We start from the raw sequence: 95,449 nt of genomic DNA, 5'->3' as shown, positions 1-95,449 counted from the left end.
GCGACGGCGAGATTATTTGGAAGGACTAGCCTATTTCGTACAGGTAGTAGTGCAAATCGATTGGAAAAATATGGATGTGAGTGATGTAATTGAAACTTAATAATTATTTTTGGGGATCCCTTAGCACGAAAACTATCACTGATATTTTTCCGCTGGGCTTTAAAGATTATGGTATGGCTGGCAATGAAATAGATGCCAGTGATAAAGATAATATGATCAAACTACAAACCCGCGCAAACGTAGTGGGTATGTATCAACCTGATGGCATCGCAACATTTACACAAGATGGCATAGATTACGTTTTAACTGCCAACGAGGGGGATATACGTGACTGGTTTAGCAACTTCGCTGAAGGTGAGAAAGTTGCAGATATCGTGCTTGATGAGTCGGTATTTACAGACGTAAGTATATTACAAAACAACGTCGAATTAGGGCGTTTATTAGTATCGCAATATGTTGATTCTGATACTGCAGCATCAAGTCATAATAAACTCTATAGTTTTGGTGCACGTTCATTCTCAATCTTCAATGGTGATACCGGTGAGCAGGTGTTTGATAGTGGTTCATCACTTGCCTTTGAAGCTAATAAAGCCGGCGTTTACCCAGATGGTCGCAGTAATGCGAAAGGCACTGAGCCTGAGAGTGTAACAACAGGTATGGTTGCCAATAAGCGCTATGCATTTATTGCTTTAGAGCGTGCTGATGCGGTTGCAGTATATGATATTAGTGATGTTAATGCCGTAAGTTTTGTGCAAATGCTCGTTACCCAAGGTGATGATGCGCCAGAAGGGGTGTTATTTATAACCGCTGATCAAAGCCCAACGTCAAAAGCGCAGCTGGTAGTTGCAAACGAAGACAGTGGTAATATCACCGTCTATAGTGAAAACAACGAAGGCAAGTTTGATTTTGCATCACGCTTGTTAATTGAAGGTGGTGAAGGCGCCGCAGAGATCACGGCTTATGATGCACAAACAAAACGTTTATTCGTAGTAAATAACGGCAGCTTGCTTAACGCTCCTCGTATTGAAGTGATTGATTTTGCTCACCCAAATAACATTGCAACACTTGGCGCAATTGATATTAGCTATTACGGTGCAGGTGTTAATTCTGTCGCAGTATCAAACGGAAAACTTGCCGCTGCGATCGAGTCAGGCGTGAAAACTGATACTGGCGTTGTTGCTATGTTTAACACGAGTAGTTATGAGCTTGAAATGATATCTGCGGTCGGAGCACTGCCAGATATGGTAACTTTCAGTCCCGATGGTAAATTAATCATCACCGCTGACGAAGGCGAACCGAGTAAAGACTATAACGTAGATCCGCTAGGCTCTGTATCAATTATTACCGTGCCAACAATACAGTAGCTAATTCAGTTTTATTTAAACTTCATCTATAACAAAGGTCTCTATTGAGGCCTTTTTTATTAATATATTTAAACGATAAAAGCCCGACATTTTTATAATGCCGAGCTTTGGACTTTATTAAGGTTTCCATGAAACGTTATATGTAAAGTGACAACTCTTTACTTTTCGGTTGTCTTTGTTTTCTCTTTACGTATTTTTCGCTTTTCTTTTAACGTCATTTTTGCTGGTTTTTTAGCTTTTTCTTTACTCATTATAAATAACTCCAATTAAATATATAAAAATTAATAAATAAAAATTGAAATGATTTACTCTATATAATTCTCCTTACTATTAATTGCTAATATTTGCCAAGAGTGAAAACATCCATATTCTTTACACTCAAAAATGTGACCTATTTTATGTCCTAAAAGATCAGTACCTATAGAAGAGTGTAATGACACAACATTATTACATAGCCCCTTTTCTGCAGCCGGAACTAAGCTTATACGGCGTTTATAACCCGTATCAGTATGCTGGATGACTACGGTACAGCCAATTTGTACATGTGGGCTAAACTTTGACCAAGGTCGTTGTGAATACTCTATTTTTTGCAACACATGCGCGAGTTTCAGCGGATGTAAAAATGCTGAACTTTGGCTTAAATAGTTTTTATACTTATAAAAAGCAGGGGTTTTGTACCCGAACAGAAAAGCAAACACGGACTATACCTCCACGAAAACTGAACCGAACTTAAATTTAAAATAATACAGTGAGACTGCCGAGTGTAAGGGTTACACTCGGCTTAGATGTCGAAGGTGAGATTTGTTTTTTGTGGGTGAGATATTAATATAAACATGATGTTCCTCTTATTTAAAGTAATCATACCTCATAAAAATATTATATCAATGGTGTTTTATAATTTAAAAATAAAGATATTAATTTTAAATTCACTAGTGTGCGTTAATTCCATGCTTTTTTGTGCGTAGCGTGCGTTTTGATACTAAATAATATGCCACAGGAACAAAGTAAAATGACAACACAGTGGTTAATACAGTACCACCTGCGATAGCGACGGCAAACGGAGGCCAAAAACCTCCGCCGGCGAGTATGAGTGGTAAAAAGCCACCAACGGTGGTGATAGTCGTGGAGCTGATATGGCGTGAGCAAGTCATCACAGCGGCAACGATTTTGTTTTTATCAGTGAGGGCTTGCAGTGAATTTAACTCTGATAAAATGACAATGGCGGCATTTATGGCCAGTCCCATTAAGCCCAATAAACCAATGATCACAGTAAAACCAAACGGGTAGCCAGCAATAAATACACTGAGCAAGCCCAGCATTGCAGCTTGCAGGGCGTTTATTAAGATTAGCCCTGTGGTGGTAAATGAATTAAATGACATCACCAGTACGGTGATCAATAACACGACAATAATCCCCACTTGGCCAAGCAATTTACCAACCGCTTCGTTGCGTTTTTGCGACTCACCACCGAGCTCTAATCTGTAGCCATGGGGTAATACAAAGCCTGATTGTGCAATGGTGGCGGTCACTTCATTCAGTACGGTTTGCGGTAATACGCCAGTTGCTAAATAAGCTTCGATAATATTAACACGTTCACCGTCACGGCGAGCGATAGAGCCACGAGAAGGGCTCAGTGTTGCACTGGCAAATGATTCAACCACTAGCGGTTGTGCAGTATCTATTTGGCTTGAACTGGCTGGGGTATTTAACTGCGTACTAAATAGCGAGCTAATATCATCTCGGTGCTTATCTGCAACTCTAACGCGTACGGGAACGGTTTCGGTATTATCAATAATACTGCCGACCACGACACCATTGAACTGGTTTTGTAGTTGGGTTGCCATGTTACTTAGGCTTAATCCTGCATGAGTCAGCGCTGCTTCATCGGTGTTTAACCATAGTTTAGGCGAGCCCGACAATAAGGTTGGACGGGTGTGGGTTATATCGTTATGAGCAATGAGCTGCGTGCGTAATTGTTGGCCCAGTTCAGAGAGAGTATCTAGGCTTGGGCCATAAATACGCATTTCAATTGGTGCATTGAATGGTGGACCTTGCTCAAGCTTTCTGACTAAAGTTTGTGCGTTTGGAAATGCTTTATCAAGTTGTATTTGCAAGCTTTTTATTAACTCGTTGGCACGTTTAAAGTCGGTTACTTTTACCATCGCTTGCGCATAGTTGTTGGCGCCGCGATTACGCTGGAGCATATTATAGTAAAAGCTTGGGAAATTAGTTCCGATCATCCAATCGAGCTTTTCAATGCCTTCAGATTGCCGAATTAGTTGATCCATTTTCTCTATGGCTTGTCGAGTTGATGTAATACTCACATGAGGGGCAAAATGCACTTCAATTTGAAACATATCGCGATCTGAGGGCGGGAAAAACTGCTCGGTGAGTTGTCCTGCCCCAAAAAAACCGGCAACAGGGAGTATAAAGACCAGTAGTAAAGTGAGTATTGGTTTTTCTAGGCTACGTTTTAACGTTGCTTCAAAGCGTTTACTGAGTTTAGGTGTGCGTATACCTTGATAAAAGATACCAGTACGCTGTTCGTTATTGATAAATTGCCCTGCAAATACCACCACTAAAGAGTGTGAAATCAGGTATGAACCAATTAAGGCAAAAATAACACTTAAGGCAATACCGCCAATAAACTCTCCTGCAGCACCTGGCATCAACACAATCGGTGCAAACGCTAAAATAGTTGTTAGAGTTGAGCCAAGCAGTGGAAGCCAAAAATGTGCCACGGCTTTTTCTACTGCGGCTAAAGCTGTTAGGCCTTGTTGGCGAAAGCGCTGAACAGCATCGGTGATCACAATGGCGTTATCAACCATAATGCCCAGGGCCACGACTAAACCGGTAACCGACATTTGATGAATAGGTAAGCCATAGAGCTGCATACTTACTAACGTAAACAATACGGTTAAAGGTAACGCGGTGCCGACAACTAGAGCAGCTTTAAAACCTAAAGTGATAAATAGTACCACTAGAATAAGCACAAACCCCACGGTAATATTGCTGAGTAAATCGGCTAAACGAGTTTGGGTATAACCGCGTTGATCAAAAATATCTTGGAGTAAAATTTGGCTTGGTAAGTCTTGGCTAAAGTTATCGATGGCGACATCAACACGCTTAGAAAAAGTATCGATACGCAAGTTTGGTAACATGCGGATCGCAATATAAATACCGGGTTTTCCATCAATTAATGCAATTTCGTTCACGGGTGTTTTTACTGATCGAGTAATTTGGGCTACATCAGAGAGTTGATATTGCCCTGCATTTTGATTACTACTTAGTGGAATTGCGCCAATGCGAGCAATCGAGTCAAACGCACCGGTCACTTCAATTTGCATTTGCGATTTGTCATTTGTAAGGGTACCAGCGGCTACTTTTGCATCTGCACCTTGAATAGCTGCATGAATATGCGCTAAAGGAATACCGGCTAAACTGGCTTTTTGTTGATCAACCGCAACTAAAATTTCCTCATCAACTTGGCCAAAAAAATGCACCAACTCCACACCTGAAACATTACGTAATTGATTTTGCAGTTCTTTTGCATAGCGATTAACCGTTGCTAATGTGGTTATATCGTCATTGGCGTTAAGCGATAAGATACGAGTATAAGCATAGCCACGCTCGTCATCCAGTAGCGGTGATGAAGCATTTACTGGCAACTGGTTGTTGACATCACCTAATAAATCACGCATTCGCGACCAAATGGGTTTAACGTTCGTGACTTCGTCTTTTAGCTCAATGGTGATCACTGAGAGCCCAGGACGAGAAATCGACGATAAATGCTTTACTTCAGCTTGGGATTTTAGTTTTTGTTCGATTTTCTCACTTATTTGCACCTCAACTCGTTCAGCACTGGCGCCAGGTAAAGCAGTGGTTACGATAGCGATACGATTAGTTATTCGAGGATCTTCACTGCGCGCTAAGCCACTGATCGCAGCTAAACCACTAACGATAAGTAACGCCACTAAAAGCGCTTGGACACGCCCGTGATTAAATAAATAGCGGATCATCACAGCACCTTGGTTGGTTGATTTGCAACAACATTAACCGAAATGTTGGCCGACAGCTTATGCATGCCATTGGCAACAATTTGCGCACCATTGTGTAATGGGGCGCCAATAAACGCATAGCCATCATGGGCATAATAAAGCTGCACAATGATAGGTTTTAGTACCTTGTTTTTTATTTGATAAACCTGCCAAGTACCGCGCACACCATCGGCAAGGGCATCAAGAGGCACCCAAAAACCGCTTTGTTGCTGATATTGTTGCACTGTTAATTTTGCTAATTGGCCAGCATAAACAACTGCGCTAGTTGGCAAAGAAAAGCGCATTGTTAAGGTTTGTGTATGTGGGTCGATACTCGCTCCTTTACTGATAGATTGTGCAGTAAAGTTTTGTCCGGCAATCTCAATGTCCATGCTATTTTGGATGGTGCTTTGCAGTGTCAGTGGGATCCCCATGCTAACTTGCGCATGTTGGTTTTCGATTAAACGCACAATCGGTGTACTGGCTGCAACAATTTCACCTTGTGAGGCAAAGCGCTGGCCTAAAATACCGTTGAATGGCGCGGTTAAATGTGCCTTTTCAGTGCGGATACTGACTTCATTCAAGCTTGCTGCTATTGCGGCTAGTTCTGCGTTAAGTACAGCGATATTGGTTTTAACTTGGTCAAGTGCCGAGGTGGCAGAGTAGTTCTTTTTATCAAGCTCTGCTAAACGCTTTTTTTCAAGTTCAGCGAAGGTAAGTTGTGCTTGAATTCGTTGTTTTTGCGCCTGGAGTTTTTGTTCTTCGATAACTAAAAGCTGCGTATTTTGGCGTGCAATAATATCGCCTTGTTTTACTTGCTCGCCTTGATCAAAATAAATTTGTGCAATTTTTCCTGGAAATTCAAAACTCAACTTTGCATCGTTTTGTATGATCACTTTGCCACTAAGCGTACGTGTTTGATAATAGCCCGCCTCTTGTTGTACTGTGTAGGCAGCTACATGAACCAGACTTTCGCCGTAACATATAAATGGTGTGAATAAAATGAATGCACTAAGCAGATATTTTTTCATTATAATATCCTTATTTATCGCCATGTTAAATCAGCGTGGTTAGTCAGGTGCATTAAACACAGTTATGCTTTGTGCTAGACGCAGAATGATTTAGAATTGGACTCAAGAGTCTAATTTTGTATAAATATAAATCAATCAAACTAGACTGTCTAGTTTGATTTGAGGTGAAAATGGAAATAACTACCCTAAGTCGGTCAGAACAAAAACGACAACAAATTATTACAGCTGCAACGACCTTGTTCATGGATAAAGGCTTTCCTAATACCAGCATGGATCAAATTGCTAAATTAGCCCAAGTATCTAAACAAACGGTTTATAGTCATTTCAAAGACAAAAATAATCTATTTGTTGAAACTGTAACAGCGCATTGTTCCTCCTCAAACTTACGTAAAGAGCGTTTTGAGCCATCGCAAAGCCTTGAGGAAAACTTACTACGTGTTGTGACTAATTTTATTACACTGGTATTTTCACCCGAGGCATTGAAAGTATACGACACGTGCGTAGCGCACAAAGATGAATACCCTGAGTTGGCCTTATTGTTTTATGACGCTGCCCCTAAAGTAGTGATGCAGCAGGTAGAGGTCTGCTTATGTAGTATTGCACAGGCGGGCTTGCTTGATATCGACAACCCTAAGTTTGCCACGTTACAGTTACTGGGCATGGCCACAGGTGATTGGAAATTACGCCATGCACTTGGGCACGCAAAAATTAATGATGTACCGCCAGCAGCATATATTGAAGATTGCGTAAGGCGGTTTATTAAAATGTATCGCTAAGGCTTTTGAGTAACCACTTACTGCAATATAAATTCATCGATAGGTTGTTTAGTTAATTTACCTATTTGCTTAAAAATGAAAATAATTGCTCCGCCTAATAGCACCATAGTCGGCGCCACAATGACTGGGTAGCTTAACCAAGTCATACGTCCTAACTCTTCGGCATAAGCTGTGGTGCCTGGCATACTAACAACAATACTTTTTGCTAAAAAGTAGTTGAGTGTTGCAGATAAAAAGAACGCACTGGCAACAATAAAACCGGCAAGACGCATTTTTGCATCAAATACCGCGGTGTTGTTTTGTTGCTCTAACGAATGCATAAGTTTATCAATATCAAGCAATTCAGGATTAATTAGTAATTTACGGATCAGCGGATAAGGGGTGTACTGGCTGATCAATACAATCACACCAATAATTGCTGGTACCATCGCTTCTTTAATCGCGATATAAGCTGGGTCAAGTTCAAATAAACTGATACCGCCAGTAAGTAGTACGCTGATAATGCCAAGTACTGAGAAAAAGTTTACTTTGCCTGATTGTTTAAGTTCCCACAAACCAAATAACAGCGGAAAAGCAAGTGCTACCACTACTGCCCATACGGGGCCTAACGTATCAGGTGTACTAAAGCGGCTTAAAATCACCGCAGGTAAAATAATATTAAAAATTATATTACTGAAAAAATTACTCTTCTTTTTTGCCGCTGTCATTATGCATCAATCATTGGTATTCAATACATAAAGTATATACACAAGTTACTTTAAGATATAGACCCGCTGTGTTGCAGTAGTTACAAGTAAGTTTAGGATAATTTGCTTTATGCAGACTGCTTTAATGAATCTGAGATTTCATCACAGTGCTGTTTTAAAATTTCGATAGCCACTTTGGTTTTACCTGCCAAAATATCTCTTGCTGGGGTAATTGCATACACACTGTAGGTTGGCAGTTGCCAGTCAGTGCATAACTCAACGAGTTCTCCTTCTAGCAATAATGATTGTACTTCTGGCTTTGGTAAAATTGCATAACCAACGCCATCACACACTAATTGAATAATACTGTGCATGTTATTAACCACGATACGTGGTTTTGGGAGCGCTTTTTTTTGGCTGTTTAAACTATGCGTTAATGGGTGATCTGCAGTGCAATGCGAGATACGAGTATAATGGTTTAACTGCCAAGGCGACAGTGTGCAATGCTCAGCCAATGGGTGACTTTTATGTACACATAATACGAGTGGCCACTTCGCCAAAGGCCGAGCAACTAAACTTGAATCATCCAGCGGGCCAATCGCTATAGCCAAATCAGCGCCCGACTTTATTATATCAAGGGGTTCGTCAGATAAAGTCAGTTGCACATCAAAATAAGGGTACTGGTTGGTTAATTTTTTAAGCGGTTCACTTAATATTCCGCCACCAAATCCAACCGGTGCTACTAACTTTAATTGACCACTAGGGCTGTTTTGTAAAAATTGCAGCTTTTCACCAGCTTGTTTTGCAGCGGTGAGGATGGTTACACAGCTTTGATAATAAATCTCGCCAGCCTCGGTGAGTGTCAGTTCTCGTGGACTGCGATTAAATAAGCTCAACTTAATATCAAGCTCTATTTGTTTGATTTGTTGGCTAATTGCTGATGTGGTCATGGCAAGATCAACTGCGGCTTTACTCATACTACCCGTTTCAACAATGCGCACAAATACAGTTAATGCGCGAAGTAATTTTGTATTCATTTGGTTAAGTCTTACTTAATACTGTTTTAAGAAAATACACATTGTAGAAAAAGGAACATCTCACTACCATGCAAACGCTAATTATTATCATTTAAACTGCATTTGTCACGGAGAAAAATCATGAACACGGTAAGTTGTAAGTTAATACCGTTAACTAGCGCCATTTTAACCGCGCTTAGTTTATCCAGCTCAATAGTGTTAGCTGATGAAACGAAACAAGATATGGAAGTTATCGTGGTATCAGCGTCAGGTTATGAGCAAATGTTAAAGGACGCGCCAGCAAGCATCAGTGTGATTGATCGCGCAGATCTGGAAAAACGCTTTTATCGTGACTTAACCGATGCAATGACCGATGTTCCTGGAGTTGTGGTTACCGGCGGTGGCGATCGCAAAGATATAAGCTTGCGAGGCATGGCTAGCCAATACACATTAATTTTAGTTGATGGCCAGCGACAATCATCACGTGAAACAAGGCCAAACAGTGATGGGCCAGGTGTTGAAGGTGCATGGACACCGCCAATCTCTGCAATTGAACGCATTGAAGTGATACGTGGGCCTATGTCGTCCTTGTATGGCTCAGATGCTATCGGTGGGGTGATAAACATTATTACTCGAAAAACACCCCAGCAGTGGTATGGTGAGCTGCGTTTAGACAGTACAGTTCAACAAAGTAGCGACTCAGGTAATACTAATCAAGGTAGTTTTTTCGCAGCTGGTGGACTTGTCCCAGAATTATTAGGTTTGCAATTATATGGGCAGTTTTCAAAACGTGACGAAGATAACTTTACTTCAGGCTTTAGGGGCAAAGAGCAAAGTAACCTTAAAGCAAAGTTTATTTTAACGCCAAACGATAATCACGAAATAATGCTAGAGGTTGGCAGCGCGCAGCAAAAATTTGAAAACACACTGGGTAAAACAGTTGAACCATTGGCGCCGGGTGAAAGCTGTGGCCGAAGAGGTTGCCCAGAATCATCGACAACAGAGTATGAGCAACAAACTTACTCGTTAACCCATAACGGTTATTATGACTTTGGTAACTCGCGCAGCTATTTAAAATACGATAAGTACGATAATACTTCTCGTGAAATGTTTGTTGAAAACACGGATGCGCAAACCAGTTGGACTTTACCGATTTTTGCCGGTCATAACGCGACGCTTGGTGCAGCCTACTTAAAAGAAGTGCTTGATGATTACACGAGTAATAGGATCAGCGAGTTAACCCATGTAGAAAATAAACAGTGGTCGGTATTTGCTGAGGATGAGTGGAGCACCAGCGACAAATTTAAGCTCACCACAGGTTTGCGTTACGACCACGACGATAATTTTTCAGGCCATTGGAGTCCACGTTTATATGGTGTTTATACCGCCTCTAAGGCTATCACTATCAAAGGTGGTATTTCGACAGGTTTTAGAGCGCCTAATATTCGTCAATCAAATGCAGACTGGGGACAAGTAAGTCGAGGCGGCAATATCTATGGCAACCCAGATCTTAGTCCTGAAAAGTCATTGAATTATGAAATGGGTATTTATTACGATCCACGTGGTGATTACACAATCTCAAGTACGGTGTTTTACAATGAGTTTGATGACAAAATTACGCGAATTGCATGCCCACTTACGCAATGCACGGATGGCCAAAATCAGTTTGGTTCAGATCCGACAACCTATGTAAATGTTGATGAAGCCGTGACTCAAGGGTTTGAATTTTCAGTTTCTTACGACTTAACCAGCGATTTAGGTTTAAGCGCTAATTACACTTATACCGATTCTGAGCAAAAAACCGGGCAATATAAAGGCAGTCCTCTCAATCAGTTACCTAAACATATAGTGCAAACATCGTTAAACTGGCAGCCAAGCGATAAGTTAGGGGGGTGGTTACGTGTGCATTATCGTGGTGAGGAAAGTCAACCAACCACAGGACCTTCACAAAGCAGCCTAATTGCACCTAACTACACGTTAGCCGATGTGGGTGGTAATTATGTTTTGACTAAAAGCGTAAAGTTAGGCTTTGGTATTTATAACCTATTTGATAAAGATATCACTGAGAATGAATATGGTTATGTCGAAGACGGACGCCGTTATTGGGCATCGCTCGGGTGGCAGTTTTAATGCATACCACTTAGTAACCCCTGCTTAGGTTAAGTAATAAGGTCTCAATTGAGGCCTTATTTTATAAATGGAGCTTTATAACTAACTGAAAATATAAATAAACTATTGCTGATGAAAAGTTTCTACTCTAAAGTTAGGGTAGCGTGTGTTTCTATTTCGAAGTTTGCAGCAATGTGTTTGGCTTTTAGGCTAGGCTGAGCTTATGTAGTGTGGTAATTCCCCATAAATAGGCGATAACGCAGCATAACTGGCAAACATACTATGCTCTAAGTGTTAAACCTAAATTGAACAAATTTTAATCCCGAAAGGTCAGTCTCCTTAGTAAGGTAAATATTTAATTACACGCTATAATAATTAACCAATATGAAGTGGTTAGATAAGATTTTTTAGCTATAGCATCTGTCGCTATGCAAAATAATACGAGGTATTTATTTGAATTTCCTTCGAAGCTTCCATGATATTGTATCTGATCAAAGTCAAAGTTTTGACGAGAAAACGCATAGTTTGCTCAAGTTTGGGCTTGATGTATTTAATTTAGATATCGCGATTGTTAGTAAAATTGAACAAAATATTTATACCGTGCTCTACGTTATAACACCTGATAATTCTTTAGCTTCTGGTACAACGTTTGATTTAGAAGGCACTTATTGTGTACATACACTCGCAGCAAATGCCGCGCTTACTTTTCATAAAGCGTCGAGTAGTCGCATTGCAAACCACCCATGTTACCTAAATTTCCAGCTCGAATCTTATATTGGGGCGCCAATAAAAGTCGGTTCAAATGTATTCGGTACAGTTAACTTTTCATCACCGGCTGTATCAACTCCCTTTTCACAACAAGCCCATGACTATGTTGAGTTATTTGCACAATGGCTGGGTGCTGAGTTTGCCCGCAAGATCACCAATGAACAGCTTATTAAAAACAACAATACGCTGTTAAAATTAGAGGCTGTAGCAAATATTGGCACGTGGGAAGTTGATTTACTCACTGATAAAGTCACTTGGAGCGAGCAAACACGACGTATTTACCAAGTTAGTGATAGCTATGTTCCTGATCTTAATGCTGCGACTGAATTTTTTAAAGCAGGAGAAAGCAGAGAAAGCATCGTTAATGCAGTGAACTCTGCAATACAAAGTGGCGAGAAATGGCATCTCGACCTCGAACTTGTTACCGCTAATGGACAGACTTTGTGGGTATCAACATTTGGTGAAGCTGAATTATTAAATGGTCGATGTGTGAGGTTATTTGGTACCTTACAAGACGTGACTGAATCGGTCATGCTTCGCGAAGAGTTAAAAAATAAAAAAGCAGAAGCAGAGCGCATGTTAGAAGATAGAAGCATGCTACTAGCTAAAATAAGTCATGAACTCAGGACACCATTGAACGGCATAACCGGAATGTTAACTACGCTATTAGGTGAGCGCCGTGAAGATAAGAGAGTTGAAAAACTAAAGATAGCTTTGCGTAGCGCGGATATTTTATTGAGTATAATTAACGAAGTGCTCGACTTTTCAAAAATAAACCACGGTGAGTTAAAACTCGAACCAAATCATTTTTTATTAAAAACAATTTTTGTTGATCTTGCTTCGTTGTACATTCCATTGTTTAGAGATAGTAAGGTTGATTTTCAAACAAGTATAACGATAGCAGATGACTGTTGGGCTTATTGCGATAATGCTCGGCTGAGCCAAATTGCGTCAAACTTATTAAGTAACGCGTTAAAATTCACTGACGAAGGCTTGGTAAAATTTAATGCTGATGTGAATGTAGTCGGTGATAAATTAGCCTTGCATCTTGAAGTGTGTGACAGCGGAAGGGGGATGACCAACTCATTTTTAGATTCATTGTTCTCACCTTTTACACAAGAAATAGACGCCAAAAAGAGTAAAGGTGGTACCGGCTTAGGCTTGGCAATCGTAAAAGAATTGATTGATTTTATGGGGGGGACAATAACGGTTGATAGTACTTTTAATCAGGGTACGACATTTATCGTGGATATCCCACTTGCAGTCGGCGCAGTACAAATCGAAAATAATCCTCGGGTAAACGTTGTCATAGCGGCAACTAATTTATCGGTTTTAGTTGTTGATGATAACCAAATAAACCGATTGGTACTGGACGCTTCGCTTGAAAAATTAAATATTAAAGCCGATTTTGCAGTTGATGGCGAAGACGCAATTTTAAAGTGTAAGCAAAAAAAATACGATCTTATTTTTATGGATTGCGTGATGCCGCAGCTGGATGGACTTGAGGCCACTAAAATTTTGCGAGCACAACATATTTGTCCTTATGCAGATACCTTAATAGTGGCATTAACTGCAAATACATCATCTACCGATAAAGTTGCGTGCAAAGAAGCTGGCATGGATATGTTTATTTCAAAGCCTTTTAAACTACATTCGATTGAGGAAGCGGTAGTTAATGCTGTAGGAAAGAACAAAACTAAAGAAATAAGCTAGTTTATTAACAGAGAAACATAACGTGGCCTAATATTTGTATGTTTTTTAATGTGGTATTTGATAAAACGCACTATGATTAGTTTTATTATCGCAATATATTATTATTTCTTTATAGCTCTCAACAGCAATGAACCGTATCCTAAGATACGTTATACACTATTACGCAATGATTGATTGCTTAACTGATGGGTACTGTAAATAAATAATAAAGACTGTATTTTTACTGTTTGAGGCATGGAGTTGAATGAAAAATAGTGGTGTGATTTGTCTCTCGGATGTACTTGAACTGATGCTTGACGCTGTTTGCGTGGTTGACAAGCAAGGGGTATTTGTTTTTGTGAGCGCGGCTTTTAAAGACATTTTTGGTTACGAGCCTTGCGAAGTAATTGGTAAACCAATGCTCGACTTTGTTTATAAAGAAGATATTGAGATCACGCTTGACGCAGTAAATACGTTATTATCTGGGGGCTCTAAACCGCGCTTTGAAAATCGTTGGGTGAGAAAAGACGGGCGAGTGGTGCATATATTATGGTCTGTCCGCTGGTCTGATTCACATCAGTTCAGAATTGCTGTTGCTCATGATATCACCGAGCGCAAAAAATTTGAAAAGCAATTACAACATATGGTGGGACATGATCAGCTAACGGGTTTACCCAATCGCATGCTGTTACTTGACCGAATTCAATCAACATTAAAGAAGGCTGACCGACAGCAAGTTGAATTATCGCTACTATTTATAGATTTTGATGGTTTTAAAGAAGTTAATGATTCATATGGGCATCAATGTGGTGATCGATTATTGCAAGCAATTGCAGCTCGGCTGCAAGGGTGTATTCGAGGATCTGATACTGTTGGGCGCTTAGGTGGCGACGAATTTTTAGTCTTACTTCATGGGATTAGCTTACGCTCAGACGTACAAAAAACAGCTGAAAAAATCCGCAAAGAGTGCGAACAAGCTTTTGTGATAGATGAACATTCATTACAGCTTTCAGTCAGTATCGGTATCGCCAGTTATCCTGAAATGGGCGAGAATGAACAACAACTTATTCAACATGCAGATCAAGCAATGTATGTTGCAAAAAATGCAGGGGGTAATCGTATTGTCTAAACACGTTACTCCCCTTTGATCAAAATCAACATTTAGCTTTATAACTAATATTTTTACGTCTTTTTTGGTTTGTTAGTTGCTGTCTTTACTTGTAGACATTGAACTGCCAACCGATGCAACTATCACCAAAAGAATGGCTAACCATTGCCAAAGAGTTAATAACTCGCCTAAAATAATAAAGCCAGCAAGTGCCGCAATAGCGGGCTCTAAGCTCATCATAATACTAAACCCTTGTGCAGGCATATTACGCAGTGCAACCATTTCCAGTGTATAAGGTAGGGCACTTGACATAATAGCAACCAATAAACCTAAAGGGATCACTTCCCAGTTTAGTAGTGCACCACCTTGAGAAATAGCACCATAAGGCACTAATATAAGTGCAGCGACACTCATACCAAGGGCAACAGTCATCCCGCCAGAGCTTTGATTACCCGTTTTTTTGCCAAATAAGATATAGCCAGCCCAACACGCACCAGCTCCCAGTGCCAGAATCACGCCCAGTAGATCGAGACTTTCTTCACCTTTCATATCCGGGAGCAACATTACGATCCCCGATATAGCACAGGCGACCCAAAATAAATCTCGCTTACGTCGCGATGATAGCAGCGCTACCGCTAACGGGCCGGTAAATTCAAGGGCGACCGCAATCCCCAATGGAATACGCGCAATGGCGTAGTAAAAAAAAATGTTCATACCGCCTAAGCATAAGCCATAAACAATAATTGGCATGCGTTGACCCAGTGGCGGAAAGGCGCGCCAAGGTTTAAACACTAAGCACAATATCGTTGCTGAAAAACCTAAACGAAGTGCGGTTGTCCCTTCAGGGCCAATTAATGGAAATAGTTGCTTAGCAATTGAAGCGCCTGACTGAATAGTCACCATGGCAAGTAATACACATATAAAAGCAATGAAAAAAGGAGAAATAACTCGAGACATAACGTATAAAAAATGAAAAAGGAAATTATCTGCAGAGTGTACAGATTAATGTAACAATTTAATATATTTGCGATAAATAGCAGCCATTAAGTGATGCAGGCTCACGTATTAAACAATGCGTGAGCCTTTATTTACCTTATGAACTCTATTGTTTTGTGATCCAGAATTACTTTATCTTTAATGGGTTTTTGCTTTAAGCGTTTAGCGATAAAGAAAAACATAACTGAGAAAAGTGTGGCTATAAAATCAACAGAATAGCTTTCGTAATAGGGGAGCAGAGCTAAATTATTCAGGCCTTGAATAACACTCGAGATGGGTAAACATACGGTTAAAATCGATAATGTTATTAAGCCAGTATAGCTTGCTTTGTTAGCGCCTAGTGTAAAGCAGTAGGCTAAGGAAATAAAAAAAACAACATAATAACACTGCATATAATGGTGATTAATGTTATTTATCAGTATGTTACTCCATTTTGCTAACAATAATACTGCAACAACAGCGAGCATGGATCCTAAACACACGCCAATCGTTAACTTTGCCATAATATGTGTGCCGGTTTTATTTGCATCTTTTTTCATTCGTTTGTCTATCCATAATAAGTTGCCTGAATAAAAAAGCAATGCGCCGAATAGTCCCATTATAAAGTAAGCCCAGCGACCCCACTCACCGCCATATGTTCCAAAATGCAGTGAAAAGATACTCGCGACAAAATTGCCCCAGAAGCTTTCTTCACCCTGTGGGTAAGTTGATCCGCTGATCTCTAAAGTATACGGGTTCATAAATAAATAATCCGTATCAGGTCCACGTACCACTGCAGAATCATTACTCATTTTAAATACAGCGGAAGGGGACGCTAAATTCAATCGACTGTAGCTAATATGTATTGGCTCATAGCCTGTAGCGTAGCCCTTAGCCGCTAGTATTTGTGTATCAATACGTTTCAGTTCGCTGATGTTATAAGCGTGTGTTGCGGTTGGGGGACGCTCAAATAGTGGTTTGTCACCATAAAACTGGGCCAAACCATCATAAATTAAGTCGTGAAAAGCAAATACAATAACAGTAAACGCAATGATCAAATGAAAGGGCAAACTCGCAACGCCAATAAGGTTATGGCTATCTAACCAAAAGCGACTCGGGCCTTTTTCTTTTCGCAGCGCAAAAAATGTTTTTACCAGTGTTGGTAAAAGGATAATTACACCGGACACCAAGGCTAAAAAATACAGTCCTGCAGCAATACCTAGAATGTAAACGCCAGATTGGTCGTGGCCAATTTCACCAATAAAGCCTGCGGTACGGTGTAGGTAATCGATTAAATCAGCAAGTTTATGTTCTGCTTGATCAGCAATTATCAGCTTTTGATCTTCATCAAGATATGCTGTTTGCTGTTGATTATCTAGGTGCATGCCACGAGCTTGACCTTGTGTATACCACGACAGTGGCGCAGCTGTTGTTAAAAGGTCGAGTTCAAAACCTTTTGCCATTTGCTCAGGATAAACAGTGATGGCTTTGTCGACTAAGCTTTGATAGTTTGTAGTAGTGGGATCGGTAAGTGGTGCAGTAGTTGGCTCTGCCCATTGTTGGATTTCATGTTTAAACATGGTCAAACTACCAGCATAAAAGCCGATGAAAAGTACTAAACCTGCAATGATCCCCGTCCATGTATGCACACCTTGGTAGGTGCGTAAAATATCGGCTCTTACTTTCATAATCCACCCCTTAACAGCAAAAATAAACTATACAAGATAACATTTGCTCCACCGAGTATGAGCCAAGCTTGCCTCGCTGAATTAAATAAATAAGTAAAACTAAAGAGCGTGAGCCATAAAATCGGGATCATCCACATATTAAATTGAACCTTGTCTTGGGCATCAATTCCGCCTGGGCCGTACCAAGCAAAAAAAGCAATCAGAATATAAGCCAGCGCTAAACCCAGCAATACACCAGCTAAACTTTTACCAAGCCAAGTTGGTTGAATTTTTTGTCTTTGCTCAGATGTCATTTCTTAGCCCTTTCACTTTAATTAAGCTTGCAAATGGCATGACCATTAAAGCGAGCATCAGTATTAAAATAATAAAGAAGCTTGCTGCTAATTTAGACAGTGTAGAAAAAGAAATGATAATTGCAGTTATAAACAGCATTAGCGCAAGTGTACGCCAGTGTTTAGAAATAGGTTTAGTAAGTAATCTTTGATGGCGATTACTGCAGTAGAGCACAGTTATAGCAATGAGTAAGATAACAATAACGGTAAATTGAGACATAAGAGCAATAATAGTTTATTTTTAATGCCATTCTAAATGATAAGTAAACTCAATTGCAATACTGTAGTTGATATGGTATTTTTTCGCGCAATTTAAAATGTCTCAAAAAAAGGAAATTATTTTGGCTGCTTTATTTAAACGCAATAAGCTTTCACTGCTTATTGCCAGCGCGCTGTTATTTACTCAAGCTCAGGTATTAGCAGATGATGAGGGTAATCGCGAATCAATCGATACTATCGTTGTTACGGGTGAAAAAATAGCAAAATCACTTAAAGACACTATTACCTCAGTTGCGGTCGTCGATAAGTCGTTATTAGAAAATGGTCAGCTAGCATCTGTTTCAGAAGCGCTTGCAGAAATGGCGAATGTAGTGGTGTTAACGGGGTCAGTTCCTGATATGCGTGGTGTGTCAGGTAACGGTGGAGCAACAGGGTTTAATTCGTTTAGTGGTGGCTCTAAAGCGCGAGTATCAACGTTAGTTGACGGTGTAGGTCAGCCGTTTGTCGCTGATTTAACCGGTGATACTGGTTTGTGGGATATGGAGCAAATAGCAGTGTATCGAGGTCCACAATCAACAAGTAATGGTCGTAATAGCATTGCTGGCGCTGTTTATATGACAACCAAAGCACCGACTCAAGACTTTGAAGGCGCAGTGCGAGTCGGTTACCGCAATCAAGATAGCTACCTTGACACCGCAGCCGTTGTTTCCGGTGCATTAGTTGAAGATGTACTTGCTTTTAGGTTATCGACTCAATATGTTGATGGTGAAACTTACAGTAACCCAACTGTCTATGAAACAAATCCGACAGATCGCGATCTAAATAAATTAAACACCTCAAGCACCCGAGCAAAATTACTTTATACTCCATTTGATGATCTATCAATTCAACTAAGTTATTCAAACTACAGTGAAAAAGGAAATTCTGGTCGTCATTATTATGAAGGTGACAACCCATCTGATTATATACCACTGTTTCAACGTATAATGGATACAGATTCAGATACAACACAAATCGATTTTGAATATAAGATTGATGAGAACTTCTCTGTGGATCTGCTGGTGGCATATATGGATTATCATTGGGCGTTTGATGCTTATGAGCCGCTAGCAACAGCAGAATCTGATGTTACTATGGATGAAAAAAATATTACCATTGATGGTAAATTAAACTTCGGTCTTAGTAGTGATTTTTACTCAGGTTTTATTGGCTTAGCTTATTTCGATCGAGATCAAGATTTCGACAGTACTGGAGCAACAGATTATTTTGGTGATGATAGCAGTGATTCGATAGCTATTTACTCAGAGGCAAGCTTCAACCTAACAGATAAGTTAATAGTAACAGGTGGCTTGCGGGTTGAACATGAAAGTCAACTTCGTAACTTTAACATGGCATTTAGAGGCGATGCCTTAGCTGAACAGCTAGATGATTCTAATACTATTAAATTACCTACCTTAGCTATTCAATACAAAGTTACCGAGGCAACTACTTTATCAGCCAGTGCGCGGCGTGGTTATAATTCCGGCGGTGGTGCACTCGACTTTAATGCTGAAGATTATTATTACTATGATGAAGAAACTGTTAATACCTATGAGGTAGGCACACGTAGTGTATTAAATAACGGCGACATTAATATCAGTGCAAATGTCTTTTACAATAACTTTGACGGTTATCAGGCATTAAGTTCAGATCGTAGAATTACTAATATCGATGACGCTCATAGTTATGGTTTAGAGCTTGAGGCTTACAGTATGTTAGGTGAGCAATGGCAGTTACATGCTGGTCTAGGATTGTTAAAAACAAAAATTGACGCATCTACAACGTATTCTGAAGCGGTTGGTAACGAACTTAATTCAGCCCCTTCATTTACAGCCAGTTTAGGTCTGTCTCATTGGTTTACTGACAACCTTAAAATCAATGTCAGTGCAAATTATGTCGATGAGTATTACGGTGATCTTACTAACAGTGAAGAGCGCATGGCAGGTGATTACACTATTACTCGCGCTACAATAAGCTATGACACAATGAATTGGTTAATTAGCGCTTATATTAATAATGCCTTTGATGAACAAGGTTATACCAGTGTAGAGCCTGTAAGTGGCAGGTATCCAACTGGTTATGTCTCTGTAGTTAGCCCACAAACATTAGGTGCTTCAGTTACTTATCGTTTTTAGCTACTCTAAAACCTTAGGCTGTTGCTGTATAAAAGCCTGAGGTTTTTAATCCAGAGATCCGTTAACTTAATTTAAACTTATTTATTTGTGTATTTAAATTAATCGCAACTTGCGCGAGTTCACTAGACGAAGACGAAATTTGTGCGGTTTGCGACTTCGACTGCATACTGGCATCTTGAATACCAGTTAAGCGTTCAGCTATATCTTCGGTTACTTGTGCTTGTTGCTCGGATGCAGCTGCAATGGTTCGGTTTGCATCTGAAATTAAGCGCACTTGGGTGCTTATTTCTTTGAGCATTGAGCCCACTTTTTCTGAGTTTGATACTGCGTCTTTAACCCGCGTATCACTGCTACGGATCCGTTCGGTTACAGCGTTACTTGCAGACTGTAAGCTATTGATTTTTTGTTGTATCTCAACTGTTGAGCTTTGTGTTCTGCTCGCTAATGTCCTTACCTCGTCGGCAACGACGGCAAAACCTCGACCTTGTTCGCCAGCTCGTGCGGCCTCAATTGCAGCATTAAGTGCTAATAGATTAGTTTGTTCAGCAATATTGCTGATCACATTTAAGATCACCGCTACTTCGTTAACTGAAGATTCGAGATCATTTAAATCATTAATTGACTCGGTTAATATTTCAGCAACCGATTCGACAGAATGAATACTCTGATTAACGACATCGATCCCTGCTTGTGTTTTAGCATCCGCATCTCCTGCGTTTTGAGCCGCTTCAGAGCAGTTTTTTGATACTTCTTTGACGGCGGTGGAGTTTTCATATACTGAACTTGAGATCACCTCAATTGCTTGACTCTGCTCGTCATTAAGCAGTCTTGCCTGCTGTGCAATAGAATCTAGCTCGTTGGCAGCAATTTGGGCTTGTTGGGATTGCGAGTTAATTTCTGACAGTAAGGTAGATAGTTTATCGATCATAATATTAAAACTGGCTGATAACTCTGCAATTTCATCGTTACCGGAGTGAGCAATTTTATGCGTTAGATCACCATTGGCGATTCGTTGTGCTTCATTGACTAATAGCGTGGTTGTCTTTATTACGCGCTTCTCTAGCTGTAAGTAGCATAAAATTAAAATAGTGATTATAACTAATACCATCACAATACTAATAAGGCTTAAATTAGCAACACGGTTGTTATTATTCATTACTTCTTGCAAGCTGCTGTTTTCTACTGCAGCTAAAAATTCTTGCACCGGTGTCTGTATTTTAGCTACTTCATCCATATATCCCTTATCGGTTAGCAGTCCTATTGCCTGTACCCACTGTTTTGATTCGCTCGTATTTAATAATGATGGTGATTGCCCAGCAAAACTACTTACCAATTGAAAAGCTTGTTCTTCAGTGTTGACTAACTGCAAAGAGAGCGAGTTAGATTTATTTAGCAAAGCAAGTTCTTGTTCATTCACATTGAATTCTTTTAAGCGATCAATATAAGATTTTTTACGACCGTCTAACCAGGGTTCAGTTCCTTCAATTTGATTTACAAGTTCATAGTATTGTTTTTTATAGCTAGGTTGTAGGGTGACAACATATTGTCGGGCAAGTTCTGTTAGCTTGATAGAGTTGGAGGCAGACAGCTTAGCAAAATGACTTAGTTGATAGCGTTGCTGAGCTGATTGTTGACTATCAGATAATCCCGTTTTTAACAGTAATATGATAATGAGTAGCCCTGCTGCAATTGTGATTGCTAGAGCAAAAACAGTTCTAAGCATTAATCTAATTGTCAAAATTGCCTCTGCTGCGATTTAATTATAATGCTAAATAACTATAGAATATAATTTCAATTAACTAAAGAATTCATGGATTTTATTTGCAAACTAGGAAGATTTGGATACGCATTAAATTAGTGAGCAGATTGCAAGCGTATGATAAAAGTGACAACAACATTGGCAAGCCTCAAAGCATTGAGGCGTTGTTTTGCGTGAATAATATTTTGTAGCTTATAGCCGGTCGGCAGGATAAATAACACCAAGTTGCTGTCTTGCTTTATCAAGTACAGCCATCACATTGATACTTAGTTGATGGGTATTGATAGGTGATTCGAGTTGTCCTGCGTTGGCGATTGTAATGAAATGGGCAACTTCGTGGCGCATAAAGTGTTCATCAAATGGCTGTGATAATTCTTCAACACCGCCATCATTAGCAATAAATTGTATCTGTTTTAATAACGAAACGGCTTCAATTCTAATACGGCCCAGCTCACCTTGGATTTCTGTAAAATTATCACCTTGAGATATTTTTGAATAACTGATCACTGCTTGCTTATCACTATAATTTAGTAATACATCACCAGCACCATCTACCCCTGTTTCAAGTAATACTCCACTGGCTTTTACCGTGTTTGGTGCACCCCAAAGTGCAATCAAGATATATAGCGGATAAACCCCTAAATCGACGAGCGCACCATTAGCGAATGCTGGCAAAAAGGTGTTAGGGCGCTCACCATTTTTGTATTTATCATAGCGTGATGAATATTGACTATACTGACCTATGTATTTACGTGGCGTCCCAATTTTGGCAATGGCTTGTTGTAAAACGGTAAAGTTAGGCAGGTGAGTGGTCATCATCGCTTCCATATAAAGGCGATTATTTTGTTTTGCCGCGTCCACTATCGCGGCTAATTCTTGGCTATTTGCTGCTGCAGGTTTTTCACCTAACACGTGTTTTCCTGCATTTAAACAGGCCACAGCATAGCTTTTATGCAAACTATTGGGGGCTGCGATATATACAGCGTCTACACTGTCGTCGCTGCATACTTGCTCAATAGTCGTAAATACTTTTGCATTTTTTATAGCGTGCTTAGCTAAAAACGCATGACCGCTTTGCTCGGCACGCGAACATACGCCATATAATGAAAACTCACTGACTGTTTTAGCCGCTGCAAGTAAAGTATCGCTAATAAAATTAGTGCCGACTATCACAAAATTCATGGTCACTCCTGATTGTTGAATTGTGCAAGCCAAGCTTGCCAGTCTGCCTCAAAGCCTAACATTTGTTGGTGCTTTTTAGCTAATAGGTGTTTTTGTTTATCTTCACTGGCTTGAAATGGACCTACTCGGCACAACGAACAGCTATCAACTGCTAAGTAGCTTGGTATAGTTAATCGATTATGGAGTTCAGTCGTTTCTTTGGGGCTGAATACATAAGTGGTGCCACTGGTGTCTTTTACGTGTTTGTCACGATCAACATTACGGATTTTATAGCCAGGGAAAGGACTGATATCAAATGGCATTTGGCCGATATAGCGTGATGCTAAGCCATAATTTAAGCTGCCTTCAATATTCCACTCACGATATGGTTTAACATCTTTTGAGGTGATGTAGCACAACATTGGGCCATTGTTATCAAGAGCATAGCTGGTGGCATATTTAATATATTGGTGTAGCAAAGCCCGGTTGAGGGTGTTCATACTGGTTGTTTGGGTGTTTTCACGATAAGCACTCTCCCCGACAAAAGCAGGAATAAGCGGAAATTGAAAAATCACCACATCAAATAGCTCGCCATTTAAGCGTTGCCAGGCTTGTGGGTCAGTCACATCAAAACTATCAAGTACCGTAATGTGATGATCTCGCAGTGCATTTAGTGCGTTATCAGCATATTTGGAGGTAATCGTGGCTGCACTATCATAGGTAGAAGCAACTAACTTGGCCGGCTTTAGATCAGTAGATAAAGCATGAGAAAACGATAAGTCGCCATCGCCAACGGTAAGGATCCGCCAATTAGGATTTAAATACATTAATTCAATTATTCTAGTGGTGTGTTTTTAGCATCATGATCAATTAAACGTAAAAACGCTAAGCGAGTCTTTAGTCCTTCAATCGCGATTTGTTTGATAATTAAATTAAACGTGATTAATACTGCAAACGCAATATGAATAGGGCCATGAGTAAAGCCTGCGTCTGGATCGAAGAGCATTAAGCCAAACAGTAAAAAGAGTACCACGAGTGCAATTTCAAGCCATTGATTAGAATAAAACGATAATCGGCCTTCACTCTTATGATCTTTCTTGATTTGAATAGCACAAAAAAAAGGGATCACTTTAATTTTGAAATGAGCGCTTTTCTCAACATAGTTTTCACCGAGTTGATCAAGCTGTTGGCGCAATTGGTCTATCATTTTAGTTCCTCAAAAAGCAGTGCACGGATGGTACATTAATCCGTTTTAAAGGGCGAGCTAGTTAGGGTATAAACTAATGCCTATTACTAATATATGGCAAACAAACACCACTGAGGTTAATACAAAGCGCATTTTTTGATAATCAGCATGGTAGCTTTGCCATTGCGGGCTGGTTTTTTCAAATAGTAATACCAGCCAAAAACTAACCGCTAACCAAGCCAAGGTTATGTGTTGTGGTAAAAAAGCTAAAAAGCCAAGCGGTAAAATCGGTAGTATAGCCTTAATCGCATCTCGATAACTCTGTTGTCCAGCGTGCCATAAGTTACCACTCATAAAAGCCAAAATTGCAATACTATAAAAAGTAAAAAACTGCATATTAAAGTTATTACTACCGACTAATAACGGCCAACCGACACACGCTAAAAAGGGCAATAAGCCTAAATAGCCTAACTGGATATGATTGATGAATTTATTCATGGCTTACCCCAAAATTAACTAAAAATACGTATTCGCGATATTTTTCAGTGAGCATTGTAACATTAGACGCAAAAAAAGCTTTAGCCCTATCTGTCCAGATGACAATGACCGCTTCAGTCAATAAAATCGATTGAATTAATCTAAACAATCAATTTTATTAATTTTTATTTACACCTTATTGTATTACTCAAGCCAACGCAGCAACCTGCGTTGTTTACACTTTAAATAAACAAATGAGGAATACTATGAGCACTTCATTAATTAACACTAAATTACAACCTTTCAATGCAACGGCTTACCACAATGGTGATTTTGTTGAACTATCAGAACAAGATGTTTTAGGTAAGTGGTCTATTTTCTTTTTCTACCCAGCTGATTTTACCTTTGTATGTCCTACGGAACTGGGTGATGTTGCAGATCACTACGCGCAATTACAAGAAATGGGTGTAGAGGTTTACTCCGTATCGACTGATACTCACTTTACTCACAAAGCATGGCACGATACATCAGACACTATTGGTAAAATTACTTACCCTATGATCGGTGACCCAACAGGACGTATTACACGTAACTTTGGTGTAATGATCGAAGACGAAGGCCTAGCACTTCGCGGTACGTTTGTAATGAACCCTGAGGGCGAAATCAAAATCATTGAAACACATGATTTAGGTATTGGCCGTAGTGCCAAAGAGCTAGTACGTAAAGTACAAGCGGCACAATACATTGCGACTCATGATGGTGAAGTATGTCCGGCTTCTTGGCAGCCAGGTGAAGATACACTTGCTCCTTCTTTAGATTTAGTTGGCAAAATCTAATTCGCCAAGCGTAGCTACATTAAGCGCGGCTTAAGTCGCGCTTAAAATCACGTTACCCATTACACAATTTTTAAGCACATTAGTTTTATACAAAACAAGAGTGTGATGGATTTATTTTTGCTGAAAACAAGGGCGGAGCCATGTTAGACAACAATATTAAAAATCAATTAAAAAGCCATTTTGAATCGCTTACTCAACCGGTTGAGCTGCTTATCGCCTTGGATGACAGCAAAAAATCAACAGAACTTGAAAACTTAGCTCACGATTTAGCATCGTTAAGCGATAAATTTACAGTATCGAACAACCCTGATATTGACGCTCGCACTCCTTCTATGGTTGTTTATTCAGCAATAAAAGATACCCATATCACCTTTGCAGGTGTACCAATGGGACATGAATTCACAAGTTTAGTGTTAGCCTTATTACACAGCGGCGGCCACGCAAGCAAAGCGAAGGCTGAAGACATTGAACAAATACAATCACTGGATCAAGCGCTTAATTTTGAAATTTACATTAGCTTAAGCTGTCAAACGTGCCCGCAGGTTGTACAGGCACTCAATACCATGGCAGCTACCAATAGCCAAATTAAAGCCACTATGATTGATGGGGCATTATTTCAAAACGAAGTTGAAGAGCGCAACATCTTAGCTGTACCAGCTGTGTACTTAAACGGCCAGCCATTTAGCCAAGGTGCGATGAGCTTAACTGATATTTTAAATAAAGTTGATAGTAAAGGGGCCGAGCGTCAAGCCACTTCTCTCAATGAAAAATCACAATTTGATGTGCTTGTCGTAGGTGGTGGCCCTGCTGGTGCATCTGCAGCAATTTATTCAGCACGAAAGGGTTTAAATACGGGCATTGTTGCTGACCGGTTTGGTGGACAAGTAGCTGATACGCTAGCAATCGAAAATTTTATATCTATTAAAGCAACCGAGGGGCCTAAGCTCGTAGCTCAGCTTGAAGAGCATGTTAAAGAGTACGATGTAGATGTCATGCACAATCAACGAGCCGTCGCTCTTAGTTATAAAAATGGTTATGAAATCACGCTTGAAAATGGAGCTGTGCTCAGTACTAAATCGTTAGTACTGGCAACGGGCGCTCGCTGGCGTGAAATGAACGTAGCTGGTGAACAACAATACCGTGGTCATGGTGTAGCGTATTGTCCACATTGTGATGGACCGTTATTTAAAGGCAAACCTGTTGCCGTTATTGGTGGTGGTAATTCGGGCATTGAAGCAGCAATTGATTTAGCTAATATTGTTGAGCACGTTACGGTACTTGAATTTGCAGATACGTTACGCGCCGATGAAGTGCTTATTCGTAAAGCGAAAAGCTTAAAAAATATTACTATTATTAAGAATGCCCAGACTACAGAAGTACTCGGTGATGGTAAAAAAGTGACGGGCTTAAGCTATACTGATCGCATCTCAGGTGAGAACAAACAGTTAAACTTAGCAGGTATCTTTGTACAAATAGGCTTAATACCTAACACTGAATGGTTAAAAGACAGTAATGTTGAACTCAGTCAGTTTGGCGAAATAATAATAGATGCAAAAGGAGCGACATCTTTAGCTGGAGTATATGCTGCGGGAGATGCAACGACCACACCATTTAAGCAAATCATCATTGCGATGGGCAGTGGTGCAACAGCAAGCCTAGGGGCATTTGATTACTTAATTCGTCAAATACCTAGTGAAGAGCAACGCGTAGCATAAATCAAATTATAGTCTCTTGATATAACAGCTCCCACCCATAGCTGTTTGTTCACCCAAGCCGCCCTCTCCAAAGGCGGCTTTTTTGGATAAAAAATTGTGCTAGTATTTAGACTTATTTTTTTAAAAGAGTTTTAGCATGTATCAAGGAAGTTGTTTGTGTAACAAGGTCACAGTGCAAATTGATGGCCCGATCCAGAGCATTATTCATTGCCACTGCTCGTTGTGTCGTAAAGCCAGTGGCACTGCATTTGCTACTAACGGGTTTATTAATCGTGCTGATTTTAAAGTAATTAAAGGCAATGAGTGGTTAAGCAGCTTTGAATTTAAACCAGGGCGTATCCGCTATTTTTGTAGTGCATGCGGTAGCCCAATTTACAGTGAAAACCTTGATGATATAAGCAGACTAAGGTTGCGTCTGGGTATACTCGATAGTGATATTACAGAGCGGCCAATTAGTCATAATTTTGTCAGCTCAAAAGCGAATTGGGAGCAAATAAATGCTGATATCCCACACTATGATGGTTTTGAACCGACCCGCTAAGTTCGTTGGCTGATAGTGTTTTTATAATAAGTAAACTGGTAAATAGTCTGTGCCGCAACTCTCTGTTGCTTTTAAAGCAGTTGTTTCCCAGTACTTGTTCATTGGTACTGAGCCGCGGTTATAAATTGTTCAAAACTCTCACACCACACAATAACAGTGTTAAAGCGTGCAATATTAATATCGGCTGGCACCTTAATTATAAAACCATCGAATGTATTTATGCTTGCAACCCTTGTCATTGTGCCTTTATAGGCTAAAAAATCGGCTTCATTATCAATAAAGCGATTAGCTAAATAAAGTTGGTAATCTGGGCCTGGGCTCAAGGTGCCATCAAAAGAGATCATTGCATTGGTTAATCTGACTTGGCCGTTACCATAATGCAAAGCATCGGAGCCTGCGAGATCAGCTTTGAATTCACCACTATAAAGTGCTTGCTGAGCATGTGTGGCTAGCTCAAGTTTGCTGGGGGATGGTGGGGCCGTTAAAATTGGCAGTGTGTATAACCCCGCAACAAAGCCAACACAAAATATCATCAGATAAACGACTACCTGCCACAATTTACGCATCATAATAAGACCTTATCCATGAGAGTATTCAGTATATAGGGCAAAACAAGCGGATGCCTTCATCTATAGTTATAAGCTAGCTTACAAAATTGGATTGGGCGAGTTCAATCTTCATTTAAGTATTTACTTTATTAGGGTGCTTGACCCTATTGTGAACTGACTTAATTGTTAGCTCGCAATAAGTAATGTGAGCTATGGTGTCGCTAATTTAGGTGAAAAACTTTTCTCGATGATAATGCGAGATCTCGTTCTTTTTCACCAAAAAATTGTTGATAAAGCTGCTCAAACTTACCGTTTTGTTGAAGTTTTAGTAACCCTGCCTCTAACTCCATTAGTAAAGCATCGTTTTGTTTATGAGTGTAAAAATAATAATGACTCGGGTATTGCAACATGATCGTTGGTTCAATCATTAAGTTTTGATGCTGCAGTTTAGTCACCTCAGCGGCAATAGCTGATACAGAGCGAGGAAAATAATCTGCCAAACCTGTCTCGAGTGCTCTAGTCATGCCTTTATAATCTAGCTCACCATTAACAGTGAAGCCATTGCGGATAAGTACATCATAATCAGACCAACTTTGCTTTTGTAATGCGATTAAAGGCTTAAGCTGTGCTGAAGTTGATATTTCAGCGAAGCGCGGTTGTTGATTTTTATTAATTATTAGTAATCGCTTGCCGTGTAAACCTTGGTAAATTGACAATGAGGTATGATGTAAATCTGGGTAGCTATTAGCAGGGAGCGATAGCCAAGCTAAATTAATACTGCTTGCTTTTGACAACTCTTCCACCACGCGTTTTTTATTCATTGGTCTAATGGAGTATATAAAATTAACCTGTTTTCCTTGCTCAGCAAAGGCGAGCGTTAACAGCGCATGAATATAGTGATTACGAGGGGTATCTGTTGTGCTGGGGCTGGCTAAATGAAGATTAACGATTGCTTCATTTGCGTGTACAAAGCTAGTAAACGCTAGAGGCAATAACAATAACCAGAGCACGCCAAAATTATACAATTTCATCATTGAGCTATAACTTAAAATTTTATGACTCTAGTATAGCAAAATTATAATACCTTTTTTTTGCAAAAAATATTATAAAAACGTAGAGGCTTTTGAATTACGTATTATACTTGTAAATATTAAAGATGTAGCTTTGGAATACTATGTTAAATAATTATTTGGTCCGTTCCCGTTTAATCGTACTCGCTCTTTTACCTGTTGTAATATTTACGATTACTGCCATATTTTCAATTAGTACTATGGGAGGGTTAGTCAAAGGAATTGGCAGTTTATATGAAAACCGTGTCGTACCATTGAAACAGATAAAAACAGTGTCAGATAACTACGCAGTTAATATTGTTGATTTACTTCATAAATTTAGAGCTGGGACTATAAGCCAAAATGATTTATTAGCGGCAGTACAGCAGTCTCAAAATACAGCCGATAAAGAATGGAATACTTACCTTAGTACAGACTTAACCAGTGAAGAAAAAAGCTTAGTAAATACTGTTGAACAAAAACTTAAGCCAGTTCAAGCGCACCTCAAAAATTTGTTGAATAAAATACGCAATGGGGATTTCCAGTCACTCTCTCAACAGCAGTTTGTTACTGATCTATATGATGTATTCGATCCGTTAAGTGCGAGCTATCAAGCTTTAATAGAGCTGCAATTAAATGAAGCGAATCACTTTAAAAAACAAGCCGACGAAAACTTTGCGTTAGTAAGTCTAGTGATGAAATTATCAGTAGCACTGTTGATTTTTTTGTTGTTAGCCATTGCTTATTTTATTTATCGTTCAATTCAAAATCCATTGATGGCGCTGCGCGATACCATTACGCAAATTGCAAATAATGCTGACTTGCGAATACGAGCCAATGTACTTGGTGAAGATGAAATTGCAGATACTGCGCGAAACTTTAATAATATGTTGTCACGTATACATACTTTAGTAACCGATGTATCTGGGGCGACGTTAACTTTATCTTCTGCGGCAGAAGAAATGAACTCAATTAGTGAGCAAGTGGCCTCAACAGCCACAGAGCAAGAGCAACAGTCTACAATGATTGCGACAGCCATTACGCAAATGAGTAGTGCGATTGAACAAGTGGCACAAAATGCGATGGCCACATCAGAAAAAGCCACTAATGCAGATAGTAAAGCACAACAAGGGCAGCAAGCCGTTGCTGATAATATTAGCTCAATCCAAACGTTATCTAAGTTAGTAAATACAAATACACAATTAATAAACGATCTTAATACACAAACAAATGATATAAATCAGGTTGTAATGATGATCCAAGGCGTTGCAGAGCAAACTAACTTACTGGCTTTAAATGCTGCGATTGAAGCCGCAAGAGCAGGGGATTCTGGTCGTGGTTTTGCTGTTGTTGCCGATGAAGTAAGGCAGCTTGCTCATAATACCCAAAAAGCCACAGCGAGTATTAATGAAATGATCAGCAAGCTACAAGGCATGGCTCAACAAGCTGTTGTTGCTATGGGCAACGCTGAAAGTAGTGCACAAGAAAGTGTTGATCATGCAGAATATTCATCACAAGTTTTAACTGAAATAAATCAAGAGGTAACCGAAATTGCCGATATGAACACGCAAGTGTCAACAGCCACTGAAGAGCAAAAAATGGTGGCCAATGAATTAAGTAGTAACATCAACGAGTTTAGTTCTAGTATTGCATCAGTGAGTGAAAGTTCACAGCAAAACGCACAAGCATCACAGGAGTTGGCCTTACTCGCAAGTATGTTACAACAACAAGTAAATGAGTTTAAAATATAACACTGTAATGAGTGTACCTTGTTATTAATAGAGTACGAATGACAAGGTACAGTCTAAATTTATTCGTTTTCACAAGGTTTGGTTCGCGCAGTTTTGTGACAACATCAGCAAAAAAAATAAGCTGCCACACACTTTTTTATAGATAAAATCATTGTTCTATAGCTGTATGCTTTGCAAATGTTGCTGTGCAGCCACAATCCCCATTTGGTAACCATCGCTGAGCTTTTGATAGTTTTTAGTGGTGCGGCCAACGTTAAAGTCAGCAGGTGGTGCGATGATATTTATTTTACAGTCTGCAGGTGGATTATGAATAAACGCAATACTGGCATTATAGTTATCAGCACGAGCTAAAGATGCACTGGCAAGTGCCGGGTGGTTTTTATAAATGCGGCGTGTAAACCATGGGGCCTTACTGGTTTTTTTACGATATCCAAGTGGTTGTGATAAAACTACCGTGATTTCTTCAGCCCCCATTTGATAGGCTTTTCGGATCGGAATTGAATCAGCCACACCGCCATCGGTCATGGCAATACCATCAATTACTGGGTAATCTCGATAAGCAATAGGAATCGCACAGGAGGCTTTTAACTGCTGCTCCATTTGCTCTGCTGTCGCTTTTAAATACTGCGCTGATGCTGTGTCTATATCGGTAGCGACAATATAAAATTCACAGTTCTGTGTTGCAAATGTGCCAAGATCTAAACGAATATCAGCCATGGTGGTTTGCCATAACCAATCTAAGTCAAATAAATGTCCACCACGGATAAAGCGCGCTAAATTAATAAACTCGGGTCGGCATGAATAATCAGTGATCACTTTATGATTACGTTTAGCTTGTTGGCATAAATAAGCCGCAATATTCGTTGCCCCAGCAGAAACACCAAAGCAGCGATTAAATGGTTGGTATTGTGCCCCTAAGAACGCATCAAGTACGCCGGTGGCAAATATGCCGCGCATTGCACCACCTTCTACAACAAGGGTGTGTTTGTTGTTGCTCACCAAATTTTCTCCTTTAACTACTAACATTCGAGTTAATCACTTTGCAGTGCTTCAATAGGGTCAAGCTGTGACGCTTTGATCGCGGGGTATACACCAAAAATAAGGCCGACTAACGCACAAATACTAAACGATAGCACGATGGCGGTCATTGACCACGATACCGCCCACTGCGAGTACATAGAAATAATTTCAGACAAGCCAATACCAAATACCACACCCAGTAGGCCACCTAAAATAGAAATGGTAAAGCTCTCGGCAATAAATTGTATTCGAATGTCTTTTTGTGTTGCACCAATAGCACGCAGTAAGCCAATTTCTTTAGTGCGTTCAAGCACCGTCGCCAACATGATATTCATAATACCGATACCGCCAACCAGGAGTGAAATGCCTGCCACGCAGGACATTACAATATTAAATATTTGCTGGGTTTGTTTTTGCTGGGCTAATAATGCGGCAGGAATAACTAATTCAAAATCATCAATATCACTGTGGCGATTTTGCAGTAAATGTTCCAGTGCTTGTGCGGCAACAATTGGATCAACCGATTTATCAATGGCTAGTTTCAAGCTGCTGACTTCACTATCAAGTAAGCCACTTTCAAAGCGGTGTAATGCAGTACTAAGTGGAATAAATACTTGGTTTTGTTCGTTACCGAGTTTGACTCCTTGAAATTCTTTTTTCTTTAAATAAGGCGCTTGTAAAATACCGACTACTTTAAACCATAAGTGGTTAATTTTTATTTGTTGACCGAGTGCGTCACCTAACGGAAATAGTTGCTTGGCAGTATTTGCGCCAAGCATTGCCACTTGAGCAAACCGTTGTTGATCGTTTTTATTTAATATACGCCCAGCAAATAGTTGAAAATGTGACAGCTGAAAATAATTAGCGCTTACACCTACGGCATTGGCGTCGCTGTTATTGTATTGGCTAAAAATATGATACGTCTCGATGGTTTTTTGTGCGGCAAAATCGGTAACAAAAGGCAGCGAGTCGTGGGCAACTTGGGCATCACGCAGGCTTAAACCGGCCGAATGCTTACGTTGCTCTTTGAGTTCTTTTTCATCGAACTCTTTGCCATTAACAATCAAATTATATAACCCCATAGAGTCAATCATTTTCATGGCTTCACGTTCAGCACCTTCACCAATATTGAGCATAGCAATGACGGCACCGACACCAAATATCATCCCTAATAAAGTCAGTAAAGTACGTAATTTATGCTGTGCAAGCTCTAAGGCGGTGTCGATAAATAAAGTTAAATATTTCATCAGATGTCCTTTATATCAATGAGTGAGATCACATCATTAGCAGCTAAGCCTGCGAGGATCTCTACATGACTAAGGTTATGTTTGCCTAATGAAACGGTCTTTTTGACAAATTCGCCAGCTTCTTCAACATAGACATAATGCGCATTTTGTTCGGTAAAAACACTTTGTTTAGGTACCACTAAACGCTCACTTTGCGGTGTCACTAAAATAGTCGCATTGAGTTTTAAACCCGGGCGTAAAGCGTCACTTTGCTGATTTATCGTTGCTTTTAGTTCGTAAAATTTTTGTGGGTCGCCGCGTTTTATTGATTTAGGAAACGGTGATACTTCAATTAACTCGCCACTAAATTGCTGCTCAGGCAATGCAATAAGTTTGAATGTAAGTGACTGACCTACGGATAAATCGATTGCTTCACGTTCAGACACATATAACATCAACTGCATTTGGCTAACATCAGGCAGTGCTGCTATTTTTTGACCAGGCCATAAGGATTCACCCGCTCGCGGTTTTTCGCCGCGCCAATTAGTACTATGGGTTAATAAGCCATCGTGAGGGGCGATGATCTCAAGCAATGATAGGTTAGTGTTCAACGTTGCTAATTTTTGTTTGTATTGGTCTTCTTTCATTTTTAATAACATCAACTCTCCGGTGGCACTTTGCTCAAAACGGCCAGTTTGCCAGTCGTAGTAGTTATGTTTTGCATTTAAAAACTCAACATTTTGTTGTGACTCTAAAATATCTAATTTAGAGCGAATGCGTTCATCTTCAATTGAGTAATCTTCGGCAAATTGCTTTTCTTCATTAACCAATACAATATCGTGCTCTAAAATAGTCTTATCTTTATCTATTTCTCCTGATTTTTGTGCTAAATCTTGCGCTGCTAAAGCCGCTTGATTAGTGTTTTTTTGGCTTTGCCGACGCATTTGTTCGCCATCAAAACGAGCAATGACCTGACCTTTTTTAACTTGGCTATATTCTGGCATTAACCACGCTAAAGTTTGTGGCCCACGGCTTGATGCTGGCGCAACAATCAGGGTTTCATTTGCCGCGATCAAATGCCCTTTGGCTTCAACCTCAGTTTTAAAACTGTGTTCACTAACCGTATAAGTAAGCGCGTTTTGAATTTCATGTTCTTTTGAACAACCGCTGATAAATAAAGCTGTAACGATTAAGCTAAGTGCAAAGCTCGTTTTCATAATTTTACCTCGTCGCCTAGTTGTAGGCCGCTTTTAACTACGGCGAGATTATCGGTAAAGTGACTTATCTCTATAAATTGTTTGTTATTTTCAGTGGTTGTAACATAGGGACCTTGTTGATCATATTGCAAACTGGTTAAAGGAATACTTAATACCTGAGGTAAGCGAGCGGTGGTGATCTCTAAGCGCGCAGTAAGTCCTGGGCGAATAACACTGGTGTCAATATTATCAATACTAACAATGGCATCCACAATCCGACGCTTATCTTGATATGACTTTTCTCTAAATACACGACCCAAACTCTTTATTTTCCCTGACACAACTAGTTCGCTACTGCCATCAATGGTTATTTTAACGGTTTGCCCTGGGGCAATTTTACCGCTGTCGGGTTCATCGATTTGTGCTTTTACTTGCATATTTTTAAGTACAGCAAGCTCAATAACAGGCTGACCAAATTGCACACTTTCACCAATGGATGACTTTTCACCTTCATAATTGGTTTTATAAATTACCAGCCCATCAATTGGGGCTTTTACCTTAAGGCGTTCAATATCTTGTAAATACTCGTCTACCTCACTTTGCAGCCGTGCAACTTTACTTTGCACCATTTTTAAGTTTAGTTCTTTGCTCTGTTGCTGAAACGTTTGCTTACTTTTAGCAAGCGTTAGATCGTTGTTTGCAATAGTAAAATCAATTTGTGACTTTTTACGTTCAACTTCAGAACGAGATTGATCAACAATCTCTGCTTTGCGTTTAGCTTTATCGTAGTTCATTTTCATTTCGGCAACGCTGAGGGTCAGTTCTTGCTCTTTGATAAGCTCTTTATTTTGCGCATTTTCGAGTTGTTTTTTTGCTCGCTCTAATGAAGATTGTTTGTCGATTAGCTTATCGCGAACTTGTTTGTCGTCAAACGATACCACCACTTGGCCTTTTTTAACTTGGGTGTTCTCCGCTAGCATAGTCTTAATTTGGTATTGCCACATACGGGCAACTGACGGCGGGGCAATGATCGCACTGGTTGATGACTCCAGTTCGCCATTGGCATTAACCGTGATAGCAATATCACTCTTTTTCACTAGATAATGTTGTTGCTCATCGTCATTACATGCAGTTAATAGCAACATACTCAATATTATGCATAAAACGTTATGATTCATCAGAGTCTTCTCCGATTGTTAATTTTGCACTCATGCCCGGTAACAGTTTTAAATTCTGAGCGTTAAAGTTAAAGCGAGTTCTAAAGTAGGCATCTTTGCCCCACTGAAGGCGTTCTTCTGGCTGAGTTGAAATTTCGCTTAAAGTCGCATTGAGCGGCTGTTGTAAATAGGCGTCAAATAACAATTGCGCTTGTTGGCCAAGTTGTAAATGTTGATAATCAATTTCGTGTACCCAGGCTTCAATGTAGAGTTCACTCATGGCCGGTATTTCGACAATTTTCCAGCCTGGTTGGGCTGTCATACCAACAAATGCTTTTTCGCCATTCCACGGATGGTTTGCATATAAAACGGGCCCTGTACGCTGTGCCTTAATGCTCATACTTGCCAGTTGCGTTTTATTGTATGCAAGGTCTGTTTTTAGTTGTTCAATAGTCAGTAACTGCTTATTGCGCGCAACGGTATTTTCAGTTTTAACTTGGCTGAGTTCTTCGGATGATTTTTGTTTATTGATCAGGGCTTTTTCAAGTTCGAGCTGATTTTTTTGATAATCATAGGTACTTAAGTTAGCGTGTGGAATAGCAGCATCTATGCGGGCACGCGCTAGTAAAAGCTCAGTGCGCTTAAAGTTAAACTCAGCTTCTATTTGTTTTTCTTGATTGCTAGTGGTGATCCTAAGCAGCTCTTCTTCGGCGGCCTCTAAACTTACTTCATCTTGTTCAATTTCACTGGCAATCGAGCCACTATCAAACACCACAACAACATCACCTTGTTGCGCTATTTCGCCTTCTTTCATCATCCATTGTACTTGTACTCGCCAATTGTCTGATTTTGGAGCATAAAAAATTTGCTTATCGCTGGCCTTCAGCTCACCACTGAGTAACACATTCTGCGCATTGCTTGAGAAGGCTAAGCTGTAAAGTAATAATCCTAAACAGGCTTTGAAACATTGATTTTTTAACATCCGCTATCCTCTATGATTATGCCATCTTTCATCCGAATAATTCGCTTAGCATAAGCAGCAATATCTTCTTCATGGGTTACCATGACCAAAGTATGACCTTGCTGGTGGAGTGAGCAAAGCAACTGCATAATTTCATGAGACGTTTTACTATCGAGGTTACCCGTTGGTTCATCAGCAAAAATGACTTTTGGCTCGTTTACTAATGCTCTGGCAATAGCAACTCGCTGCCGCTGACCACCGGACATTTCAAAGGGTTTATGGTGTGCGCGATTTTGCAAGCCAACCTTATCCAGCATCGCCATAGCGCGCTCACTGGCTTGCTGTTTTGGGGTGTCGGTATAGCGCAGTGGCAAAGCCACATTTTCTTGAGCACTAAGGCGAGTTAATAAGTGAAAGGTTTGAAATATAAAGCCAATTTTTTTATTACGGATAGCTGACAAACTTTCGTCATCTATTTCTTTAATACTTTCACCAGAGAGCAAATAACTGCCTGAGGTTGGTGTATCGAGACACCCAAGGATATTCATTAAAGTCGACTTCCCTGAACCGGAAGCGCCCATTACGGCGACAAACTCACCTTCTTGAATATGCAATGAAACATTACTTAATGCAATGACTTGTGTTTCGCCTGCGCCATAAGTACGGCAAAGATTTTCGACCCTGATCATACAGTTACTTTTTGTTTTTATTATTATCTGATTGGTTAAACTAGCGAGTTTTATAGCGAGACACAAGTCCAAATATAGTAGTTAAACATACGTCTATTTGCAGCCTTTAATTGTTTTAACATTTAAAGGCTAATTTAATCATTGTCAGTTAACAATTGCGTGGTTTTATATTTCATTTATTGCGTTTTAGCTAAGAGTTGTGCGGGTTTAGCGAATATTTTTTGTTACAAAAAAGCCAAGTAATTCGATAAAAACTTCTTGGCTGGCTTTATGGTAAAAATCATACAGCATATTCAGAGTGTTATACCCACATCTAGGTTAAATTGCTGCAACCCACATAACACCGACTTCTTTTTTTACCACTTTTACATGGGTGCCAGCACTTAGTGGTTGCTGGCTTTTTAGTTTCCAGCTCACTCCGGAATACGAGTAGGTACTAACACCTAACTCATCAACATCGCTAGTGAGCACAAAATCAAGCTCAGCAAAGTCACTTTTCACTTCTTTATTATCAACATTCTCTTGCATGCGTTTTAGCGGTTTCCATAGTAAAACAGCGCATGCGGCGGTGATCAAGGTGTTACTCCAAAGTGCGGTGGTTAATGAGTCTTCTAACAGCGCGAAGTTCATCATTAATCCAGTTGCAAATAATGATATACCCAAAAACAATAATATAAAGGTCGACATTCCCAGCACTGCTACTTCAATTATCAGTGCCAGTACACCTAAGATCATCAGTGTTTGGGCTAAATTATTGGTAATGAACTCCATAGTTTGCTCCTTTACAGCTTAACCTTTTTGTTTGGTATTTAAGGTATTAATAATCGACATCGCTTGCGCTACCATAGAGCTGGCATCGGTGCCGTTATCGGGTAATAAAACAACTGACGATTCTTTAGCAATGGCTTGTTTCGCGGCAATGGCTTTTGAGGCGAGGTCTAATTGAATGGCTTTTTGACCTTGCTCAGTATCAGCTGCTTCACCGACTTTACGTAGTGCATCAGCTTGTGCTTCGGCTACCGCAATAATGGCTTTAGCTTCACCTTCAGCACGCAGAATTTGCTCGGCTTTTTCTGCTTCAGCGGCTAGTACTTGCGCTTGTTTTTTACCTTCAGCGACATTGATATTAGCTTGACGATCACCTTCTGATTCTAAAATTTGTGCACGTTTAACACGTTCCGCTTTCATTTGTGCTTCCATCGCTTCCATTACTGATTGCGGTGGCACAATATCTTTAATTTCATAACGTAATACTTGAATACCCCAAGGATCTGCGGCTTGGTTAATTGCCGCAACAATATTAGTATTTAGTACATCACGTTCTTCAAAGGTTTTATCCAGCTCCATTTTACCAAGCTCTGAACGCATCGTTGTTTGCGATAATTGCGTAACGGCAAACACATAATCATCAACGCCATAAGTGGCTTTGTATGGATCCATAACACGGAAATACAATACACCATCAACAATCAATGAAATATTATCTTTGGTAATAGCAGATTGCGACGGCACATCTTGCGCTTGCTCTTTTAAACTACGATCAGCGGCAATACGATCAACAAACGGCACAATAAAGTTTAGGCCTGCTTCTTTAGTTGATTGATACTTACCAAAACGTTCAATGAGCCACGCACGGTTTTGCGGCACAAATTTAACACTACTTTTTAGCAGTACTAAAACAAAAATGAGTAAAAACGCCTCAACAGTGAATAACATGTTGAGAACTTGCGTTATCGGGTCCATAGATACTCTCCTTTAATAGTGGCCAATATGGCGTGTCACATATTTATTTAATTTATATACTTATAAACGTGACTAACCCTACATTACCATTGAGCTGTAAGCCCAGCTAGTGAAAAATCGTGACAAAGTATGTCGGTAAGTTAATTACGATTGCAATATTATGGTCATGTTTTTTGAAGATGCACACAGAAAGTATGTTTGATTTTTGATCTAAAGCAAATAGTTCAGGCAGAAAGGGAAGTCTGTTTGTGAGCCTCTCAGTTAATTTAAGATTAGCAAACTCAAAGTGAATACCTTACATAGTTAAACTCACCTTCATGTAAGAATAGACCCCGCACCATGTTTAGCTCAAAACAACGTACACATTTTTTCAAACAATGTAAATATGTACTTGGTGCTGCTGATAATCCTTATCTAGATTTGTTCAGCGGTTCAACAGAACAAGTGCATCGCAAATTCTTTGCGTTTAGTGATTTAAAAGATAAACCTATTGATGGTAAGTTTGATTCTTATGGATTAAGTAAAGTTGCCACGATACCTTGGTTTTAACCCTTTATTTTTTCTCTTTAAAATTTTCTATAAAAACAATGGGTTATAACATATCGTTTTTGATAAGGTAAAATAGTAATATTTAACCTAATGGCTTGTTGTAACTTATTTTTATGCTGATATTCTATAGTTTACTGCCGCACAGGCAGCTTAGGTGATGCTATCAGGCATACACTTTAAATTATAAACGTTTACTGCCGCACAGGCAGCTTAGGTGATAAAATGCACCTTAGAGCATATTTGCAATTAGTTTACTGCCGCACAGGCAGCTTAGGTGACGAGGGACCGACAAAAATATCGGGAATATTTTGGAACTGCGAAGCAGACCTTTATGGCGAAGGGCAGGACGCCTAAAGTAAACGACATATCTAATAAAGAGTGCAGCGCGAAGAAGTGAGGTCATGGCAGATTTTTGTTCCCGACAAAATCTAAGTACCTAAATCCATTTAGGTAATGACCGATGTAACCAAGCTCCATGGACGGATTGTTAAACCTTTGGTTTATTTGAAGTACTGTCGCGCCAGCAAGCTTAGCGCCTACGACACAGGCAGCTTAGGTGGCGAGGCAGTGGAACGAGTTTTTTGATCACTATTCGGCGCTAAAGCGATCTCCTACAAGCCACACTACTGATGTTTACGGCGACGATATGCTTAACGTGCTAAGCACGAGTTACAAATTATTTCATGGTTTTTCATTTACCCTCACGGTCTGTTTTTTGTGCAAAAAATCGTTAAGTTCTAGGTAAATGATTTGCAGAGCTGCATTTGTATGTGCTGAAGAACTGTTTTTAGCGAGTTCGGGCGATTTCTGATTGCTATTTATATTACATTTTGAGATATTATTTATAATATAATATTAACAGGAAATAGTAACAGATGACTCTGCCCAGTTCTCAATCTGCAAATGCAATCCGTATGCTTGCTGTCGATGCCGTTCAAAAAGCTAATTCAGGTCACCCAGGTGCACCAATGGGGATGGCCGATATTGCTGCTGTTCTTTGGCAAAACTTCCACCGCCACAATCCATTGAATCCTGATTGGCCTAACCGCGACCGTTTTGTGTTGTCAAACGGCCATGGCTCTATGTTGCAGTACGCATTACTACATTTAAGTGGTTATGATGTCAGTATTGAAGACATTAAACAGTTTCGCCAACTGCATTCTAAAACGCCGGGTCACCCAGAGTATGGTTATACACCTGGGGTTGAAACAACTACAGGGCCACTTGGTGCTGGTATTGCCAATGCGGTTGGTATGGCAATTGCTGAAAAAACCTTAGCTGGACAATTTAATAAACCACACTTTGATATTGTTGATCACTTCACTTACTGCTTTTTAGGTGATGGTTGTTTGATGGAAGGTATCTCTCATGAAGCATGTTCATTAGCAGGTACATTAAAGTTAGGTAAACTCATCGCTTTTTGGGATGACAATGGCATCTCAATTGATGGCGAAGTAGAAGGCTGGTTTACTGACGATACCCCAAAACGCTTTGAATCATACGGTTGGCAGGTTATTAGTGGCGTTGATGGTCACGATATGGCCGCGATTGCCAGTGCTATTGAAGCTGCGCAAGCTAACCCAGATCAGCCAACGCTTATCTGTTGTAAAACGGTGATTGGTTTTGGTTCGCCCAATAAATCGGGTAGTCATGATTGTCACGGTTCACCACTGGGTAATGATGAAATTGCAGCGGTTCGTGAGCAACTAAATTGGCCACATCCAGCGTTTGAAATTCCTCAAGATCTATACAATGAGTGGAATGGCCAAGCCAAAGGCCAAGATTTAGAAAGCGCATGGCAACAAACCTTTGCCGCTTACAGCAAAGCACACCCAGAGCTGAGTAAAGAATTTAACCGCCGTGTAACGGCTAAATCATTACCGAGCAACTTTGCAGAAATTGCTGATCAGTACATTGCCAAGTGCCAAGAAGATATGCAAAACATAGCAACCCGTAAATCATCACAAAATGCCATTACCTTCTTTGCTGAGCATTTGCCTGAACTTATGGGAGGCTCCGCTGATTTAGCCGGTTCCAACTTAACTTTATGGCCTGACGCGAAAGGCTTGCAAGATGATGCTGCCGGTAACTATGTATTTTATGGCGTACGCGAGTTTGGCATGAGCGCGATAATGAATGGTATTGCGCTGCATGGCGGCTTTATCCCATTTGGTGCAACCTTCCTAATGTTTATGGAATACGCTCGTAACGCAGTGCGTATGGCTGCACTGATGAAAGCACAGAGTATTTTTGTGTATACCCATGACTCGATTGGTCAAGGTGAAGATGGCCCGACCCATCAGCCAATTGAACAAATTGCTAATTTGCGTATGACGCCAAATATGTCGACTTGGCGCCCATGTGATGAAGTTGAAACAGCGGTTGCATGGAGTCAGGCTTTAATCAAAGAAGCTGGCCCAAGTGCATTGATCTTTAGTCGCCAAGGTACTAAAGCAATGCCGCGCACTAAAGAGCAACTAGCGAATGTTGCTAAAGGTGGCTATATCTTAGTTGATAGCGAGCACACACCTGAACTGATCATTATTGCTACTGGTTCTGAAGTTGAGTTAGCGGTAAATGCAGCAGCTGATCTAACCGAACAGGGTAAACAGGTTCGTGTTGTATCTATGCCATGTACCAATCAGTTTGACTTGCAAGATAAAGCCTATCGCCAGAGTGTATTACCTGTTGGTGTTGCTAAAATTGCGGTAGAAGCTGCACATAGCGATTTTTGGTATAAATATGTTGGCCAAGATGGCGATGTACTAGGTATGACTACCTTTGGTGAGTCAGCGCCAGGACCAGTTCTACTTGAATACTTTGGCTTTACTGTTAGTAACCTTGTTGCTAAGGCTAATGCGTTATTAAACGACATCTAGGTTAAAGTTTTACCTGATAAAAAGCCCGCTGATTTAATTAAATCAGCGGGCTTTTTTATGTCTTTAATTCGAACTCTTGATAATGATTGATCATCAAGAGCCCAATTTAGTTAATGATTTAGACAAGCTCAGCTAAAATGGCTTCAAGCTTTTCTTGGTCAATTGCAAACTGACGAATGCCTTGGCTTAATTTATCTGTTGCCATTGCATCTTGATTCATTTCCCAGCGAAATGCTTGCTCAGTCATAGGCGTTGGCGGGGCAACTGTTTCAGTAGCAGCAGTCAGTTGACGCGCTAATGGGGCATCTGTTGCGGCTAGTTCTGATAATAGCCCTGGGCTGATAGTTAATCTATCACAACCTGCCAGTAATTGGATTTCGCTGATGTTTCTAAAGCTTGCACCCATAACGATGGTTTTATAATCGTGCTTTTTGAAGAAGTTATAAATATGTGCAACAGACTGTACGCCTGGATCATTAGCACCGCTAAAATCGCTATCAGTTTGGTTTGCTTTATACCAATCAAGAATACGACCAACAAAAGGCGAGATTAAATAAGCACCTGCTTCAGCACACGCACGAGCTTGAGCAAATGCAAACACCAACGTTAGGTTACAGCGAATACCTTGTTGCTCGAGTACTTTTGCTGCTTGAATACCTTCCCATGTAGACGCCACTTTGATCAGTACGCGCGAGGTATCAATATCTTGCTCTTTATAGAGCGCAACAAGCTCAAGGGCTTTATCAATAGTTGCTTGAGTGTCAAACGATAAGCGCGCATCTACTTCGGTAGACACTAACCCTGGCACTTGAGCCATTAAATTTGCACCAATTAGTACCGACAGTTTGTCAGCAGCTTTGCTGATCACCAGTGCATTGTCACTTGTTTGTTGCTTAGCCCAAGCAACGGCTTCAACAGCCAGTGGGCGGTATTTTTCAATTTTAATCGCATTGAGCAATAACGATGGATTGGTAGTGGCATCTTGCGGCTTATATTGATCGATTGCTTCAAAATCACCGGTATCAGCAACCACAGTGGTCATGGTTTTTAATTGTTCTAATTGGCTAGACATAGACATCCTATTTTCATCATACAAAATAAATTAACGGCTTTTAGCATTGCTTATGACATGGTTTAAGCCCTTTATTAGTGCAAAACATTAGTTTAAAGGGCACAGGTGTCACGAATATTTCAGAATAAATCTGTTAATAATATTTTTATAATACCTTTACAACCCGTCATTATTGATATTATCATACAAATAACAGTAATGACTAACATTGTTAGTATCCAATTAGTGAAAGGTATTTATGTCTCGTTATACATTGGGCTTAGATTATGGCTCTGATTCAGTAAGAGCACTGCTTGTTGATGTAACCACAGGTAAAGAGCTGGCTAGCCATTTAGTGAATTATCCGCGTTGGGCGCAAGGTTTATATTGCGATCCAAGTAAAGATCAATTTCGCCAGCATCCACAAGACTACATCGACAGCTTGATTGAGGTCGTCAATGGTCTATGGCAACAAGTACCTGCGGGAACTGCGGATAAAGTAATAGGTATGAGCTTTGATACCACAGGCTCAACGCCAGTGGCGATTAATAGCCAAGGCACGCCTTTAGCGCTGACTGAAGAATTTGCTGAAAACCCTAATGCGATGTTCATTCTTTGGAAAGACCATACGTCGATTAAAGAAGCGAATGAGATCACCAAAGCCGCGACCAATAACGAGGTTAATTATCTTTCACACATGGGCGGCATCTATTCATCAGAATGGTACTGGGCTAAAGCATTACATATTTTTAGAGATGATGCGGCTGTAAAAGCGGCAACTTACTCGTGGGTTGAGCATTGTGATTGGATGACGGCATTGATGTGTGGCACCACTCACCCAGAAGTATTAACACTGGGACGCTGTGCAACGGGCCACAAACAAATGTGGAATGAGCAATGGGGTGGTTTCCCACCAAATAGTTTCTTCAGCAATATTGACCCATTATTAGATGGTGTGGTTGATACGCTTAATGCAGCAACCCAACCAAGTGACCAAGTCGCTGGTAAATTAACAGCGCAATGGGCTGATAAACTTGGTTTATCACAGAATGTAGTTGTAGGTTACGGTGCTTTTGACTGTCACATGGGCGCAGTTGCCGCTAATGTACGCCCAGGCGTACTGACTAAAGTAATGGGTACTTCTACCTGTGATATTACCGTTACTTCAAAACAACAACTTGGCGATACCTGCGTAAAAGGTATCTGTGGTCAGGTTGATGGCTCAGTGATCCCAGGCATGATTGGCCTTGAAGCGGGTCAATCTGCGTTTGGTGATTTATATGCATGGTTTAAAAACCTGATGTTATGGCCGACTCGCCAATTAACAAATTTAAACGACGTTGAACAAAGCTTGATCAACAAAATTGAAGACTCAATTTTAGTTGATTTATCAAAAGCTGCCAGTGCGTTACCGGTTAAAAATACCGATGTAACGGCACTTGACTGGGTCAACGGTCGTCGCACTCCTGATGCTGATCAAAGCGTAGCAATGGCCATGACGGGCATGAAAATGGGCACTGATGCGCCGCAGTTCTTTAAAGCATTAGTTGAGGCGACGGCCTTTGGCGCACGCGCCATTACTGAGCGTTTTCAAAGTGAAGGCGTACCGATTGAGTCAGTGGTTGTGATTGGCGGCATTTCAAAAAAATCAGATTACGTAATGCAAACTTGTGCTGATGTATGGAACTGCCCAATTGACGTACTTGAAAGCGAGCAAAGCTGTGCGCTTGGTGCTGCAATTATGGCTGCTGTGGCAGCGGGCGAATATGCAACAGTGGCGGATGCTCAGCAAGTTATGGCTTCTGCTGTATGTCATCAGTATTTACCTAACCCAGAGCGGGTTGCGGTTTATAACGAACTCTATGCTAACTATCAAGCGTTAGCACAGTATGTTGATGGAGCAAAAGCATGAGCTACACAGAATTAAAGCGCGAAGTATTCGAAGCAAATATGGAATTACAACGTCGTGGTTTGGTGATTTATACCTTTGGTAATGTATCGCAAATCGACCGCGACAAAGGCGTGATTGCGATTAAACCAAGTGGTGTATCGTATGACCAAATGAAAGCAGAAGACATGGTGATTGTTGATTTAGAAAACAACATTGTTGAGGGCAGCATGCGGCCGTCTTCGGATACCAAAACCCATATTCATTTGTATCGTCATTTTAATGACATTGGTGGCGTAACGCATACTCATTCAACGTATGCCACTGCATGGGCACAAGCAAAGCAGAGCATTCCTTGTTTTGGTACTACACACGCTGATTATGTGCACGGTGACATTACCTGCACCCGCGAGCTTACTGATGCGCAAGTAAATGGTGATTATGAGCTTGAGACCGGTATTCAAATTACCGATGCTTATAAAGACCGTGATCCGAAAGCGGCACCTATGGTGATTGTGGCAGGACATGCACCGTTTACTTGGGGTAAAGATGCTGCGCAATCTGTGTATCACGCGGCGCTGCTAGAAGAAATTGCTCGCATGGCTTACTTAACTCGCACGCTTGATCAAAATGCAGCTGCGCTTAAGAAGTCTGTGATGGATAAACATTATTTAAGAAAACACGGTAAAGATGCCTACTACGGCCAAAGTAACCGTGGCTAACAAGTACAAGAGGAATTTATATATGCCGTCGTCAATGAAAGAAGTTTGGTTTGTAACTGGGTCACAACATTTATATGGCCCAAAAGTGTTAAATACCGTTGCAGATAATAGCGCTGCAATTGTGGCTGGTTTAAATAGCGAAGCTAATTTACCAGTTAACTTAGTGTGTAAGCCAACGGTGAAAACGCCTGAAGAAATTCATGCCGTGTGCCAAGCAGCCAACACCGATCCTAACTGTGTGGGTTTAGTATTATGGATGCATACGTTCTCACCTGCGAAAATGTGGATTGCTGGATTAAACGAGTTACGTAAACCATGGTTACACCTTCATACGCAATTCAATGCCGCGCTACCGTGGGCTGATATTGATATGAACTACATGAATACCCACCAAAGTGCCCACGGTGACCGTGAGTTTGGTTTTATTGGTACTGTAATGCGTAAAGAGCGTAAAGTAGTGGCTGGTCACTGGCAACGTGCTGACGTGCAAAAGCAAATTGATGATTGGTGTCGCGCTGCTAAAGGTTGGGCTGAGAGCCAAACACTTAAAGTGGCACGTTTTGGCGATAACATGCGCCAAGTTGCGGTTACAGAAGGTAACAAAGTATCAGCACAAATCACCTTTGGCTATGAAGTGCATGCCTTTGGTGTAGCTGAGCTCGTTAAAGTTGTTGATACCGTGACAGATGCTGAAGTCGATGCCCAGCTTGAAGTATATAAAACTGACTATGTGATTAGCGATGAAACGTTGCAAGATGACTACAAAGTATCGATGCTACGCAACGAAGCGCGTTTAGAGCTTGGTATGGAACGCTTTTTAGAAAAAGGTGGCTTTAAAGCATTCACTAACTGTTTTGAAGACTTGTCTGGTTTATCAGGTTTACCAGGACTTGCAACGCAGCGTTTAATGGCTAAAGGCTATGGCTATGGCGGCGAGGGCGACTGGAAAACAGCTGCTATGGTACGCATCATGAAAGTAATGGGTGAAGGCCGTGAAGGCGGTTGTTCATTTATGGAAGATTACACGTATAACATGGGTGATACCGACCAAGTACTAGGTGCTCACATGTTAGAAGTGTGTCCATCAATTGCTGCGCAAAAACCACGCCTTGAAGTTCACACTCACACCATTGGGGTGAAATGTGATGTGGGTCGTTTATTGTTTACCGCTAAAGCCGGTGCGGCAATTAACGTTTCGCCAATTGATATGGGTAATCGTTTCCGTATTTTGATCAACGAAGTAGATACAGTAACGCGACCGGCTGAGTTACCGCATTTACCAGTTGCATCAGCATTGTGGGAACCAAAACCGAATCTATCAGTGGCGTCTGCTGCGTGGATCCATGCCGGTGGTGCGCACCACACTGCGTACAGCCAAGCTGTTACCACCGATATGATTGTTGATCTTGCTGAAATGGCAGGTGTTGAAACCATGATTATCGATGCTGATACCAGCATCCGTGGTTTCAAAACAGAGCTACGCCACAATGCAGCGTATTACATGTTAAAACGTGGGCTTTAATCACCTATAACAGCAGTGATCTAAGTTAACTAAATAAGCCAACTTTATAGTAAAGTTGGCTTTTGTTTTCTAAGACTTTGGAGTACACATGCTCGATCTCACAAAATACCAAGGCATTATTTTTGATATGGATGGCACGCTTATCGATTCGATGGGCTCTCATTTACAAGCATGGGAGCTGACCTGCCATGCATTAGGTTATCCGTTTGACTATGACTATATGTATAGTTTAGGTGGCGTACCAACACTTGCCACTGTTGATATTCTCAATGAAAAATATGGACTTAGTCATGATCCTGATGAAGTTGCCAAGCAAAAACACCAATTTTGGTTAGGCTTAAACCATCAGCCAGAAATCATTACTGAGACAGTCGATGTATTAAACTATTACCATGGCAAAATGCCTATTGGGGTAGGTACTGGCGCGGACCGTGCGCATGCCATTGAGCATCTAACTCAAACAGAGTTAATCGATAAAATAGACGCATTAGTTACTGCCAGTGATGTTCGCCACGGTAAACCACACCCAGAAACTTTTTTAAGCGTAGCCAAACAAATAAACATTCAACCACAAAATTGTGTGGTGTTTGAAGACACGCAAATAGGCTATCAAGCAGCTCAGGTTGGTGGTATGGACTGCATTTTAGTCAAAGACGGCAAAATACAACTAAAAAGTTAGGCGAATAAATTTGCAATCGATCACTATATTGTATTATAAAAGTATAAATGCAATTATAATAAGGTTATTGTCATGTCATTGCAATGTGTAACTCAGCGCCTAACAGCGGTTCATCAGTCGTCAACATCGATTAAAAAATTATCTCGCGGTATCTTTGCAATAGCAGTGTCCTTTGGGATTGCTTTAACCCCCGCGTGTGCTCACCAAGGAGACAATATGACCAATTCACCTTCTGCATTACTGCACGCTTATGGCAAGCTGGCAGACCAAACTCCGATCAACCAAGTTACCCTAACCAATAGTAATGGCGTGAGCGTTGATGTGATCAATTATGGCGGCATTATTACCCGTATCGAAACGCCAGACAGCAATGGCAACATGGGTAATATTGTTTTAGGTATGGATAATTTAGAAGATTACACTAATGCAACCACATACTTTGGCGCGATCATTGGCAGATTTGGTAACCGTATTGCTAATGGTAAATTTAGCTTAAACGGCACGGATTATCAGTTAGCAACTAACGATGGTGCTAACCATTTACACGGTGGTGTGCAAGGCTTTGATAAGAAAGTCTGGAATATGGTGCCATTTAGCACGCAAAACAGTGCTGGTGTAACACTAAGCCTCGTAAGTCCTGATGGTGACCAAGGTTATCCTGGTGAGCTGACCACACAAGTCACCTATATATTGACCAACAAAAATACCCTTGATATGCAGTTTGTGGCAAAAACAAATAAGCCAACCATCATCAATATGACCCAGCACAGTTATTTTAACTTAGCCGGTAAGGGCGATATTCTCGATCATCAAATGCAAATCAACTCAAACGCAATCACCCCTGTGGATGGCGGTTTGGTCCCAACGGGTGAGTTAATGCAAGTGGCGGGTACACCGTTTGATTTTAGAAATCCAAAAGCAATTGGTAAAGAAATTAATGTGGATGATGAGCAGCTGAAGCTTGGTAAAGGTTATGACCATAACTTTGTGCTGAAAAACAAACCTAATCATGATTTGATTGAAGCAGCTAACGTTTATGAGCCAAGCTCAGGTCGAACCCTAACTGTGTATACCGAAGAACCTGCGGTACAGTTTTACTCAGGTAACTTTTTAGATGGAAGCAGTAAGCAAGCCTCTGGTTTAGTACATAAATTAAGAAGTGGTTTTTGCCTAGAGCCACAGCACTTTCCTGATGCACCGAATCAGCCAACATTCCCCAGTACAACTTTGATGCCTGGTGAGGTTTATTCAACGCGTATTGTGTATGAGTTTGGCACTAAGTAATGCACTTCGTTAATCAAATAGGGCTGCTGTTTGCAGCCTTAGTGATAACAACTGTGGCGCAAGCGACTGAGGTTGCGACTATTCATAGCCCAGATCAGCAGTTAGCCGTATTGGTTGATTTAGATGAGCAAGGGCAGTTAAGTTATCAAGTACAGTCAGGTAGCGATAAAGTAATTGAGCCATCTTTATTAGGTATCACGCTTAATAATACCGATTTTACTAAAAAGCTTAGATTATTAGCTGTTAAACAACAGCCGACAGTGAATGATAGCTACCAGCTTTTTACTGGTAAGCAACAGTTTGTTGATTACCAGGCTAACAGTACGGTTGTAAGCGTGACTAATCAGCAACACGAAACATTGAATGTTCGCTTTCAAGTGAGCAACGATGGGGTTGCTTTTCGCTACGAGTTAGATGGGGAGTCCTCGGATACGCGGGTCGTTATGAGTGAACAAACGGGTTTTAACTTCCCAAGTGAAACCGTTGCGTGGTTACAGCCTAAAGCGCAAGCGCAATCTGGCTGGATGAACACTAACCCTTCTTATGAAGAAGAATATTTACAAGCGACAGCATTAACGACCCCTGCAATAACCAATAATGGCTGGGTGTATCCGGCATTATTTAAGCACCAAGAGCAGTATATTTTAATCTCAGAAGCTGGTGGTGAAGACTATTACAGTGGTACTAATTTAACCAATAATAGCCAAGGGCAGTTTAAGGTTCGTTTTCCTGATCAGCGTGAAGTTACTTCTAATGGTGGCTATTTACCAGAGCATACACTGCCGCTGTTATCGCCTTGGCGTTTATTGGTAATTGGCACGTTGCAAACGGTTACTGAGTCTACATTAGGGACTGACTTAGCCCGACCAAACCAGCTAACTAACACTGATTTTGTTAAACCGGGGATTGCTGCTTGGAGTTGGGGGTTATTAAAGGATGACTTTACAACCTTTCCTGTGCAAAAACAGTTCATTGATTATGCAGCAGATATGCACTGGCAATATGTATTGATTGATGCGGATTGGGATCAAAAAATAGGCTGGGAGAAAATGCAGCAGTTGGCAGCCTATGCTAAGCAAAAAAATGTTGATTTATGGGTTTGGTATAACTCATCAGGCGCGTGGAATAACACGGTTTATTCTCCTAAAAGTGCATTACTAACGCGTGCTGATCGCATTAAACATTTTGCAAAACTTCAAGCTATGGGAATTAAAGGCATTAAAGTCGACTTCTTCCCGGGTGATGGTTCATCTGTGATGGCCTATTACGAAGCTATGCTGAAAGACGCAGCAGCACATCAGTTAATGGTCAATTTTCATGGCACCACTTTGCCAAGGGGCTTGCAGCGAACTTATCCTAATCTAATGACCTCCGAAGCAGTAAAAGGCTTTGAGATGATAAGCTTTTTTCAAGCATTTGCCGATAAAGAAGCGCAGCATGCAGCGACCTTAGTGTTTACTCGGAACGTGTTTGATCCAATGGATTTTACACCTATGGTACTTGGTGATATTCCTAATATTGAACGCAAAACCAATAATGCCTTTGAGCTCGCGCTGCCGATTTTATTTACATCTGGGGTACAGCACTTAGTGACAACGCCTGAGCAAATGACGAAAGTTTCAGAACCAGTAAAAGCTTATTTGAAATCGCTGCCTACTCTGTGGGATGAAACAAGGCTCTTGCAAGGCAGCCCAGGTAAGTATGTGGTGATGGCGAGACGTTCTCGCTGCAACTGGTATGTTGCAGGTATTAATGCGCAGGATAAAGCTATTACGTTAGATATTGACTTAAGCTTTAGTAACTTCAGTTCAGCCCAGCTACTTAGCGCAGGTAAAAAATTAACACAGGTTGAGGCGCAACAGCTCAACTCAAAACTGTTTTCTATAAAATTAAACCCCAATAGCGGGTTTGTTATAATAACTAAGGGTGATAACAACAATGAATGCACAACATCACTTGCGCACTAAATTAAAGCGTACTGCTAAAGCAACAGGCCTTGTAGGTTTATTCGCTTTGTCATTAAGCTCACTTACAGGGTGTGAATCTACAACCCGCGCAGACACACAACAAACACAAGATGCAGCACCAATCGCGAGCGCAAAAGCACCCACGCAAGATGATGGCGTATTCACTAATCCATTATTTCCTAATGGTGCCGATCCATGGCTTGAGTACTGGGATGGTAACTATTACCTAACGACGACAACATGGACATCTGAATTGGTGATGCGTAAATCACCTACTTTAGCAGGACTTGCCGATGCAACCCCAGTAAATGTATGGTCAGCGACCGATCCTGCGCGTTGTTGTAACTTTTGGGCGTTTGAATTTCATCGTGTTAAAGGCCCTGATGGCTACCGTTGGTACATGATGTATACAGCAGGGACTGATGGTACTTTAGATAACCAACATCTTAATGTATTAGAAAGTGCCGGTGACGACCCAATGGGTCCGTATGAATACAAAGGCGCACTCATGCCTGATGTATGGAATATCGATGGTAACTATTTAAGCTATAAAGACAAACTCTATGTTATTTATTCCCAGTGGCAGGGCGATCAACAGTTAAACATTATTGCTGAAATGGAAAACCCGTGGACGCTGAAAAAGAATTCACCGCACACGGTGATCACACGCCCTGAACTTGATTGGGAGATCAGCGGACGTAAAGTAACCGAAGGCGCTGAGATTTTACAGCATAACGGTCGCACGTTTATGACTTACTCAGCAAGCTTTTGTAACACCCCAGACTACAAGTTAGGGATGTTAGAACTTGTAGGTGATGATCCGCTTGATGCAAACAGCTGGAAGAAGTTTGACGAGCCTGTATTTGAACGTACTGATGAAGTATTTGGCCCAGGCCATAATGGCTTTTTTACCTCACCCGATGGCAGTGAAGACTGGCTGGTATACCATGGCAATGACTCAGTAGAGCATGGTTGTAGTGCCACACGTTCTTTACGTGCGCAAAAATTTACTTGGAATAAGGATGGCACGCCAAACTTTGCAAAACCTGTTACACCGGGTGTTGAAGTTGCTCCACCATCAGGTGAATACGGGCCACTTGTAACTCGTGTGCAAGGTCAGCGTTATAACTTAGTTAATGCAACCAGCGGTTTATGTTTAGATATTGCAGCGGATCCTCAAGATGCGCGTGCCGTGCAACGCCAATGTGCAAGCACCAATGGTCAATGGGTGATTGATGCCACCACAGATGGTTTTGTACGTTTAGCAAATCGTGAAGACAGCAAGTTTTTAGAGCTGGCTAATTGCAGTGATGCTGATAATGCGAAAATACAATCTGCAGCGTGGCGTAATAACTTCTGTCAGCAATGGAAAGTAGCACCAAGCACTGATGGTAATGTCACTATTACTAACCGTTACACTGAAAAACCATTAGCCGTAGCAGGGTGTTCAGCCGCGCAAAATCAAGCGGTTTTACAACAAGGTAAAGATACTGCATGTGCTGATTGGCAGTTACAGCCTGTAGGTAGTGTCGCGGTAATGAGCCAACAAAGTGGTAAAGCATTGAGCGTTGCAGGAGCTGTTAAAGCGGGTACTAATGTTGAGCAACAAGCGTTTACTCACAGCGATGCCCAGCAATGGTTCTTTGCGCCAACAGACACAGGCTACGTTGCTCTAAAACAAGACCTAGATAGCGATTATTGCGCTGCTGTGGCAAACAATGCTTTAGTGCCTGGCGCTAACGTTGAAATGGCTTCGTGCGAAACTAAAACAGCACAATGGCGTATAACCCCTGTTGAAGGTGGCGGCGTGATGTTGATCAACCGTTATACAAAGCAAGCACTGGGTTTAAGTGATTGTGGCCTTGCAGATAAAACTAATTTTGCACAACAACCTGATTTAGGTAACAAGTGCCAAATTTTCCATTTACGCGAACCAAAGTAAATGTAAATAAGCGTTCGACTCTCACCAAGCCACTGTTTCGATAGTGGCTTTTTTATGTGTATGTAGCGTGCGTTTTAATTTTATGAACTTACATTTGAATAGTAGTGTTATTGCCATCATTAATAAAGTGCACTCGCGGCCTGTACATTTAGTATTTTTTAACAAACTGCCAAAGTTAAGCGATTCGCTCAATATAAAAGGTGGTTGTATTTTAAGCTGTTGTCGCTAATTTAATTAGTGTAAGGTGACGCAGCAAAGGTACAATTTGATTGTCCATAATTGTAAGATACAGTGAACCAAGTGTAATGTTAGCGTAGGCTGCTAATATGTAAGGTAAAGCCAAAGATAATTATAAAATAAACTTAAAAAATAGCGCTTTTTATAGATAGAAGCAGGCACAGGAATAGGAAGCCTCATGATATTAAGAATGATTTTATTATTGAGTTTATTGTCAAATATAAATGCAAATGCTCAGGATCCAGAGCCTGAACTTACAATTTTGTTGAACGACTGGCCACCTTATAATTTTAACAAAGGTGGTAAGCTAGTTGGTATTAGCACAGAGTTAGTAGAAGCCGCGCTGCAAAAAGCGAACATCAAATACAAACTGTTAGTTTATCCTTTTAAACGCGCTTTATACACTGTCCAACAAACTCCTAACACTTTGCTTTTTACAGTAGCTCGCATTCCTGAGCTCGAAAATATGTATAAATGGATTGGCCCTTTGCACACCAGAGAGGTATATCTGTATAAATTAAATTCCCGATCTGATATACAGATCAACAAAATCGCAGATATCAAACAATATAAAACTAGTGTGCTGATGGGCGGTTCAGTTGAGCAATTCCTTAAGCGTAATCACTTTCAAGAAAATATAGACTACTATGTTACTGTTAATTCAGAACAAATATTAAAAGCTTTATTTAAAAAAAGGACAGATCTGATCCCTGGAGATCCATTAGATTTAGCCTATCAAATGAAAACGCTGGGCTATGATCAGTCAGCAATTGAAAAAGCCTATTTACTGTCGAACGAAGGTGGCTATTACATGATAGCTAATAAAAAAACATCAGATGAAATGATAACAAAAATTCAGAAATCTTTAGATGAAGTGCTTGCATCAGATAAGAAAGATAAAACTATCGAAAAGTATCTACAAATAAAAAGCGGTTCCTTTAACTAAAAATCTATCGATTAAACAATCACTAATTATTTTGGTGATTAAATTGCAAAGCTTATTGCGCCTGGTAGCAGAAGGCATTTTAATGGCCGATTTACTTTTGTCAGTAAAAATTGCTGTAGCAAGGAAATACGAGTGCACCAATCTGCCTAGCGATTGGCCAGTTTTTATAACTCATAATTATGCCTAATTGTTGATATTGCGCTTATTTAAGTATAGCTAAAAACACGATTGCTAATAATAGAATATGAGCAGTACTACAATAGTAACAACTAATCGCGATTTCAGTTGATCACACCATGGCACTGACAAGTGCACCTGTGTCGGTAATACCAGCTTCTTTCATCGCTTCAGCGATGGTTTGAACTAACGAACCCATTTGAGCTTGCATTGATACAATCATATTAGTTTGCGCTTCGACTTGTGCTTTAACAGCTTCATCTTGCTGGTTATCTAGCGCTTTTAACTTTTCGAGTTGCTCTTTTTGTTGTTCAATCTGTTCTTTGATTTTTTTCAGCTGTTCGATCATTTTAGCGATGTGATCGGGCATATCTGAATTGGCCTCTTTTTCTGCTTTCTCTTTAGTTTCCCGGCCTGATATATTGTCTAACTCTTTTTCTGATAAACGATAGCCAGTAGTATCGTTACTTTTTACCGTAGACTCTGATGGTGACGCAATTGGCTGTCCCAGTGGTTTATGTATCTGCATCATGGCTCTTTATAATGTGATTTAATCATACTTATCGGCTGAAAGAGGCGTTACTAAAGGGGAGGCATGTAAATAAAAGCCAAATATTAATTTGGCTTTTATTTGGATAGCTGCAGACTAACGAACTTGGTTAGCCCATTTTTCACCGGCTGGTGTGCGGCGCCATTTAAAATACTGATCAAGTGTTTCTAGCGCTTGTTTGTCGGGCACTGGGCCGACTTTTGGTTGCTGTTGAAAATACATAGTGCTGGGTTTGTCATTATTAAAAGCAGGCCAATTTGGTAATGCATCGTCATTTGGATTGCCATTTTTGGCAAAGTTAGTCCAGTAGGTTGCCATTATATCTGACATTTTTAAATCATTTTTAGTTACATTCGGATCTGCTTTATTAAGGTTTTTAAACATATAGGCTATTTCATGACCGTGGCCAGAGCCATGATCTTCATCTTTGCCGCCAAGTTTACGCTCAGGATGGTGATCAAAGTAATATAAATAAACAGGGGCTCTTCCATGTTCAGTTTGTAACTTAGCCCAGCTCCAAGTATGCCAACCAAAGGCAGCATCACGCACCAGATTACGGGCGCTGCGAGGGATGCTGTTTTTTGCAACAGGGTAAGCCTCAAGTAAACTTGGCGCAAATTGACCGAAGCGAGTCTTTACTCCATCAACAAAATTATTAACATCAGGGTCCCACACAAAGCTGACGCCTTCATCCGAGTTATAACCAATTAAAGCAGGTACATCATTAAACTTGCCTTGCTGATAGAGCTTATATTGGTCGTCTTTTATCACATAGCCGTCAACAATGGGCCAACCACCGGGAAGTGACCAGCCTTTTGGTATAAAAGTTTTTGCGCTCATTTTTCGCAGTTGTGCAATGGAGCTTGTGCCAAACTGTTTTACATAGTCGAAACCTTCTGTTTGAGCCTGTTGTAAGGTTGACATGTTTTCACCGGGGTAGTTCTTAATGCGAGTAGGACCAAATGAACCACCACTTTGCGAGATAACTTTGTTAAATAACCCTTTAGCTAACGGTGAGGCGGCAAGCATGCTAACCGAAATGCCGCCCGCAGATTCACCCGCAATGGTAAGATTATTTGCATCACCACCAAACTCACTAATGTTTTGTTTAAGCCACTTTAAGGCGGCTAGTTGGTCGAGCAACCCATAATTACCTGATACGCCAACTGGGCTTTCCTTATTAAGTTCAGGATGGGCTAAAAAACCTAATTGACCAACGCGATAAGCAATAGACACTACTATCACGCCTTTATTGGCAAGTTCGCTACCATCAAAAATAGGATCTGATGAACTGCCAAAGCTAAAGCCACCACCGTAGATCCAAACGAGCACCGGGAGCTTTTCATTATTTGATTGCGCGGGCGTCCAAATATTCAGATATAAACTATCTTCACTGCTCCCAGATACGGGATCGTCTGCTTGAATTGGGGCAGGGGCATACGCTTGTGCTTTAAGCACACCTTGCCATTTTTCGGCAGGTTGAGGGGCTTTCCAGCGCAACTCTCCAACCGGTGGTTTAGCAAAGGGCACGCCTTTAAATACGGCTAAGTTTTGCTGGGCCGTGCCTTCAAGTTTGCCCTGTGCCACGCTGACTTGGGTTAATGGTTCTGCGTTTGCGCTGGCTGCTGCTGTAGCAAAAAATGTGGCCCATAAAAGCCGTTTAAGTTTTGATACGTTCATAATCATTCCTTTAAAATTGCTTTGCTTATCTTTTAATTGCCAATCAAGCTTATAGTTTGCTGTAGCAAAAAGTTGCGCGCCATCCCAGAATTGACCTGCAATAGCGATTTTTTTCAGATTTGCGCTTTGGTAAAATTCACTGAGCAGATTCGCAAATTGTGCTCTAATCCAATCAATGACGTGAGGGAGCATGCTATTTCTGGCCTTATTTAAGAATTTGTCATCAAGGCTGTTTTGCCTTTTGCCCAGTGCTATCACTAAGTAACCATATGAATTAATCTCAGACAGCATATGCTCTAAAGGAAATAAGGTGTCCATTCAGCCGCCGTTAGCAATAACTTTAAATGCTGTCATTTTGGCAAAGCAAAAACAGGGTATAAGAACATAAGAATACGGTACATAGCCCTTACTAAGTTGTTATTATAGTACAAATGGTACGGTAGAAGATAAGTGATTTTTTGAAATAATTGATAAATAAAAAAGCCAGACTCTCGTCTGGCTTTTCACGACAACAAACTATTGGGCAAGGCAGCTCGCCCAAAATAGTTTATTCTTGTGCAGTTGCTGCATCAAAGAGTGCTTTAATTGCATCAGCATCAATTGCACCGCTGAATACTTTTAACTCATCAATTGCACCAGCATAAGGCGTATCCCAATAGTTTACGCCTAACGCAAATTCATTGGTCTCGCCTGCAACAGTGAATACACGTGGAAAACCTGCAGCTTCAAGTTTTAATTCACCATTTACGTACATTTTTAGTGTATCACCATTGCTACCATCGACAGTCATGGCTAAGTGAGTCCATTTGTCTTTAGGTATACGAGTATCAAGCTCACCGTTATCGAAAAATGCGCCCGTAGTTGCCCAAAGTCGAGTTTTATCAGTACCATCCATTGATGGGACAAGGCTTAACCACGTTGACGAATTTGCACCGGCAAAGAATGCAGTCGTGTAACTGGTAAATACATCTGGTTTTAACCACAGTGAAATTGAATAGTCATTCGTTGTAATTAAGTTATCAGGTAATCTCACTCCAACATTACCATCTAGATGTACAGCTTGACCGATAATACCGTCAGTGAAAGTGACAGCACCGCCTTGGTTATCTATCCGGTTACCGGTTGCGTTACCTTTACCGTAAACGCCTTCAAGCTCAGCTAAATCACCTTCAAAGCTATATTGCGCAGGGGCAAGTGATTTAACGGTAACATCGAAGGTTTTAGTGTCAGTGAAGCCTTTATAGTTAATCGTTGCAGTTAAGGTGACGATTTGATCGCCTGCCAACGCACTTGGTTGATTAACGATAGCTGTGCCATTAACAGGTTTTAGGTATTCTTCATTATTTGATGTCCAACTGATACCGGATACAAATGGACCAACACGCGGTAGAGTGAGGTTATCACGCACTGCTGATACATCACCTAAATCTAATGCATCTTTTACAAAACCAGCGAATTTTGTTGGATCAGTTAAGTTATTGATAGCAGCTGCATTGATGTCTAAGTTACCAAGGGCATAGTCATATACTATTAATTCATCAATCTCGCCTTGGAATGGTAAATCCCAGCCATAGTTTACGCCAAGTGCAAAGTTACCCGTTGCATTACTAAAAAAATCAGCGCGTGGCATTGATCCTGCTAAAACCCCATCACGGTAAAGTTTAGCTTCGCCGTTGGCATAAGTGATTGCAACATGCGACCAAGTAAGCGTTGCCGGGGTTGCAGAAATGATTTGGTTCCACTGTTCAACACCCGCATCATCTAAATATTTGCTCCATAGCATTGGTGTGGTTGTAAAATGAGTGTTACCAGGGATCAAGCTCATCCATCTATCAACAGTCGTAGTGGCGAAGAATGATGGTGAAAAATCAGTTAAAACCGTTGGTTTCAACCAATAAGAAACAGTGTATGCACTTGATTGAATAAAGCTATCAGGTAATCTGACACCTGTTGCACCATCAAAACTAAATGCTTGGCCTGTTTGCCCAGCAGCATACGCTTGATTACCTGCGCCGGTGTTTAACAAATTATTATCAGTAGTTGTGGCACTTGGTAAATTTCCTAAGCTATCTGTGAGCGCATTTTCAAATGAATAATGTGCTATCGCATTTTTAAACTCAGGACGTGCGGTTAAATTAACTGTAAATGTTTTACTCGTGGTTTGGCCGTTTAGCTCAATATTGGCTGTGAGCGTCACTGATTTATTACCACGGTCTGGGGTTGGAATAAATACTGCACCGTCGCTACCTATGTAATATTCATCACTACTTTGCCAGCTGATTTGTGCGCCATCTTTACCAAGAGTTGGTAATGAGTAACCTTCATCTGCAATACTTAACTCAGTTTTAATATCCAACGCTTGAGCAACAGTGGCAAGGATATCGCTTGTTGCCGTAATATCGTCAACTTTAGTTGCCCAAACCGTTGCTCCTTCACTTGATACTCCCGACAGCGTTGGTACAAGTGCTTTATTGGCATCATCCCATTGCCATTTAGCGACGGCAAAGTAAGTGCCAGATTCTAATACTAGTTTAATATTGGTATTAGAATCATCGCTAGGATACCAAGTACCAGGATCGCTGCCTGTTACTGAGTTATCAGCATTAAGTGCAATGTGAGTTGAACGAATAGCACTGGTATTAACGGTTGTACCATGGTTTATGAATTTGTAATAACCTTGGATTTCGTCCATCGATAGTACATTCTCACCATTGAGTGGAACATAGCGTTGTGGTGAAAGTACAGGCCAACCAAGTTGGTTAATGAACATTTCATGGGTTCGTACTTGGTGTGCTTCAGCACTTTCTGGAAATTCAGTAGAGCTTAATGGGAAGCGAGTGTGAGTGACAAATAAATGTTTGCCCGATGCCTGATCATAATACGCTGAGTTATGACCCGGTGATTGATAACCCCAAGCTGGTGCTGTTTCTCCGAGCTCTTGGGTATATTCAAAACCACCTAATAGTTTTTCACCTATTTCAAGGCCGCCTGCAGAGGCAATATCGTTGCCCGCATTATCTAAATAAGGACCTTGTGGGTTCTTTGAACGTGCAACACGTACATTATAACCATCATTAGCAGCAAATCCTGCAACTGAGTAAAAAAGATAGTAGTAATCACTTTCAGGGCTATACATAGTAAATGCACCTTCCATAGCACGGAAGTCACCACCGACTAGTTTAGTTCCATAGCCTTGTCCTGCTTCAGGCATGCCTGTTGTTTCATCTATAGCAAGTACAAATATCCCGCCAGAGTATGAACCGTACACCATCCATAAATTGCCATCTTTATCATAAAAAGCGGCGGGGTCAATGGCATTGGGATCTACAGCGCCAGCCCATGTTGTTTGCCCATTATCTAATGGATACTTAGCAAATTCATCATCAGTACGGTAGCCGCTGCGTAAAAAAATGCCTTTATTTTTGTATGGACCTTCAATAGAGTCTGCTTCTGCAAGACCTAAATAAGAGCGATTAAAGCATACTTCATCAACAGTGTTAGGTGTATCTGGATTATCTTGAGCGCAATGATTGTAGTAAAACCAAAACTTGCCGTTGGGTGCTTTAATTACATCAGCAGCCCAGTTACCGGTAAAGCCATCAGTCCATTCAATACCCTCTGCAATTTCGGTTGTGTAATTAAAATCAAACAACGGGCTTTCATTTACAGCACTGTTTGCTGATAAACTTGAAATCATTTCCCAGTTCATTAAATCGGTCGATTTAGCGGCAGCTAAATGTGAGCCAAAAATATAATAAGTATCATCGACTTTTAAAACCGACGGATCATGCACGGCAACATTAGTCACTGTTACATTGCCATTGTTGTTAAATTGTACACTGCTACTTACAGTTGGCTTTGCGGTTGCAGTAGGTTGTGCCGCTAATACGCCTTCGGGCGCTGAATTGCTGTCTGAACCGCATCCTGTAACAGCTAAAGCGCAGCTGATCACCATCGCTAATCTGGTTAGTTTCATTTTTTAATGTCCTCTTATAACTGGGATTTTTGTTATTTAATGTTGTCAATAAAATTGCTGTGCACCTAACGTAAAATAGCAACTACGTAGTATTGTAATTTTATAGTACTATTTCAAATGTGCAAATACTTTTGCAAAAGTAATTGTTATGTAAATAAAAAGTGCTTTATTTACAATGCTTACAGCTGTGTTTCAATTATCATCAAGCAATGATTTGCGACGATTTTTCGCTTATTTACAGCAAGTAATGTAAGTATTACGCGAAAATAGAGGGGGTTAACCAGATCTCAGGTAAAGGTATTTACGAATGCTTTGATTTAAAATTATAAAGGTTAATAAAGTGTCTACCTAGAAAGTTATCAGGGTTCACTAGGTGAGTTTACGCGTCAGGCACTTACCTATTGCAAGTTAACTCAACGCAGTTAGCGTTGAAAATCGTCTTTGTAAGTAGATTTATTCACCAGCGAACAATTTTTTAAACCACAGTGATAGGGGCTCTGCAGTGAGAGCCCATTCGTTGACTGAGTTATTTGTCTTTACTCAACCCTTCAGTGGTCATGATGATACGCTGTAAGGTACCATCATCATTGTAGATAAGTGGTTCAATCGCAACTGAGCGACGAAAACGTCCGCCACTTGGCTTGCCATCTTTTGGTGGTACTGCACCTGTATGGTAAATAAAGTAACTTTTACCTTTAAACTCGATAATTGACTGATGATTAGTCTCGCTGTTACCAGCAATCTCATTCAGAATCCTCTTATACTGCCAAGGGCCATGGATACTTTTACTCATTGCGTAGCAGATTTTTTCTGGGAATTCACAGGCATAAGACACGTAATAGTATTCATCTTTCTTATGTACCCATAGCGCTTCGGTAAAGTTTGGTAAATCGATGGTTTTTATTTCACCGTCTAAACTTAGTAAGTCATCGCTGAGCTTCACGTATTTAGGTACAAGGTTACCAAAAAATAGATAAGCATCACCATTTTCTTCTACGTAGATGGCCGGATCGATATCATCCCAATCATTCGGTGTTTGGGTGGTCATATCATTAGTAACCAATGCATGACCTATAGCGTCTTTAAATGGTCCGGTAGGAGATTTCGACGTTGCGACACCAATTGCAAAACCAGGTTTAGTTTCATCATGGCGAACAGTGGTGAAGAAATAAAAGGTGCCATCACGTTCAATCATATGCGCTGCCCATGCATCGCCCTTAGCCCATTTAAAGTCAGTGGCTTTCATTATTGGGCCATGCTTTTTCCAATTCACCATATCGGTTGATGAAAAAGCAAGCCAGTCATGCATCTCAAAGAAAATATCATTATTTGGGGCAACATCATGACCGGTATAAAGATAAACTGTGTCCTTATGAACTAATGCCGCAGGATCTGCGGTGAACACGTCGGTAAATAATGGGTTTTGTGCTGCAACCATACCGCTCGATAAGAGTAATGGTAACGCAAGGGCTGTTAATTTATTTTTCATATGTATCCTTATAGATGGTGTAAGCCAAAGTGTCTGCGCTTATGTGTAGTTTTAGTTAATTCATGGCAGCTGTGAGTACTAAAAATTAGTAAAAGTACAATAAAAAACACCATTAATTGTATTATTGTATTTTTATTGTGATGACATCAGCATAACCGAGGTAAATATATAGTTGCAATGCATTTATATTTTTACACAGTATTAATGTGATTGTTATTCGCATTGTCGACTTTAAGTTTTTGAATTGCATAGCCTTACCTTTTTAATTGTTAGGTGGCTAGATGAAACAAGCTAATAAATCAACTATTTCAATGGAGTGGGTGTTAACTACTCTTTACAGGTTATTTGAATTTGTTGTTTTTTGAGTTGACCCTTAAATAGTCATACAATATGATTAAAGTCCGAGTGTTAATCTATATACATAGTAAATGTAGATATCTCGTATACTGTTTTGACAACATACAATGGGCAATGCAGTGGTCACTCTTCGGTAACTTAATTGGATAGTTCAGAGTTCCGATATAACTATAATTTGGAGAACACCGCTAATGTTTAAAAAAACACACATAGCCAGTGCAATAGTTTTGGCATTTTCATGCCAACTGTCTTATGCACAGGATGAAGTAACAAATACACCGCCAGATAGCACTGATGATATCGAAGTTATTCAAGTATCAGGCATTCGCGGTAGCTTAAACAAAGCGTTAGATGAAAAACGCGCTAGCGTACAAATTGTTGATGCGATTGTTGCCGAAGACATTGGTAAATTTCCTGACAATAATGTCGTTGAAGCACTACAGCGAGTTTCAGGTGTACAAACTACCGGCCGTGGGGGCGGTGAAGTCAGCAGTGTATCAATTCGTGGTCTAAGCGATGTTCATACTACTGTAAATGGCCGTGATGTTTTTACCGGCTCAGGTCGTGATGTGTCGCTGCAAGATATTCCTGCTAGCTTACTCTCTGGTGTTACCGTATATAAAACGCGATCGGCAAAGCAAGTTGAGCGTGGTATAGCTGGCTCGATTGATATTAAAACTCAGCGTCCATTTAACTTTGATGGTAAAAAAGTAGTACTAGCAGCACGCGGTATTTATTCAGACCAACCTGACAAAGTTGACCCTAATTTAAGTATGTTATTAAGTAATCGTTGGGATTTGGATGGTGCGGGTGAGTTTGGTGCACTGGTCAATGTTTCCTATTCTAAAACGCACTACCGCGATGATACATTAGCTGCAGGGGCTGCATTACCCTATTTCACAAACCAACCAGCTACTGGTTTTAGACCTTATTCTCCAATTCCTAGAACGTTAGGAGCACCGGGTAACGAAACCTCTGTTTGGCAGAGCTTAGAAAATGGCCTACCAACAACACCAGGTTCAGCGCTTGATATAAATGGCCAGTCAGCAGAGTATTTACTTGGCCGTGACGCTGTTTTTGGTAACTCTTTTAGCGGTGAACGTAAGCGCCCAGCAATAACAGCCTCATTTCAATGGGCACCTAATGATACATTAGAGTTAACGGCTGAAGGTTTTTATACTGGCTATCGTAATGAGTCACAAAATTCATTATGGCATGCGTTTAGTTACAATGATAACGTCGGCATTGAAACACCGGTTACTTACGATGACACAAATGTCATAAAGCAAAGACAAACCCTCGGCGCAGATGGTTTTGTAAGTGGTGATGCTACTTCTCAAAAAACAGACACGTATTTATACGCATTGGGTGCGAAGTGGCAAGCATCAGATTATCTGACCATTAATAGTGAACTGGTATATCAAAAAAGTGATTATGAAAGCGACTTTTTAGCAATGCGCTTTAATCGCGCAACTTTTCCTACTCTAAACGTTGATTATAATAATGGTGGGGGTGTACCCGCAGTCGTATACGAAGACGATCCTAATACACCTGTAAATGAAGCTGATATGAGCGCTGTTGCAAACTGGAATGCTGCTGATCTATATGACAATGGTGATGGCAACAGTGGTGACTCAATTGCGTTTACGTTTGACGCAGAATATTTATTTGGTGGCACATATATTGATAAAGTTTCTTTTGGTGGGCGCTACGAAAAACGTACTGCAGAAGCATTCACCCGTACTCAGAATAAATATCAACCAACATCGCTAACTAATTTCATGAGCCAGTTAGTTGAAGCAGGTGTAAGCGATGACGGATCTGGGCTTATCTATCAGGTTGATGATTACTTTGATGGCCGAGCTAACGTTTTCAATAACTTTATCGCAGCAGATGGTGGTTACTTACTTGATAATGTAGATGCTGTTCGCTCTGTCTATGGGTTTAACAAAGAAGATAAGTATAAAACGTTTGATATTGAAGAAGATTCTTATGCTTTATATAGCACAATGAATTTTTATCTCTTTGAAAATATTAGCGGTGAGGTTGGTGCTCGTTATGTGAAATATAATCAAGATATGAAGTTTCAATCACTATTATCTAAGAATCCTGCTCAGTATGACCAAACCGTTGAATCAGAAAGTATCAATAAATTGCTACCAAGTTTATCTCTAAACTGGAATATTACAGAAGATATTGTCGGGCGTGTTGCGTATACAGAAACACTAAGAATGCCTAATTACGCTGATTTAAGCTCTGTGGCACGTTACGAAGATCCAATTACTAAAGCGCAAGAATATGGTACCGGTAGTACTGGTAATCCTAATTTACAAGCTACTGAGTCAAAAAATTATGACCTATCGCTAGAGTGGTATTTTGCTGATACAAGTTCTTTATACGCGTCTTACTTTAAGCGTGAAATTGATGGGTTAGTCATTTCATCACGTAGAAATGTTGTACGCGAAGGCGATGATGGTGAAACTCGTCCATACGTTGTTAGCTTTCCTGGTAATGCGTCAGATGGTGAATTATCTGGTCTCGAGTTAGGATTAGTCTATTTCCCAGAAAATCTGCCAGCCGTTCTTGATGGCTTAGGTATGCAGGCAAGTTACACTAACTTAGACTCTTCGCAGGACACTCCTGACTTTGATTCGCTAGGTAATATTACTGGTTATACTGAAACAAGTATGACAGGCGTTTCTGATGAATCAGTTAGTGTCGTTGGTATTTACGAGCGAGAGTCATTTGATATGCGTTTGTCATACTTATGGCGCTCAGCGTTTTATAGCGGAACAACGGATGCTACTTTTGCGAATCCATTACAAATATGGAATCGGCCAGAGCAAAGTTTAGATTTTCAGGTTAGTTATGATGTAAGCGAAGAGTTAACGGTTACATTTGATGCTACTAACTTGTTAGATGATAAGTATCAAACTTATTATGGAGAAGGTAACGAAAATCTATTTAATGCGGGAAGTAGTATTTTTTCTCGTACATTTGCTTTAGGTGCACGGTATTCATTCTAATGTAAATTAGAGTATAAAAAGCCCCGATAACCTCGGGGTTTTTTTATGCTTATTCATATTATACAGAAAATTATTCCCATTGCTTGTAAAGCTAATTGTTTCGTCTTTTTTGTTTCCCCGTACTTGGAATTACCGATCTTAATATATGTTATAGCTATGGAGCATTGGCATACCCTTTCAAGTGAGTTGTTTATTTGTAGTATAATAATTATTTGATTTAGGATGAGTTATATTTCACTTTTTGATACTTCTATCTTTCCCGTAAGATTATATTTCATCAACCAATTGTTTTTTATGGCCTTGTTGCCAAGATTTGTTTTTTTGATTTTTATTTAACATTTATTTATTTTTATCAGTTGACTGTTAATTAATCATACAATATTATCAATGTCAGACAGCAAATAATTAACATAATAAAAGGCAACCTTAATACAGGCTCTGACAACAAGTTTGTAAATAAGGGGAAGCAGAGGGTAATAGCCTTCTGGGGAAAACAAATGGAGAACACCACTCATGTTCAAAAAAACACACATAGCTAGTGCAATAATCATGGCTGTTTCATGTCAGTTTGCATATGCGCAGCAAGAAGATAATGCATCGGTAAATGCTGAGAAAGACGACATTGAAATTATTCAGGTTTCTGGTATTCGTGGTAGCTTAAATAAGGCACTGGCTGAAAAACGCTTTAGTACACAAATTGTCGACTCTATTATTGCAGAAGATATTGGCAAGTTCCCAGATAACAATGTAGTTGAAGCACTACAAAGGGTTACTGGTGTACAAACCACAGGCCGTGGTGCTGGTGAAGTGAGTACTGTGTCTATTCGTGGTCTAACGGATGTTCATACTACGGTCAATGGTCGAGATATTTTTACCGGTGCAGGGCGCGATGTTGCACTGCAAGATATTCCGGCGAGCTTACTATCTGGCGTAACAGTTTATAAAACGCGATCAGCAGATCAAGTCGAGCGAGGTATTGCGGGTTCAATCGACATTAAAACAAATCGCCCGTTTAACTTTGATGGCCAAAAAGTTGTTTTAGCTGCACGTGGTATTTACTCCGATCAACCAGATAAAGTTGACCCAAATATTAGTGCACTGCTAAGTAATCGTTGGGAAATTGACGGCGCTGGTGAGTTTGGTGCACTGTTTAATGTGTCGTACTCTGAAACCAATTATCGTGATGATACGATAACTGCAGGTGCAGCGTTTCCATTTTTTACTAATAATCCGCAAGCAATGTACTCTCCTTATTCACGTATTCCTGAATATGACTCGCAAGGAAACAAGGTTTGGCAGATTGGTCAAGAGAACGGTTTACCTAATACTCCAGGGTCTAAACTAAACGTTGAAGGTGAGCCGACAGAGTATTTAATAGCACGTGATGCTATCTTTGGTACGTCATTTACTGGTTTACGTAAACGTCCAGCAGCTTCTATCTCGTTGCAGTGGGCACCGGTTGATACTTTAGAAATAACCGCCGAAGGTTTTTACACCGGGTATGAAAACGAGTCACAAAATGCGATGTGGTTTTCAAACACGTTTGAAAACGGCAATGGCAATATTGAAACACCAACTATTTTCGATGGCACTAATGTAGTTAAAGAAAAACAAGCGATTAATGCAGGTGGTTTCCAAAGTGGTGATTTCTCATATGGTAAAACAGATAGTTACTTATATGCACTAGGTGCACAGTGGCAAGCTAGTGAATATTTAACAATTAACACTGAAGTTGTTTATCAAGAAAGTGAATTTGAAACTGATTTTTTTGCAATGCGCTTTGACCGTGTAGCCAAAGGGTTAAATGTTGATTTTAATGATAATGACGGAGTTCCTGGGATTGCATTTTGGGATGATCCTAACACCGCAGTAAATGAAGCTGATATGGCTGCAATACAAAATTGGAATGCGGGTACGGTGTATGATAACGGCGGTGGTAATCGCGGGGATTCTACGACATTTACTTTTGACGCTGAATATCTTTTTGGTGGTCGATTCATAGATAAAGTGAAATTTGGCGGTCGCTACGAAAAACGCACAGCTGAAGAGTTCACTCGAACAAATGAAGGTGGGATTGGTAATACTAGTGTTGAAAGTTTAATTCAACAATTGGCCGCAGCAGGAGCTACTGGTGATGGATCCGGTATTGTATTCCATGTGGATGATTACTTCGATGGCAGGGCAGATACATTCAGTAACTTCGTTACCGCTGATGGTGGTTACATGCTTGATAACGCTGGTGCAGTACGCAACGTGTATGGTCTAGAAGCCGAAAATGTTTATAAAACCTTAGATATTGAAGAAAACTCGTATGCATTATATACAACCACTAATTTTTTCATAACTGAAAATATAAGTGGGGAATTTGGGGTGCGTTATGTCAAATATGAGCAGGATATGGACTTCACAGCAGAAACTGGAACAAATACTAATATTTTTGATTCAAGCTCTGCGAGCGCAGACGTCAGTAAATTACTGCCAAGCTTAGTTCTAAACTGGAATATAACCGATGATGTGATAGGTCGTTTTGCTTACACTAATACCTTACGTATGCCTAATTTTGCAGATTTAAATGCCTTGCAGTATTTTACGGATCCTCTTACAGAGGGAACTAAGAATGGGACGGGCACAGGAGGGAACCCGCAATTACAACCTGAAGAGTCGACAAATTATGATATCTCTTTAGAGTGGTATTTTGCCGATTCAAGTTCACTTTACGCAACTTATTTTTTACGAGAAATAGATAGCCGAATAGTCCCAGGGCGAAAAGTTGTGATGCGACCTGATAAGAATGGTGACATTATTCCTTACGCGCTTAGTGCCCCTGTTAATGCAAGTGAAGGCGAATTATCTGGTTTGGAACTTGGTTTAGTATATTTCCCGGATAACTTGCCTGAAATGCTAAATGGGCTTGGTCTGCAAGCAAGTTTTACCGCACTAGATTCATCTCAAAAACTACCTGAGTATAACAACGATGGAACCATTAGCGGTTATGTAGATTCAAGTATGGCTGGTGTATCTGATCAATCATATAGTGTGGTGGGTATTTATGAGCGAGATTCGTTCGATATGCGCTTATCGTATGTATGGCGTTCAGAGTTCTATACCGGTAACGAAGCGGCTATTTTTGCTAATCCATTGCAATTTTGGAACCGTTCAGAACAAAGTTTAGATTTCCAATTTAGCTATGATGTAACAGATGATTTTGTGGTGACTTTTGATGCTACAAATATACTCGACGATGTGTATCAAAGTTATTATGGTGAAGGCAACGAAAACATCTATAACTTTGGTAACGGTATATATTCACGCACTTTTGCAATTGGTGCCCGTTATTCTTTCTAAGTTTATATAATCTTTAAAGTACAAAACCTCGACTTTGGTCGGGGTTTTTACTTATCAACTCATTGAATTAATTTAACTTGTATTTATTCGCTCTGAGATAGTTGAGCTTCCAAAATTATGATTCGTCGAAAAGAGTTGCGATCCTATTAGTATGATAATACTATCAATGAAGTTATCATTAAATTTACAATAATAAGCAATACAATGGTCACCAGTGTGATAAAACAAAGAATAGGTGACCTTTATTATTTTAAATATGGCGTATTAAGGTACTACATATTTTAAAAATCAGGTAGTTGTATGGAAAATCAAAAGTTATCAGTGGTAGAAAAAGTCGGTTTTGGTGCCGGTGATATGGCAGTAAACGTTATGGTTGCTGCATTATTTTATTTTATGTCGTTTTTCTACACCGACATTTATGGCCTCGACCCTGTTGATATGGGTATTTTATTTTTAGTTGCACGTTTTGTTGATGCGTTTACTGACCCATTAATGGGCGTGATTACCGATAAAGTAAAAACTCGCTGGGGGCAGTTCCGCCATTGGTTCTTATTTTTATCTGTGCCATATGGTATTTCAATCGTCCTGCTATTTACCACTCCAGATTTTGATTACAATATGAAGTTGGTGTGGGCTTACCTTACTTATTTATTTGCCACCTTGATGTTTACCGGTGTAGCAATTCCTTATATTTCGTACATTGGCGTATTAACCGCAGATCCTAAAGAACGTTTATCAGCGAATGGTTATCGGATGTTTTTTGCCAAAATAGCCAATGTTATTATTGTATTTTCTGTACCTTTACTGGCATCAATGTGGGGCGGTGGCGATATCGCTCATGGTTATAAACTGGCAATGATTTTAGTGTCTACCTGTGGTGTAGCATTGTTTCTGTTTTGCTTTTTTACTACTCGTGAACGTATTACTCATGAACCACAAACCGAAAGCATACTGACCCAATTTAAAGTGCTGATTAAAAACGATCAATGGTTGCTGCTATGCGCCGCATGTGTGCTTGGTACTTTAGGTTATGCAATTCGTGGCAGTGTGGCTATGTACTACGCTAAGTACTATTTAGGTGCTCCTGATCTGGCGGGTACTTTTACCAGTGCAGGTATCGCAGCATCAATAGTATCTATGGTGGCAAGTACGTGGATCACCCAACGTTATTGTAAGTTAAAACTATTTAGATGGTCACAAATCGCAGTGTTGTTTATTTCGCTGATAATGTTTTTTGCAGTGCAACCTGGTGACATCTGGTTGGCCTTTGTGTTGTATATCATTTTATCTTTCGTGGTTGATTTGCATGCACCGGTGTTTTGGTCCGCGATTGCAGAAGCGGTTGACTATGGCGAAATTAAAGACGGTGTTAGGGCATCAGGTTTGTCATTTGGCGGGATTTCATTTTGCCAAAAAGCCGGTGGTGGTTTAGCGGGTCTTGCCGGTGGTTTACTGTTAGCTTTTTTTGATTACCAGCCAAATATTGAACAAAGTCAATTTACCATGACTGGATTAGCATTAATGCTGACCATTATTCCTGGTGTGTTTCATGCCATTTTGGGCTTTGTGCTATTTAAATACAAAATTACCGATAACTATTATACCGATATGGTTAAAAACCAGCGGTTACCAGAATAATTTTAGGAGCATTTATGTCAACTTTACCTAAACCTTTGATCCCACAACGTGCTGATCCATATATTCATAAGCACACAGATGGTTATTATTACTTTACCGCGTCAGTGCCTGCCTATGATGGCATTGAACTGCGCCGTGCAAAAACCCTAGAAGGGCTTGCAACTGCAACGCCAAAAATGGTCTGGATGAAGCCACAAACAGGTCCATATTCTGAGCTTATTTGGGCTCCTGAGATCCATTTTAATGATGGCGCTTGGTATGTTTATTTTGCCGCAGCACCGAGTCGTGAAATTAAGCACGATTTATTTCAGCATCGTATGTATGCAATTAGCTGTAAAGATGCGGATCCGATTGAGGGCGAGTGGCAGTTTTGCGGTCAAATTGAAACCCCATGGGATACTTTTTGTTTAGATGCCACGACTTTTTATCATAATGATGAGCTTTATTATTGCTGGGCACAAAAAGAACCGGGTGTAAAAGGTAACTCAAATCTGTACTTGGCAAAAATGTCATCACCAACAGAGATCACTGGCGAAATCACCCGTTTAACCATCCCTGAACTTGATTGGGAAATAATTGGTTTTTGGGTGAATGAAGGCCCTAACGTACTTAAACGTAACGGTAAAATATTCTTAACGTATTCAGCCAGTGCCACCGATGAAAACTATGCTATGGGCTTGCTATATGCGGACCTAGATAGTGATTTATTAGATATAAATAGCTGGACTAAAGTGCAAGAGCCAGTATTTCGTAGTAACGAGCCTAAGTCGATGTTTGGCCCCGGGCATAACAGTTTTACGCAAGATGAAAATGGTAACGACGTGCTGGTTTATCACTGTCGTCAATATACTGAAATTGAAGGTGATCCACTGTGGAACCCAGATCGTCATACCTTCACAAAATCACTAAATTGGGATGATAACGGTATGCCTGTTTTTGGTAAGCCTGGCGAACAATAACAATAACAAAAGGACTCTGTGTATGTTTGTTTTAGCAGTAAAAAAATTACCACACGTTATTAGTTTTTCTCTTGCGGTAATGTTGTTATCGGCTTGCAGCGAACACCCTAATGCAGATGATAAAACTGTTAATACGCATCATACACAGCGCACACCACAACAACTTTTTGCACTTGAGCAAGTTAGCTTAAGTGCAAGCCCATTTTTACATGCCCAGCAAACTAACGTTCGTTATTTATTGGCATTGCACCCAGATCAATTATTAGCCCCTTACTTACGTGAAGCTGGTATCGAGCCCAAAGCGTCATCTTATGGTAATTGGGAAGACTCGGGGCTTGATGGTCACATTGGCGGTCATTATTTATCGGCGTTAAGCCTTGCGTGGGCTGCAACTGGCGATGAAGAACTAAAGCGCCGTTTAGATTACATGTTAAATGAGCTACAACGCGCACAACAGGTTAATGACGGTTATTTAGGAGGCATACCAAATGGTCAAGCGATGTGGCAACAAATCCATGATGGCAATATTAAAGCCGATTTATTTAGTTTAAATGATCGTTGGGTGCCGCTTTATAACATAGACAAAATTTTCCATGGCTTGCGTGATGCTTACTTGATTGCAGGCAGTGAACAAGCAAAAACCATGCTGTTTGATTTAGGCGAATGGTTTTTAAACTTAACCTCTAAGTTAAGCGAGCAGCAGATTCAACAGATGCTGTATTCAGAATATGGCGGTTTAAATGCGGTATTTGCCGATATGGCGACGATCAGTGGCGATAAGCGTTATCTCAAATTAGCGCAACAGTTTACTCAAAATAGCATTGTCGATCCGCTGTTAAAAAAACAAGATAAGCTAACTGGCTTACATGCTAATACCCAAATTCCAAAAATTATTGGTATGTTGAAGGTCGCTGAGGCCACTGATGATAAAGCGTGGCAACAAGGCGCAGATTATTTTTGGCAAACAGTGACTAAAGAGCGCTCAGTGGCCATTGGTGGTAACAGTGTGCGTGAGCATTTTCACGACAAAAAAGATTTTACCGCGATGGTTGAAGACGTTGAAGGCCCTGAAACCTGTAACACGTACAACATGATGAAACTCAGCAAGCTGCTGTTTCTGAAAACCGCGGACACTCGCTATTTAGAATACTACGAGCGCGCAACCTATAACCATATTTTATCGTCACAACATCCTGAGCACGGTGGGCTTGTGTACTTTACGCCAATGCGTCCTGGGCACTATCGTATGTATTCATCGGTACAAGATTCAATGTGGTGTTGTGTCGGTTCGGGTATCGAAAATCATAGTAAATACGGTGAGCTGATCTACAGTAAAAATGACGATAACTTATGGGTAAATCTATTTATTCCAAGTACGCTTGATTGGCAGCAACAGGACTTAAAAGTAACTCAACAAAGCCATTTTCCGGATGCTAATAATATAACCTTAGTGATTAACACATTAGATAAAAAACATAACTCATCAGCGCAGCTGCACATTCGTAAACCAAGTTGGGTTACTGATGAATTGCAGTTTAAGCTTAATGGCAAAGCAATAAATGCCACTGCAGAGCAGGGGTATTACGCAATAAAACATGACTGGCATGATGGCGATAAATTAACTTTTTCTTTAGCGCCAAAACTGTACACAGAGCAGTTGCCTGATGACCAAGATTACTATGCGGTATTGTATGGTCCTGTGGTAATGGCAACCAAAGTACAAGCGTTTAAAAATGAGCATTTAAACTTTGTTGCTGATAACAGTCGCATGGGTCATATTGCAGCAGGGCCTACCTGTCCACCCGAAGCACTGCCTATCATGCTCAGTGAACCCGAGCAGTTTATTGCTGATTTAAAGCGAGCCCCTAGCGCAGAACTTGCATTTACCACAGATAAAAATGTCGCCATTGCTCAGCAGGGGATAGGGAGCACACAAACAACTCAGTTAATTCCGTTTTTTAGGCTTCATGATAGTCGCTACCAAGTTTACTGGCCGCAGCAAAGTGAAGCCGAATTTACTCAATTTGTTAAAGATTCAAAAGCGGCTGAACAAGCAAAAGAGCAATTACGATTATTGACCGTTGACCAAATTACACCGGGCGAGCAACAGCCTGAAGTTGAGCATGACTTTAAAGGTGAAAATACCCGTGCAGGTGTTAATAACGGCCATCATTGGCGTGATGCAACAGGTTGGTTTGAATATAAGCTAACTAACTCAGAGCAGCAGGCAGTTGCACTGCGTATCCGTTACTTTACTGCAGATGTTGGACGTAAGTTTACTATCACAATTAATGGTGAGGTGCTGGCAAAAGTTAGCTTACCTGCTAAGCAAACCGGTGCAGAATTTTACAGTATTGATTATCCATTAACTGATGAAATGAAAAAAGCTAGCTCATTAACACTGCGCTTTAGTGCAATAAAAGGATCGGTTGCTGGTGGTATTTACGGTATTCGTTTAATCAATAATAACTAGTAGGACGAGTATGAGTTTACAGCATTATGACGATGTGCATTCTAAAGTGAGTGTTCGGCGCTACCCGCTCGCAGAGCAATACATAACACAGCCTGGTGTGCATGTAACCGGCTCGGGTTTAATGTATCGAATTATTGAACTGGGAAGTGGCGAACCACCTTCATGGGATGCTACTGTTAAGGTGCAGCAACGCGTGATGACTGCAACAGGGCATGTGCTTTATGATACGCGGCAAATCGAGCAAGTGGCTGAGTATGAGATAGCAGAAGCAATTGAAGGTTTGCAAGAAGCACTCATGCTGATGCCTAAAGGCAGCCGTTATGAACTTTTGATTTTACCGCATCTAGCCTACGATATTTACAGTGTGGCACTGAATGAATCTTTAGCGACAAGCAGTGAGCAGCTTATTTTTATGGATATTAAACTCATTGATTTTAGCGAGTAATATTGGTGCTAGAGCAGTAATTCTTGTGTTAATAATGCGATATATCAAAACAAAAAACCTGCAAAAAATGCAGGTTTTTTAGTGGCTGTTCTTAAGTGTTACTTCTCAATCAGCTTAGTGGTGCGCTTGTTTAGATCTTTGCTATCAACTACTGGCCAGTTATCGTCCCAAGTCATCGGTAGAATACGTAATTTTTGTAAACCGTTATCAGCCGTTTCGTAAGCATGAAGTACTAAGTAATCTTTACCGTCAAAGGTATAAGCGGCATTATGACCAAGCGCTACCCAGTCTTTATTACCTTCGATCACCAGCGAACCACCGCCATTATTTAAGTCACGGCCTTCTTTATCAAGGTATGGGCCTTCTACGTTTTTACTGCGCCCTACACGGACATTGTAAGTGCTGTCTAAACCTTGGCAGCATTTATCAAACGACACAAATAGGTAGTAATAGCCATTCTTTTTAAAGATATATGGTGCTTCTACAGGTCCGTGTTCAGTGTTAGGGCGTGCTGAAATGCTATGCCATTCTTGTGGTTGTGCCAAACGTACCATATCATCGTCAAGTTTCACTAATTTAAGACCGCCCCAAAACGAACCAAAGCTCATCCATGGTGTACCATTGTCATCTTCAACAATCGCTGGATCTATGGCATTCCAGTTATCACGCTCAGGCACAGACTGTATAACTATACCGTGATCTATCCATTTATAATCTGGTGATTTAGGATCTAGAGTTTCGTTAACCGTTACACCGATCGCCGAGGTGTTTTTACCAAACGTAGACACAGAATAATAAAGGTAAAACTTGCCATCTTTTTGGTATACATCCGGCGCCCAAAGGTGGCCACCAAAGTCACTGGCAACTCGTTTTGCCCAGCTCGGCTCGTCTTTAAATACGCGCCCGGTAAGCTGCCAATTTTTCATGTCTTTGGATTCGTAATACGTGATCCCCATACCCGTGCTAAAGACGTAATAGGTATCGCCTTCTTTGGTCATTACAGGGTCGTGTACTTCAACTTGTTTAGCCATGGTATTACTTGCTAAACAAAGTAATGTGCTTGCACCGAGCAGTTTACATGTATGAGCGAACTTTTTTGCGTGTTTCATAGTTGCCTACCTTTTTATTTTAATCATTAAACTTATCAGCTACTATAATATATGTAATACAATATTAACAATGGAAATTAAACTATAAAAATAGGAAATACCATGGCCAAGAATCTGATTGCCACTGCAATTATAAGCGTACTTAGTATGTCATGCTTTTACAGTGTTGCAGAGACAAATAATAGCCCAACATTAATACCAATTGATAACCCGATTGTTTTGCAACGCGCTGATCCTTGGTTGGTCCGCGATGAAAAAACCGGTTGTTATACCTTTATTGGTACATCCCCTAAGTTTGACGAAATTGAATTACGTCAAGCTTGTAGACTTAATGACTTGAAACTAGCAGAGCCAAAAGTGATTTGGCATAAAAATGAAAAAGGCCCAATGAGTACCAATATTTGGGCACCAGAGCTACATAAAGTTGATGGCAGTTGGTATATTCATTTTGCAGCGGGTGATGTAGAAAAGCCGTTTAGTATCCGCATGTATGTACTCAAAAATGACAGTGAAAACCCGATGAACGGGCAGTGGCAAGAAATGGGTCAGTTAAAAACCCACCTTGATAGTTTTTCGTTGGACGCTACAACATTTAGCCATAAAGGTAAGCGTTATTTAGTGTGGGCACAGCAAAACCAACCCGCAACGTATAACTCCGCATTGTGGATTGCACAAATGGATTCACCAACATCGATAAAAGAGCCAATAGTGAATATTTCAGAGCCAACACTTGATTGGGAAATACAAGGCTATAAGGTGAATGAAGGTGCTGCAGTGATGATCCGTGAGGGGAAAGTGCTACTTACGTATTCTGCCAGTGCGACTGATGATCGATATGCAATGGGCTTGTTATGGGCCGATGCAGATGCTGATTTACTCGACCCGGCAAGCTGGCATAAAAAGCAGCAACCAATTTTTGCTAGTAACGAAAAAGTAGGGCGCTTTGGTCCTGGTCACAATAGCTTTGTAAAAGCAGAGGACGGTGTTACAGACTTACTAATTTACCACAGCCGTGATTACAAAGAGCTACAGGGTACCCCGCTGACAGATCCAAATCGCCATGCGCGTGCACGCATTATAAAGTGGGATGACCAAGGATTTCCTATTTTGTCTAAAGAAAAAGGAGACTAATTATTAGTCTCCCATAGTTAATAATGAGTTTACTACAGTCAGATATATGCCGATTATAGTGATTTAAACTATTAAAATATTCTATAGGTCAATTACGAAGGGATGTGCCAGTATCCTTTGTGTTTGCTCGAGTGTTAGCCCTTTAGCGGTTGCTGCTAAAGGAACGCGGTGCATCAGATTGTTGACGGTGGTGCTGGTTAAATCATTTTCAGTTCCATTGGCTTCTACGGGGTGAGCGAGTCCAAGGAAGTGGCCAATTTCATGCGCTGTTAATCGTGCTATCTCGTTTATAGTGCCAGGAGCACTTTGTGGGAAAGCGCAATTGGTGGGTGATACAAAAATACCATCAGCCACACCTGCGCCACCAGGGATACGAGGCGTAAACCCTGCTAAATTTTGTAGGCCAAAGCCAGTTTGTTGTTTAACGCATTTGCCAATAACAACACTAATCGTATCCTCATCTTTGCTTTTAAGTTGTGACAAGATATTTGCTAAAGGGGTTAAATCGTGAGTACTTTTCATTATGATGGCTGCATCATCTATAAATTCAACCTCAGTTACATTAACGTTCAGGTCTAATTCAAGGCCAATTAAAATAGAAAGTGATTCAACATCTATTTCAGAAGCAATAGCAGAACTTAAAGCAAACCTTACGTTAATGCTTGGATTAGCTGGCATAGCAGAGACGAGCAATTCTATATTGATATTTTTGGCTAGAGTATCTTTGGAAAAAGAGTCACACGGCACTGGTTTAAATATCATTTGAGTGACCTCCGCTGCAACACCTTCTAATACAAACAAACCCTGATCAGAAAGTTTATTTGTTCTCCAAAGGTGTTTATTTGCGCTCGACTTATCGGTTATTAGCGTATCGCCATTAACATTTAAAGCTGATGAGGCAATCAAACATCCCTTGGGCAACGTTGTTACACGAAGCGCACGTCGGGCATCACTTAGGGGGATCTTAACGGCAAAACTGTTATTTCCGGTCGTATTTTGAAAATTAACGTTAAGCGGTGTCCAATCATTTTGCTTAGTCTCTTGTTCAGTCGTTTGCTTAGTAGATTGTTCAGTAGCCTGTTCGCTATTACAGCCTGTTAAAGTAACAGCTGCAAAAGCGTATAACATTGGCATAAACTTTCTCATCTCAAATCCTTCGCGCTAAGATACCTACCAATACGTCTTTTAATGTATACATCTGATTCACGTTTATATTGAGTTACTAATAGATTTTTCGCTTCTTGTGTTTGTTGGGCGCCAAGTAAATCAATACTTGCGGCACGTAGTTGTGGATCGAGTGAATTTACACGCTTGGCAAGTGCATCAACCACGTCGGATGATGCTGCGCCACTATCTTTAAGTGCTTTGACTAATGCTGCGCTTACTGAAGGGTAAAATAAAATGGGACAGGCACATTATTTTAAAATCTGTCCCATTCGTATTTTTCACCCGTAGGAAATGGCTTCAGCCATGAATTTTTTAAGTTTTATGCGTTCCTCTTTTTAAATCAGTCAGTTAATTTTGCACAAAGATAAGTGAATGAGGGTAAGTGAGAAAGGCATGCCTGTAGGAGATGGCTTCAGTCATGAATTCTCTAAGTTTTAGACGTTGCTCTTTTTTAATAAGCATCTTTATCTGTGTGTAAAAAAGGGGGGGTGATAACACCCCCCCATAAACGTGGGAACAACTAATTAAGTTTTACCAGAAACGGTAGTAAATAAACGCGGTGATACCGATGATCCCTGCGGTATGAATGTAATCCCATTTATCTAGGCCATCAGCAACCTCTTTTAATGTAGCTTTGTCTAGACTTGAGAAGGTAAGGCCTTTTAATTGCTCTTCACTTGCTTGCTTGGTGAATATACTCACTACAATCATAATGCCGACAACGAGTACGAATAGTAAAATACAGTAGTATAACCAGTTCATTGTGGTAACCCATTCCACTGGTGTACCCACTAGGCTGTCTTTAAATGGCAAAAGTACTAAGCGGAACATACCCATCACAAAACCAGATACTAAACCAACAAATCCCGCTGTAGGTGTAATACGTTTACTACATAAACCTAGCAAGAACACGGCGGCAATACCAGGGGCTATTAACGATTGAACGCTTTGTAAGTACTCATAAAGTACATCAGCAATTAAGCTCATAATGGGGATCCACAATAAGCCTAAAATAACAATTGCAACGGTTGCCAAGCGGCCAACTTTTAACAGATGCTTTTCGCTCGATTCGGGTTTGAATTTTTTATAGAAATCGATAGTAAATAACGTCGCTGATGAGTTAAATAACGACGCTAACGAGCTCATTAATGCTGCAACGAGGCCACCAATTACGATGCCTTTGACGCCGGATGGGAGTAACTCGGCAACCAATGTAGGAAACGCTTGGTCCGCACTGTCATAACTAATAATGCCTTTAACTTTTAGTGCATAGGCAATCATGCCCGGTACTAAAAAGATAAAAATAGGCAATAGCTTTAAGTAACCTGCAAACATAGTACCGCGACGAGCTTCTTTAATGCCTTTCGCCGACAGTACCCGTTGTACAATATATTGGTCTGTACACCAGTACCAAAAACCAATGATAAATGAACCAAATACGATCCCCGGCCACGGAAACTCGGTATCTGAGGCACTGCGAATTAAATGCATGTTCATATCGTTTATGCGTTCAACTTCAGACCACCCGCCGACTTTATCCAAACCGACAACTAAGATCACCACAGAGCCAATAATAAGTACTGGCGTTTGTAAAACAGAGGTCCACATGATGGCTTTCATACCCCCGAGTACAGTATAGATACCGGTGATCACTACTAAAGCAATGGCTGAGATCCAGAAGAAATCAATGCCCCAAATGCTTTCAATTCCTAAAATAGTTTTAAACGCGATGCCGCCAGCATAAACAGTCACCGCAACTTTAGTCAGTACATAACTGATCAAGGAAATAACCGATAAAAAAGTGCGTGATTTTGAATTATAGCGGCGCTCTAAAAACTCCGGCATGGTATATACTTTACTGCTCCAGTAAAAAGGCACAAACACCCAACCAAGTAATAAAATAATCCACGATTGCATTTCCCAGTGGGCTAATGCCATTCCCGATTGTGCACCTGCACCAGATAAACCAACGAGGTGTTCTGAGCCAATATTCGAGGCAAAAATTGACGCACCAATAACTAACCAACTCGCATTACGCCCAGCTAAAAAATAATCTGTAGTATCTTCTTCTTTTTGTCTCATCGAGACGACGACAACGGCTAATAACAAGACAAAAAATCCCGCTAACACTAGCCAGTCGAGTGTACTTAATTCGATCATCTTTAATTCCATCTAAGCCCGGAGATCAATCCGGATTATTTGTGTTTATAAAAATATTATAATACAAATGAGGTGAATGAAAGAGATTTGTTAAAAATTAGTAATACTTTAAATTTTTATGTTTTCAGCAATTACACAGTTCAAACAGCGGAAAAAAGTATTTACAGTAGCATTGTCAAAGATTTGCCTGATGACGCGGTAAGGTTATAGTAGTATCATAGAATAAGTATTTTTAAAGGAACTGTTTATGGCACGCATTGAAAATTTAAATTTGTCGCAACAGGTAACCAATGAGTTAGGTAAAGCCATTATTAATGGTCATTACACTGCTGAAACGGGTTTACCTACTGAAGCAAAATTATGTGAAGAGTATGGCATTAGTCGTACTGCTATTCGTGAAGCAGTGAAAATGCTTGCTGCAAAAGGGCTTATTTCATCGCGCCCGCGCCAAGGCATTCGGGTTGAACCAGCAAACACATGGAATTTATACGACACCAGCGTATTAAAATGGTTGCTTGATAGTAGCCCGACCTTGTATGTGTTAAAAGAATTTTTACAAGTACGCTTAGCTATTGAACCACAAGCAGCGGCACTTGCAGCAAGACGTGCTGATAAAGGCGCAATTGCAGAGATTGCGATTGCAGTTGAAAAAATGCAAGCGGCGGCTGATGCCTCCGATGGCGAAATCCATGAAAGTGATTTAGCTTTTCATACCGCAATTTTGTTTGCCAGCGGTAATCGTTTTTTCTTTCAATTGCGTGATTTTATTTGTACTGCTCTTAACGTTAGTATTCAGCATACAACACCCGCGAAAGGTAATAAAAAAGCCATTGCGGATGAACACTTTAAAGTGTATCAAGCAATTTTAAATGGTGAGCCTGAGCGCGCTAAAAACATGATGACGTATATGATTGACGAAGCTATGTCATTTATTGAAAAAGAAATAGCTGAAAAAGAGTCACAAAACGAATCGAAATAACCATGTTTTGTTAATGAATTATCTTAATACTTAAGGAAATCATGCCAGTCTCAACATCACACACAACAAGTTATCCAAGTCTCGCTGGTAAAAGTGTTTTTATTACCGGCGGTGCAACAGGGATCGGTGAAGTCATGGTAAAGCGCTTTTGTCAGCAGCATGCAAAAGTAACTTTTATTGATATTGCCAAACAGCAAGGTGAGCAATTGTGTAGCCAGTTAGCTGGCCAGTATCGCTTTGATCCGCAGTATATTTACTGTGATCTTCGTGACATTGAACAATTAAAAGCCGCTATTGAAACAACGGGCAAAACACAAGGTGAGATCAGCGTATTGATCAATAATGCGGCTGACGATACTCGCCACGTTGCCGATACCATGAGTGTTGAATACTGGGATGATAAGTTAGCCGTTAATTTACGGCCATGCTTTTTTTCGGCGCAAGCCGTAGCCCCGCAAATGCAGCGAATTGGTGGTGGTAGCATTATCAATATGGGCTCAGTGAGCTGGCGTATTAAGCAAACGGGCATGCCAGCTTACACCACGGCAAAAGCTGGGATCGAAGGACTAACCCGTTCATTAGCTGCGACTTATGGTAAAGATAATATTCGTATTAACACCTTAGTACCTGGCTGGGTGATGACCGAGCGCCAAATAACGCATTGGTTAACTCCAGATATGATTGAAGATGTTAGACATAATCAATGTATAAATGAAACATTACAGGCCGATGATATTGTCAATGCCGCATTATTTTTAGCCGCAGACGACAGTAAAATGATGACCGCACAATCACTTGTTGTTGATGCTGGTTGGACTTAAAATTCAATAAAAAAATTTACCTAACGCCAATGATATTATAATATTAGGATATTCTTGTCTGTAAATTAGTCAAACCTAGTTAAATAAGGTAGAAACGCGTTGCCCGATATCGTATTAGTTTATTTTATATTAATAATAGGCGCATGCTTGCAATGCGTGATTGGGTTTGGTCTTGGCTTATTGTGCGCACCTATTTTATACTGGCTTATGCCAGAGTTAGTGCCAGGGCCAATGATTTTAAATGCTTTATTACTCACCTCAATTCTTGCCATAAAGCACCGTGGCGCAATAGATCTAAAGCAAACCGGCTATTCAATTTTTGGTGGCGCCGTCGGAGTGTTAATTGCTGCAGCGGTAATGTTGCATGTTGATCCCCATCAGTATCGTATTTTACTCGGTTGTTGTTTACTAATTGCAGTTGCGTTATCACTTACAGGTTGGTCGCCTAAGCTTACCTTTATCTCTAATGTACTGGCATCACTAGCATCTGGTTTTATTGGTACCACCACATCCGCAGGCGGCGCACCGATGGGGCTACTCTATCAAGCGCAAAATAAAGATAAAATTAAAGCTAACTTAAGTATTTTCTTCGTGTTTATTAATTTATTTGGGATCACTGCGCTGCTGCTTACGGGCACCGCTGACTCTAATGACTTACTGCTATTTATTGAATGCTTACCCGCTATTTTAATTGGTTGGGGGCTTTCATACTTGTTAAATAATACAATTAATGAACAAGCCACGCGTATTTTAATTATTGTTGTGGCGACTTTTTCAGGGCTGGCACTGATTTTCTTGCAACGTTAAAATAGCGCAATAAACTCACATGCTGTTTTAAGGTAAATAATGGCGATTAACTCGATTAAAATGATCATTCCTTGCCAATGTTTACTTGGCGAAGGGCCATATTACAGCGCATCGCTAAAGTGTTTATTTTGGGTCGATATTTTAGACAAACTACTTTACCGTTTTGATTGCCAGCAACAAACAGTGTGCCGTTACCCGATGGAGCAGGCTATTTGTTGGATAATGGAAACCACCGAACAGCGTTTAATCGCAGGTTTTGAGCGCGGCATTTATTACCTTGATAACAACACATTCCAACCTAGTGAGCTGTATCCACTGGCTACTCTTGCAGTAAATAACCGTTTAAATGATGCCAAAACCGACCGCAACGGGCATGTGTTTTTCGGCACTATGGATAAACATGAACAACACAATACTGGGGCGTTGTATCGCTTTGGTCAGCAACAAACGCCAACCATTGTTGATAGCAATTATGTGATCAGTAATGGCCCTGCAATAAGTAAAAACGGTCGTATTTTATATTCAACAGAATCATCCACCCGCACTATTTATCAATTTGATTTAAATGAGCAAGGTGAGCTTAGCAATAAGCGAGTATTTGTAAAATTTGACGAGACAATGGGCTTTCCCGATGGTATGACAGTCGATAACGACAATCACTTGTGGGTCGCGTCTTGGAATGGCCACGGCCTTTATCGTTTTTGTGAAAATGGCACTATCGTGCATTTTTATCGACTTCCCGCACCTAGGATCACCAGCCTCACTTTTTTTGGCGATGATCTAACAACCATCGCCGTTACCTCCGCCCGTACTGGCCTAGAACCTGAGATACTAAAACAATACCCCTACAGCGGCGCCGTATTTATTTTACAAGCCGATATACAAGGAATAGCAGAAACGCCTGCCCAGCTGTGTTCATAATCAGCCAAGAGGTCTTTTTCAGTGCAATGATAAAATGTTAGTATTCCCACATATATATTTGCATAAATGAGTTGCTATGAAGACAAACACTACTTTTTTACAAAATGTAAAACAACAAACCACAGCAAAACCAAGCTCAGAGTTAGAGCGTCTGTGGCAACGCATAGAAAAGCACACTAAACGTAACGCTAATTTTGATACTAAAAAGCAAGGTTTATTTATTCAGTTTAAAGAGCAAGTAGAACCGCACGAACAGCATCAAGCACAAATGATTGCACAGCAGATTTGTCATTTGAGCCAATTTATTCCACGCAAAAGCTTAACCGATGAGCAGCGAAATGAGCTTGTGGATTGGATAAATGCAGATTTAGATTACTTAGCAAGCCATCCGTTTACTGGTCACTTAGATATGGAAACAATATCACACACTTTTAAATTTCATTTAGGTAAGCACAATCAAGAAGCGGTAAACGACATCCCATCGTCAGAGCTTAATGTTTTCAGAACCATGCTGCAGCAAGATTTTCCTGGTTTAGAGTTAACAGATGAACAATTAAAGGAAATTACGCTTGATCCTCAACTGCTCTATAAACACCTAGACGAACAAGGTTTTGGTGATACCCAAGAGCCTGACTCAGAAAGCACAGATGATCCCTTTAATGCCGGCGATGCGCAAAGCGATGATGATGAAGATTGGGATGATTTTTTTGACCAATTTGAGCGGTTTGATCGTGATGAAATTAAACAACAAAGAACCGATGCAAAATTAGAAAAGCTATTTAAAAGCTCACAGCTTAACAAAATGTACAAACGCTTAGCGTCAAAATTACACCCCGATAAAGAGCCAGACCCAACTAAAAAAGCCCAAAAGCACGCGCTAATGCAACAACTAAGCGAAGCACGTAAAGCAAAAGATGGCTTTACCTTATTACAGCTTTATATTACGCATTTTGACGATGATGTGGACTTTGATGAAGAAACCAAAGCAAACCTAGTACCATTACTGCAAAATAAAATAGCCGAGCTAAATGCGCTTCATCGCAGGCAAAAAGAAGGCAACGATGAACATACACTCGTATGGCGTAAATTTAACGGCCGTAGTAAAGCACAGATCAAAGAAAATTTTGCAGATCATATAGCAGCTTTAAATAATGAATGCGATGAAATTACTGAACGCTTAAGCTATTGCACAACAGTAAAAGTACTCAAAGAAGAACTAAACGATCGGATTTTAGATAAACGCCATATGCCCATGTCATTAGAGGCTGCGTTCGAAAGTATGTTTAACCTTTGATCTAAAACAAGTCATTCAAGCAGAAAAGGAATTCAGCTTGTAATCAATGGTTTTTCTGATAACTTGGAATAACAATAAAAAATAATAGTGCAGGGAACGCATGGTTGAAACAACCAATCAAAATAGCCAGCCACTTAACTACAATATCCAACAACGGTTTCATTTTATAGAGCTCATTATTCAATGGGAAGGACGCCTGACAACCAATCATTTACAGCAACATTTTGGTATAAGCCGCTCTAATGCATCCCAGCTAATTCAAGATTATTTAGCGCTCAACCCACACAGTTTAATTTACAACAACTCGCTAAAAGGGTATCAAGCAAGCGATAATTTTATACCCAAGTTTAAGCAGCTGGATCTAACCAATTACTTAAAAACCACACAAGCGAGTATGCAAGATCAAAGTAAGTATCTTACATGGCTAAACTCACCACTTGCACCCATACAACCAGATAAAGTAAGAGGCGTTTTACAAGCGCTGAAACAAAAGTTACGTGTTGATGTTGGTTATGCATCCATTGCTAGCCCAGAATTCGAATCAAGAATTATCAGCCCACATAATTTAGTGTTTGATGGTACTCGTTGGCATGTTCGAGCCTACTGTGAAAAAAACCAAGACTTTCGAGATTTTGTATTAACCCGTTTTAGTGGCGAATATGAATTTGAAGGCGCCGCCCAATTTGACCAAAAACACGACACATTATGGCAAACTCACCTCAACGTAATAATAGAACCTGATCCGCGTTTAGCCCAAAACAAAGCGCGTATTATTGCGCTCGATCACCAAATGCAATTGCAGCCCAATGGCCGATATCAGCGCACTCTAAAAATACGAGCAGCTTTATTACTTTACCTTTTAAAACAATTAGGTGTTGTTAGTTATCACGTTAATCCTGAAGCGCAACAAATCATATTAAGTCCTGAATGCTTAGCCCAGTTACAGCCTTATTTACCTCGTTGATTTAAATCAACTGACTATAAAATAACGAATAAAAGAATATGTACAACTAAGCGACAGGTGATAAATGTACAGTGTTGTTGAATTAACCTAGTAAGCGTAGGGTTTGATAAAACCCGTTAAGGAATAGAGTGATGTCGATACCAAGTTATTTTAAATATTGGGGAAAAGCGAAAAAAGATCCGTTACAAAGTGGCGCTGATTATCATTTATTACCTTATCATTGTTTGGATGTGGCAGCGGTTGCTGACATTTGGTTAACTGAATCTCGCACTTTGCTAAAGCAAATTGCTATACAAATTAACTGCCTGGAATCAGATGCTAAAGCAATAATATTGTTTTATGTTCTACTGCATGATTTGGGAAAATTTGATGCTCGATTTCAAAACTATGTAGAAGAAATAAGAGTTCAGTTACAAGGCGAAGAGTTTGAGGTTGAGCCTGAAAAATACGCACATGGCTCGCATGGTTATCTTCACTTTATGAAGTCTTACGGCCATAACGAGGCAATGAAAGCTGTAGCCGGTCATCATGGTTATTGTGATACATCGATTGACCGTAATTTAGCTGAACCTGACGCTGATGAAGAATTAGTTGAGTTAGATAAAGTTGCACGAAAAGAATGGATTGAATTTTGTTTGGCTTGGACAGGTTTAACAGAAATTCCAGATATCGGCGATATTCCAATGTTAGCTGGTTTATGCAGTGTTGCCGATTGGATTGGTTCTTCAATCACTAGTTTTAAAACTAAAGTTGAGGATTTAAATGAATATTATCAGTGCACTTTACCACGAGCTAAACAAGCGTTAATTGAAGCGGGTGTATTAAATAAGTTAAATGGTGCAGGTTTTGAATATTTATTCTCACCATACCAACCTCGCGGTATACAAACCCTATTGAATGATATGCCATTAGAAACAGGTTTAACTATTGTTGAATCTGATACTGGCTCAGGAAAAACAGAATTTGCATTAGCTTATGCATCTATGTTGATAGAGAAAAATTTAGCAGATGGAATTGTTTTTGGTTTACCCACTCAAGCAACCGCTAATGGTTTATTTGAACGCATAGGTGAAGCTGCTAGTAAGTTATTTCCAGATAGCACACTTACATTGGCGCATAGTAAATCTAAATACTTAATACCAGATGAAAATGGATTTTTACATCAATCAAGCAAAAGAGCTTTTTTAGGTTCTTTGTCAGTTGCAACCGTTGATCAAATATTAATGGGGGTGTTGGGTATTAAGCACCAGTTTATCCGTTCATTTGGTACTAGAAAGTCGGTCCTTATTTTAGATGAAATCCATAGTTTCGATGCTTATATGTACGCTTTAATAGAACGTGTGTTACAAGGGCAACATCAAGCGTATTCTAGTGTCATATTACTTTCTGCAACTTTGCCTTTGTCATTAAAAACTAAATTGGTTAAGCCGTACTCAGGTAAAGTCAGCAGTATTGAGTATCCACTGGTCACTCATGTTGGTATGGATGGAAAAACCCAAGAAATTGATTTGAAACAACCCATAGCACGAAAAAAAGTTTATTTAGAAAATTGGCTGTCCAATGACTTATTGCCAACTGCAGAACAACAACAAAGCTTAATTGAACACGCAAAAAATGGTGCAGTTATCGGTGTTATTTGTAATACCGTGCATGATGCACAAAATTTATATCAACAGTTAAAATCTCAAATTAATACCGAAGATGAACCATTAGAAATAGATTTATTACATGCCCGTTATACCTTTTCAGATAGAGCCAGAATAGAAAAGCAAATTTTAGATATTTATGGTAAACATGCTGGCCGTCAAGGCCGTATTTTAGTTGCGACGCAAGTGGTAGAACAATCCCTTGATTTAGATTTTGATCTTTTGGTGAGTCAAATAGCCCCCATTGAATTTTTAATGCAGCGTATGGGCAGACTATGGCGTCACGACCGTATAAATACAGAGTTAAGCCCTCGCAGTACACGTATAAAACAACCTACTTTTATTACCTTACTCCCAGATCAACCAATATCTAGTTGGAAAACGCATTATCAAGGTAGTGGTTTTGTTTACCGTAATATCCGCGTTTTATATCGTACAAATCAATACCTGAATAAAAACTCTAAGCTTACTTTTCCAGATTGTTACCGTGACGCTATCGAGTATGTTCACAATGAACAAGCATATACGGAAGAACCAGAAGAGTTACTCTCCTTATTTGAAAGTTATCAACAAGAACAAGATGGTTCTGCTTATACCGCCAAAATGTATAGCGTTCTCGATTCAAAACCATTAAATGATGTTGACCCACGCTGCGCTTTATTAACCCGTGAAGGTGAAATGACCGCAACCGTTGTATTGCTTAACGAACAAGGTGAATTATGGCATGGCGGTGATTATCAAGAGCAACAAGACAGAGAGTTAAGTACTGTAGCAATTGCAAAAAAACATGCAAAAGGCAAACAGGATCCTGATTTATATTGTGTAAAAGCGATTGTTAATCATGACATTAATTACAGTGAATTAGGGGTATTTTTGCCTCTAAAGAATGAATAATAAGATTAAATATTCTAGGGAGAAGGTATGTACATATCCATAGTTGCACTAAAAGCGACCGACAGTTATGAACAGCATCAGGCTATTTGGAGTTTGTTTCCCAATACCCCTGAACGTCGGCGAGATCATTTATTTCGAGTAGAAAATACAATGGCAACGGGTGAAGTGACGGTGTTGCTGCAATCGGCCACAGAGCCGGTCAGTAGCGAAGAATCTAACGTTTTACAAAGTAAACCATTTAATCCAACGGTGGAAAATGAAGAGTTCTATAAATTTAAATTAGTTGCTTATCCTACTAAATGTATTAGCCAAGGTAAGAAAGTGATTGAAATAAAAAATGAGAACGAACAAATCGCTTGGCTGCATCGAAAACTCTCTGGGGCAAATGTCACCGTTACAGCACTTGATAGTTTTTTAGTGAAAAACAAAAAGAGCTTTAATAATCGCTTTGTTTGTTTTGAAGGGGTTTTACAAATTACTAATGCTGATCAAATTTATCAGGCGCTGGTTATGGGTATTGGCCGACAAAAACATGCTGGTGCCGGTTTATTATCTTTAGCGAAAGCAAGTTAACTTAGGGGAATTTATGTATCAACGTATTTATAACGCTTACAGTAGTTTAAGCAAAGGTGACCAAGCGGAGCTGAAAAGATGCAATCTAAGCAAGCTAGCAAATTGCCCTGCTTACTTTAGAGTTTTGAGGTTTTCTGGTGCTAAAGATACTACGCAAACACAACGTATTTTATTTTTGATGACATCAATTGATGTTTCTCAAGAAAGTGAAGCGCAATCTGTAGCTCTTGCTCTTTTAAAAGCAGGCGTAAAAGAGTCACAAATTATTCAAATAACCCGCAGCGGTGACAATGCAATTGAGTATTTAAAACGTCAATTAGTGCGTTGTAAACAAGTGCAATTAGAAAGCTTAGGGAAGTTAGCACAATTTTGGGGTGAAAACTCCCGCCGCCAACTTTTAAAAGAATTTATTTTAGCAGAACAAGATTAATCTTATTCAAATTTAAGTATTTAAAAAATTTTAAAAAGGACATTCAAATGACAACTTTTATTAATATCCATGCGTTAATTTCTCATCCATCATCAATGATGAACCGTGATGATTCGGGCTTACAAAAAACTGCCGTATTCGGTGGAACAATCAGAAGTCGCATATCAAGTCAGTGTTTAAAAAGAGCAATTCGCCAAAGTGATCTATACAAAGAAAATGTTGAAGAACTATCAATTAGAACGAACAAGTTTGATGATTTATTCGCTTTGTGTATTAAAGAATTGCCTGAATTTGAAGCTAAATTAATTGAAGACGTTTTAGAAAATATGGGCTCAAAAGTAAAAACTGAAACGAACAAAGAAACAAAAGAAAAACTCCGTTTTTTTGATGCGGTACAACCTTACTCTATTGGAGCGATCAGAGAAGCTATTAATATGGTTCAAGCAGGAACTGAATTAAAAGATTTAAAGAAAATCGTTCAAATACCCACTATAGATGTTGCACTATCGGGAAGAATGGACGCAAGTTGCCCTGAACGTAATGTTGAAGCAGCAATGAGCGTAGCACATAGCTTAACAACTCATAGCGCAGATATTGAAGTTGATTGGTTTACAGCGTGTGATGATTTGGCTGAACAAGGCTCTGGTCATATTGGCACCCATGAATTTAGCTCTGGCGTGTTTTATCGTTATGCTTCAATAGATGTGGAGCTTTTAGCAAAAAATACCAAAAAAACGGTCAGCGAAACTAAACACATTGTAAATACAATAGTAAATTGCTTTGCTCAAGTCTCACCATCAGCTAAACAGAAAACATTTGCAGCACACAATAAAGCTGATTTCGTTTTATATACAAGTTCAAATCAACCTCTGTCATTAGCAAATGCATTTAGGAAGCCGATCAAAAATACCGGTGAAGTCATGGAAGAATCAATAAAAGCCTTAGTATCTCATTACGAAATGTTAGTTGATGGCTACGAATTACAATCACAAGCCAAAGCATTCGATTTAACTCAAACAGCATTGAGTGAAAAAATAACCTTAGTCAGTAAAATTAGTGAGTTAACGTTTTAATTAGTTTCACAACATGGGAGTTGTTTATGAAAACGTTAATTCTAAAAACTGAAGGTTTATCAGCTTATGGCTTGCAAACCTTTGATGTCCATAGGCGAGCAAATCATTTTCCTACCCGTTCAGCCATTGTGGGGTTATTGGCTGCGGCACTAGGTATTACCCGTAAAGAGCAACAAGCACTTTATGAGCTGTCAGAACAAATTACGACAGCGGTGCAAGTAAATCAAGCAGGTGAAAAAATGATGGATTATCATACAGTGCAAAATTTCCGTAGCCCTGACGGTAAAATTCAAAAAGGCACAAAACCCACATACCGTGAATATTGGTGTGACAGCGAGCACACCTTTGCTATTAGTGCTGAATGTGAACTAATTAGTAAATTAGAAGCGGCCGTTAAAGCGCCTAAATTCACCTTATTTCAGGGACGGAAATGTTGCCCATTAACTAGACCGTTATTTGATCGTGTAATGGATGAAAGTAACCCAGCAATCGCATTAAAAAAATTGGCGAATAAAGGTCAAATTTTTAGTGATATTGAAGGTGAAAACCAAGTAGCTCGAATACAAGTAAGGGATAAGTTAACACTTGCATCTAGAAAGTACGCGATGCGAATGGTGTATGTCAGTGGTGAAATGATTAAACCTGAACAGGAGTTGGCTAGTGAACTTACTTAAAGATCCCTTTATTTCAACGACTGATGGCAAAGTGTCATTAAAAGATATTTTGACCTCAAATAAAGACTATCAGTTACAGTATTTTTTTGATGAAACACAGTTGGCTATGTTGCAAATGTTGTCATCACTTTCAACAGTAGTGTTAAAGCCAACAATATCAGATTTGAATGATTATTTAGCAAATGGATTAAGCCCTGGACAATATGATGCACTACTTGAAAAAGTCGATAGCCAGTGGTTTGAAGGTGAGCGTTTTATGCGTTCAGCTTTTCCTAGTAAAGCAAAAATAGCCGATGGGCCTATTACCAAATTAGTCTCTGGCATTGAATGTGGCGGTTCAGCAAATGCCCTAGGGTTATTTTCAGAGTCTAGCGAAGTGAGTATTTGCTGCACCGACTGTACACATGTTTTAAATTATAATTTACACATGAATATTAAAGGTGAGTGTTTTGGGCCAACAGGTGCTACAGGTATTCGTGGTGGTGGTTCTATAAGCACTCTTATTTCTGGTGAAAATTTAAAGTCGACAATTTTATTAAATACTGTTTGTATTGATTACTTTAATGAGCAAGCCCAACTAGATGATGATGCCGAAAGTCGTTTTATGTGGGATATTCCGCCGATATCAGACATTTATTCTGCACCCAAAATTGGTTTAGAACGTGGTTTATTTGCACTTGCTTATCATATTGATTTTCCAGTAATTGATACTCCATGTACTTGTGATATATGTGGCAACACAGCAGATCAGAGTGTAACTACTTTTCAGCGCGTTAAGTATAGTGGATCGTATGGCTCCACCAAAAAAGGTCGTGATAATGGTGCTGGCTGGTGGTTACACCCTTATACACCAAGAAATGTAAAAGAAGATGGTATATATGCCGTTTGCGCACGAGATCAATATTGGCAGTCATGGCAAGAATTAACATCATATGTTATCGGTAAAGAAACAGATAAAACATCAGTTAAACCAGCATTCATTATCAACCAATTTCAAAATAAATTGGGTGTAGATTTGTGTTTAAGTCTCCTTGTAGGTGGAAATATTGCCGATCAAGGCTCGATCGCTGGGCGAGTCTATGATTTATATTCAATGCCATCATCATTATCTAAAAACAATTCAAGAATATCGTTAGTTATCAATGCAGGTTTAACTCAAAAGGAAAAACTCTCATTAGCGTTCAATAAAATATTCGGTGTGGGTTACGATAAAAACTTTGTTGGAGGTATTAAAAACCAGGCAATACAAAAATTTACATCGAATGCGCAGCAAATTGTTCAGCAGATCTTATTAGATGTTAATCGAAAAGAAGCTACACAGTTAAGAAAAGAGGCTATTGAAGCGTTAAACAAAGAAGCTAAATCGATTTTTAAATCAGTACAACGTAAGTACCAACACGACTTGCCTTTATTTAAAGCATTAGTAAAAGGTGAGTTCATTTTATATAAAGCAGATAGTTAACAATGGCTTTTCTCCAGCTTAAACCCATACCAATTAAAGATCGTAATTCGATGATTTTTGTAGCGATGGGGCGCATTGATGTTCGTGATGGTGCATTTGTTGTGATTGACGAAGTCAATGGTGAGCGAATGCATATACCCGTTGGCTCAGTGGTGTGTATTTTACTCGAACCCGGCACACGTATAAGCCATGCTGCGGTAAAGCTTGCAGCCACGACAGGCACATTGCTGATCTGGGTCGGTCAAGCTGGGGTCAGGCTCTATTCCGTAGGGCAGCCTGGAGGTGCAAGATCAGATAAATTACTATATCAAGCAAAGCTAGCGCTTGATGAAACTTTACGTCTAAAAGTAGTGCGAAAAATGTTTGAATTGCGTTTTGGTGAAGTCGCGCCAGAGCGACGTAGTGTTGATCAACTCCGAGGAATCGAAGGGGCGCGTGTTCGTAAAACTTACGCATTACTAGCTAAACAATATAATGTCGAATGGAAAGGACGCCGTTACGATGCAAAAGATTGGCAAGCTGGTGATATTATCAACCAATGTATTAGTGCCGCCACATCATGTTTATATGGTGTAACTGAGGCTGCTATTTTAGCCGCAGGTTATGCCCCTGCAATTGGCTTTTTACATTCCGGTAAACCGCTGTCATTTGTATATGATATTGCTGATATTATTAAATTTGATACGGTTGTACCCGCAGCCTTTAAAGTAGCAAGTAAAAGACCAAAACAGCCAGATCGAGAGGTACGAATAGCGTGCAGAGAAGCATTTAGAAAAGATAGAACCTTACAGCGGTTAATTCCTTTAATCGAAGAGGTATTAAGCGCTGGTGAGATCACGCCACCTAAACCATATGAAGATGCCCAACCGCCAGCACTACCAGAGCCTGAATCTATTGGCGATGACGGGCATCGCACTAATTAGGAGTGGATTATGAGTATGTGTGTTGTTGTAACTGAAGCTGTACCACCCAGATTAAGAGGGCGATTAGCTGTATGGTTACTAGAAATTCGCGCAGGTGTATACGTTGGTGATGTAGGTCGAAAGATTAGAGAAATGATTTGGTTTCAAGTCTCTGAGTTGGCAGAACAAGGAAATGTGGTTATGGCGTGGGCTACAAATACTGAATCGGGTTTTGATTTTATTACTTATGGTAAAAATGCACGGATGCCTATAGATTTAGAAGGATTAAGGCTGGTCAAGTTTACACCAGTAAACAACGAAACATTAAGCTAAAAATAACTGTTACGCTCTTTAAAAATTTGGTAGATTTGAACTAGCTGTTTTTATTTATAAAAAACAAGCATATACTATTAGAGTGTTCCCCGTACTCACGGGGCTGAACCGGTTGCTTTATTACTCATATATTCACAGTATAAGTGTTCCCCGTACTCACGGGGCTGAACCGGATTGGTACTTACGGATTATTTTTGTATACAGGTGTTCCCCGTACTCACGGGGCTGAACCGCGCCGACACTGGCGGGTTACGAGTTTGACGCTGTGTTCCCCGTACTCACGGGGCTGAACCGAACATCACGTTTAAAGCGGGTTATGAAGATTCGTGTTCCCCGTACTCACGGGGCTGAACCGCTCGTCGAGGTTTGCGAATATCTCAGCATCCGGTGTTCCCCGTACTCACGGGGCTGAACCGAGCATTCAACGAATGTATTGTTGTCAGAAGAAGTGTTCCCCGTACTCACGGGGCTGAACCGGTGTATAAATAAACAGTGGTTGATAATAAAAAGTGTTCCCCGTACTCACGGGGCTGAACCGATGGCTGGGTCGGAAGCTGGCTACCTGATTTAGTGTTCCCCGTACTCACGGGGCTGAACCGTCGTGAACAAGCGCCTTTATTTGAACCGCGCCGTGTTCCCCGTACTCACGGGGCTGAACCGAGTGCGGCGGCTACTTACATGCAGATTTCTGCGTGTTCCCCGTACTCACGGGGCTGAACCGCATTTGCCGCTGGCCGTGGTAACTGTAGCGTTGTGTTCCCCGTACTCACGGGGCTGAACCGGGTTCGTTTTATACTTAGGAACTGCTTGATTCGTGTTCCCCGTACTCACGGGGCTGAACCGTCGTCACAGAGTAGGATTTCGGACGCTGGACCGTGTTCCCCGTACTCACGGGGCTGAACCGGTGCACAGGGCAACTTGTCACTGCATGTTGTGGTGTTCCCCGTACTCACGGGGCTGAACCGCTGCAATCATCACTTGATGAGGAGCGTCAAAAGTGTTCCCCGTACTCACGGGGCTGAACCGCTCTAGGCCTTGAATTTGTACAATGCTAGTAGGTGTTCCCCGTACTCACGGGGCTGAACCGTGATAAACCCCTACTACCACGGCGCTAGAATAGTGTTCCCCGTACTCACGGGGCTGAACCGTTTTATTTTTTGCAGTTGTGATTTGTGCGTCAGTGTTCCCCGTACTCACGGGGCTGAACCGCTTGATGTCAACAACAACCGAAAAGTGATCCACTCCACCATTTGAATAATGATCCACTATTTATTAAGGTTTTCCATTAATCCGGCTTGTTTCTTTTCTTTGATCCTATAACTTTCCCCCTTAATTTGA

The 95,449-nt window shown here is 40.3% G+C and carries 73 protein-coding genes and 1 CRISPR repeat array; of the genes, 41 read left to right on the top strand and 32 right to left on the bottom strand.

The features are described from left to right. Positions 1 to 89: 89 nt before the first annotated feature. On the top strand, positions 90 to 1,364 hold the full coding sequence (locus tag H5200_RS10155; RefSeq protein WP_404936377.1) for a choice-of-anchor I domain-containing protein: 1,275 nt from the start codon (positions 90 to 92) through the stop codon (positions 1,362 to 1,364). 305 nt (positions 1,365 to 1,669) lie between these two features. Here the strand turns inward: H5200_RS10155 and H5200_RS10150 are convergent, their stop codons facing one another. The 3 genes from H5200_RS10150 to H5200_RS10140 all read right to left on the bottom strand — a co-directional run bounded on the left by H5200_RS10150 (position 1,670) and on the right by H5200_RS10140 (position 6,432). Beyond that, positions 1,670 to 2,062: a GreA/GreB family elongation factor gene (locus H5200_RS10150; RefSeq protein ID WP_182730903.1), complete on the bottom strand. Its 393-nt coding sequence runs from the start codon at positions 2,060 to 2,062 to the stop codon at positions 1,670 to 1,672. Between the two features lie 231 nt (positions 2,063 to 2,293). Beyond that, on the bottom strand, positions 2,294 to 5,383 hold the full coding sequence (locus tag H5200_RS10145) for an efflux RND transporter permease subunit (RefSeq protein WP_182761432.1): 3,090 nt from the start codon (positions 5,381 to 5,383) through the stop codon (positions 2,294 to 2,296). Further along, positions 5,383 to 6,432: an efflux RND transporter periplasmic adaptor subunit gene (locus H5200_RS10140; protein WP_182739542.1), complete on the bottom strand. Its 1,050-nt coding sequence runs from the start codon at positions 6,430 to 6,432 to the stop codon at positions 5,383 to 5,385. Before H5200_RS10140 ends, H5200_RS10145 begins: the two co-directional genes overlap by 1 nt. Before the next feature lie 170 nt (positions 6,433 to 6,602). On the opposite strand from H5200_RS10140, the gene H5200_RS10135 reads away from it, so the two are divergent. Next, positions 6,603 to 7,208: a TetR/AcrR family transcriptional regulator gene (locus H5200_RS10135; protein ID WP_182739543.1), complete on the top strand. Its 606-nt coding sequence runs from the start codon at positions 6,603 to 6,605 to the stop codon at positions 7,206 to 7,208. Positions 7,209 to 7,225: 17 nt separating this feature from the next. On the opposite strand, the gene H5200_RS10130 is transcribed toward H5200_RS10135, so the two are convergent. Together H5200_RS10130 and H5200_RS10125 are read right to left on the bottom strand one after the other, a co-directional pair. Then, positions 7,226 to 7,915 (bottom strand): VC0807 family protein, encoded by a 690-nt coding sequence (locus H5200_RS10130; protein ID WP_149980025.1) that lies wholly within the window; start codon positions 7,913 to 7,915, stop codon positions 7,226 to 7,228. A 107-nt stretch (positions 7,916 to 8,022) separates the two neighbouring features. Beyond that, positions 8,023 to 8,931, bottom strand: a complete 909-nt coding sequence (locus H5200_RS10125; protein WP_182717758.1) for a LysR family transcriptional regulator — start codon at positions 8,929 to 8,931, stop codon at positions 8,023 to 8,025. Between the two features lie 120 nt (positions 8,932 to 9,051). On the opposite strand from H5200_RS10125, the gene H5200_RS10120 reads away from it, so the two are divergent. The 3 genes from H5200_RS10120 to H5200_RS10110 all read left to right on the top strand — a co-directional run bounded on the left by H5200_RS10120 (position 9,052) and on the right by H5200_RS10110 (position 14,608). After that, positions 9,052 to 11,040 carry a ligand-gated channel protein gene (locus tag H5200_RS10120; RefSeq protein WP_182761431.1) on the top strand — a complete coding sequence of 663 codons (1,989 nt, stop codon included), beginning with the start codon at positions 9,052 to 9,054 and terminating at the stop codon, positions 11,038 to 11,040. A gap of 432 nt (positions 11,041 to 11,472) precedes the next feature. Further along, positions 11,473 to 13,500: an ATP-binding protein gene (locus H5200_RS10115; RefSeq protein WP_182761430.1), complete on the top strand. Its 2,028-nt coding sequence runs from the start codon at positions 11,473 to 11,475 to the stop codon at positions 13,498 to 13,500. A gap of 244 nt (positions 13,501 to 13,744) precedes the next feature. Then, on the top strand, positions 13,745 to 14,608 hold the full coding sequence (locus H5200_RS10110; RefSeq protein ID WP_182761429.1) for a diguanylate cyclase domain-containing protein: 864 nt from the start codon (positions 13,745 to 13,747) through the stop codon (positions 14,606 to 14,608). 72 nt (positions 14,609 to 14,680) lie between these two features. Here the strand turns inward: H5200_RS10110 and H5200_RS10105 are convergent, their stop codons facing one another. The 3 genes from H5200_RS10105 to H5200_RS10095 all read right to left on the bottom strand — a co-directional run bounded on the left by H5200_RS10105 (position 14,681) and on the right by H5200_RS10095 (position 17,543). Then, positions 14,681 to 15,544 (bottom strand): DMT family transporter, encoded by an 864-nt coding sequence (locus H5200_RS10105; RefSeq protein WP_182761428.1) that lies wholly within the window; start codon positions 15,542 to 15,544, stop codon positions 14,681 to 14,683. Positions 15,545 to 15,675: 131 nt separating this feature from the next. Further along, on the bottom strand, positions 15,676 to 17,250 hold the full coding sequence (locus H5200_RS10100; protein ID WP_145234223.1) for a PepSY domain-containing protein: 1,575 nt from the start codon (positions 17,248 to 17,250) through the stop codon (positions 15,676 to 15,678). After that, positions 17,247 to 17,543: a hypothetical protein gene (locus H5200_RS10095; RefSeq protein ID WP_145234221.1), complete on the bottom strand. Its 297-nt coding sequence runs from the start codon at positions 17,541 to 17,543 to the stop codon at positions 17,247 to 17,249. Before H5200_RS10095 ends, H5200_RS10100 begins: the two co-directional genes overlap by 4 nt. 356 nt (positions 17,544 to 17,899) lie before the next feature. On the opposite strand from H5200_RS10095, the gene H5200_RS10090 reads away from it, so the two are divergent. Next, complete coding sequence (locus H5200_RS10090; RefSeq protein WP_182761427.1) at positions 17,900 to 19,975, top strand: TonB-dependent receptor; 2,076 nt, start codon at positions 17,900 to 17,902, stop codon at positions 19,973 to 19,975. Between the two features lie 61 nt (positions 19,976 to 20,036). Here the strand turns inward: H5200_RS10090 and H5200_RS10085 are convergent, their stop codons facing one another. The 5 genes from H5200_RS10085 to H5200_RS10065 all read right to left on the bottom strand — a co-directional run bounded on the left by H5200_RS10085 (position 20,037) and on the right by H5200_RS10065 (position 24,579). Beyond that, the gene (locus tag H5200_RS10085; protein WP_182761426.1) at positions 20,037 to 21,713 is read right to left on the bottom strand and encodes a methyl-accepting chemotaxis protein; all 1,677 of its coding nucleotides are present in this window, start codon (positions 21,711 to 21,713) and stop codon (positions 20,037 to 20,039) included. A gap of 213 nt (positions 21,714 to 21,926) precedes the next feature. Further along, complete coding sequence (locus H5200_RS10080; protein WP_182761425.1) at positions 21,927 to 22,916, bottom strand: Gfo/Idh/MocA family protein; 990 nt, start codon at positions 22,914 to 22,916, stop codon at positions 21,927 to 21,929. Between the two features lie 2 nt (positions 22,917 to 22,918). After that, positions 22,919 to 23,722: a class I SAM-dependent methyltransferase gene (locus tag H5200_RS10075; RefSeq protein ID WP_182730895.1), complete on the bottom strand. Its 804-nt coding sequence runs from the start codon at positions 23,720 to 23,722 to the stop codon at positions 22,919 to 22,921. Between the two features lie 8 nt (positions 23,723 to 23,730). Next, positions 23,731 to 24,102, bottom strand: coding sequence for a hypothetical protein (locus H5200_RS10070; RefSeq protein WP_145234209.1), 372 nt, complete (start codon positions 24,100 to 24,102; stop codon positions 23,731 to 23,733). A 57-nt stretch (positions 24,103 to 24,159) separates the two neighbouring features. Next, complete coding sequence (locus H5200_RS10065) at positions 24,160 to 24,579, bottom strand: DUF3429 domain-containing protein (RefSeq protein ID WP_149980032.1); 420 nt, start codon at positions 24,577 to 24,579, stop codon at positions 24,160 to 24,162. A 245-nt stretch (positions 24,580 to 24,824) separates the two neighbouring features. Between H5200_RS10065 and ahpC the strand changes: the two genes are divergently transcribed. The 3 genes from ahpC to H5200_RS10050 all read left to right on the top strand — a co-directional run bounded on the left by ahpC (position 24,825) and on the right by H5200_RS10050 (position 27,650). Next, positions 24,825 to 25,394, top strand: a complete 570-nt coding sequence (gene ahpC, locus H5200_RS10060; protein ID WP_182757407.1) for an alkyl hydroperoxide reductase subunit C — start codon at positions 24,825 to 24,827, stop codon at positions 25,392 to 25,394. 140 nt (positions 25,395 to 25,534) lie between these two features. Continuing rightward, the gene (gene ahpF, locus H5200_RS10055; protein WP_182761424.1) at positions 25,535 to 27,109 is read left to right on the top strand and encodes an alkyl hydroperoxide reductase subunit F; all 1,575 of its coding nucleotides are present in this window, start codon (positions 25,535 to 25,537) and stop codon (positions 27,107 to 27,109) included. Positions 27,110 to 27,245: 136 nt separating this feature from the next. Then, positions 27,246 to 27,650 carry a GFA family protein gene (locus H5200_RS10050; RefSeq protein ID WP_182761423.1) on the top strand — a complete coding sequence of 135 codons (405 nt, stop codon included), beginning with the start codon at positions 27,246 to 27,248 and terminating at the stop codon, positions 27,648 to 27,650. A gap of 98 nt (positions 27,651 to 27,748) precedes the next feature. On the opposite strand, the gene H5200_RS10045 is transcribed toward H5200_RS10050, so the two are convergent. Then, positions 27,749 to 28,219: a DM13 domain-containing protein gene (locus H5200_RS10045; protein WP_145234199.1), complete on the bottom strand. Its 471-nt coding sequence runs from the start codon at positions 28,217 to 28,219 to the stop codon at positions 27,749 to 27,751. 200 nt (positions 28,220 to 28,419) lie between these two features. Beyond that, a complete protein-coding gene (locus H5200_RS10040; RefSeq protein ID WP_259398736.1) occupies positions 28,420 to 29,232 on the bottom strand; it encodes a transporter substrate-binding domain-containing protein in 813 nt (270 codons plus the stop codon). Between the two features lie 140 nt (positions 29,233 to 29,372). Between H5200_RS10040 and H5200_RS10035 the strand changes: the two genes are divergently transcribed. Further along, complete coding sequence (locus tag H5200_RS10035; RefSeq protein ID WP_182761422.1) at positions 29,373 to 30,998, top strand: methyl-accepting chemotaxis protein; 1,626 nt, start codon at positions 29,373 to 29,375, stop codon at positions 30,996 to 30,998. 156 nt (positions 30,999 to 31,154) lie between these two features. On the opposite strand, the gene H5200_RS10030 is transcribed toward H5200_RS10035, so the two are convergent. From H5200_RS10030 to H5200_RS09995, 8 genes are all read right to left on the bottom strand, one after another. After that, the gene (locus H5200_RS10030; protein ID WP_259399199.1) at positions 31,155 to 32,000 is read right to left on the bottom strand and encodes a patatin family protein; all 846 of its coding nucleotides are present in this window, start codon (positions 31,998 to 32,000) and stop codon (positions 31,155 to 31,157) included. Between the two features lie 29 nt (positions 32,001 to 32,029). Beyond that, positions 32,030 to 33,265: an ABC transporter permease gene (locus H5200_RS10025; protein ID WP_145234192.1), complete on the bottom strand. Its 1,236-nt coding sequence runs from the start codon at positions 33,263 to 33,265 to the stop codon at positions 32,030 to 32,032. Next, entirely contained in the window at positions 33,265 to 34,461 is a 1,197-nt protein-coding gene (locus H5200_RS10020) for an efflux RND transporter periplasmic adaptor subunit (protein WP_182717771.1), read from the bottom strand. The genes H5200_RS10025 and H5200_RS10020 overlap by 1 nt, the downstream gene beginning before the upstream one ends. After that, positions 34,458 to 35,618, bottom strand: coding sequence for an efflux RND transporter periplasmic adaptor subunit (locus tag H5200_RS10015; RefSeq protein ID WP_182717772.1), 1,161 nt, complete (start codon positions 35,616 to 35,618; stop codon positions 34,458 to 34,460). The genes H5200_RS10020 and H5200_RS10015 overlap by 4 nt, the downstream gene beginning before the upstream one ends. After that, positions 35,608 to 36,579, bottom strand: a complete 972-nt coding sequence (locus H5200_RS10010) for an efflux RND transporter periplasmic adaptor subunit (protein WP_182761420.1) — start codon at positions 36,577 to 36,579, stop codon at positions 35,608 to 35,610. Before H5200_RS10010 ends, H5200_RS10015 begins: the two co-directional genes overlap by 11 nt. Continuing rightward, positions 36,573 to 37,247, bottom strand: a complete 675-nt coding sequence (locus tag H5200_RS10005) for an ABC transporter ATP-binding protein (RefSeq protein WP_182761419.1) — start codon at positions 37,245 to 37,247, stop codon at positions 36,573 to 36,575. The genes H5200_RS10010 and H5200_RS10005 overlap by 7 nt, the downstream gene beginning before the upstream one ends. Positions 37,248 to 37,565: 318 nt before the next feature. Continuing rightward, on the bottom strand, positions 37,566 to 38,018 hold the full coding sequence (locus H5200_RS10000) for an NfeD family protein (RefSeq protein ID WP_149980039.1): 453 nt from the start codon (positions 38,016 to 38,018) through the stop codon (positions 37,566 to 37,568). Positions 38,019 to 38,036: 18 nt separating this feature from the next. After that, positions 38,037 to 38,990, bottom strand: coding sequence for a slipin family protein (locus H5200_RS09995; RefSeq protein ID WP_145234179.1), 954 nt, complete (start codon positions 38,988 to 38,990; stop codon positions 38,037 to 38,039). A 339-nt stretch (positions 38,991 to 39,329) separates the two neighbouring features. Here H5200_RS09995 and cas6f point away from each other — a divergent pair, with 339 nt between their 5' ends. Then, the gene (cas6f, locus tag H5200_RS09990; RefSeq protein ID WP_182717775.1) at positions 39,330 to 39,539 is read left to right on the top strand and encodes a type I-F CRISPR-associated endoribonuclease Cas6/Csy4; all 210 of its coding nucleotides are present in this window, start codon (positions 39,330 to 39,332) and stop codon (positions 39,537 to 39,539) included. Between the two features lie 875 nt (positions 39,540 to 40,414). After that, a complete protein-coding gene (tkt, locus tag H5200_RS09985; protein ID WP_182761418.1) occupies positions 40,415 to 42,418 on the top strand; it encodes a transketolase in 2,004 nt (667 codons plus the stop codon). Between the two features lie 118 nt (positions 42,419 to 42,536). On the opposite strand, the gene tal is transcribed toward tkt, so the two are convergent. Next, positions 42,537 to 43,490 carry a transaldolase gene (gene tal / locus H5200_RS09980; protein ID WP_182761417.1) on the bottom strand — a complete coding sequence of 318 codons (954 nt, stop codon included), beginning with the start codon at positions 43,488 to 43,490 and terminating at the stop codon, positions 42,537 to 42,539. A 238-nt stretch (positions 43,491 to 43,728) separates the two neighbouring features. Between tal and H5200_RS09975 the strand changes: the two genes are divergently transcribed. The 8 genes from H5200_RS09975 to H5200_RS09940 all read left to right on the top strand — a co-directional run bounded on the left by H5200_RS09975 (position 43,729) and on the right by H5200_RS09940 (position 54,656). Continuing rightward, a complete protein-coding gene (locus H5200_RS09975) occupies positions 43,729 to 45,381 on the top strand; it encodes a ribulokinase (RefSeq protein WP_182717778.1) in 1,653 nt (550 codons plus the stop codon). Continuing rightward, positions 45,378 to 46,079, top strand: coding sequence for an L-ribulose-5-phosphate 4-epimerase (locus H5200_RS09970; RefSeq protein WP_182739556.1), 702 nt, complete (start codon positions 45,378 to 45,380; stop codon positions 46,077 to 46,079). The genes H5200_RS09975 and H5200_RS09970 overlap by 4 nt, the downstream gene beginning before the upstream one ends. Positions 46,080 to 46,101: 22 nt before the next feature. Further along, on the top strand, positions 46,102 to 47,601 hold the full coding sequence (gene araA, locus H5200_RS09965; RefSeq protein ID WP_182761416.1) for an L-arabinose isomerase: 1,500 nt from the start codon (positions 46,102 to 46,104) through the stop codon (positions 47,599 to 47,601). 88 nt (positions 47,602 to 47,689) lie between these two features. Next, positions 47,690 to 48,280, top strand: a complete 591-nt coding sequence (locus H5200_RS09960) for a beta-phosphoglucomutase family hydrolase (protein ID WP_182761415.1) — start codon at positions 47,690 to 47,692, stop codon at positions 48,278 to 48,280. A gap of 216 nt (positions 48,281 to 48,496) precedes the next feature. Then, positions 48,497 to 49,564 (top strand): aldose epimerase family protein, encoded by a 1,068-nt coding sequence (locus tag H5200_RS09955; RefSeq protein WP_259399198.1) that lies wholly within the window; start codon positions 48,497 to 48,499, stop codon positions 49,562 to 49,564. Next, positions 49,564 to 51,531, top strand: coding sequence for a glycoside hydrolase family 97 protein (locus H5200_RS09950; protein ID WP_182761413.1), 1,968 nt, complete (start codon positions 49,564 to 49,566; stop codon positions 51,529 to 51,531). Before H5200_RS09955 ends, H5200_RS09950 begins: the two co-directional genes overlap by 1 nt. Continuing rightward, positions 51,503 to 53,473 (top strand): family 43 glycosylhydrolase, encoded by a 1,971-nt coding sequence (locus H5200_RS09945; protein ID WP_182761412.1) that lies wholly within the window; start codon positions 51,503 to 51,505, stop codon positions 53,471 to 53,473. Before H5200_RS09950 ends, H5200_RS09945 begins: the two co-directional genes overlap by 29 nt. A gap of 415 nt (positions 53,474 to 53,888) precedes the next feature. Beyond that, complete coding sequence (locus tag H5200_RS09940) at positions 53,889 to 54,656, top strand: ABC transporter substrate-binding protein (protein ID WP_182717785.1); 768 nt, start codon at positions 53,889 to 53,891, stop codon at positions 54,654 to 54,656. Positions 54,657 to 54,945: 289 nt separating this feature from the next. Here H5200_RS09940 and H5200_RS09935 read toward each other — a convergent pair whose 3' ends face one another. The 4 genes from H5200_RS09935 to H5200_RS09920 all read right to left on the bottom strand — a co-directional run bounded on the left by H5200_RS09935 (position 54,946) and on the right by H5200_RS09920 (position 62,528). After that, the gene (locus H5200_RS09935; protein ID WP_259397091.1) at positions 54,946 to 55,365 is read right to left on the bottom strand and encodes a hypothetical protein; all 420 of its coding nucleotides are present in this window, start codon (positions 55,363 to 55,365) and stop codon (positions 54,946 to 54,948) included. 114 nt (positions 55,366 to 55,479) lie between these two features. Next, positions 55,480 to 57,381, bottom strand: a complete 1,902-nt coding sequence (locus tag H5200_RS09930) for a carboxylesterase/lipase family protein (protein ID WP_259399197.1) — start codon at positions 57,379 to 57,381, stop codon at positions 55,480 to 55,482. A gap of 229 nt (positions 57,382 to 57,610) precedes the next feature. Beyond that, complete coding sequence (locus H5200_RS09925; RefSeq protein WP_182761411.1) at positions 57,611 to 61,039, bottom strand: LamG-like jellyroll fold domain-containing protein; 3,429 nt, start codon at positions 61,037 to 61,039, stop codon at positions 57,611 to 57,613. Between the two features lie 526 nt (positions 61,040 to 61,565). After that, positions 61,566 to 62,528: a glycoside hydrolase family 43 protein gene (locus H5200_RS09920; RefSeq protein ID WP_182761410.1), complete on the bottom strand. Its 963-nt coding sequence runs from the start codon at positions 62,526 to 62,528 to the stop codon at positions 61,566 to 61,568. Positions 62,529 to 63,076: 548 nt separating this feature from the next. Between H5200_RS09920 and H5200_RS09915 the strand changes: the two genes are divergently transcribed. From H5200_RS09915 to H5200_RS09890, 6 genes are all read left to right on the top strand, one after another. Continuing rightward, on the top strand, positions 63,077 to 65,911 hold the full coding sequence (locus H5200_RS09915) for a TonB-dependent receptor (protein ID WP_182761409.1): 2,835 nt from the start codon (positions 63,077 to 63,079) through the stop codon (positions 65,909 to 65,911). Positions 65,912 to 66,424: 513 nt separating this feature from the next. Further along, on the top strand, positions 66,425 to 69,256 hold the full coding sequence (locus H5200_RS09910; protein ID WP_182761408.1) for a TonB-dependent receptor: 2,832 nt from the start codon (positions 66,425 to 66,427) through the stop codon (positions 69,254 to 69,256). 300 nt (positions 69,257 to 69,556) lie between these two features. Continuing rightward, on the top strand, positions 69,557 to 70,894 hold the full coding sequence (locus H5200_RS09905) for an MFS transporter (RefSeq protein ID WP_149980054.1): 1,338 nt from the start codon (positions 69,557 to 69,559) through the stop codon (positions 70,892 to 70,894). Positions 70,895 to 70,908: 14 nt separating this feature from the next. After that, positions 70,909 to 71,853: a glycoside hydrolase family 43 protein gene (locus H5200_RS09900; protein ID WP_033103079.1), complete on the top strand. Its 945-nt coding sequence runs from the start codon at positions 70,909 to 70,911 to the stop codon at positions 71,851 to 71,853. A gap of 22 nt (positions 71,854 to 71,875) precedes the next feature. Then, positions 71,876 to 74,326 (top strand): glycoside hydrolase family 127 protein, encoded by a 2,451-nt coding sequence (locus tag H5200_RS09895; protein ID WP_182739567.1) that lies wholly within the window; start codon positions 71,876 to 71,878, stop codon positions 74,324 to 74,326. 10 nt (positions 74,327 to 74,336) lie between these two features. Beyond that, positions 74,337 to 74,771 carry an FKBP-type peptidyl-prolyl cis-trans isomerase gene (locus tag H5200_RS09890; protein ID WP_182761407.1) on the top strand — a complete coding sequence of 145 codons (435 nt, stop codon included), beginning with the start codon at positions 74,337 to 74,339 and terminating at the stop codon, positions 74,769 to 74,771. Between the two features lie 98 nt (positions 74,772 to 74,869). On the opposite strand, the gene H5200_RS09885 is transcribed toward H5200_RS09890, so the two are convergent. After that, on the bottom strand, positions 74,870 to 75,880 hold the full coding sequence (locus tag H5200_RS09885) for an arabinan endo-1,5-alpha-L-arabinosidase (protein WP_182761406.1): 1,011 nt from the start codon (positions 75,878 to 75,880) through the stop codon (positions 74,870 to 74,872). Positions 75,881 to 75,982: 102 nt separating this feature from the next. Here H5200_RS09885 and H5200_RS09880 point away from each other — a divergent pair, with 102 nt between their 5' ends. Then, entirely contained in the window at positions 75,983 to 77,011 is a 1,029-nt protein-coding gene (locus H5200_RS09880) for a family 43 glycosylhydrolase (protein ID WP_182761405.1), read from the top strand. Between the two features lie 81 nt (positions 77,012 to 77,092). Here the strand turns inward: H5200_RS09880 and H5200_RS09875 are convergent, their stop codons facing one another. The 3 genes from H5200_RS09875 to H5200_RS09865 form a co-directional block, all read right to left on the bottom strand. After that, complete coding sequence (locus H5200_RS09875; RefSeq protein ID WP_182761404.1) at positions 77,093 to 78,157, bottom strand: hypothetical protein; 1,065 nt, start codon at positions 78,155 to 78,157, stop codon at positions 77,093 to 77,095. Continuing rightward, the gene (locus H5200_RS09870) at positions 78,154 to 78,414 is read right to left on the bottom strand and encodes a HEAT repeat domain-containing protein (protein WP_404936181.1); all 261 of its coding nucleotides are present in this window, start codon (positions 78,412 to 78,414) and stop codon (positions 78,154 to 78,156) included. The genes H5200_RS09875 and H5200_RS09870 overlap by 4 nt, the downstream gene beginning before the upstream one ends. Before the next feature lie 295 nt (positions 78,415 to 78,709). Continuing rightward, the gene (locus H5200_RS09865; protein ID WP_182761403.1) at positions 78,710 to 80,338 is read right to left on the bottom strand and encodes a sodium:solute symporter; all 1,629 of its coding nucleotides are present in this window, start codon (positions 80,336 to 80,338) and stop codon (positions 78,710 to 78,712) included. A gap of 247 nt (positions 80,339 to 80,585) precedes the next feature. On the opposite strand from H5200_RS09865, the gene H5200_RS09860 reads away from it, so the two are divergent. From H5200_RS09860 to cas2e, 14 genes are all read left to right on the top strand, one after another. After that, the gene (locus H5200_RS09860; protein WP_145234132.1) at positions 80,586 to 81,317 is read left to right on the top strand and encodes a FadR/GntR family transcriptional regulator; all 732 of its coding nucleotides are present in this window, start codon (positions 80,586 to 80,588) and stop codon (positions 81,315 to 81,317) included. Positions 81,318 to 81,358: 41 nt separating this feature from the next. Beyond that, positions 81,359 to 82,138 carry an SDR family NAD(P)-dependent oxidoreductase gene (locus H5200_RS09855; protein WP_149980061.1) on the top strand — a complete coding sequence of 260 codons (780 nt, stop codon included), beginning with the start codon at positions 81,359 to 81,361 and terminating at the stop codon, positions 82,136 to 82,138. 99 nt (positions 82,139 to 82,237) lie between these two features. Further along, on the top strand, positions 82,238 to 82,945 hold the full coding sequence (locus H5200_RS09850; RefSeq protein WP_149980062.1) for a sulfite exporter TauE/SafE family protein: 708 nt from the start codon (positions 82,238 to 82,240) through the stop codon (positions 82,943 to 82,945). A gap of 39 nt (positions 82,946 to 82,984) precedes the next feature. Continuing rightward, on the top strand, positions 82,985 to 83,866 hold the full coding sequence (locus H5200_RS09845) for an SMP-30/gluconolactonase/LRE family protein (RefSeq protein ID WP_182761402.1): 882 nt from the start codon (positions 82,985 to 82,987) through the stop codon (positions 83,864 to 83,866). Between the two features lie 76 nt (positions 83,867 to 83,942). Then, on the top strand, positions 83,943 to 85,160 hold the full coding sequence (locus tag H5200_RS09840; RefSeq protein ID WP_182761401.1) for a J domain-containing protein: 1,218 nt from the start codon (positions 83,943 to 83,945) through the stop codon (positions 85,158 to 85,160). 100 nt (positions 85,161 to 85,260) lie between these two features. Further along, positions 85,261 to 86,124 (top strand): WYL domain-containing protein, encoded by an 864-nt coding sequence (locus tag H5200_RS09835; RefSeq protein WP_182761400.1) that lies wholly within the window; start codon positions 85,261 to 85,263, stop codon positions 86,122 to 86,124. Positions 86,125 to 86,255: 131 nt separating this feature from the next. After that, entirely contained in the window at positions 86,256 to 88,664 is a 2,409-nt protein-coding gene (gene cas3, locus H5200_RS09830; RefSeq protein WP_182761399.1) for a CRISPR-associated helicase/endonuclease Cas3, read from the top strand. Positions 88,665 to 88,691: 27 nt separating this feature from the next. Then, entirely contained in the window at positions 88,692 to 89,237 is a 546-nt protein-coding gene (gene cas6e, locus H5200_RS09825; RefSeq protein ID WP_145234122.1) for a type I-E CRISPR-associated protein Cas6/Cse3/CasE, read from the top strand. Between the two features lie 13 nt (positions 89,238 to 89,250). Beyond that, complete coding sequence (locus tag H5200_RS09820; protein ID WP_145234120.1) at positions 89,251 to 89,667, top strand: type I-E CRISPR-associated protein Cse2/CasB; 417 nt, start codon at positions 89,251 to 89,253, stop codon at positions 89,665 to 89,667. Positions 89,668 to 89,714: 47 nt separating this feature from the next. Beyond that, a complete protein-coding gene (gene cas7e, locus H5200_RS09815; RefSeq protein ID WP_182761398.1) occupies positions 89,715 to 90,740 on the top strand; it encodes a type I-E CRISPR-associated protein Cas7/Cse4/CasC in 1,026 nt (341 codons plus the stop codon). 26 nt (positions 90,741 to 90,766) lie between these two features. Beyond that, positions 90,767 to 91,414 (top strand): type I-E CRISPR-associated protein Cas5/CasD, encoded by a 648-nt coding sequence (cas5e, locus tag H5200_RS09810; RefSeq protein WP_145234116.1) that lies wholly within the window; start codon positions 90,767 to 90,769, stop codon positions 91,412 to 91,414. Further along, positions 91,401 to 92,876 (top strand): type I-E CRISPR-associated protein Cse1/CasA, encoded by a 1,476-nt coding sequence (locus H5200_RS09805; RefSeq protein WP_145234114.1) that lies wholly within the window; start codon positions 91,401 to 91,403, stop codon positions 92,874 to 92,876. Before cas5e ends, H5200_RS09805 begins: the two co-directional genes overlap by 14 nt. Before the next feature lie 2 nt (positions 92,877 to 92,878). Continuing rightward, positions 92,879 to 93,799, top strand: a complete 921-nt coding sequence (gene cas1e / locus H5200_RS09800; RefSeq protein WP_145234111.1) for a type I-E CRISPR-associated endonuclease Cas1e — start codon at positions 92,879 to 92,881, stop codon at positions 93,797 to 93,799. Positions 93,800 to 93,808: 9 nt separating this feature from the next. Continuing rightward, complete coding sequence (cas2e, locus tag H5200_RS09795) at positions 93,809 to 94,111, top strand: type I-E CRISPR-associated endoribonuclease Cas2e (RefSeq protein ID WP_145234109.1); 303 nt, start codon at positions 93,809 to 93,811, stop codon at positions 94,109 to 94,111. Between the two features lie 82 nt (positions 94,112 to 94,193). After that, positions 94,194 to 95,320: direct repeats of the CRISPR family, unit length 29 nt; unit sequence GTGTTCCCCGTACTCACGGGGCTGAACCG. Between the last annotated feature and the right edge of the window lie 129 nt (positions 95,321 to 95,449).

The organism is Pseudoalteromonas sp. SG43-7 (assembly GCF_014164295.1).
GTDB classification, from domain to species: domain Bacteria; phylum Pseudomonadota; class Gammaproteobacteria; order Enterobacterales; family Alteromonadaceae; genus Pseudoalteromonas; species Pseudoalteromonas rhizosphaerae.
The sequence above is the reverse complement of the archived record's forward strand: the minus strand, read 5'-3'. Positions and strand labels throughout refer to the sequence as shown.

Bases quoted from the DNA above. Each gene is read 5' to 3' on its own strand.
- H5200_RS10145 (WP_182761432.1), bottom strand. From the start codon at position 5,383: ATGATCCGCTATTTATTTAATCACGGGCGTGTCCAAGCGCTTTTAGTG.
- H5200_RS10140 (WP_182739542.1), bottom strand. From the start codon at position 6,432: ATGAAAAAATATCTGCTTAGTGCATTCATTTTATTCACACCATTTATA.
- H5200_RS10135 (WP_182739543.1), top strand. From the start codon at position 6,603: ATGGAAATAACTACCCTAAGTCGGTCAGAACAAAAACGACAACAAATT.
- H5200_RS10130 (WP_149980025.1), bottom strand. From the start codon at position 7,915: ATGACAGCGGCAAAAAAGAAGAGTAATTTTTTCAGTAATATAATTTTT.
- H5200_RS10125 (WP_182717758.1), bottom strand. From the start codon at position 8,931: ATGAATACAAAATTACTTCGCGCATTAACTGTATTTGTGCGCATTGTT.
- H5200_RS10120 (WP_182761431.1), top strand. From the start codon at position 9,052: ATGAACACGGTAAGTTGTAAGTTAATACCGTTAACTAGCGCCATTTTA.
- H5200_RS10110 (WP_182761429.1), top strand. From the start codon at position 13,745: ATGAAAAATAGTGGTGTGATTTGTCTCTCGGATGTACTTGAACTGATG.
- H5200_RS10105 (WP_182761428.1), bottom strand. From the start codon at position 15,544: ATGTCTCGAGTTATTTCTCCTTTTTTCATTGCTTTTATATGTGTATTA.
- H5200_RS10100 (WP_145234223.1), bottom strand. From the start codon at position 17,250: ATGAAAGTAAGAGCCGATATTTTACGCACCTACCAAGGTGTGCATACA.
- H5200_RS10095 (WP_145234221.1), bottom strand. From the start codon at position 17,543: ATGACATCTGAGCAAAGACAAAAAATTCAACCAACTTGGCTTGGTAAA.
- H5200_RS10090 (WP_182761427.1), top strand. From the start codon at position 17,900: ATGTCTCAAAAAAAGGAAATTATTTTGGCTGCTTTATTTAAACGCAAT.
- H5200_RS10080 (WP_182761425.1), bottom strand. From the start codon at position 22,916: ATGAATTTTGTGATAGTCGGCACTAATTTTATTAGCGATACTTTACTT.
- H5200_RS10075 (WP_182730895.1), bottom strand. From the start codon at position 23,722: ATGTATTTAAATCCTAATTGGCGGATCCTTACCGTTGGCGATGGCGAC.
- H5200_RS10070 (WP_145234209.1), bottom strand. From the start codon at position 24,102: ATGATAGACCAATTGCGCCAACAGCTTGATCAACTCGGTGAAAACTAT.
- H5200_RS10065 (WP_149980032.1), bottom strand. From the start codon at position 24,579: ATGAATAAATTCATCAATCATATCCAGTTAGGCTATTTAGGCTTATTG.
- ahpC (WP_182757407.1), top strand. From the start codon at position 24,825: ATGAGCACTTCATTAATTAACACTAAATTACAACCTTTCAATGCAACG.
- ahpF (WP_182761424.1), top strand. From the start codon at position 25,535: ATGTTAGACAACAATATTAAAAATCAATTAAAAAGCCATTTTGAATCG.
- H5200_RS10050 (WP_182761423.1), top strand. From the start codon at position 27,246: ATGTATCAAGGAAGTTGTTTGTGTAACAAGGTCACAGTGCAAATTGAT.
- H5200_RS10045 (WP_145234199.1), bottom strand. From the start codon at position 28,219: ATGATGCGTAAATTGTGGCAGGTAGTCGTTTATCTGATGATATTTTGT.
- H5200_RS10040 (WP_259398736.1), bottom strand. From the start codon at position 29,232: ATGATGAAATTGTATAATTTTGGCGTGCTCTGGTTATTGTTATTGCCT.
- H5200_RS10035 (WP_182761422.1), top strand. From the start codon at position 29,373: ATGTTAAATAATTATTTGGTCCGTTCCCGTTTAATCGTACTCGCTCTT.
- H5200_RS10025 (WP_145234192.1), bottom strand. From the start codon at position 33,265: ATGAAATATTTAACTTTATTTATCGACACCGCCTTAGAGCTTGCACAG.
- H5200_RS10020 (WP_182717771.1), bottom strand. From the start codon at position 34,461: ATGAAAACGAGCTTTGCACTTAGCTTAATCGTTACAGCTTTATTTATC.
- H5200_RS10015 (WP_182717772.1), bottom strand. From the start codon at position 35,618: ATGAATCATAACGTTTTATGCATAATATTGAGTATGTTGCTATTAACT.
- H5200_RS10010 (WP_182761420.1), bottom strand. From the start codon at position 36,579: ATGTTAAAAAATCAATGTTTCAAAGCCTGTTTAGGATTATTACTTTAC.
- H5200_RS10005 (WP_182761419.1), bottom strand. From the start codon at position 37,247: ATGATCAGGGTCGAAAATCTTTGCCGTACTTATGGCGCAGGCGAAACA.
- H5200_RS10000 (WP_149980039.1), bottom strand. From the start codon at position 38,018: ATGGAGTTCATTACCAATAATTTAGCCCAAACACTGATGATCTTAGGT.
- H5200_RS09995 (WP_145234179.1), bottom strand. From the start codon at position 38,990: ATGGACCCGATAACGCAAGTTCTCAACATGTTATTCACTGTTGAGGCG.
- cas6f (WP_182717775.1), top strand. From the start codon at position 39,330: ATGTTTAGCTCAAAACAACGTACACATTTTTTCAAACAATGTAAATAT.
- tkt (WP_182761418.1), top strand. From the start codon at position 40,415: ATGACTCTGCCCAGTTCTCAATCTGCAAATGCAATCCGTATGCTTGCT.
- tal (WP_182761417.1), bottom strand. From the start codon at position 43,490: ATGTCTAGCCAATTAGAACAATTAAAAACCATGACCACTGTGGTTGCT.
- H5200_RS09975 (WP_182717778.1), top strand. From the start codon at position 43,729: ATGTCTCGTTATACATTGGGCTTAGATTATGGCTCTGATTCAGTAAGA.
- H5200_RS09970 (WP_182739556.1), top strand. From the start codon at position 45,378: ATGAGCTACACAGAATTAAAGCGCGAAGTATTCGAAGCAAATATGGAA.
- araA (WP_182761416.1), top strand. From the start codon at position 46,102: ATGCCGTCGTCAATGAAAGAAGTTTGGTTTGTAACTGGGTCACAACAT.
- H5200_RS09960 (WP_182761415.1), top strand. From the start codon at position 47,690: ATGCTCGATCTCACAAAATACCAAGGCATTATTTTTGATATGGATGGC.
- H5200_RS09955 (WP_259399198.1), top strand. From the start codon at position 48,497: ATGACCAATTCACCTTCTGCATTACTGCACGCTTATGGCAAGCTGGCA.
- H5200_RS09950 (WP_182761413.1), top strand. From the start codon at position 49,564: ATGCACTTCGTTAATCAAATAGGGCTGCTGTTTGCAGCCTTAGTGATA.
- H5200_RS09945 (WP_182761412.1), top strand. From the start codon at position 51,503: ATGAATGCACAACATCACTTGCGCACTAAATTAAAGCGTACTGCTAAA.
- H5200_RS09940 (WP_182717785.1), top strand. From the start codon at position 53,889: ATGATATTAAGAATGATTTTATTATTGAGTTTATTGTCAAATATAAAT.
- H5200_RS09935 (WP_259397091.1), bottom strand. From the start codon at position 55,365: ATGATGCAGATACATAAACCACTGGGACAGCCAATTGCGTCACCATCA.
- H5200_RS09930 (WP_259399197.1), bottom strand. From the start codon at position 57,381: ATGGACACCTTATTTCCTTTAGAGCATATGCTGTCTGAGATTAATTCA.
- H5200_RS09925 (WP_182761411.1), bottom strand. From the start codon at position 61,039: ATGAAACTAACCAGATTAGCGATGGTGATCAGCTGCGCTTTAGCTGTT.
- H5200_RS09920 (WP_182761410.1), bottom strand. From the start codon at position 62,528: ATGAAAAATAAATTAACAGCCCTTGCGTTACCATTACTCTTATCGAGC.
- H5200_RS09915 (WP_182761409.1), top strand. From the start codon at position 63,077: ATGTTTAAAAAAACACACATAGCCAGTGCAATAGTTTTGGCATTTTCA.
- H5200_RS09910 (WP_182761408.1), top strand. From the start codon at position 66,425: ATGTTCAAAAAAACACACATAGCTAGTGCAATAATCATGGCTGTTTCA.
- H5200_RS09905 (WP_149980054.1), top strand. From the start codon at position 69,557: ATGGAAAATCAAAAGTTATCAGTGGTAGAAAAAGTCGGTTTTGGTGCC.
- H5200_RS09900 (WP_033103079.1), top strand. From the start codon at position 70,909: ATGTCAACTTTACCTAAACCTTTGATCCCACAACGTGCTGATCCATAT.
- H5200_RS09895 (WP_182739567.1), top strand. From the start codon at position 71,876: ATGTTTGTTTTAGCAGTAAAAAAATTACCACACGTTATTAGTTTTTCT.
- H5200_RS09890 (WP_182761407.1), top strand. From the start codon at position 74,337: ATGAGTTTACAGCATTATGACGATGTGCATTCTAAAGTGAGTGTTCGG.
- H5200_RS09885 (WP_182761406.1), bottom strand. From the start codon at position 75,880: ATGAAACACGCAAAAAAGTTCGCTCATACATGTAAACTGCTCGGTGCA.
- H5200_RS09880 (WP_182761405.1), top strand. From the start codon at position 75,983: ATGGCCAAGAATCTGATTGCCACTGCAATTATAAGCGTACTTAGTATG.
- H5200_RS09875 (WP_182761404.1), bottom strand. From the start codon at position 78,157: ATGAGAAAGTTTATGCCAATGTTATACGCTTTTGCAGCTGTTACTTTA.
- H5200_RS09865 (WP_182761403.1), bottom strand. From the start codon at position 80,338: ATGATCGAATTAAGTACACTCGACTGGCTAGTGTTAGCGGGATTTTTT.
- H5200_RS09860 (WP_145234132.1), top strand. From the start codon at position 80,586: ATGGCACGCATTGAAAATTTAAATTTGTCGCAACAGGTAACCAATGAG.
- H5200_RS09855 (WP_149980061.1), top strand. From the start codon at position 81,359: ATGCCAGTCTCAACATCACACACAACAAGTTATCCAAGTCTCGCTGGT.
- H5200_RS09845 (WP_182761402.1), top strand. From the start codon at position 82,985: ATGGCGATTAACTCGATTAAAATGATCATTCCTTGCCAATGTTTACTT.
- H5200_RS09840 (WP_182761401.1), top strand. From the start codon at position 83,943: ATGAAGACAAACACTACTTTTTTACAAAATGTAAAACAACAAACCACA.
- H5200_RS09835 (WP_182761400.1), top strand. From the start codon at position 85,261: ATGGTTGAAACAACCAATCAAAATAGCCAGCCACTTAACTACAATATC.
- cas3 (WP_182761399.1), top strand. From the start codon at position 86,256: ATGTCGATACCAAGTTATTTTAAATATTGGGGAAAAGCGAAAAAAGAT.
- cas6e (WP_145234122.1), top strand. From the start codon at position 88,692: ATGTACATATCCATAGTTGCACTAAAAGCGACCGACAGTTATGAACAG.
- H5200_RS09820 (WP_145234120.1), top strand. From the start codon at position 89,251: ATGTATCAACGTATTTATAACGCTTACAGTAGTTTAAGCAAAGGTGAC.
- cas7e (WP_182761398.1), top strand. From the start codon at position 89,715: ATGACAACTTTTATTAATATCCATGCGTTAATTTCTCATCCATCATCA.
- cas5e (WP_145234116.1), top strand. From the start codon at position 90,767: ATGAAAACGTTAATTCTAAAAACTGAAGGTTTATCAGCTTATGGCTTG.
- cas1e (WP_145234111.1), top strand. From the start codon at position 92,879: ATGGCTTTTCTCCAGCTTAAACCCATACCAATTAAAGATCGTAATTCG.
- cas2e (WP_145234109.1), top strand. From the start codon at position 93,809: ATGAGTATGTGTGTTGTTGTAACTGAAGCTGTACCACCCAGATTAAGA.